Annotated in this window: 69 protein-coding genes and 1 tRNA gene; 36 read left to right on the top strand and 34 right to left on the bottom strand. The window is 33.3% G+C overall.

The genetic code is table 11. The features are described from left to right. Positions 1–196 precede the first annotated feature (196 nt). The 8 genes from Q0845_RS06525 to Q0845_RS06490 all read right to left on the bottom strand — a co-directional run bounded on the left by Q0845_RS06525 (position 197) and on the right by Q0845_RS06490 (position 8,840). Entirely contained in the window at positions 197–403 is a 207-nt protein-coding gene (locus Q0845_RS06525; protein WP_298510935.1) for a hypothetical protein, read from the bottom strand. A gap of 81 nt (positions 404–484) precedes the next feature. After that, on the bottom strand, positions 485–1,303 hold the full coding sequence (locus tag Q0845_RS06520; protein WP_298510933.1) for a hypothetical protein: 819 nt from the start codon (positions 1,301–1,303) through the stop codon (positions 485–487). Between the two features lie 11 nt (positions 1,304–1,314). Further along, positions 1,315–2,580 (bottom strand): hypothetical protein, encoded by a 1,266-nt coding sequence (locus tag Q0845_RS06515; protein ID WP_298510931.1) that lies wholly within the window; start codon positions 2,578–2,580, stop codon positions 1,315–1,317. 7 nt (positions 2,581–2,587) lie between these two features. Beyond that, positions 2,588–4,630 carry a hypothetical protein gene (locus Q0845_RS06510; protein WP_298510929.1) on the bottom strand — a complete coding sequence of 681 codons (2,043 nt, stop codon included), beginning with the start codon at positions 4,628–4,630 and terminating at the stop codon, positions 2,588–2,590. Between the two features lie 34 nt (positions 4,631–4,664). Then, entirely contained in the window at positions 4,665–5,768 is a 1,104-nt protein-coding gene (locus tag Q0845_RS06505) for a serine protease (protein WP_298510926.1), read from the bottom strand. A 72-nt stretch (positions 5,769–5,840) separates the two neighbouring features. Then, entirely contained in the window at positions 5,841–6,464 is a 624-nt protein-coding gene (locus Q0845_RS06500; protein ID WP_298510923.1) for a response regulator transcription factor, read from the bottom strand. After that, complete coding sequence (locus Q0845_RS06495; protein WP_298510919.1) at positions 6,461–8,299, bottom strand: ATP-binding protein; 1,839 nt, start codon at positions 8,297–8,299, stop codon at positions 6,461–6,463. Before Q0845_RS06495 ends, Q0845_RS06500 begins: the two co-directional genes overlap by 4 nt. A gap of 22 nt (positions 8,300–8,321) precedes the next feature. After that, positions 8,322–8,840 (bottom strand): hypothetical protein, encoded by a 519-nt coding sequence (locus Q0845_RS06490; protein ID WP_298510916.1) that lies wholly within the window; start codon positions 8,838–8,840, stop codon positions 8,322–8,324. Between the two features lie 162 nt (positions 8,841–9,002). On the opposite strand from Q0845_RS06490, the gene Q0845_RS06485 reads away from it, so the two are divergent. After that, a complete protein-coding gene (locus tag Q0845_RS06485; RefSeq protein WP_298510913.1) occupies positions 9,003–10,865 on the top strand; it encodes a hydrolase/aminopeptidase in 1,863 nt (620 codons plus the stop codon). A gap of 241 nt (positions 10,866–11,106) precedes the next feature. On the opposite strand, the gene Q0845_RS06480 is transcribed toward Q0845_RS06485, so the two are convergent. From Q0845_RS06480 to Q0845_RS06455, 6 genes are all read right to left on the bottom strand, one after another. Then, on the bottom strand, positions 11,107–12,048 hold the full coding sequence (locus Q0845_RS06480) for a septum formation inhibitor Maf (protein ID WP_298510910.1): 942 nt from the start codon (positions 12,046–12,048) through the stop codon (positions 11,107–11,109). A gap of 56 nt (positions 12,049–12,104) precedes the next feature. Continuing rightward, positions 12,105–12,407 (bottom strand): hypothetical protein, encoded by a 303-nt coding sequence (locus Q0845_RS06475; RefSeq protein ID WP_298510907.1) that lies wholly within the window; start codon positions 12,405–12,407, stop codon positions 12,105–12,107. 228 nt (positions 12,408–12,635) lie between these two features. Continuing rightward, positions 12,636–13,232 carry a Maf family nucleotide pyrophosphatase gene (locus Q0845_RS06470; protein WP_298510904.1) on the bottom strand — a complete coding sequence of 199 codons (597 nt, stop codon included), beginning with the start codon at positions 13,230–13,232 and terminating at the stop codon, positions 12,636–12,638. 11 nt (positions 13,233–13,243) lie between these two features. Next, a complete protein-coding gene (locus tag Q0845_RS06465; protein WP_298510901.1) occupies positions 13,244–14,191 on the bottom strand; it encodes a geranylgeranylglycerol-phosphate geranylgeranyltransferase in 948 nt (315 codons plus the stop codon). Between the two features lie 11 nt (positions 14,192–14,202). Continuing rightward, positions 14,203–14,733: an HAD family hydrolase gene (locus tag Q0845_RS06460; protein ID WP_298510899.1), complete on the bottom strand. Its 531-nt coding sequence runs from the start codon at positions 14,731–14,733 to the stop codon at positions 14,203–14,205. After that, a complete protein-coding gene (locus Q0845_RS06455) occupies positions 14,714–15,478 on the bottom strand; it encodes a Rossmann-like and DUF2520 domain-containing protein (RefSeq protein WP_298510897.1) in 765 nt (254 codons plus the stop codon). Before Q0845_RS06455 ends, Q0845_RS06460 begins: the two co-directional genes overlap by 20 nt. 184 nt (positions 15,479–15,662) lie before the next feature. Between Q0845_RS06455 and Q0845_RS06450 the strand changes: the two genes are divergently transcribed. From Q0845_RS06450 to ccsA, 4 genes are all read left to right on the top strand, one after another. Continuing rightward, on the top strand, positions 15,663–15,947 hold the full coding sequence (locus tag Q0845_RS06450) for a hypothetical protein (protein WP_298510895.1): 285 nt from the start codon (positions 15,663–15,665) through the stop codon (positions 15,945–15,947). A gap of 52 nt (positions 15,948–15,999) precedes the next feature. Further along, positions 16,000–16,440, top strand: a complete 441-nt coding sequence (locus tag Q0845_RS06445) for a hypothetical protein (RefSeq protein WP_298510892.1) — start codon at positions 16,000–16,002, stop codon at positions 16,438–16,440. Further along, complete coding sequence (locus Q0845_RS06440; protein ID WP_298510889.1) at positions 16,437–16,826, top strand: group III truncated hemoglobin; 390 nt, start codon at positions 16,437–16,439, stop codon at positions 16,824–16,826. The genes Q0845_RS06445 and Q0845_RS06440 overlap by 4 nt, the downstream gene beginning before the upstream one ends. Positions 16,827–16,970: 144 nt before the next feature. Beyond that, positions 16,971–20,273 carry a cytochrome c biogenesis protein gene (gene ccsA, locus Q0845_RS06435; RefSeq protein WP_298510886.1) on the top strand — a complete coding sequence of 1,101 codons (3,303 nt, stop codon included), beginning with the start codon at positions 16,971–16,973 and terminating at the stop codon, positions 20,271–20,273. Positions 20,274–20,697: 424 nt separating this feature from the next. On the opposite strand, the gene Q0845_RS06430 is transcribed toward ccsA, so the two are convergent. The 3 genes from Q0845_RS06430 to Q0845_RS06420 form a co-directional block, all read right to left on the bottom strand. After that, a complete protein-coding gene (locus Q0845_RS06430; RefSeq protein ID WP_298510883.1) occupies positions 20,698–21,462 on the bottom strand; it encodes a LytTR family DNA-binding domain-containing protein in 765 nt (254 codons plus the stop codon). Between the two features lie 11 nt (positions 21,463–21,473). Next, a complete protein-coding gene (locus Q0845_RS06425; protein ID WP_298510880.1) occupies positions 21,474–22,487 on the bottom strand; it encodes a sensor histidine kinase in 1,014 nt (337 codons plus the stop codon). A gap of 103 nt (positions 22,488–22,590) precedes the next feature. Continuing rightward, positions 22,591–24,960, bottom strand: a complete 2,370-nt coding sequence (locus Q0845_RS06420) for an outer membrane beta-barrel protein (protein WP_298510877.1) — start codon at positions 24,958–24,960, stop codon at positions 22,591–22,593. A 417-nt stretch (positions 24,961–25,377) separates the two neighbouring features. Here Q0845_RS06420 and Q0845_RS06415 point away from each other — a divergent pair, with 417 nt between their 5' ends. The 3 genes from Q0845_RS06415 to Q0845_RS06405 all read left to right on the top strand — a co-directional run bounded on the left by Q0845_RS06415 (position 25,378) and on the right by Q0845_RS06405 (position 26,200). Further along, positions 25,378–25,581: a hypothetical protein gene (locus tag Q0845_RS06415; RefSeq protein WP_298510874.1), complete on the top strand. Its 204-nt coding sequence runs from the start codon at positions 25,378–25,380 to the stop codon at positions 25,579–25,581. A gap of 96 nt (positions 25,582–25,677) precedes the next feature. Next, positions 25,678–25,875 (top strand): hypothetical protein, encoded by a 198-nt coding sequence (locus Q0845_RS06410; RefSeq protein ID WP_298510871.1) that lies wholly within the window; start codon positions 25,678–25,680, stop codon positions 25,873–25,875. A 184-nt stretch (positions 25,876–26,059) separates the two neighbouring features. Next, positions 26,060–26,200: a hypothetical protein gene (locus Q0845_RS06405; protein ID WP_298510869.1), complete on the top strand. Its 141-nt coding sequence runs from the start codon at positions 26,060–26,062 to the stop codon at positions 26,198–26,200. Here Q0845_RS06405 and Q0845_RS06400 read toward each other — a convergent pair whose 3' ends face one another. Both Q0845_RS06400 and Q0845_RS06395 read right to left on the bottom strand, forming a co-directional pair. After that, positions 26,201–26,791, bottom strand: a complete 591-nt coding sequence (locus Q0845_RS06400) for a CHAP domain-containing protein (protein WP_298510866.1) — start codon at positions 26,789–26,791, stop codon at positions 26,201–26,203. Between the two features lie 47 nt (positions 26,792–26,838). Further along, complete coding sequence (locus Q0845_RS06395; protein WP_298510863.1) at positions 26,839–26,994, bottom strand: hypothetical protein; 156 nt, start codon at positions 26,992–26,994, stop codon at positions 26,839–26,841. Between the two features lie 207 nt (positions 26,995–27,201). Between Q0845_RS06395 and Q0845_RS06390 the strand changes: the two genes are divergently transcribed. The 8 genes from Q0845_RS06390 (at position 27,202) to Q0845_RS06355 (ending at position 33,064) form a co-directional block, all read left to right on the top strand. Continuing rightward, positions 27,202–27,687: a glutathione peroxidase gene (locus tag Q0845_RS06390; protein WP_298511381.1), complete on the top strand. Its 486-nt coding sequence runs from the start codon at positions 27,202–27,204 to the stop codon at positions 27,685–27,687. A 229-nt stretch (positions 27,688–27,916) separates the two neighbouring features. Beyond that, on the top strand, positions 27,917–29,326 hold the full coding sequence (locus Q0845_RS06385; protein WP_298510860.1) for an MATE family efflux transporter: 1,410 nt from the start codon (positions 27,917–27,919) through the stop codon (positions 29,324–29,326). A gap of 49 nt (positions 29,327–29,375) precedes the next feature. Next, on the top strand, positions 29,376–30,533 hold the full coding sequence (locus tag Q0845_RS06380) for a PLP-dependent aspartate aminotransferase family protein (protein WP_298510857.1): 1,158 nt from the start codon (positions 29,376–29,378) through the stop codon (positions 30,531–30,533). A gap of 154 nt (positions 30,534–30,687) precedes the next feature. Continuing rightward, entirely contained in the window at positions 30,688–31,167 is a 480-nt protein-coding gene (locus tag Q0845_RS06375) for a hypothetical protein (RefSeq protein WP_298510855.1), read from the top strand. 26 nt (positions 31,168–31,193) lie between these two features. Beyond that, positions 31,194–31,589, top strand: coding sequence for a hypothetical protein (locus tag Q0845_RS06370; RefSeq protein WP_298510852.1), 396 nt, complete (start codon positions 31,194–31,196; stop codon positions 31,587–31,589). Between the two features lie 49 nt (positions 31,590–31,638). Continuing rightward, a complete protein-coding gene (gene bshB1 / locus Q0845_RS06365) occupies positions 31,639–32,355 on the top strand; it encodes a bacillithiol biosynthesis deacetylase BshB1 (protein WP_298510849.1) in 717 nt (238 codons plus the stop codon). Positions 32,356–32,360: 5 nt separating this feature from the next. Then, positions 32,361–32,621 (top strand): hypothetical protein, encoded by a 261-nt coding sequence (locus Q0845_RS06360; protein ID WP_298510846.1) that lies wholly within the window; start codon positions 32,361–32,363, stop codon positions 32,619–32,621. Between the two features lie 367 nt (positions 32,622–32,988). Next, positions 32,989–33,064, top strand: a tRNA-His gene (locus tag Q0845_RS06355). A 211-nt stretch (positions 33,065–33,275) separates the two neighbouring features. Here the strand turns inward: Q0845_RS06355 and Q0845_RS06350 are convergent. The 10 genes from Q0845_RS06350 to Q0845_RS06305 form a co-directional block, all read right to left on the bottom strand. Then, positions 33,276–34,622 carry a DUF3526 domain-containing protein gene (locus Q0845_RS06350; RefSeq protein ID WP_298510844.1) on the bottom strand — a complete coding sequence of 449 codons (1,347 nt, stop codon included), beginning with the start codon at positions 34,620–34,622 and terminating at the stop codon, positions 33,276–33,278. A gap of 2 nt (positions 34,623–34,624) precedes the next feature. Further along, on the bottom strand, positions 34,625–36,070 hold the full coding sequence (locus Q0845_RS06345; protein ID WP_298510841.1) for a DUF3526 domain-containing protein: 1,446 nt from the start codon (positions 36,068–36,070) through the stop codon (positions 34,625–34,627). 4 nt (positions 36,071–36,074) lie between these two features. After that, entirely contained in the window at positions 36,075–37,421 is a 1,347-nt protein-coding gene (locus tag Q0845_RS06340; protein WP_298510839.1) for a TonB-dependent siderophore receptor, read from the bottom strand. 3 nt (positions 37,422–37,424) lie between these two features. Next, on the bottom strand, positions 37,425–38,249 hold the full coding sequence (locus Q0845_RS06335; RefSeq protein ID WP_298510836.1) for a TonB-dependent siderophore receptor: 825 nt from the start codon (positions 38,247–38,249) through the stop codon (positions 37,425–37,427). A 95-nt stretch (positions 38,250–38,344) separates the two neighbouring features. Then, on the bottom strand, positions 38,345–39,166 hold the full coding sequence (locus Q0845_RS06330; protein WP_298510834.1) for a T9SS type A sorting domain-containing protein: 822 nt from the start codon (positions 39,164–39,166) through the stop codon (positions 38,345–38,347). A gap of 32 nt (positions 39,167–39,198) precedes the next feature. Continuing rightward, positions 39,199–46,119: a hypothetical protein gene (locus Q0845_RS06325; RefSeq protein WP_298510831.1), complete on the bottom strand. Its 6,921-nt coding sequence runs from the start codon at positions 46,117–46,119 to the stop codon at positions 39,199–39,201. A gap of 311 nt (positions 46,120–46,430) precedes the next feature. After that, positions 46,431–48,287: a tetratricopeptide repeat protein gene (locus Q0845_RS06320; protein ID WP_298510826.1), complete on the bottom strand. Its 1,857-nt coding sequence runs from the start codon at positions 48,285–48,287 to the stop codon at positions 46,431–46,433. Positions 48,288–48,588: 301 nt separating this feature from the next. Further along, on the bottom strand, positions 48,589–49,281 hold the full coding sequence (locus Q0845_RS06315; protein WP_298510824.1) for a hypothetical protein: 693 nt from the start codon (positions 49,279–49,281) through the stop codon (positions 48,589–48,591). Between the two features lie 278 nt (positions 49,282–49,559). Then, positions 49,560–50,816 (bottom strand): tetratricopeptide repeat-containing protein, encoded by a 1,257-nt coding sequence (locus tag Q0845_RS06310; RefSeq protein ID WP_298510820.1) that lies wholly within the window; start codon positions 50,814–50,816, stop codon positions 49,560–49,562. A 5-nt stretch (positions 50,817–50,821) separates the two neighbouring features. Beyond that, positions 50,822–52,057: a hypothetical protein gene (locus tag Q0845_RS06305; RefSeq protein WP_298510817.1), complete on the bottom strand. Its 1,236-nt coding sequence runs from the start codon at positions 52,055–52,057 to the stop codon at positions 50,822–50,824. A gap of 515 nt (positions 52,058–52,572) precedes the next feature. Here Q0845_RS06305 and Q0845_RS06300 point away from each other — a divergent pair. The 9 genes from Q0845_RS06300 (at position 52,573) to Q0845_RS06260 (ending at position 61,744) form a co-directional block, all read left to right on the top strand. Beyond that, positions 52,573–52,776, top strand: coding sequence for a hypothetical protein (locus Q0845_RS06300; protein ID WP_298510814.1), 204 nt, complete (start codon positions 52,573–52,575; stop codon positions 52,774–52,776). 228 nt (positions 52,777–53,004) lie between these two features. Continuing rightward, on the top strand, positions 53,005–54,963 hold the full coding sequence (locus tag Q0845_RS06295; protein ID WP_298510811.1) for a sensor histidine kinase: 1,959 nt from the start codon (positions 53,005–53,007) through the stop codon (positions 54,961–54,963). 29 nt (positions 54,964–54,992) lie between these two features. Further along, a complete protein-coding gene (locus Q0845_RS06290) occupies positions 54,993–55,631 on the top strand; it encodes a response regulator transcription factor (RefSeq protein ID WP_298510809.1) in 639 nt (212 codons plus the stop codon). Positions 55,632–55,819: 188 nt separating this feature from the next. After that, complete coding sequence (locus Q0845_RS06285; RefSeq protein WP_298510806.1) at positions 55,820–56,608, top strand: hypothetical protein; 789 nt, start codon at positions 55,820–55,822, stop codon at positions 56,606–56,608. Next, complete coding sequence (locus Q0845_RS06280; protein ID WP_298510803.1) at positions 56,605–57,600, top strand: caspase family protein; 996 nt, start codon at positions 56,605–56,607, stop codon at positions 57,598–57,600. The genes Q0845_RS06285 and Q0845_RS06280 overlap by 4 nt, the downstream gene beginning before the upstream one ends. A gap of 3 nt (positions 57,601–57,603) precedes the next feature. Then, on the top strand, positions 57,604–58,137 hold the full coding sequence (locus Q0845_RS06275) for a TIR domain-containing protein (protein ID WP_298510800.1): 534 nt from the start codon (positions 57,604–57,606) through the stop codon (positions 58,135–58,137). Between the two features lies 1 nt (position 58,138). Next, the gene (locus Q0845_RS06270; protein ID WP_298510798.1) at positions 58,139–58,690 is read left to right on the top strand and encodes a TIR domain-containing protein; all 552 of its coding nucleotides are present in this window, start codon (positions 58,139–58,141) and stop codon (positions 58,688–58,690) included. 86 nt (positions 58,691–58,776) lie between these two features. Next, entirely contained in the window at positions 58,777–60,792 is a 2,016-nt protein-coding gene (locus Q0845_RS06265) for a hypothetical protein (protein WP_298510794.1), read from the top strand. Position 60,793: 1 nt separating this feature from the next. After that, entirely contained in the window at positions 60,794–61,744 is a 951-nt protein-coding gene (locus Q0845_RS06260) for a hypothetical protein (protein ID WP_298510791.1), read from the top strand. Between the two features lie 196 nt (positions 61,745–61,940). Here the strand turns inward: Q0845_RS06260 and Q0845_RS06255 are convergent, their stop codons facing one another. The 5 genes from Q0845_RS06255 to Q0845_RS06235 all read right to left on the bottom strand — a co-directional run bounded on the left by Q0845_RS06255 (position 61,941) and on the right by Q0845_RS06235 (position 72,233). Then, positions 61,941–66,548 (bottom strand): LamG domain-containing protein, encoded by a 4,608-nt coding sequence (locus tag Q0845_RS06255; RefSeq protein WP_298510788.1) that lies wholly within the window; start codon positions 66,546–66,548, stop codon positions 61,941–61,943. 33 nt (positions 66,549–66,581) lie between these two features. Then, positions 66,582–67,985: a hypothetical protein gene (locus tag Q0845_RS06250; protein WP_298510786.1), complete on the bottom strand. Its 1,404-nt coding sequence runs from the start codon at positions 67,983–67,985 to the stop codon at positions 66,582–66,584. Positions 67,986–68,120: 135 nt separating this feature from the next. Continuing rightward, positions 68,121–69,677: a triple tyrosine motif-containing protein gene (locus tag Q0845_RS06245; RefSeq protein ID WP_298510783.1), complete on the bottom strand. Its 1,557-nt coding sequence runs from the start codon at positions 69,675–69,677 to the stop codon at positions 68,121–68,123. Positions 69,678–69,805: 128 nt separating this feature from the next. Beyond that, complete coding sequence (locus tag Q0845_RS06240) at positions 69,806–71,041, bottom strand: two-component regulator propeller domain-containing protein (RefSeq protein ID WP_298510781.1); 1,236 nt, start codon at positions 71,039–71,041, stop codon at positions 69,806–69,808. A 172-nt stretch (positions 71,042–71,213) separates the two neighbouring features. Next, a complete protein-coding gene (locus Q0845_RS06235; protein WP_298510777.1) occupies positions 71,214–72,233 on the bottom strand; it encodes a LacI family DNA-binding transcriptional regulator in 1,020 nt (339 codons plus the stop codon). A 170-nt stretch (positions 72,234–72,403) separates the two neighbouring features. Between Q0845_RS06235 and Q0845_RS06230 the strand changes: the two genes are divergently transcribed. The 11 genes from Q0845_RS06230 to Q0845_RS06180 all read left to right on the top strand — a co-directional run. After that, the gene (locus Q0845_RS06230; RefSeq protein WP_298510774.1) at positions 72,404–74,998 is read left to right on the top strand and encodes a TonB-dependent receptor; all 2,595 of its coding nucleotides are present in this window, start codon (positions 72,404–72,406) and stop codon (positions 74,996–74,998) included. A gap of 145 nt (positions 74,999–75,143) precedes the next feature. Continuing rightward, positions 75,144–76,442: a trehalase family glycosidase gene (locus Q0845_RS06225; protein WP_298510771.1), complete on the top strand. Its 1,299-nt coding sequence runs from the start codon at positions 75,144–75,146 to the stop codon at positions 76,440–76,442. 12 nt (positions 76,443–76,454) lie between these two features. After that, complete coding sequence (locus tag Q0845_RS06220) at positions 76,455–78,107, top strand: sodium/solute symporter (RefSeq protein WP_298510768.1); 1,653 nt, start codon at positions 76,455–76,457, stop codon at positions 78,105–78,107. Positions 78,108–78,326: 219 nt separating this feature from the next. Next, positions 78,327–79,454: a glycerate kinase gene (locus Q0845_RS06215; protein WP_298510765.1), complete on the top strand. Its 1,128-nt coding sequence runs from the start codon at positions 78,327–78,329 to the stop codon at positions 79,452–79,454. A 712-nt stretch (positions 79,455–80,166) separates the two neighbouring features. After that, a complete protein-coding gene (locus Q0845_RS06210) occupies positions 80,167–88,845 on the top strand; it encodes a non-ribosomal peptide synthetase (protein ID WP_298510762.1) in 8,679 nt (2,892 codons plus the stop codon). 67 nt (positions 88,846–88,912) lie between these two features. Further along, positions 88,913–91,333: an outer membrane beta-barrel family protein gene (locus Q0845_RS06205; RefSeq protein WP_298510759.1), complete on the top strand. Its 2,421-nt coding sequence runs from the start codon at positions 88,913–88,915 to the stop codon at positions 91,331–91,333. Positions 91,334–91,365: 32 nt separating this feature from the next. Continuing rightward, positions 91,366–97,770, top strand: coding sequence for a non-ribosomal peptide synthetase (locus Q0845_RS06200; protein WP_298510756.1), 6,405 nt, complete (start codon positions 91,366–91,368; stop codon positions 97,768–97,770). Between the two features lie 12 nt (positions 97,771–97,782). Further along, on the top strand, positions 97,783–101,097 hold the full coding sequence (locus Q0845_RS06195) for an amino acid adenylation domain-containing protein (RefSeq protein WP_298510753.1): 3,315 nt from the start codon (positions 97,783–97,785) through the stop codon (positions 101,095–101,097). Between the two features lie 19 nt (positions 101,098–101,116). Further along, entirely contained in the window at positions 101,117–105,541 is a 4,425-nt protein-coding gene (locus tag Q0845_RS06190) for a MupA/Atu3671 family FMN-dependent luciferase-like monooxygenase (protein ID WP_298510750.1), read from the top strand. 33 nt (positions 105,542–105,574) lie between these two features. Further along, positions 105,575–112,045 (top strand): non-ribosomal peptide synthetase, encoded by a 6,471-nt coding sequence (locus tag Q0845_RS06185; RefSeq protein WP_298510748.1) that lies wholly within the window; start codon positions 105,575–105,577, stop codon positions 112,043–112,045. A 2-nt stretch (positions 112,046–112,047) separates the two neighbouring features. Continuing rightward, the coding region (locus tag Q0845_RS06180; protein ID WP_298510745.1) for an amino acid adenylation domain-containing protein at positions 112,048–115,343 on the top strand (3,296 nt) is incomplete at its 3' end.

Below are 115,343 nucleotides of genomic sequence, written 5' to 3'. Positions count from 1 at the left end.
TTTATAAGTCATTTGTTTTTTTAGCAATCATTTGCAAAAGGAGTTGCTTCCGCAGATGGATAATCTTACCAAAAGCAAGAACCATTATTGGATTGATATCCGCCTTTCGAAGCATTCATTTCCAAATGTGAAATAGAATTCTTATTAAGTTGTAGGTTTCTGATATTTCTTTTTTTTATAGGATTCTCTTTAAAAATTACGCTTCAGAAACACAAATAGTGTCTGCTTGATTCGAAAATGGACATACCAACCAATAGCAAGAATTTAGATCAGTATCACACACATCTATATCTTGCGTTTGACAATCAACAGAATTACTTCTTCCACCTTTTAGATGTATATCCTTTAAGTTGGAAATTGAATACTTATTCAATTGTAAATTTTTTAAACTTTTTTTCTTCATGATAGTTTCATTTTTTGTTTATCAGAAATTTATAAAAAAGGAATGAGAGCTTGGTACGGAAATACCTTACTTAACATTTGGTTACTTCCCTAATGTACTCCAATCATCTCTTGAATTTTGATTGAAGTGGAAAGATGTAAAATCTTTATCTGAGTATCCTACTTTTTTAAATACTTCTTTCCAAATTTCTTTTCTTTCAAATTCTTGAAGACACCTATCTTGTTGTTTTAAGTTGGTAGATATAATCACTGTAATTCTATTGTCAACAAGTTCTTTTAGATTGAAATTTGGTGTATATTTTTCCTGAACTTGTTGAATTAGATCGTCTTTTTTAGGATTTCGTTCACTACTGCACATGTACATTTTTCCAACCTGTGAAATTTCACATTGTTCAATCATATCAGAGAAAAAGACCACATGTACATTTTCTTTGTTTTTTTTAGTTTTGACAATATCAAAAACAGTTTCTAAACTTGAAATGATACAGCTTTTATATTCAGATTTAGCATTTTTATTAACTTCTTTATATTTTGTAAGGATTATGTTTTTTACAGAATCAATATATTTTTTTCTGCGATTTTGAGCCGTTAGAACTCCCTTATTTGATGATTCATCAATATTTTTATTAGGAATGAAAAAAATCTTGTCTGTAAAGGTATTATCATTAATAGGGTAGATATTTATTTGTGTATTTACAGGAACATTTTTGATCATCTTTTGTACATCTTTAGCTAATTTTTCAATACTGGCAGAGTCCAAGCTAGTTGTCATATCACAGAAAGCGATAATTTCTTCATATTTAGGTTTTTTTTCTGTTTCTGTAATAAAAAAATCACATCCATAAAAGAATGATATGAAAAGCATGGACAGGCTAATTCGTTTTATATTTTTAATATTCATAATTTAGTTTTTTAATTGTTTATGATTGGCGTTTTAAGTAATGCTTTTCTAGCGGCATGATGTTTTCTCATTTCTTTAGCTCTTAGGAATAAATCCATGTTAATGGTTTGTTTTTTAAAACCTAATTCATATCCGTGCAGATAGCAAGCGTAAAAAAAGTCAGTGTTATTTTGAATGAATGATCCGTTGATTTCACACCATTTTACATAGCTTTCGCAATTTTGTAGGCGTTTTTGAAGTTCACTCAGTTCTTTTTGGGCAAGCCTTAATTTTTTTTGACTTTTTTTGTATTGTTTTCTAGCTCTTTCAAACACTAAAAAGTTTTGGATTTTATTTAATCCGACTGCTGAACTGATACCTCCAATTACAGGAAATAAAAGAGAAATGAAGATTAATAAGATTTTGATGACTACAGAGTATGAATAATTCATATCTTCATATTTTATTTTCGCAGCATCTTCCATTGTTTCTAATCTTAAATATGCAAGAAGAATTAATGTAGTAATGACAATTAATAGTACTATTGAATGAAAGCTGAGACGAAAATAATATGTTCTTTTTACAGTACTAATTTCTTCTTTACTGCCATCAACTCCTGGTAGATTTTCTTTTTTGAAGCGAGTAACTGATTTTTCCAAAGAAGGGAAAAGATACATATCAAAGAAAATTTTGATATAAATTGTACTTAATCCGATTCCTAAAGCAATTAAAAGAGCTTCTAATGTACCTTCATCAAACCCTTGTTTTATAAATCCTTTTAGCATGAATACATCAGCAGCTATTAGGACAAAACCAATTATAAAATAAAATAATCCCATCTTGAAAGAAAATGATTTAGGTTTCCAACGATAGGCTTTGGTCATTTTCTCTAAATAATTTGCATTGGAAGTATATTCTTTCTTAGCATCTTCCACAAAGCTTTTTTTATCTTCTTTTTGAGAGCTAATACTATCTCGAAGTCCTATAAAAATAGTTTCAATATAACTTCGTAAACTTGCGGCCATATTGCGCATGATTTCTTTCATAGAATTCTCTACAATACCATATGTTCCGTCATCTTCTCCTATAGATCGAAATTGTTGTCCGTTTTCATTGATGGTATCTAAAAATTCTTTAAGTGTTTTTGACACTTCAGCATCTTGATCAATTTTTTTTATATTTAATGCATCTCCAAAGTATTTTTTCATACTTGGTAAATTAGGATATAATTTACTATTCGCCACTGTATTCTTTGGCTTAGAAAGCCATCCAAATGTTTTCTTTAAAAAGTCTTTCATCGTTTTTTTAGTTTAAACTGTTTTGAATGAACCATTTTGCTAAGTCATATCCAGCATGTAAAGCAGTTTCTTGATATTGCGTTTCTTCTTGATAGTCTCTAATTTGCAATCGGTATAAATCTGTTCGTTGCGAAATATCCATTCGCCTCTCATCAATATCTTCCATAAGATTTTTCATGATTTTTTTCTTATCTTTTTGATATTCAGATCTTTCTTCTCGTATAGAGGTGATTATTTTTTCTAATTCTGTATGATCCTCATCTTTTGATCTTAATTGTCCTTGAAGGTTTTCAATAAGTGATTTTTCTTCTGGAAAAATAATATCTTCATAAATGCTCAAATACGGTTTGTTTCTATTGTCCTGTTTTTTTATGATGTTTGCTAACTTATTGTAGAGTTTGTAGGCTTTACCTCTGGCTATTATTGAAGGCGCTTGCCACACATTTCGTATCGATTTTGTTTTTAAAATCAATAACTTCATGAGCTCTCTTTGTAGTGTAAGGTATTTTTGTTTGAAGAGTCTGTTCTCTGAACTTGTTAGAAATAAGGGAATTGGTCTATTTCGGTATTTTATTTGATTTTGAAACCACATTAAGTCATATTCAATATTATTTCTTGTTGTTAGTAAACCTTTATAGCGTAATCCAATTCCAAGTAAAAATCCTGTAATGATACTTGTAATGACAAACCCCAAGAGTGCAATAGTGCCTGGCTCATTGTTTATAAACATGATTATGAATGTGATGATTAGTGCCACAAATAGTAGTACAACTTCTATATTTTTAAGTAGCATTGACATAGGAGTTTGCAATGCTTTTTCTTTTTGATATGATTCTTTGGATTTTGTTCTAAATCTCGGAACTATGATGTTGATGATGTAAGCATAAATGAGTCCTCCAATCATCAACGATAAGATGCTACCTGTTAATTGTCCGGATAATGATTTATCTAATTGCTTCAGACTTTTGATATCACTTCCGGATTGAATGACTATATATATGATTCCGAATATTAAAAAATAGGGAAGGAGTTGTAACCACATATCATAAAAAGAGTTTCCTTTTATCTTTTTGTCAAATTGTATAGCATCTTCCCAGTTGGCTTGCACTTTTAGGTTATGATAACCTTCATCTTTTTTAAGAGACGTTGTCATGAGTTTTTGACAAATCCATGCTACTAAACCAATGACAGCTAGTAATGTAATGAGACTTATTATAAGAATAAGTAACCATTGCCACCTTTTAAAGGGTTCATCGTCTTTGATACCATTTCCAAATTCCATCAATGAGTTTAAGATAAAGAAGAGCCAACCATCACTATTTAGTTCTTTTTTAGAAGAGAAAATTGAAAAAAACCAACCTGAAATTGCCGTTGCAGATACACCTGTTGCTAAAAAAAACTTAGCAATTCCAAGTGTAACTCCTTTATTGTAAAGTCTGGTAATGTTCTCTTGAACTCTGTCATATGCTTCTTCATAATAGTTTGCCATTTTCTTAAATAGCTTTGCTTCTTCTAACAGTGCATCTTTGTTTTCATCAAAGGTTCGTTTGTTGATATCATATTTTTGTTGCGTAATATCTTTGAATGTTTTGGTAAGTTCTTCCAGTTCTTCTTTTACTTCTTTGATTCTAATTTTTATAAGATCTGCTTTCTTTTTTCCTAGTTTTTCGACGTACTCATTCAAGCGAGTTTCCAAACTTTGTATTTCTGCTTCAATATTTTTTTGTTCTTCTACATATGTTTCTATATTGTCTTCATATGTTTGAAGTCTTACTTTTTGTTTTTGGATATCTTCTTCAATAGTTTTAATGTAATTGTTACACCTTTCCAGATCTGTAATATATACATTGTCAATTTTATCAAGTATCTCTACTCTCTGGGTTTTATAATCGGTTAATACTTCATCAAACGTTTTTTCAGGATCATCTTTACTATTAATTACTTGATAAAATCCCCAACGTTCATAATTATCTTTTTCTGCGGTAATATCTTTTGCGTCTTTTAGAATTCTACTTTTGTATGAAGAATTATTGAATGTAATTTTTTTCATAGGCTAATTAGTTTTTAGTTGAAAAGATTGAGGATTAGAAAAATATTTTTAGTTCTTGAAGAAGTTCAATTAGATATGTAGACCTAACGGCCCAATTACTTTTGATTCTATTTAGTTCTTGATTTGCACCAGCATAATGTATACCAACAACTTTTCCTGTATGTAAATCTATTATGGGAGATCCAGAGTTTCCATACCAAGTGCTGCATTCATGTTCGTATATGTATTCTGCCGCACTAGAAGGGTATATTTCTCCAGGAGATAATCGTTTAACATTATATATGTCCTTAAAGATAAAATCATATATTTTTACTTGATTTTCATCGGTGTATGCAGGATAACCTATTACAAATACTGTATCTTTTGCATTTGAATGATAATTAGCTATTTCTAATCCAATTGGTAGTTTTTTTCCATAGGGATTATTATTAGACACTTCTAATAAGGCTAAATCAGGTTCATCATTTTCATTGATGTGAATTATCCTAGTAATCTTAAAAGTAAATATTTCACTATTAATACTATCAAATTGTTTTAGATCTTTAGGTAAATGTTCTTCTTTGAAATCTATAAAAACCTCTAATTCTTCACCTCGATAGTTTCTATTAATCCCAAAGGAGAGATTACTCTGTAATGATGCAAATTTTTGTGCAACATGTCTGTTTGTTACTATTATATTGCTCCCTTTGATAAGCCAGCCAGTTCCAATCCAATTACTATTAGGGTGTTTTTTAATTTCTATTCTGCCTACGTTAGGTATAGCATTACAAACATTATGCTCAAATTTTTTGAAGCGTTGTTGCCAAACATTATCGAAGTTTAAAGGGAAGTTAATTTTGTTATCTCTAACTATAAAAGCTGGTCTGCCCCAGGTCATTATAATTGATTCTTCTGCTTTTTTATTATTCCTTTTTATTTGATCTGCCATTGCTTGACCATTACCCAAACTCAGACTTTCTCCATATCTTATTAAGAACTTTTTTAGACTCTCAAAAAATAAATCTTGACTACCAAATTCGAAATGATTACAGATTTCATCTAAAATCTCGTTATCGTCAAATTTATCCTTTAGGCTCAAAAGAATACTGAATGGCGTATTTTTTAGTTTTTCTTTTTTAATGATCTCATCTATATTCATAACTTTCAGTTAATTAGTTTCTGTAAAGAAAGCCATCAAAAAAAGAAGAGACAATACCGTTGCGAGGGTATTTTATTTGTAATCGTGACGCATATTTAAGGCATATGTAAGTAGCGCATTAGCACCGCTAAGGTTTAGTTTTTTGATCATGTTTTTACGATGTGTAGCTACAGTATCTTTGTGTATGTGAAGAATTTCTGCAATTTCATTATTCGTTTTACGTTGCCTAATGAGTTCGAGAATCTGTTTTTGTCGTTTTGTAAGGATTCCTTTTTCTTTTTTATGCGTATCTGAAATATTTTCAAAGGACAAATTTGGATCGTAGAATGTATCTCCTCCATAGACAGTCAGGATTGCTTTTTTTAAAAATTCAAGACTTGAATTTTTAAGCAAATAGCCCATGGCGCCAACTTGAAACATTTTAAACACTGCTTTAGGTTCATCAAAAGTTGTGAACGCAATCACTTTAATTTTAGGAAATTTTTGTCTAATAATTTCAGTAGCTTCTATTCCATCTACAAGAGGCATTCTGATGTCAGTAACAATGACATCAACTTGTTTCTTACTTAATATATTGAGTAAATCTTGCCCATTTTCTGCAGAGTCAACAATTTTTATTTCATCATTAAATTCAAAGTATAGCATTATACCTTCAATGAATGATAAATGATCTTCTGCTATAACTACTTTAATCATGGCTTCATAGGTATTTCAATAATGACAGTAGTACCACTTTTTGCACTAGAATCAATCGTTATTTTACCCTTCATTACTTCTACTTTTTTCTGAATTCCATATAATCCTAACTTTTTAGTAGTATCTATTTTAGAAGGGTCAAAACCAATTCCGTTGTCTTCAACAACGATACTTAATATTTCTTCGTCACAGTTAATATCAATTTCTATTTCGGTAGCTTTTGCGTGATTCATGGCATTTGTAATTAATTCTGTTGTAATTCTTCTTAAATCCTTTTCGGTTTCGGGTTCTAAAGGTTGATTCATTCCATGATGTAATACTTCAACAATTAAGTTTTCACTTTCACTTACTTTTTTAGCAAAGTTTGTAATGGCTACTACCAATCCATCTGATATATTAGATGAAGCATCTTTTACATGTGCAATATTTCGAACTTTTTGATAGGCTTCGTCTAATAACTCATTAGCTTTTTTCATTAATTTATCTTCTTCAACTTGTAATTGCGTTTTCCGCACCTTCATATTTTGAAAATAAAGTTTGATCGTTGAGAGTAAACTACACAAATCATCGTGTAAATCTTCTGCAATTCGTTTCCTTTCTTTTTCTCTACCTTCATGACGAGCATCAATATTTTGAATTTCTTGCTCCTTTAAAATAGTTTCAATACGAGCCGCTTTTAGAGCTTCTTCTTTTTCTACTAATAACTTTTTTCGTTTTAAATTTCGATTGATGAAATATGTTATTACTGATATTAATATGATGATTATGAAAGATACAATAAGTAAGATTTTTTGAATTAATTTTTCTTCTCTAAGTAATATGTTTTGTTCTTCAATATAAATCGTTGCTTGTGATATTAATTTAAAATTTTGATCAACTGTATTGAATCGATTATCGTATTGGACCTTTAATTTAAGATATTTATATGCATTATCAATATCTCCTACACTTTCATAATCTTTTGATAAATACTCATATAATATTCTCTTTCTATTGTAAAAATGCGATTTGATTGGCAAGGAATCTGCTTTTAATAAAAATGAAATCGATATATCATAATTTTTCATACTTCTGTAAGTCACAGCGTAGTTTTTATAAGTAGACTCCATTTTTTCAGGAGATTTTAACTTCTGAGCATACAACAGTGCGCTGTCACAGTATTTTAGTCTATGATCATTGCTGCGTGCAAAGAGACTCAAATAGTTGTAGTATCTGTAGTACGAAGAAGGAGATTCTATTTTGGAGACATATTCACGTGCTTTTTTAAAATAAGAATCTTTTTCAGATTCTTTTGAATTAAATGCGCCGATTGTTAAATTAACTTTTAGCAGTTGCTGATTGTTACCTAATAGTTTAGCATTTTTAAAATATTTATCTAAATATAAATTACCATTGTATTCTAAAAAATTTTGAGAAGATAGTAAATAATGAATATCATAATTTATTTCGTTGGATTCGGAAGCTTTGCCTTGTTTTTTAAATAATTCTTGTGCTTTGATCTTTAATTTGAATGCTTTTTCTTCAAGATTCAAAAAGCGATAAGTATCACCCAATTCATTAAAAAAATATGGTTTTATTTCATCTGTTATTTTTGTAGAATCAACTTTTTCTAGAAAATGAAGCGCTTTTATATAATTTTTTTTAACTCTAGCAAGTTTGCCAGAATAATATAGAAACTGTGAATTATCTGAGTCGTTTCTATTCATTTTTTGAATTTCTAAGGCTGCTTCTTGAAAATTATCTTTTTTTAAAAGAGAATCAATAGTAATATTTTGAGAAAATGCTACGTGCCGCACCAAAAAGAAAATAAGCAATACTAAATTTGATTTCGTCATAATAATTCACAGTATTTATTTTTTAGAAAATGGGGTCAATGGTACCGCCAGAAACAGTCCTTGGTTCTTCATTAGCAGGTAATGAAATATTTTTGTTTAGGTAGTACTCTAAGTCATTAATAAGAAAATTATATTTCTTATTTTGAAAGTCATAAGTTACATTTTTTTTAATAAAAATCTTATAAGTCTCAGTGTGCGATATATGAAAATCTTCATCATGTACAGTAATTACAAGTATTTTTTCAATAGGAAAATCTAAATCTTCAAATACAGATGAAAGCTTTTCTGTGTCGGAAACCCAAGTTAAGTTTTCTTGGTTTAACTTTAACCTGTGCGATGGGTGTCCATGTTTAAATACATTTAGTAAACAAGGTATTTGATTCGAAGAAATATCAAAATAAGAATCTTGACCCAGTGAATATGCTTTTCCTTTATCACAGAAAAGTTGAACATTTGGAATTTCAGTAAATAAGTCGAAAGAATCATTTTCTAATGAATATCTGCCTTCACTATAAAATGCTTTTACATGTTTTGAACTCATAGGGATTGTTTTAAGGTTAATTAGTACTATTTTTTATATCTCAAATGTATTTTTTTAAATAGCACCAAAGAATACCCCTGCAAGGGTAAATTGCATTAATTGAATGTTTTTATGTAGTTTTGAGAAAATCGATAAAATCTTCATACCAAATACAAAACATTCATGACAATTTTTAAGAAAGCTGCTTTTGTACTCCTTACTGTATGTGTAGTAAGTTGTTCACCAACCGAAAAAGAAATGAAACCAACAAACTCTTATGCCAACGATACACATTCGTATGCAAAACCAAATGAAGCTGTAGCGAAACATTTATTGTTAGATGTTGAGGTAGATTTTGAAAAAGAAATTATCAAAGGAACAGCCACATATACTATTGAAAGTACCAATGCTAGTGAAATCGTATTTGATGCGAAAAACTTAAAGATTCATCAAACACTAGTAGATGGAAAAGAAGTGTCATTTACACTTGGTGCCGATAATCCGATATTAGGACAATCATTGACGATTCCGATTACGAAAGCAGCCAAAACAGTAGCTATTCGTTATGAAACTACCGATAAAACAGAAGCATTACAATTTTTGAATCCGCAACAAACAGCCGATAAAGAACATCCGTTTTTACTCACGCAGGGACAAGCTATTTTAACACGTACATGGATTCCTATTCAAGACAGTCCACAATTACGCTTAACATATGTAGCCAACGTAAAAGTACCAAAGGAGTTAATGGCGATTATGAGTGCGGAGAATCCGAAAGAAAAAAGTGATAACGGAAAGTATGTTTTCAATATGAAACAACCAATTTCACCGTATTTAATTGCGTTAGCCGTTGGTGATTTGGTATATAAAGAAATTAGTCCGCGAACTGGTGTATATGCAGAGAAATCGATGATTGATAAAGTACACTATGAATTCGCAGATATGGAAAAGATGGTGAATGCCGCAGAGAATTTATATGGAAAATATGCCTGGGATCAGTTTGATGTTGTCGTATTACCACCAAGTTTTCCGTTTGGCGGAATGGAGAATCCACGATTGACCTTTGCAACGCCAACCGTGATTGCGGGCGACCGAAGTTTGACAAGCTTAATTGCACACGAATTGGCGCATTCTTGGTCAGGGAATTTAGTAACCAATGCTACATGGAACGATTTCTGGTTGAACGAAGGTTTTACAGTGTATTTTGAAATGCGTATCATGGAAGCTTTGTATGGAAAAGAATATGCAAATATGTTGGCTTCTATCGGAAGACAAGATTTGGCAGAAGAAATTGAAAACTTTCACGATCAGCCAGAAGCAACACATTTAAAATTAAATTTAGAAGGAGAAAATCCTGATGACGGAATGAATAGTATTGCTTATGATAAAGGCTATTTGTTTTTGCGTACGCTAGAAGAAACGGTGGGACGCGATAAAATGGATAGTTTCTTAAAAGAGTATTTTAATAAACATGCGTTTTCAACCATGACTACGGAGAAGTTTATAACGTATTTAAATGCAGAATTGTTAGAAAAAAACAAGGTTCAGTTTAATGTGAACGATTGGGTATACAAAGCAGGAATTCCTTCAAACGCCGCAAAAATTGTATCCGATAAGTTTCAAAAAGTAGAAGAAGCCATTACAAACTGGAAAGAAGGAAGCTTGAATGCTACAGATTTATGCAAGAAAGATTGGAACATTCAGCAAAAGATTCATTTCATCAGAAACATTCCTAAAGAGATTTCTATAGAGAAGTTCACTGCTTTAGACAATGCATGTCAATTCTCGTCTGCGACCAACTCATATATTGCGATGGTTTGGTTTGAACAAGCAATCAACCATGATTATCATGCCAATAATGTAGATATGCAGATTGAAAACTTTTTGATGACTGTTGGGCGTCGTTGGTATGTTTCTACTTTATACAAAGCCTTCAAACGTAATGATCAATTGGAAGAAGCAATACGTATTTATACAAAAGCACGACCAAACTATCATTCTGTTACCGTAAATACAATTGATGACATGCTTGGATACTCAAACTAGAATTCCATTAAAATAGTTGTAAAAATAAAGAAAGGATACAATGAGGGCACATCGTATCCTTTTCCTAATGAGATGATATCTAAGCCAGCAGGTTAAGCGTGGAATTATGACTTAAATACACTTAGTAAATAATTTATCAGATTATTATTCTAAATTTCGTGAAATTTCGAAACTTTCGCTTACGGTTTTACCGTACAACCACTAGTGGTTTGCAGTGATATGTTCTCTTGTTTTGTAGGAATTATAACCCTAATTTTTTCCTGAGAACACTATCTTTTACACTGTTTTTAGACCAATACGGACTTTTTAACTGTTTGATCTTGGTTGCTTTAGTTGTCAATACTTTTGCTGAATTTCCATAACCACTCGTAGAAGTCTCTGTCCAACCCAAAATATCGTAAGGAAAGCTAGCATTGAATAAAATTTCTAATTTTCTGTTCAATTTTGGATAGTTTAATGTGTATGTAGAAACACCTTCTGAACTTTCTAATGTAGCATTGGCTTCGTAGGTTTTTAGCGGAATGTGTTTCATGCGCAATACTTCAAAAGCAGGTACAATTTGCTGTGTTCCTAAAGGTAATTTAGAAGGATCTATTCTGAGTTTTGTCCATAATTCATCTTCTAAAAGGACTTTGTCTAAAGAAAATTTTTGATCTGATTCACTTTCAAAATACGAATACGATTCCACATCAAATTTGTCTCTGTTATTTAATTGCGTGAATACATGACCACACCATTCCTGCATAGAAGAAGTCACTTTAATAGCATGTTGATTGTTGGCAACAGGATAAAATGTACTTGTCATTACGCTGTAAGGATACACACCTGTATAGAACTTTTTTGTTGCATTCAATTTTAAAATTGGGACATTATTTGCTCTTTGTTGATCGGCTTTGACTTGCTTTTCAGGATTAAAATCCTCAGTTACATATACCAATACAGCTTTTCCTTTGTGAATTTCGCCATAGCGTGCTTGTTCCAATTCAAAAGAAGTAAGTTCGGCTTGACCGGCATACCAATATTTATTAAAAGCTTCGGAAGTTGGTTGTGCAGGCAATTTTGTAGTGGTTTCAACTGAAGTAGTATTCGAAGCTACGGTATCACTTTTTACATTAGAACAGGCAATAATGGTTCCAACGAGTGTGATGCTAGCTAAAATGAGTTGTCGGGAAATGGCTTTCATCGTTTTTCTATAAAGATATTTAAAAACGACGATACAAGCAATGCTTTAACAGTCTATTAAAACAATTTCAACGTGTTCCTACGAATTCGAAAACTAATAATAACGGCAATAAAAACGCATAAAATAGCTGCAATTACGCCGCAAAAATTCGTTGAAGATTCAATGGGTAATTTAATAGCACTGGCGTTAGCGCTCAATGCACCACCATTATTCATCATCGTCTCTACCTCTGGGAATGGCATAGCACTATAAGAAACTTCGGCGATATCCATTGAAGTTTCAAGAGGTTCTTGCGCGTACAATAACGACAGCGAAGAGAAGATAGTTACTATAACAAAAAAACGTATAATTCTTTTCACTAAGTTGATTATTTTAGGGAATCTCTCATCAAGATACATAAAGTTATGTTAAAATGCCGCATTTTTTCTGTGAGATTACATTATTGATGTATGAATAGTATCATTTTATATATGAATGGTTCTGAATAAGATACAGTCTTCACATTTCTTATGTAGAACAACTAATTGCGCAAAATCCGACATGAATATCACTTTTTTTGTGAAGTAATATAGTTTGAAGAAAATTCCTTATTGAAATAGACTTTCAATCTCAGAAAATACTTTATATACCAAATGCGTAGGCAAACCCACAACATTAGCATACGAACCTTCGATGCGTGAAACTTTTGTATAACCAATCCATTCTTGAATACCGTATGCGCCAGCTTTGTCGAAAGGTTTGAAATTGTTGACATAATACCAAATCTCTGCTTCGGTCATTTCTTCAAAAGTAACTTTCGTGACTTCATGAACCACTTTTTGAGAAGTTGCAGTGGTAAAACAAACCGAAGTGATGACATCGTGACTTTTTCCACTCATAGCAGCAATCATATCAAATGCATCTTGCGCATCTTGCGGTTTTGCTAAGGAAACACCTTCATGCCAAACTACCGTATCAGAAGTCACTAAAACCTCGTTTGCTTTTAATTCGTCTTTGAAAATAGACGCTTTTAATTGTGCTAGATAATCGGATATTTCATGATGTTGCAAATGTTCTGGATAGACTTCTTCGACAGATTTTAATCGAATTTCAAAGTCCAATCCTAAATCTTTAAAAAACTGTTGTCTTCTTGGCGAACCTGAAGCTAAAATGATATGATATGTTGAAGAAAGTGTGTTTTGCATAATTTTTTACATTAAAACAGAATATATTGAAAAACATCATAAGGCTCAAAATAGTAATACACCAGCGTTGATAGAATTCCGAACAACATGATTAATTTTAATAATAGCGACAGCATTTTATATTCATGCTTGGTATCTGCTTGCCAAATTTTAATGATAAAATAGAGTAGTGGCAATAATATGGTAAACAAGGCATAAATCGTAGTTACCGTTTTTCCTTTAAGATATTCACTAATAATATATAAGATAAAAAGAATGACAATTCCAGCTAATATCGCTACAATTTTATTGACTCTGTTCCTTCCTAAAATGATTGGTAATGTAAAAATATTGGCATTATAATCACCATTAATATCTTCATTGTCTTTTACCATTTCTCGGATCAAATTGATTAAAAAAGCAAAACTTGCATATACATTTATGGCAATGAGTGAAACTGTATTGAAAAAGTGAATATGTTTGCCACGAGTTGCTGGACATTCAAGCTTAAAAGCAATTAAAATCAATAAACTACTTGCAACAAGCAGTGAAACCACAATATTTCCTAAAACAGGAACACCTTTTAAATACGCACTGTATAAAAATAAGAGCAGCGCAATTCCAATAAAAATAAAGGAAATCCAATACCGATTGATGGCAAAACCAACATAACTTCCCAAGGCAATTCCAGCTAGACTGATAGCTATATAAAGAGGAAAAGCTTTCTTTTTGGGAATAAATGTACCAATAAAGACCTTGTGTGGTTTATTAATACGATCAGTTTTTACATCCAAAATATCATTGATAATATTTCCGCCTGCAGCAATTAAAATTGTAGCTAAAACAACACAGCTAAATAGATCTATTGAGATATATAGATGATCGTCAAAAGGAACTATCCAATAAAAATAAAAAAGGAATTGTGTCAAGGCAATCATGACTAAGTTTGGGAAACGAATAAGTTGTAAAAACTTTGCCATGAGTTGTTGGTTTAATCGTATTTAGCGTCAAAATTCTTATCCCAAGTTCCTTGTACGCGCATTACTTGCGAAATTACATCTCTTGCGGCACCTTTTCCACCATCGACATGTGAAATGTATTTGCAAATTTCCAATACTTCATACGCAGCATCTTGTGGACAACATGATAAACCAACACGCTTTAATACAGGAACATCAGGAATGTCATCGCCCATGTAGAGCACATTTTCGAGCTTTACATTTTTCTTAGCAATATATTCGTCTAATTGAACCACTTTTTGATGCGCGCCTAAGTAAATATCTGTAATTCCCAAACCTTGCAAACGCTTGCGAACACCTTCGTTGGTTCCTCCAGAAATAATACAAACATTATATCCTCTGGTGACAGCAGCTTTTAAAGCATAACCATCTTTAATGTTCATACGACGTAGCATTTCTCCCGATGAGGTTACAGTTACAGTTCCATCAGTTAAGACACCATCTACATCAAAAATAAAAGTAGTAATATCGTTTAAGTATTCTTTATAGCTTTTCTCTTCCATACGTTTTTGCAATTGATTGCGTAAGCAATGTATATATTTCTTTGTGAATATCTTTCTCTAATTTTGCTAAATGATCGTTAATTGTTTCTTCATCGCCGCGTTTTGCAGGCCCAGTTTGCGCCATATACGGTGTTATTGTATTGATTTTACGCGCAGTTTCCTGAATCAGTGGATTTAAAATTTTAAAAGGCACATTGTTGGCTTCGCAAATTTCATGAGCAATTCGGTATAAATGATTGCTAAAATTATTCACAAATACTGCCGAAACATGCAAGGCACGACGCTGTTCAGAACTAATCTTATATGAAGTACTTCCAATAGCTTCCGTGATGTTTTGCAATACTTTAAAATCAGCTTTCTCAGCAGTTTCTAGACACAATGGAATCGTAGAAAAATCTACCTGAGCACCTTTTGTAAATGTCTGTAATGGGTAAAATACACCGCGACGGTTCTTTTTGTGTAATACATGCATGCTTGCACTTCCAGAAGTGTGCGTCACAAAACGATCGGTAAAAGGGAGCTTATTGGCAATGCTTGCAATGGCATCATCCGCCACAGCGATAATATACACATCGGCTTCCACCAAGTTTTTTAAACTAGTAGTTGTTGCTACATCATTAAAATAGTTGAGCGCTTTTTTAGATCGATTGTACACCTGAACAACCTGAACACTTTCTGTAGTTTGAAATACAGTATATAAATGTTGCGCAATATTTCCTGCACCAAGAATCACCACTGTTACCATTCGGCAAAAATAGGAACACTTTGCGATTTTTAAAACATTCCGTAAATACTTTTCTATTTGTTGTTTCTAAAACCAACGGAAATTCACCACATTTTTTCAAACAAAAAAGCTAAATATGACCAATATCATATTTTAAAATTTGCAGAGTGTGGACATTTGTACAGAACAAAAAAACATACACGCCATGACATTATATGCAAAATATTACAATGAGTTTCACGACAAGTATACCATGTATATTCCGTTAACAATTATCTTACAAAGTTGTATTGGAGGAATTGCAGCGATGTATATTTTAATGAATGGATTAGACACTATTTCTGGCTTAGCTCAGTTATTTTTATGTGTCATTGTTACTTCATTTTATAATGCAGCAATATTAGCTCAGTTAAGAGATAAATGGGTTTTTAATATGTTGATAATAAGCTTAGTGTTGAATACACTTTTCATTTTAGTGAATACCATTTAAGCGTTCCTAATTAAAAAAGAATACTTTAGCATAGGATAAAACCAATATACCAATGTGGGATTTCTTGAAAGTGCACAAATATATAATTACACTAATTTGGGTTGGAATGGTGTTGGCGATCAGTTTTATGGAAGCGCCACTCAAATTCCAATCCGAATTGGTAGATACACGTGTTGGTGTGAGTATTGGAAGAATTGTGTTTACTTTTTTGAATAGAGTAGAAGTGATTTTTTTAGGAATCTTTACGATTTTAACATTGGCTTCAGGAAGTTTTAAAAGAAGCTATTTGTTGCACGTACTGATCGGAATTATAGTAATCCAGACCTTTATATTGCTTCCTTTTTTAGATGAAAGAGCGCTAAACATAGTACAAGAGCAACCTGTAGAAGATTCAATTTTACACATCAATTATGTATTACTCGAAATTATAAAAGTAGTAGTATTGTTGTGGATAAGTATGTATGAAATCAAAAAACAAGCAAGTCATTCATGAAAAATGATATACAAAATAGAGCAGACGTACATACGTTGGTTACTACCTTTTATGCGAAAATTAGAAAAGATGAAGTGCTTGGACCAATTTTTAACAATCGTATTCATGATTGGGATTCACATTTAGAGCATTTGACCGATTTTTGGGAAAGCAGTTTATTCTTTGTCAATAAATACAAAGGAAATCCCTTAGAAAAACATGTTGAAGTAGACAAAGCGATTGATCATGTTATTAATGAACATCACTTTGGAATTTGGCTAAATCACTGGATTCAGACTTTAGATGCACTTTTTGAAGGCGATAAAGCGAGCATTGCCAAAAACAGAGCCAGAAAAATGGGAACGTTCATTTATATCAAATTATTTGAAGCCAGAAAAACCACCTAAAAAATACTTCCGCTTAGAATATTCCTGAATAATTTCAAGTTATAAACGATATCAGCACAAATTCAATGTTAAATAGACATTAAATTATGTAAAATACCGTATTTTTGCATACTGAAATTTTGATCTAAACGATAACGCTACACAATGGGTAATATCATTAAGAATATTCTCTTCTCTACACGATTAATGGCACTTCTTTTCTTTGCATTCGCTTTGGCCATGGGAATAGGAACTTTTGTTGAAAGTGAATACAGTACAATAACCTCTAAAATATACGTCTATAATGCGTGGTGGTTTGAGTTAATCATACTTTTATTTATGATTAATTTCTTCGGAAACATCTTCCGCTATCGCTTATTACGAAAAGAAAAATGGGCAACATTGCTCATTCACTTGTCATTTATCTTCATCATTTTGGGTGCGTTTATTACACGTTATATCAGTTATGAAGGTGTGATGCCAATTCGTGAAGGCGCTACTGAAAATACATTTCTTTCAGAAAAAACATACATTAAAGCTTGGGTAGATGGCGAAATTAATGGCGAACCTAAAAGACGTATACTGAAAGGTGATTATCTAATCTCTCCAGAAGCCATTGCACCAACTACTTGGGTACAAGAAGGTTTTCCTTGGGAAAGAGATTTTAATGGACAAGATTTTACGATTGATTATAAAGGATTTATTCAAGGTGCTGAAGAAGGAATTGTTCCAGATGAAAATGGTGTTGAATTATTGAAAATTGTAGAATCTGGTGGAGGAAATCGACACAATCACTTCTTACAATCAGGCGCAAAAGCGCAAAGTTTGCACAATATTTTGATCACATTCAACAATCCAGTAGATGGAGCCATCAATATTGTGGCAGACGAATATGGAAATTATACGGTGAAAAGTCCGTTTGAAGGAACCAATATGATCATGCAAACTCGTATGCAAAACAAAGTGCATAAAGACAGTTTGCAACCATTTCAATTAGGATCATTATACAACTTAGCAGGATTGCAATTTGTAATTCCTGAGCCAGCAGTAAAAGGAAAAATTGGTATTGTAGAAACTCCTGAAAAACTCAAAGATCAAGCAGATGCTGTTATTCTAGAAATTTCTAGCCAAGGAGAAACGCAAGAAGTGCGCGTTATGGGCGGAAAAGGATATGATATGAAGCCTGCACAGGTGAAAGTGGGCGGACTTGATTTTTGGCTATTTTATGGTGCGGAAAGATTGAAACTTCCTTTTAATATAAAATTGAATGACTTTATTGCAGAACGTCATCCAGGAGCTATCAGTCAAGCGAATTATAAATCGTTTATGAGTAAAGTAACTGTAAGTAATAAAGAAGAAGAGCCTTTTGATTACGATATTTATATGAATCATGTACTGGACAATGGAGGATATCGTTTCTTTCAAGCACAATTTGACAAAGATGAAAAAGGAACCATTTTATCTGTAAGTCACGATTATTGGGGAACAAATATTACGTATGTAGGTTACTTTTTACTGTATTTAGCCTTAATGGTAATTTTATTTGACAGACACACACGTTTTGGCGATTTAAAAAAGCAATTGGAAAAAATTAAAAAGAAAAAAACCAAGCTATTAAGTGTTATTGTATTACTCTTTAGTTTGGGAATGGTTGCACAAGAAAATTCAGCGCAAGCGAAAGATACTGTACAAACAGAAACGACTCAAGAAGTAAAAGACGAACATGCAGGACATGATCATGCGCCAGGACAAGGACATGAACATGATATCAAACCATTTACAAATGATCAAATAGATTCTATTATCGTGGCGAATGCGGTTTCGCAAGAACATGCAGACAAATTTGCACGTTTGGTCATTCAAGATGAAAATGGACGTATGAAACCAGCGCATACGTATGCACGAGAATTACTTCGTAAACTAAGTAAATCCAATACTTACAAAGGTTTATCGGCAGAACAAGTGTTGATTTCGATCATACAATATCCACAAATGTGGTACAATGCCAATATTATCAGTGTAAAGCGTCAAAAACATGACAGTATTCGTAACATCATAGGTCTTGAAAAAAGTGATAATTTTGCGACAATGCTGGATTTCTTTACACCAGAAAACGAATACAAACTGAATTCGTACACGCAAGAAGCTTATTCTACCAACAAACCAAATCAGTATGAAAAAGCAATCAAAGAATACGATTTAAAGCTAGGATTATTAAGTAGAGCGATACAAGGTGATATTATCAAAATTTTTCCATTGCCGAATCATGAAAATAACAAATGGATTTCTAGCAAAAATTATATAGACAATCCAAAAGAAGCTGCACAAATAAAAGATTCCATGTACAAGATGTATGTGAAAAATTCTTTGAAAGTATATGCCGTTTTTCTAAATGAAGCAAAACGAACAGGCGATTATGAAAAAGCCGATCAAATGGTGGAAAGCTTGCGAATCAATCAGAAAAAACTGGGAAGTGCAGTATTACCATCAGATACGAAAATAGAAACCGAAATTATCTACAATAAAGTCAATATTTTTGAACGTTTAATGACGTATTATTTGTTGGTAGGTTTCTTAATGTTTGTCTTTATCATCATTCAAATATTTAAAGATCGAAAAGGAATATCAACTGCGATCAAGATTTCCAAATGGGTAATTGTAGCATTGTTTGTTTGTCATACAGCCGGACTTGTGGTACGTTGGTATCTTTCGGGACATGCACCTTGGAGTGATGCTTACGAATCTATGATTTATGTAGGTTGGGCAACCATGTTATTTGGATTGTTATTTGGACGAAAATCCGATTTAACCATTTCTGCGACTACGTTTGTGGTTGCCATGATTTTATGGGGAGCACATATGAACTGGCTCGATCCAGATATTGCCAACTTACAACCTGTATTAGACAGTTATTGGTTACTCATTCACGTAGCCGTTATTGTAGCAAGTTACGGACCATTTGCCTTGGCAATGATTCTTGGAGTTGTTTCTTTATTATTGATCATTCTGACGAATAAAGAAAACAAAGAACGCATGGAACTCAACTTAAAGGAAATTACGGCGATTAACGAAATGGCGATTACTGTTGGTTTGGTCATGTTAACTATTGGAAACTTCCTTGGTGGAATGTGGGCAAATGAAAGTTGGGGACGTTATTGGGGATGGGATCCAAAAGAAACTTGGGCGTTAATTAGTATCATGGTATATGCGTTTATATTACACATGCGATTGGTACCAGGATTGCGTGGACGATGGTTCTTTAATTGGATGTCTATCGTAGCGTTTGCGTCTATTTTATTTACCTATTTCGGAGTAAACTTTGTTTTAAGCGGATTGCACTCGTATGCAACAGGAGATGCTGTTTTAGGATTACCATTTGTATATACAGCTGCAACAATTTGGCTAGCATATGGAGCATTGAGTTATTGGCGTTACCAAATACATTACAAGAAGAAAAAGAAAGGTTAGATGTTTTTTTGTTAGTATTGAGGTTTTAGTATTGAGTATTGAGATGTGATAGAGTTTCATATGAAATGCATATTTCTTACGCTTTTTACTACCTAAAAATAAAAAACAGTTTTTGTTGTAACAAGATTGTGTGTCATTCGTTTTACTAATAACAATCACCAATCATCAAAAAAACTGTATCATGGGCTTTATTTTCTACCTGCTAGTCAAGTATTTACTTTGAGTTGAAGTAATTCAACATTTAGAATTTATCATTTTAAATTTCCAAGTACTTCTCGATACAAAATTCTTTCATTTCGACTGCGCTCAATGTGACAGAATTTCACTCAAAGTGACGAATTGTTATTCGAAGAAAAGGAGTTTCTAAGATCGAAGCAATTCAACATTTAAAATTTATCATTTAAAATTTCACATTCTATAGTTCCTACTGTTCCAACCATTTCCTAAAATCCGAAGTCGTAGAAGAACTGGTCATGACTTTTTCTTTGATGCCAGAAAGCTGAATAAGCAAACGGTTTTTGAAATGACTTTCAATGTTTTCAATATACTCTATATGTGCAATTTGACTCCGATTGATACGGAAAAACTTCAAAGGATTTAGCATCTGTTGAATGCTGCCTAAATTCTGAGAAATGGGATGTTTTTTGCCCGAAGCATCTATCGCCATACAGAAATCGCCCGAAGCTTCTATCAAACTAATATCACTCACATTTAACAACTGAATACCTTTTGACTTTTTAATGACAAAACGTTTTTTATAGTTGGTTTCTTCCTGCTTTAAAGCTGATTTTAACAAACTAATCGTTTCATCGTGAATTGGTTGGTAGCTCTCTGCTTTAAAAAACGATTGAAACTTATTCAATGCCTGACGGATATCTTCTTTCGTATACGGTTTTAAAATATATGCGATTCCATTCGTACGAAATGCTTCAAACAAATACTCATCATGTGCCGAACAAAAAATAATGGGACAATCGATTTTAATCGTATTAAAAACATCAAAAGAAATGCCGTCTAATAACTGAATGTCAGACAAAATAAAATCATAGGTTTGTTGTGCTAAAAATTCGCGCGCTTTTTCAGTAGAACGTCCCCAATCGTGTACAAACGGTTCTGTAAAATAGCTTTCCAAATTGGACAAAAGCTTTTCGTAAGCAGGAATTTCATCTTCTAAAATTAATATGCGCATCAAACTGTAATTTAGGATTCTTTACTGAGTTTTATAATTGGAATTTTGACAGTGAAATCGTAGTCAGTATCTATAATTTCAGGTTTTTGATCTGAAAGTAATTTGTATCGATATTCTAGATTTTTTAAGCCAGTTCCTAGGGAATCTTTATTGGTTTTTAGAGTACTTTTTGTGTTGAAAACCGTAAGCCAATCTTCGTCAATTATCAATGCTGCTTTGATGGCTTTTCCATATTGTGCACGATTGTGCTTTGCAATATTTTCCAGAATGGTCTGAATGGCGCCTGTAGGAACAAATTTATCTTCTGGAGATACATTTTTTGTGATCGTAAAATCGTAATCGTTTCCAAAACGTGTCTTAATCAGGAAGATATAATTCTCCGCCAAATTCAGTTCTTCGGTGAGTTCCATAACTTCGGCATCTTTCGTTTGAATTAAATAGCGATATAGCGAAGACAAACGATTGATGTATTCTTTCGCTTTTTCCGTATCACTATCAATTAAAGCATCTAACGTGTTTAAATTATTAAATAAAAAGTGCGGACTGATCTGTGAACGCAATAATTTCAACTCGTTTTCCTTTTGCTTTTCTTTAATCGTGCTAAAAACCACTTGATTTTCATAATACTTTTTCGCAAGTAATAATCCAAAAGGCAATCCCATACTTTCCGCAGTATTTGAAATATAATTGATAACCTTCTGAATGTTAAAAGTAAACTTGCTCCAGTCGTTTCCTCCACTGTAAAATCCTATGACATTTTCTAAAAAACCAGCAATAATCATAAACAATACGGCCCAAAAAGTAAAGTGTACATATTTCTTTTTATTGATGATATAATCGGGCAAAAGCCAGTACATAAAGATTAATATCATTCCAACATCTAGTATAATAAATGTTGGAATGTCAAGAAAATATTCTATTAAAGCATTATCATTTTGGATGTATTCATATACCGCCATGAGTACAGACACGCCATAAAAAATAACGAAAAGCATGAAATCCGATCTGTTGAGCTTTGTATCCATAATGTGTGCTTAAAAATAGGTTAAATAACTTTTATTTGTAAATAGATTTCTTTTAATTTTTATCCCAAGACCCAAGACCCAAGACCCAAGACCCAAGACCTGGTTACTGTTGCGTCTTAATACGATCAACTTCGTCACCAGCACTGTTTTTTCTATTTTTCTTCTTGTTGTATTTCTTTCCAAAACTGTAGCTCAATTGTAAAAACACATTTCTACGAGGAAAATCACTAATGATATTGGCATTGATATTATCATAGTTAATAGCGCCGTTAAACTTACGATCTAAAATTTCTTCAAGTTCTACGCTTACTTTTAATTGATCGTTCATGAATTTTTTGCTAAACGCGATATCCAATCCTGCAACCCAATCAAACTCAATTTGTCCTTCAAATCCGCCAGAAGTATAATACCCAGAAACTTCAGATTGAATTCCCCATGGTAATTTATATTCAGCACTCGTAAACCAAGTCATGTTCCATTTTTTATTATCTAATACAGGATTTAGATTTTCAGACATAAAACGATTATAATTCACAATAACTCCTGTATAACCTTCCAATCCTTTTATAAAACTCAATGGAGCAAAAAGGTTGAAACTCCAATTTTCGTTTTTTGCCAAGTTAATCACAGAACGTGAGGTTTCTGAAGTTGCATCATTCTGAGAAACCAATTCAAAAAGAGTATCATCGGTTCTACTATAACTTACTCCAAAAAATGGTTGATTTTCATAGGTTAAGTTAAAACGGAAACTATTTGTCAACGCAGGACGCAATGTCGGATTTCCTTGTTCAAATGTAAAAGGATCGTAATAGTATACAAACGGATTCAATGTTTCATACGACGGACGTTGAATGCGGTAACTATACGCAACATTCGCAGCAATTTCGTCGGTAATATTTCGAGAAACACTCAAACTTGGGAAAAATTTAGCAATCGTTCTATCCAAAGAAGTATTTAAGTTTTGAGAAGTTCCAGTTGTTTCACTTTGTTCCCAACGCAATCCACCAGAAAAAGACCATTTATCTAGCTTAACATTCACTTTTGCGTATGCTGCCATGATATCTTCATCAATCAAAAAGCGATTGGTTTGATTCGGATTGTTTACAAATGCTCCTGTACTGTTTTGTACCAAAGATTGCAAATCACTGTCAGAATCTACATTTGATAGTTTTACACCAGCGCGAACCGAAATCTTATCGTTTATAGTTCGTTTGTAATCTGCTTGATAGGTGTAAATATTATAATTGGCATCTTGAAAATAACGTTGATTATCATAATTTACCATACTTTGTCCCACTTGTAAAAGATTGTTTTCATTGGTAGAATTGTAATCGACATACGTAAAATCGAGCGTTACTTTATTTTTCTCATCATCATATTCATAATACGGATCAATTACATACAACGTCCAATCACGCTCAAATCGATTGTCCGTTTCCAATACATCCAAGGTTCCATTGCTCGTAATATTTGTGATATTGTCCGTAACACGATTTGAAGAGCTTCCAACACGTTGCACACTTATTCCTGCAGAATGTTTTTTATTGATGTAATAATCCAATCCGGCATTCAATCGCAAGGTATTAGGATCAAAAGGAGAACGTGAAAATTGATCGTACACATCGTCTCCAACACGACGAATAATTTGTAAATCTTCTCGCCAAGAACCGCGCGAATAACTCGCACCAGCTTGCCAGTTGATTTTGTCTTTAAAACTTGCAATCGATGCGCTTTTTCTAAACGTAAAATCATCTACATAACCGACCATACTTTTTAAGGTTCCATACGTTCCTAATTTTACATTTTTCTTTAAAATAATATTAATCAATGCGCCCGATCCGTCCGCATCATATTCTGCACCAGGTTGTTGTATCAATTCAATTTTGGCAATATTATCGGCAGGCATTTCGCGCAACAGCGTTTGCATGTCCATATAATTGGTTTGCTTCCCATTAATTAAGATGCGCAGATTGTTTTGTCCGGCATAACTCAAATTATTTCCAGTTACTAGGACGCCAGGAATCTTTTTCATGACATCACGCACATTCGAATTCACCATTTCGGAGTTTTCCAGATTCACCACTAACTTTTCTGCATTTTGTGTAATTACAGGTTTTTTGGCTACGATGACAACTTCGTCTAAATTTTCAGGAATATCTTCTTTCATTACAAAATCGAAAGTCACTTCTTTTTTCGTATCAATATTCAATACAATAGAACGTTCGGTTTTATAACCAAAAAGAGAAGCTTCTACAATATAACTTCCATTTTTTACATTGATAAATCGGTACATTCCGTCGTCTTCTACAATAACGGCTTTGAGTGCCTTGTCACTATTGCTGTCATACAAAACTACATTTGAGAAAGATAGTATTTGCTTTGATTCGTCCATTACTTTTCCAGTAATGGTACTTTGGGCAAGCATTGAGAAACTTGCGAAGAATAAAATTGTGTTGAGTAAAGTTTTTAACATAACTGTCGTTTTTTGCTGTTCGTTTTAATTGATGCACAAATATGTTTCAGAATCCATATATAGAAAAGGAGATTCTGCTGAATTGGGATTAAAAAAAGGTGAAACGGGGATTTTTTACCGTTGAATTTGCAGTCATAAAAAAACACCTACAACTACTATTTATAGCAGCTTTTTGCTGGTTTTAGCAGGAATATTGTTGAGAATAGGAAGTTGAAATGACAAATATGAAAACATAACTTTTGCAGGCTGAAACATCGTTCAACAGTATATCAATAGCCATAAGTTGTATGCTAACTTGAAAAATTTTGTAAGGTTAATTTTATAATAATATCATAAAAGTCAAATTTTAATTGTAAAATTATTCTTCAAGGTGTAATTTGTAGAACCAAAAATTAAGAACCTTTAAATCATTTAATCATGAAAAAACAAATTTTAAGTATTGGAAAAGCGTTAAGTAAAGCGGAACAGAAAACTATTAATGGAGGAATCGTAGTACCAACTCCAATTGGCGATCTTCCGTGTGAAGAACCAGTATTAGCTCCACCGCCTGTAGGATGTAACTATATAAGTATAGGACCATGCAGGTATAAATTAGTATGCTTTGATATTACTCCATTTTAAACGATACAGAAACGCAATCACTTTCTTTAAAAACAGACGCAAACAATGGGCGTCTTTAATTGTTCGTTGTGGAAATAATTTTAAATGTATTGAAACATGAAAAAACAAATTTTAAATATTGGAAAAGCTTTAAGTAAAGCAGAACAGAAAGCAATTAATGGTGGCGCACTCATTCCGCAACCTATTGGATGTCCAATTGTATTATTGGCTGCTCCACCAGAAGGTTGTCGTTGGGTGCAAAACCCGTTGACTTGCAGATACAAGTTAGTTTGTGATGCTATTACAGCATACTAATTTAGTGTTGAAATAAAACCATAAAACCTTCTCTAAACATGGAGAAGGTTTTTTTATATGTGCTGATTTACACGGTGGTAATGAAAAGATGAATTTGTATACAATTATAGGTGTATAGTTCACTTTACAAGCTAAAAATAACCTTAGATTGTTACTTATTGTATGTATACTATACTAATAAGGTATGAACCTTTTAATCATATTAATTTTAATTGCCATAAGTATATTCCTTGCATACATTTCTCCAGAAAATTCTAAAATCTTTGGTGTGAATGCGAAAGATATTTTCCCTGAAGACGATTTGAATGATCACGATACGAATTAATTATTCTTTCCGTAACCAACCTAGAATCTTGCTATCAGAAATTTTCCAACGATGATCTTCATGAAGCAACTCGTATGTAGCACGTGTACTACTAAATGGACCTGCATTTTGTTGAATAATGGTGACTGAGTTTTCTGTGACTTCCATGACAATAGCCACATGACCAAACGAATTGTACCAAGAAGCTTGAAACACCAAAATATCATTGACTTTAGGTTTAGCGCGACTTCCGTTGGTGTATTGTGTTAGGTTTCGTTGTGTATTGCGTTCTCCATCCTTAATTTTTGGATTAAAAAAATCTTTGGCGTGTCCGTAGCTATCAGGCATTTTATGGTGTAAATATTCGTAATAATAGCGCTTTACAAACTCTACACATTGGTATTGCAATCCTAAATTATAACCATCTGTAGTGAGATTTCTTTTTTCAACATGATTTACGGATCCATTATAATACACATTCACATTGTTGAAAGAATCTAAGGATTCGCCAACGCTTCTAAAAGGATTTATATTTACATGTTGTGATAATTTAAAAATACAAATAATAAATAGTAGTAGTATAGCAAAAAGAAGAATGAGTTTACGTTTCATGATAAACAGTTAGCATTTTGTTACACAACAGAGAATCTTATAATAAATTAATCAAAAAAATCATAATCACCTGCATCTATGTCATTATCATTGTTAAAATTTCCACGACGGAATGTGTTTGGGAAAAAATCAGGAAGCTTATAGATTAAAAATCCAATCACGATGATCACAACAATTACGGTAACTGATAAAGTTTCTTTCATAAATCTAATATACAAAGTATTGAACTAGAAACTAAATACTTTCGTATTTTTGCACAAAACAAAAAAAGCCTCATGAGAATATTCATGCTAGTATTGGTGGTTTGTGTGATTAGTTGCACATCAAAACCCAAAGAGAAAGCAAAAGAAACTGCAGCAGTAGAAAAAACTACGAAAGAAACATCAACTCAAAAAACACCCGAAAAAACCATGGAAAAAGGATCTATTCATCAATTTACGGTAAAAGATATTGCTGGAAACGATTTTAAATTAGCCGATTTAAAAGGAAAGAAAGTGATGATTGTAAATACAGCTTCCGAATGTGGATTAACTCCGCAATACGAGCAATTACAAGATATATACGAAACATTCAAAGATAAAGACTTCACGATTATAGGTTTTCCTGCAAACAATTTTGGCGCGCAAGAACCTGGAAGCAATCAGCAAATAGCAACATTCTGTAAAGCAAACTACGGTGTTACATTTCCAATGATGGAAAAGATTTCTGTAAAAGGAGATGATATGCACGAGTTGTATCAATTCCTAACACAACAATCACAAAACGGATTGCAAGATTCAGAAGTAGGATGGAATTTTCAAAAGTATTTACTGAACGCCAATGGTGAATTGGAAAAAGTAATTGCACCACAAACGCTACCAAACGACGAAGCTGTATTGGCTTGGATTGAAAATTAATTTAGTTTTCTTTAAATGCAAACAATACTCAAACTGATATTTTGTAATAAAAACTAAATAACTTAAATATCGCTTTTTTTGAAGAATTTGGAGATTCGGAAAAAAAAGCGATATTTGTATCATTATGGAACTGTAAGTAGTATATATTCGGAACCTGTCGATGGAATTCGACCTTTTTTGTAGCCTAATCTTCAATGGGTTACTATATTCTAATATATAAAATTACAAAATGTCAAAAGACCATAAATTATCAATCAAACAATTATATTCTCATTTTAAAAACGCTTTAAAAGGCACTCAAAACGATTTTACGACGGGAAGCATTCGCAAAGCAATTTTTATGCTTTCTATTCCCATGATTCTTGAAATGTTGATGGAATCGATATTTGCCATTGTAGATATTGCATTTGTCTCACAAGTCAGTACCAATGCGGTTGCTACGATCGGACTTACAGAATCTGTCGTAACTTTAGTATATGCCGTTGCTATTGGTGTGAGTATGGCAGCCACAGCTTTAGTAGCTCGAAGAATTGGCGAAAAAGACCCAGATGGAGCTTCTAAAGTTGCAGTACAAGCCATCTTTTTAGGTGTCTTCATCGCAAGTATTGTAAGCATCATCGGAATCATATATCCCAAAGAAATTTTAGGACTCATGGGCGGCGAAGCAGATCTTATAGAAGAAGGTTTTGGATATACACAAATTCTATTGGGCGGAAACATGACCATCATGTTGCTCTTTTTAATCAATGCGATTTTTAGAGGCGCTGGCGATGCATCTGTAGCCATGAAAGCCTTGATTTTATCCAACGTACTTAATATTATACTTGATCCATTATTTATTTTCGGATTCGGACCTATTCCAGCTTTTGGCGTAGAAGGAGCAGCAATAGCAACAACCATCGGACGTGGAAGCGCAGTGCTATTTCAATTAGCAGTATTATTTTATGGTTGGAGTGTGATTAAAGTGAAGTTTAAAGATTTGGTATTGCGTACAGCCATTATGATCAATCTTTTAAAAATTTCGCTGGGCGGAATCGGACAATTTATCATTGGAACTTCTAGTTGGATAGTTTTAATGCGTATCATGTCTGAATTTGGAAGCGATGTTTTAGCAGGATATACCATTGCCATTCGTGTTGTAATGTTTACACTATTGCCTTGTTGGGGAATGAGCAATGCAGCAGCTACTTTGGTCGGACAAAACTTAGGTGCAAAAAAGCCAGATAGAGCAGAAGTTTCCGTTTGGAAAACAGGAAAATACAATGCATGGTTTATGGGCATTGTTTCTATTGTGTATTTGGTATTTGCCAAAGAAATTATAGGATTCTTTACTGATGAATCCATCGTGATTGCCAATGGAGCTTTATGTTTGCAAATTATTGCGGCGGGTTATGTATTTTACGGATACGGAATGGTGGTCATACAATCCTTCAATGGAGCAGGAGACACCAAAACACCAACATATATCAACTTCTTCTGTTTCTGGTTATTCCAATTGCCAATTGCGTATCTCATGGCTATTTATTTCGATTTAGGACCTAAAGGTGTATTTTGGGCGATAACCTGCGCACAAGTTTTAATTGCTATTGTGGGAATGTATGTCTTTAAAAAAGGAAATTGGAAAGGTGTGAAAGTCTAGGTTTATAAACAGCAGTTTTGTAATTTAGATGCAACGAAAAATTACAGGCATGAAAAATAAAAACTTGGGACTGAATACTGTTTGTACACATACAGGAGAAGTAAAAGATACACAATTTAAAGGCGCTATTTCGCCTATATATTTAAGTAGTTCATATGCTTTTGATGATATTGACGAAAAACGCTATCCAAGATATTTTAATACGCCAAATCAACAAGCCTTAACTAAAAAAGTAGCAGCCTTAGAACATACGGAAGCCGCTATGATTTTTGGAAGTGGAATGGCAGCAATTAGCACTAGTTTATTGGCTTTCTTGCAAAAAGGAGATCATATTGTGTTGCAAAATGCTTTGTATGGTGGCACAATGAATTTGGTATTGGAAGAATTTGACAAATACGGAATCGAATATTCGTTCACAAAAAGTTTAGCGATCAAGGATTTTAAAAAGGAAATTCGAAAAAATACAAAAGTCATTTATATAGAAACACCTTCCAATCCTTTATTGAAGATTACAGATATTCGAAAAATAGTCAAGCTCGCTAAAAAACACAATTTAGTCAGCATGATTGACAATACGTTTGCGAGTCCTGTAAACCAGTTGCCAGCAACCATGGGAATTGATATCATTATTCACAGTGCGACGAAATATTTTGGAGGACATAGTGATATTTTGGCAGGTGCAGTTGCCGCTTCCGCAGAACATATAAATCAAATTTTTCAACTAGGTAAAAACCTTGGTGGAAGCTTAAGTGACTTTACCGTTTGGATGTTGGAACGAAGCATGAAAACTTTGGGAATTCGTGTAGAAGCGCAAAATAAGAATGCTTTAAAACTTGCTAATTATTTAGAAAAACATGAAGCAGTAGCAAAAGTGTATTATCCAGGATTAAAATCGCATGAAGATTATGAATTGGCTAAATCGCAAATGTCTGGATTTGGCGGAATGATGTCTTTTGAATTGAAATCAGGATACGATGTGTCGAAGTTTTTTAAATCGCTCCAACTCATCAAACCTTCTATGAGTTTGGCTGGTGTAGAAAGCACAGTGTTGAGTCCAACAAAAACGTCTCATGCATTACTAACGGCGGAAGAACGTAAAAAACAAGGAATTGCTGATGGTTTGATTCGTTTTTCAGTAGGAATTGAAGACCGAAAAGATATCATCTCAGATTTGAATCAAGCAATAAAAAAATCGAAGAAGAAGTAAATTCATTCTATCATATATAAAAGCCTCAATTGATTATGATTGAGGTTTTTTTATAAGTATTTATGCTTATGATATCATTTTGATTCATAGTGAGTTTGTAACAAATTGTATGGAGATTTGACTCATTATTTTACTACTTTTAATCAAATTTTAAATGACAGTAATAGAAGAGTTCATAGAAAAGTATAACTATCAAAAACAAAATAAAATAGTATTGATAGATGGAAGCAGAATTAGTATTCATATTACTGAAGTTTCTGATGCTACTAGAACTGCGGAACCAACTCGTATAAAATTATATTTAGATAAAGTCTATCAAACTACATTTGCCATGTATCCAAAAAATATGTGGAATCATTTAATTAGTTTTCTTTCTCCCAAAAAGAACAGTTTTATACCTCAAGCAGTAAAAAGACAATTTGATATAAAAGGAGATGAAAAAATATGTGAGATGTTAGTTGTTAGTAAAATATTTGTAGAAAGTATTCTTGATGAGCAAATTTACATTCTAACAAAACACAAAAAAGTTTCAGAAATTATTTTGACACCAGCACATGGAATCAATAATGTAGAACACTTAGAGAAACTCATTACAATATTGAAACAAATTGAATATTCATTTAAGCATTATTAACATTTTAAAATACCAAAACCGAAATCATGAAAAAATACATATACATAGTTGCTGTGAGTTTTTTTATATTAGTCAGTTGTCATTCCACAGATAAAAATGCTAAGAAGAATGCTGACAAGAACACTGAAAAAAATGCGGTATTAACTTCTTATACTGAATTAGCATCACATGTAGGACAAAAAGTGACAATTTTAGGTGAAATTTCAAATACAAAAATTCCACAAATAATTGGTGTAGATATAGATTATGATGGTGATACAGCAATGCCTAAAACGGGAAAAGCTACAGGAATATTAATTGAAACGGTGGTTCCGAAAGATACTTCTAACATACAAAAAGCGTGGAGAGGTCCAGGAACTTTTTATCATTTACAAAGTTTGGAAGGAAATACGATGGCTAAAGTAGAAATCGTCCATCCGTAATACAAATCAATAAAATACGTAACTTTACATTTAGAAAATAAAACAACGCATGAAGTTAGATATATTAGCTATTGGAGCGCATCCTGATGATGTAGAATTAGGTTGTGGCGCTACCATTGCTAAAGAAATTTCCAAAGGAAAAACAGTCGGTATTCTCGATTTAACACGTGGTGAATTAGGAACAAGAGGTTCTGCAGATTTACGCGATATAGAAGCAGCAAATGCAGCAAAAGTATTAGGAGTAACAGTTCGTGAAAACCTAGCTTTTGCAGATGGTTTTTTTAAGAATGATAAAGCGCATCAATTAGAAATTATCAAGATGATTCGTAAATATCAACCAGAAATTGTGTTATGCAATGCTATTGATGATCGTCATATAGATCATGGAAAAGGAAGTCAGTTGGTAAGCGATGCGTGTTTTTTAAGCGGATTGATAAAGATTGAAACGGAATTGGATGGAACGTCGCAGGAAAAGTGGCGACCAAAGCAAGTATATCATTATATTCAGTGGAAAAATATAGAACCAGACTTTGTCGTAGATGTTTCGGGATTTATAGAAAAAAAACAGGATGCAGTGATGGCGTATAGTTCTCAGTTCTATGATCCAAATAGTAAGGAAGCAGAAACGCCAATTACAAGCAAAAACTTTACGGACAGTATTATATACAGAGCGCGTGATTTAGGGCGTTTAATAGGCGTAGATCATGCAGAAGGATTCACCGTTGAACGTTATGTAGCGGTAGATTCATTAGATAATTTAATATAAACATTATGAAAGCGCAAGAGGAATATTCATACGATCCGTTTCAATTACAGAATTCGCCAATAAAGCAGAAATTCTCGTTACCAGAAAAAGTAATGGCAATCGTATTGGTTGTTATTTTTATGATGATTCCTTTGTATACTATCAGTTCGGACGCTTTTAAAGCGAATTATGTGTATAAACAAGAACCTAGTGCTGTGTGTGGACTCTATTTTTTAAAGATGTATCCTTACGAGCCAACTGAATTTAAACAAGGACCAAAAAATTAAAATAATAAAGATGATGGAGCAAGAACATTTACACGATCCGTTACGATTTCAATATGAGTCGAGCATACGTACATTTTCATTACGTACAAAAATAATAGCAGTACTCTTAGTTTTAATCTTTATCGCGATTCCTTTATACGAGATAAGTCCGGAAACATTTGTATTAAATCACACTTTCGAAAGCACAGGATGTCCTCCCTTTGTCCATTGTGGGTGCTTTGGATAAATCATGTAAAGTGATATTTCTAAAATTTTAATGTAGGCTAATCTTTTCATAATCAAATATGTAAAAAAGGAGTTAGAATAATTTAAAAAAATCCTTTGAAGTTGAAAGGGAATGATGTATATTTGCATCCGCAAAACAAATGGTAATTGTAGCTCAGCTGGTTAGAGCGCTGGATTGTGGTTCCAGAGGTCGCCGGTTCGAACCCGGTCTTTTACCCTTTTATAGAGCCTTCTTCACGGAAGGCTTTTTTTTTGGATTATAGTGAAATTTATAGAAAGATGTAGGGAGAGAAGTTTATGCTGAGCGCAGACGAAGAAAACCCGGTCTTTCACTCTTTTATAAACTCCCCACTATGAGGAGTTTATTTTGTTTTAGAGAGCGAATTTTTACGATCAAATTTTCTAAAGCATTATTTTTTTCATGTATTGTTAACGAAAGTATTTTAGATTTCTAAAAACTCCCAAGCCAATAAGTATCAAGGTCAATAGCAGTAAAGAAAACACACTTTTTAGAATATTAAAACTGTGCTGAGGTTTAAAAAATATAGGTTTATATTCTTGCCAATTGACACTAGAAGCTGGCTGATTTTCAAATATTTTAGGATATAACTGTAAGCGAATGTCTTCATGGAAATTTGTCGTTTCATGCAAAAACGCTATATGGTTTGATAAGCCAGTGTTAGCAATACTATTCATAGATAATTGAACTTGTAGTGGTGGAAAAAATTGGGCTATGCTAGCGCTCAATTCCTCTCTTTTTTTGATTTTATCGAACATTGCATCTCTTTCTACTTTTGATTCGTCATCTCCCATTTGCTGCATAGCATAATACCAAAGCCAAGAAAAACCAGTTTCTGTTAATTGGTATTTTCTAAATTGAGGATAATGATTATAAAATTTTTCCATGGTAGCTTTTTTATCAGTATCCCATTTTGTGTGATAGGCATCTCGCTGTTTGATGGTCATTGCAAAAGCTTCTTCAACAGGATATGTATTGGCTACGTAATTATTCACCAAAACAGGCAAAAAGACTACCAATATTAACCAACAGGACAATAAAATAATAGCGTTTGAGTTAGAAGATCTTCTTAAAAGAATGATAAAGAAGCATAAGGAAAACCAGAACAGAACATATAAATAGCTTACAATAACGATGTATAAAAAGTTAATAGTGAAAGGAATACCCAAAATGATTTTCGATAAGAGTAATAATATACTTAGTACGATATAAATAAACACAACTCTTATCGATAGCTTTTTCAATAAAAATTTGAATGACGATATTCCTTGTGTTGTGATCATTTTCCAAGTTCCTTTTTCTTTTTCTTCCGAAAGGATATTAAAACTTAAAGCAATAATGATTAATGGGAAGAGAAATATGATGAGAAAACTAATATCTAAGTTTCCGACTTGCAATCGCATTGGATTCACCAAATCAGTATCATATTTTTGTCCTTCTAAATTTAGGATGCTCACATTTTGAATATGTGAATTTACATCACTTTGTCCCATAGAAATTCCAGCCAACGGTTGTACTGGGTTTACAAAGGAAAATTTTAAATAGTATAACAGCAATCCTATGTCATCTTCATATAATTTTGTCTGCGTTTCTATATGTTTTTGTTGTTGTTCAGCAGTTTTTGCGATGGTTGCCTGCTTTTGATTTAAAAATTGTTTTCCTGTACTGATGCTTAAAACTCCTAGAAACATGAGAATACCAAAAGCCAACCATACTGTTTTTGATCTAAAGAAATGTTTGATTAATAATGGATACATGACTAAATAATTTTAAAACGGTTAGAAAACTTTGTGATAAATACAATGGTGAGTAACAACCAGATGATAAGTGCAATGATGGCTGTAATTTGATTGTATATAGTATCAGATATTGATACATATTGATATGAAAACTTTGGCGCTGATTTCCAGTACGATTTGTCTACTACATTGATTTTTCCTTCGCTACTTTTTGCTTTATTACTAATGAATTTCATTTGTAAATCATTCAAATATTGCGATTGTTGGTATCTGTACTTTTCCGTTTGAGACAAAAAGTTCGTATAGGTGTAAAAATCAGTTCCCGATAAACTCATCGAAAGATTTTTAATTGCTAAATACGGATTTATAAGCACTAAATTATCTGTAATACTGTTTTGATGCTCATAGGTTTTAATCAGTTTTTTATGCTGATCATTATAAATAATAGCAGTTTGCTTTTCTCCTTTGCTCATTAAAAAACCACTGTAATTAAAAGGTAAATCTTTTACATCGGTTACATTATTAGCTTTCAAAACAGAATCTCTGACAGCATTAAAATATGGATCATCAGGATTGTGACTGTCACCTTGTTTTGTAACTTCTTCTTCAATAACAGCTTTAAACTCAATTTTTGATAGGTTAGGGTATAAGGAGTTTCCAATGACTTGAGCAGTTTTCGGAATGATAATAAAAAATAGTAGCCAACCTGCTAACAAACTCAGTAAAGCACTATTGGAATTTATACTTTTAGCAGAAACGATAACTGTGATACAACATAAAGTCATAAAGAAAAGTATATACGCAGCACTAATTAATAATGATCGAATAATGATTGCGCTATTCATGGTATGGTCTTCTATGAGTGAAATACTCCACAAAGCAATTAGCGATGGTAAGAAAAAAAGTGATGAGACAAGAAACAAGCCTAATGCTTTGCCCAACAGGACTTTGTTTAATGGTGTTCCTTGGATGTACATTATTTTAAGCGTACCATTTTCTCTTTCAGCCGTGACGGAAGCATAGCCAATAAAAAATATGATTAATGGTAAGATTAATTGCAATAACATGGCAATATTTAAATCACCAAAACGTACCAATCCTGTGGACAAACTAGCTTCCGAAAAGTTTGCTGTATTTTGTCGATGCGCTTCTAAAAAAATAGAATTTCCAGTATAACTTTCTATTCCGGAATCAAAAGTGCTTAAAGGATGTTGAGCACGAAAAGCAAATGTGCCAAAATGTGCCATTCTGTGCGGATGTTTATCCGGATTTTCATCCCAACTCTTTCTCGATGATTCTTGATGATGTTCTATAACATGATGATTTGCTTCATACGCATTCCAACCTGAAATAGTAACATATACTAAAACAGCAAGAAAAATTGATAACAGTACAAAAAGACCTTTGGTATAAAAGGTCTTTTTGAAAAACTGTGTTCCAATTAAAATAATAGCATTATTTTTCATTCAATTAAAATTTGTAGGTTGCATTAAGCAATACATTTCTTGGTGCACCAGGACCTAATCTTGATGGATTCAAACCTCCTAACCAATACGTTTTATTAAATAGGTTGTTTAACTTAAGTGTCAATTGGATGCCTGTATTATTTGGCTTGTAATATACCGCAGCATCAAATACGGTATATGATGGTAGAAGCACTCTATCAATAGAATACGTAGGATTGTACCAAGTAAATCTTTCGTCCACATATTGCGCACCAAAACCAATTCCGATGCCTTTTAAGGTTGTATTCATAAAATCATAGCGTCCCCAAAAATTTGCATTATGCTGTGGAGCGCCTCCAATGCGTTCTCCAATAAATTCTTCTACAGCATCTTCTGCAATTTCAGTATCTGTAAAACCGTACGAAGCCGTTAATTGAAAATTTGGTGATACGTAACCAGAAATGTCCATTTCAAAACCACGACTTCTTTGTTCACCTCTTGTGGAGAGATTATCTAAATCATAAGTGTCTCCCAGTAGAATATTTTTTTGAGTGATGTCAAAAATGGCAAGGTTTGCAAATACTTTTCCGTTAAAGAATTCTCCTTTTGCTCCAATTTCTACTAAACTACTTTCTAAAGGATCAAATCTACTTGGTGATGCAGACCAAAAGAAACCTTCCGCAGTTGGTGATAATGAAACTGTATTTGTATGTGGTTGAAATCCTTCCAGATACGTAGCATACACACTGATAGCATTCGTAACTTCATAGGTTAAACCAATTCTTGGTACAAAAGCACTGGTTTTAAACTCTTGTTCGTCTCCTTCATAATTAAAGATATCTGAGAACCATTCATATCGTAAGTTTACTAAAGCAGAAAATTTCCCAATCTTGAATTGATTTTGGATATAGATCCCACTTGAAGTCGTCAAATTTGCAGGAATTGACAATTCTGCAAGGTTGTAACCTGTTGTATTTCTGGCTCCATTAAAAGGATTTTCTAAATTAAAATGTGGAACCGCTGGCACTGGCATTGTGACACCATCTACAGTCATTTGTTGAAAATTCCCTGGGTTACTGGCGTCAAAGTTTGCTTGTCCACCATCTACAGTCAAATAGCGTCTCGCACGGAGGAATCCAGCTCCAATTTTTCGTTCCCAACGCGTTGCATCATACCCAACTAATATTTTGTTAGTAATGTTTTCTTTTTCAATATCATACGTAAAATAGGTGCTGAAATTATCTGTTTCCCAGAATTGTTGTCTTTCATCATATCGCATTCTTGCAAGTGTTGGAATTACATTTCCGTCAATATCCACCGCTGTTCCATCAACTCTATGTTCGGCTAAATCTTCATCCCAAGTTTGTTTCATGTATTACGCATTGAAACCAAAATTTTCAGCAAACTTTTTACTGAAATTTGCCATAAAAATGAACTCTTTGTTTTTGTAATGGTCACTTGAAGCACCCACATTTCTGGTAATTGGCGTACTATTCAAATCAAATTCACCATTAATAGCACCAAAAATTGGCTGTCCTCTATCTAAATTCCCTTCAGAATCGCTGTAAATCATTTCCACATTAAGTGAAGTATTTTCGTTTGGGATATAACTCAACGATGGCGAAATTAAAAGTGCATTGTTATTTACAACATCTCTAAAGGAGTCTGCCTCTTGAAAAGCAGCGTTAAAACGGTATAATAAAGTTTTTGATTCGTTTAATGGACCTGTGAAATCGGCTGTAGCTCTGATGGTACCGAAACTTCCTGTAGATAAAGACACTTCACTACGTTTTTCTAGTAATGGTTTTTTAGTTACCATATTTACAGTTCCTCCTGGATCAGCACTAGAAAAAGTAACGGAAGATGGCCCTTTAATCACTTCTACACGTTCTAAGTGCGATGTTATTGGTTGTAAAAAATAATATTGACGTGTACGCATTCCGTTTAATACTTGTCCATCATCAGCTTGCGTAATACCACGAATGTTATAATGATTGTATAATCCAGTTACGGAAACATTACTAACCGTTTTTACGGCATCTGGTAATTGAAACGCTAGTCGGTCTGCGATGAGTTCTTTGGTAACAGTAGCAACGGCTTGTGGTAACTCTTTATTTTGAATGGCTACTTTAGTCGCCGAGAACGAATATTCGCTATTATAATCATTTCGTTTTCTACCAATCACTTCTACTGATTGCATGGCTTCCAGAGATTCTTATAAAACATTTATCAAACTAAAAAAAGGCTACCCAATATTTGGATAGCCTCTTAGAAAAGTATTTAACAACTAACGCTCTAGTTCTTGATGAACTTTTTGATTGTACTAGCATTTTGAGCGTAAATCTTCAAAAAGTACATTCCGTTTTGTAAACTACTTACGTCTACTTTATCAAAATTGTTATTTTCTTTAGAAAGTATCAATTGCCCATTCAAATTGTGAATTTCTGCTTTTACCAAATCAGTATTTGCATTTGTGATGTGAATGATATCTTTTACAGGATTTGGATAGATAGAAAGTGCAGCTAATTCGTTTGTTTCTTCTACGGAAAGTGTTGAAAAATCAAAGGAAGACATTCCCGAAACTGCTGTAGCATTCGGATCTACTACATTTACGAATTCTGCCATTCCGTTATCTACCATATCTGCTTGCATAAAGCTTTTTAATGGCGTTATTGTAGTCGCTAAAGCAGAATTATTCTCTAAAATATACATGCTTCCAGATGTTGGTGCTCCATTAATTTGAATGGTCACAATATTGGAAGTTGTGCCAGTAGATGGAGCAGTCAAAGAAGCTGGACTTCCTAAGGTTTCTGTTATTAAATACCCATCAATAGTTGGTTGTGCAACATTTGTTCCGTCAAAAAAGGTTGCAGAAGCAGCGCCACCTAAAGAAGCCGTAACACTCCCAGTAACACCATCTGGTAGGATGATGGTGAAACCATAACTTTGGACAGAAGTCGCAAAATTATTTGAACTCGTATTTGGAACTGCTGCAATGGTAAAACTATATGAACCGTTGTCAATTAATGTGTATGTATATCCGTCTTGTGCGTTTGCTTTATATGTACATAATGCAATGATGGCTAGAATTAAGATTGTTATTTTTTGTGTTTTCATAATAGTATAACTTGTCTTTTTTGTTTGTAGGTTTATTGTTGTATTAGATTTTCTGGTAATTGTTCTATGATTTCATAGGTACTAAAGTTTAGGAAATTTCCAGGATGCGCTAATACGTTTTGTAGAATAAATGGTGTGTCAGGATTAGTTCCTGAATACTGAATGATTCCATCCATATTGGCATCATTTGCATTATAGCCTGTAACGCTATAAGTTGGGAAATTCAAGAAGTTTCCTGAGTCATTGAGTACTTCCGATAATATGGCAGGTGTATCTGGACTCGTACCTGAGTACTGAACAACGGAATCGCTGTTGGCATTTCCACACCACATTCCATATATTTCTACAGGCATTCCGAAATCGGTTTGAGGATTGCTTCCAAATAGTACAGAATTATTAAAGTTTTTAAGATTTACTGTGTTTGTACTACCCGTAATAAATGTCATTGCTGTTCCTGTCATGATTCCCAAATGACTTCGATGATGTACGACTACATAGTAAGTATCTTCTAACGTGAAGAAATCTAATGGAGAAACGCCATCTACAGCTACAACATCGCCATCACGTTGTAGTAGGGCAGAGCGCGCATGCGAAACTGTTGTATTGTTGGTTGCGTCTCGTAATTCTATCCAAACCCAATCGACAATAGCATCATTTCCGGTAACATTAAATACTGTTGCTTCACAGGTAATTGCGTCTGCATACGGACTCGTAGTTGGTAAGTATCCTGCCACACGTAAATCGTCACGCATGAGGTTTTCTTCACCTGTATTTGGATTTAAAGCAGCGCCTTGTAAATACACATCAATTGCTATACTAAAGTCTACTGGACAATTGGTATCGCTAAAACTGGTTTGTACGTCAATACTTGTCCAATTTGTTGTGCTGTAGGTTGCATCATCAACCAAAATACACGTCAAATTTGTATTATCTTCAGCGTTAAAATTAGTTACATTCGTATTTCCACCGCTTTGTACATTAAGGTATGTCAGGTTATTATTTTGTACATTGATTTCATTAAGTAAAGGGTTATTTGATAAATCTAAAGAAGTAATATTATTGATATCTACTCGGCATCTAGAAAGCATAGTATTGGCAGTAAGATCTAACGTAGTAAGATTGTTTCTGTCAATCTGAAGAATGCGTAAGTTGGTTTGATTGCTAAGATCAATACTGGTAATAAGATTTATTTCTACTCTTAAGTCTTCAATTAGAGGATTGTTTGTAATATCTAGCGCAGTCATATTATTGCGTATTGCTTTTAGACTTGTGAGTTGGGTATTATTTGAAAGATCAACTTGATTGATATTATTACCATTTATGTTTAAATTCTCAAGTGCAATAAAGTCTTCTATACCTACAAGACTACTAATGTTGGATTCTCTCACATCTAAACTCGTAACACCCTGAATTAAATCTGTTGGTACTTGTCCATCACCTGAAATATCATCATAACCCAAGGCTTCTAAAGCTGCTTCAAAGTTAGTATCTGGAATGCTAGTATACTCACAGTACTGCGTTTCTATAAAGTTCGTTTGAGTGTCAATACTTGTCCAGTTTGTTGTGCTGTAGGCTGCATCATCAACTAGAATACATGTCAAATTTGCATTACCTGCAGCGTTAAAATTAGTTACATTCGTATTTCCACCGCTCTGCATATTAAGATAGTTTAGATCGTTACCTTGTACAGTTATTTCAATAAGTGAAGGGTTATTGGATAGATCGAGACTCGTAAGATTGTTAGAGTACAATCGGCATCTTGAAAGTAGTGTGTTTGCACTAAGATCTATTGCATTCAGGTTATTTCTGTCTATCTGAAGAATTAGTAAGTTGGGTTGATTGCTTAAGTCGATATTGGTTATGGAATTCACTTCTACTCTGATGTCTTCTATGAGCGGATTATTTGTAATGTCTATAGCTGTTAGGTTATTACTTACCGCATTGAAACTTTTTAATGCGGTATTTTGAGAGATGTCAATAGTAGCAACATTATTGTCGCGAATGTTTAAGTTTTCAAGCATGGTAAAATCTTCAATACCTGTTAAGTCTGTGATACCACTGTTTGAAATATCTAATGTTGTAACATTTTCAATAACTTCAGTCGGTACTTGGCTATCTCCAAAAATGTCATCATAACCTAAAAAGCCCAGTACTGCTTCAAAATTACTATCTGGAATAACCGTATAATCGCAATAATCTGTGGATGTAAAACTTGCAGTAGCATCAATATTAGTCCAGTTAGCAATACTGTAAGCCGCATCATCAACCAGAATACAGGTTAAATTAGAATTGTTAGTTGCATCAAAGCTGGTAAAATTTGTGTTATTACCATTTCTAACATTGAGAGCTGTTAATAAGCTGGCACTACAATCTAAATCGGTCAATGCTATAAGTTGACTCATATCAAGTGTCATTACTTCAGTATTATTACAGTGCAATTTTGTCAAACTTATATTTGTAGAAACGTCTAGTATTTCATAACTATTAAAACCACCATCAAACTCTTGTAATGCTGTCAAACCATTAAGATTTATAGTTGTAATTCCATTTGCTTGGCAATTAACTTTGATTAAGTTGGTATTTGCGCTAAGGTCTAATGTAGAAATGAAATTTCCTGCAACGTTTAAATCTTCCAAGGCTGCAAAATCTTGAATTCCAGTAAGATCTGCTATCCCCATATTAATCATTGATAAGTTGACTATGCCTTCAATAAGTTCTGTAGGTACTTGTCCATCGCCCGAAATATCATCATAGCCTAAATATTCTAAAGTACCTTCAAAAAAAGCATCTGGAATCGTAGTGTAGCGGCAATATTCTGTTTCTGTAAAATTGGTTTGTGCGTCAATATCTGTCCAGTTTGTGGTACTGTAAGCTGCATCATCCACTTGAATGCATGTTAAATTTGGATTTGAAGTTGCTGTAAAACTTGTTATATTGGTATTGTTACCATTTCTTAGATTGAAGTTAACCAAACTATTCTCTCTTACATCAACTATTCTAAGTGCTGCATTATTCGATAGGTCTAATGCTGTTATACTATTATTTCTAATATTTATTTCTTCTACTAAGGTATTGTTCGAAATATCTAAGCTTGTTAATAGATTACCAAAAATGTCAAGATTAGTCAATGCCGTCATATCACTTACATCTATACTAGACAATTGATTAGACCATAATAACAAATTATTCATCTGATTTAAGCCTGCACCGTTGAAATTACTGATTAAATTTTCACTGGCATTCACAAAGGTTAATGCTGTATTGTTAGAAAGATCTAACGCTGTAAGTTGGTTCTGGTTGCACCAAAGAAATGTCAGGTTTGTTAAGTTAGAAAGATTAATAGTTGTAATAAGATTATTTGTAAAACGTAAAGATCCTAATGCTGTAAAATCCTCTATTCCTGTTATATCTGAAATGGATTGATTTTGAATGTTCAACGAAGTAATATTATCAATTAAAGCTGTAGGAACTTGTCCATCTCCGGAAATATCGTCATAGCCTAAACTTTCTAAAGCTGTTTCAAAATTAAGATCAGGTATGGTTGTATATCTACAGTAATCTGTGGATGTAAAACTTGCAGTAGCATCAATATTAGTCCAGTTTGTCGTACTGTATGTGGCATCATCTACCAGAATGCAGGTTAAATTAGGATTGTTAGTTGCGTTAAAATCGTTGAAATTCGTGTTGTTTCCATTTCGAACATTCAGCGAGGTTAGTTGTGCATTGATAGCAAAGAAATTCGTTAACGACGTGAGATTACTTACATCAATACTTCCTAATGGATTGTTGGAAACATAGACTTTCTCCAATACAGTATTATTCGTAAAGTCAATGCTACTAATGTTGTTGTTTGCCATATCAATATATGTCAAGTTTGTTAAATCTGAAATGTCTAAACTAGTGAATGCGCATTCAGAAATATCTAAACGATCAATGAGTGGGTTTTGTGAAATATTAATACTGCTGAGGTTGGCATTGGTATCCACATTTAAATTGTCTAATAGTGCGTTATTACTAAAATCTAAAGATGTATATAGATTCAATCGTCCTTGAAATCTTGTCAACTGTGTCAACGTACTGAGATCAATTGATGTAAGATTGTTTGTGGATACTAATAATGTCTCCAACGTTATCACTGCGGTGACATCTAAACTTGTGAGTAGATTGTTATTCGCATTTAAGAATGTTAATGCAGCAAAATCTTCTATTCCTGTTAAATCTGCTATGGATAACGAATTGACATCTAAACTTGTAACACCTTCAATTAGTTGCGTTGGTACTTGACCGTCATTAGGAATATCGTCGTAGTCCAATGCTGTAAGTGCTGCTTCAAAATTGGCGTCGGGAATGGCAGTGTAACAACTAGTTTGTCGAAATGTAGTTTGTCCATCGATGTTTGCAAAATTTGCTGTAGCAAAAGTAGGATCGTCAACGGCTATACATTTTAAGTTTGCATTATCTCTTGCATCAAAACTAGTAAAATTGGTATTGTTTCCGTTGGCAATATTTAAACTGATTAATTGATTGCCTCTCACATCCAGACTTGTTAGCGCTGTAAGTGCTGATACATCTAAACTAGTTAAATTACTTCCACTAAAATCAATGCTTGATAGATTTGTTAGGTTCCCAAATGTGATAGAAGATAGATTAGTTTGGTTAGCGATTAAGTCTTCTAATATAATATTTGTGCTCAGATTCAAAGTAGTTAATGAAGCACAATCTTCTACTATAAGTTGTTCCAATTGGGTATTTCCTGATACGTCCAAACTCGTCAAAGAGGCGTTGGCTTCCGCATCTAAAATTCCAAGATTGGTGAGTGTAGTTAGTGATACAGTTGTCAAATTATTGTTGGAAACATTTAGTTCTGTCAATGCTACAAAATCCTCAATTCCTGTGAGATCAGAAATATTTTTGCTGCTAACATTTAAGGTTGTTAGGGTTTCGATTAAGTCAGTAGGCACTTGTCCATCACCAGAAATATCATCATATCCTAGCGTTTCTAAGGTTGCTTCAAAATTGCTATCAGGAATCGCAGTATAATCGCAATAGTTTGTAGTAGTGAAGTTTGTTTGACTATCATTATACACAGTTGCAGTAGTCAATACATTTAAATCATCCACTAAAACACATTCTAAATTTGAGTTGAATCGTATATCAAGCAAGGTAATAACAGAATTATTTCCGTTTTGTAAGTTTAAATAGGTAAGATCATTGCTGCTTATATTCATAGAACTTATAGCAGTATTTGTAGATAAGTCTAAACTAGTCAATGAATTAAACTGTAATGTTAATTGCGTAAGATTTGTTAACCCATCAAGATTTAAGTTTTGAATGTTACAGTCTATTGCCAATAAGGTTTGTAGCTGTGCATTATTGCTGAGGTCTAACGTGTTGATGTTATTATTTGTAATCTGAAGTGTTGTGAGTGATTCAAAGTCTTCTATTCCACTTAAATCTGTGATGGAAGCATTCATGACATCCAAACTGGTGACTCCTGAAATTAATACTGTAGGTACTTGGCTATCGCCTGGCGTATCATCATACCCTAATACATTTAAAGCTGACTCAAAGTTGGCGTCAGGAATAGCTGTATAATTACAATAGGTTTCTGTGGTAAAATTTGTTTGACTGTCAAAAATGACATTAGAATTATTCAGTAGGTTTAAATCGTCAATTTGAACACATTGCAAATTTGGGTTGGAGCGTAGATCTAACTCAGAGATCGCACTATTATTTCCATTTTTGAGATTTAAATTATCAAGATTATTACTACTAAGGTCAATAACATTTAGTGCTGAAACTGTAGACAAATCTAAACTTGTAAGTGTATTATTTGCTAATAGTAACTGTGATAAATTTGATAATCCAGTAATGTCAATAGTTTGAATACTGCAGTTTTGCGCTTCTAAATTTTGCAAAAAAGTATTATTGGTAAGATCTAATTGTGTTATTGAATTGCCATCAACAGTAAGATTCATAAGTGCCACAAAATCTTCAATTCCTGTCAAGTCTTGAATAGAAGCATTCATAATGTTTAAATCACTTATTTGAAAAATCAATCCTGTAGGCACTTGTCCATCATTTGGAATATCGTCATAGCCTAAATTTTCTAATGCAGTTTCAAAATTAACATCGGGAATAGCTGTGTAACAACTAGTTTCAGTGAAGTAGAGGTTAGGATTGCCGTTTGAAAAATTTGACTCAGCAAAGATTACATCATCTACAAGTATGCAGAAAAGATCAGGATTGTTATCAATATTGAGACTTGCAATATTCGTGTTGTTTCCATTTTTAAGATTGAGAATACTTAACATATTGTTTTCTGCTTCCAGCGTAGTAAGATTGGATAGATTACTCACATCTAATTCGGTGAGCATATTATTATTTAGAAACACTTGTGACAACATCGTATTATTCGTTACATCAATGCTCAGGAGATTGTTATTCGTGAGGTTTAAAGTTTGCAACTGACTATTATTACTCAGATGTATACTTGTAAAAGTATTATCCTGTAACGAGAGCTCCATCAAACTGCCATTATTACTCAGGTCTAACATATTAAGGTTATTATCATCTAGCTGTAACTGATTCAGATTACTATGAGTAGAAACATCGAGTATACTCAATCCGTTATTTTTCGCTTGAAATGCAAATAGATTGGAAATGCCTGTTAAGTCAAGATCAGTTATGGAATTGTCATTTATGTTTAAATTCTGTAAATCTCGAAACGCTTCTATACCAGTTAAATCAGAAATATTTTGGTTGCTTATATCTAAATCGATGATAGTTTCAATAGTAGCAGTTAGCACTTGACCATCATTTGGAATATTATCATAGCCCAAGTCTTCTAAAGCCGATTCAAAATTTGAATCCGGAATTGAAGTGTACGTTTGCGAATAATTTGAAATAGTAAAAAATGTAAATAAAAGTAGGTGTAGTAATTTAGTTTTCATATTCCATCAATTTTTATGTGCTGACTTGTGATAGTCATTTTTTTAGTTTGTTAAGTTTTTCTTTGAGTTGATTTAATTCTGTTAAATGATTTTTCAAAAACATATACTGATGTTTGAGAATATTCAAACACGTTGTTTTTTTGTTTATACTTTTATGTTTTGTCTTTTTGCTCATTAACTGAATTCATTTGTATAGTATGTACATTAGCATATAGCGCGAATGACCTATAACTCAAAAGTAGAATAGGAAAGAGGAATTGTCCCTATTTTCATAGGTAACAAATGAGGTAACAAAAAATTAATGTATTGACTTACAGTGAATTAATGTAGTCGTCGAGACCTTGCTCTGTAGTTAAGTTGAGCTTCTTTTTGATGCGAATGCGTGACATTTTCACGGCATCTATAGAGGTATTTCTTAAATTCGCTATTTCTTTTCGGCTTAATCCTATGCGTGCCAACGAACAAATTTCTATGTCTGTCTTACTGAGTTCAGGATGTAATTCTTTGAGTTTTTTGATAAACTCAAAATTAACTTGCTCGATGTTTTGTTTAATGAGTAAGAGTTTTGCATTATCTGCCTTATTGGCTTTTAAATCGGCAATAATACTTTTTAGTGTAATGCCTTCTTTTTCATTAGATAGTTTTTGAAGATTCTCAGCAATACGCTCCTTAGATTTTATGTGTTGAATAGTTTCCGTCAATAATTCATTAATCTCCTCCGTTTTTGTGGCAACCTTATTATTGAGCAGAATATTTTGATAGGCTTGTTCTTTTATTTTTTGTCGGTTTCGCAAGTAGAAATAGGCAATGGCAATCATAAAAATTGAAACAATCGCTACAATAAGTGTATTACGTTTTGTTGTTTCTATCTGTAGTTGCTGAATTTTTGCATCCTTTTCCAAAAGCTCACGTTGCTTACGTTCGGCTTCAAATTGCGATTGATAAAACAGAAATCTATTGTTCTTTTGGGCACTGTTCATGGAGTCTGACAGTTTTTTATTGTAATCTTTTAACTCAATCGATTTCAAATATTGCCCATTTTTTTTGTAGATATCAGCCAATTTAGATCTTGCCTTTATTTGTGAGTTTAATCGATTTGTATTGGTAGATGCCACTAATGATTGTAAAACTGGTATGAGTTTTTCTTCATTCTCGATGAGTTGATAATAGGCGGCTTTCGCTTCTAAAATATCATTTTGAATATATTTTGAAACATTGTCGCTGTCTGAAATTAGTAATAAAGCATCCATCAATTCTTTTGCGGTTGTTTTATCTTTCTTTCCACATGCATAAAATAGTTTATAGATGGTGGCAAATGATTTCGAATATTCTTTTAGTGATTGACTATCTGAACTATCCTTTATCAAAATGAAAGCATCTATGTTTACCTTCATTTTTTCATAATCACCAAGTTTATAATAACTATTAATATTTTGTCCAATAAGCTGAGCTAATGAAATATAATCCTTATCATTTCGAGCCTTTTTTATCAATCGTTCACGTATGGTAATGCTTTTTTCGATAAACCCATTTTTATTGTATAACGAAGTCAATTCAGCTCCAGCTAAAATGGCATATTGCTGATCGCCTAACAATTCATAAAGGCTTGAAGCTTCTTTATAACTATCTAGTGCTTCTAAAAACTGATTATTGTCAGACGCTGCTTGTCCTTTAAAAAACAAAGCATCAGCCGCAAAAATGGAGTCTTTTGATGCCATAAATAAAACTGTGGCTTTGTCATAATCTTTGATGGCTTCTTCATAGTTTTCCTGATCGTAAAAAATAGCAGCGCGCTTTAAGAGTACATGTGCTTCGGAGCTTTCTTTTTTAAAAAACGGCTTAAAATGCAGTATAGAATCACACCATTTTTTGGCTTTAGTAGCTTGGTCTTTATAAATGTAAAATTGAATTAAGAATCTTGATTTTGAAGCCATTAAATCAAATTCTTTAAGGTTTTTTGCTAAGGTTAGATACGCTTTAAGATATGATTCTTGTTCTGCATTATTATTGCGAACTAATTCTTGAGTTAAGTCATCAAGTACGGTTATTTTTTTTAGATCATCAGTAGTTTTTTCTAAAACTGTTTTAAGCGAATCTATCTTGGATTGTGAAAATCCAATACTAATGGTACAAACGAGAACGAGAACACAAACTACTTTTTTTAGCATACCTCAATTTTTTACAAAATAAAGAAAAAACTAAGAACCAAAAAAGGTAACAAATAGGTAACATCTTCATAAAATTGCTATGAGTTGATTATTTTTCAGGTTTTTTTAAGAGTCTGGCGTAAATTGAGAAAAGCAATGTAACTACAGTTATTGCTTTCTGAAATAACAATATTTGATAAAAATAATTTGATTTAAATTTTAGATGACAGAGAACATTTATTACAAAAAATGGTATCAAACCTGAAAAAATAAAAAGCACCTTTTTCAATCACCGTTTCGCATCGAAAAGCATCGTTATCTATTACCTATTATTCGTATTTAAAGTACACAGAATTTTGTTTAAAGATCTTGTTTGGTGGTGTTGTAAGTCCTTCGTAAAATAACTGTATTTTGATCTTGAACGATAATTGTTCATCTCAATATCACATATAAATAACAAGCTATATTTCAACTCATTATAATAGAATTTATTTAGTTTTTTACTTCTAAAATTGCTAAATTGATGAGAAATTACAAGTTTATGAATTAGGTTCTTTTTTAAAATAGTTTTTAATTCCCATTGCAATCCATCTGTGTTAGATGGTTTTATAAAAATAAGTGTAGCTGTAGTAATTAACCATTCGACCTTTTCTCTCCAGTCAATTTCTTCAATATATAATCTTGTGGCTCCTAAATAAGGGAATTCTTCATTGGGTCTACCTACAGTAATTAAAAGTTTATCTGGTAATGCATCTGCAATTTCAGATTCTAATGTTTTTCCTGTTATTTCATACACATCATATATGTTTGCGCCGCTTGGTAGATATTTTTCACCATCTTCTTCAAATGCTCTTAGATAAAGATAAAAAGGCTTGTTCTCTTCTTTAATTTTTGTAAATGAAGTAGTTTTTAATGCCTTTCGTTGATTTAGAACATTATACTTATCATTCAATCCCAGCAATATGAAAATTATAAGAATAGAAGGAAACATGATAGCAGATATAACAGTAATCATAATCTTATTGTTGAAATTCTTACTGAAGTAAAAATGAAAATAGACAGCAATGTTATGAAAATAGCAATATATAAGCTGTTTCTATACCATCTTAATTTATTGGCCACATCATTAAGAAGTGTCTTTTCCATAATATTTTTAGAAAGATTCTTCTTTGAAATTGCTTTTTTATACTTTCGATTAAGTTTAGCTGCTGCAATTATTATTATAATTATGAATGTGATTAATTTTAAAGAGACGAGTAGTAGCATCATAGTTTTTACATTAGATTTCTCTATTTATTGCAACTTTTTTAGTTTTTCAAGCATGTGTGTCAGTTTTTCTTTTTGTTCTTTATAACTGTTTAAGGCAAAATCAACATTCGATATCTTAGAAGCTAGCGCGATGTATTCTTGTTCTTTTTGTTCATTAGAAACTCCAAGATAAGCTTCGGCTAATGTTAGATATATCCAGACTTTATCGCCTCTTTTTTCAAAATATTCAGTGTTTATTTTTTTCTCCCATTTCTGAATGATTTCTTTCCAAATCTTAATTGCTTGTCCGTAGTTTGCATAACGACTTAGCTTTTTGTTTTTACTGATAGACGCCTTCCATATGTATAAGAATGCAACATTTATTCCCACATAATAATCTTGTACTTGATTTATATAATAACCACGTTCATAATAATGCAACGATTTCGTAAGATATTTTTCTTCTTTTAATTCTTGATATAGTCTTTTATATATAGCGCCTAGAAGTCCTAAAGTTTCAGGATCGGTAGTCTCTTCAGGCGAAAGAGCTTTAAGTATTTTTTGAGCTTTCCACAAACTATCAACAACATTGGGAACTTTAGATTTATATGTGTTTAAAGCTAATTGCTGAATAATAAAACTATCATGTTTGTTAGGAACTTGTTTCAGTGCTTGGTTCAGATATTTTATAGCTGAAGTATGTTTTCCTTTATTTTTTTTACTTTCTGCAAGATCAATTAGTTCAGATATCGAATCTGGTTTGTTCAAGCTCTCTTTTATCTCTCTCATTTCTTGTTTTGTAAAACTTGGCGGATTTAGTGCAGGTAGAAAAGTATATACAGGACTATCAGTTTCAAGAGGTTTATTCTCTAAATTGAGAATTAAATTTTTCAAATATTTTTTAAAATTTTTAACAGACTTAGCAGCTAAAAATTTACCAAAATGTTTGTATTTATGGATTTTTACATGACTTAAGTTGAAAGGGATTGTAAGTTTGTCCTCGGCAATGATAATTGTTGTGTTTGGTCGTAGAGCATGTCTTACACCAAGTTCATATACAGCATTGGCGTTCAAGGTTGAAATATCAGCTAAAACATAGTCAGATTTTAAAATATATTCATACATTTTATAATCAATAGTTCCAGTTTCTTTTAAGTCAGAAGATCGGAAGCACTCAATTTTGAGTTTGTTAAATGTAGGTTTTATTATTTCGGTAAAAGTTTCGTCTAAGTTTATAATTCTTTTTGTTTCTGGATCTGGTTTTTTTCCATATCCCATAATCACAAAGCATGTTTTTTTCATAATATTTAACGTTTAAAAAGTTTTATATTTCTAGAGATACCTTCATCTATTTGTATTCCTTTTTCAATAATATATTTTACTTTATCGATGTGAAGGTCAATAACTTTTAAATACTCGGTTCTATCCTGTTGGTTGTGAGTTAGCATTTGTTCTGTAATAACGAACCTGTGAATGATTAAAAAAAGAATATCTATTGCAGCAATGGGCAAACTAGGAATATTATCTTTTCTGCTTTGATAAATCTTTATAGGAAAAGCATTAGAATATTTCATGTAGTTTGATACATAAAGAAAGCCTTTATCGCCACCAAAAGGTCTAAGAATAACAATTTCAATTTCATTAACATTTGAAGTTTTCTTTTTTTCAAATAATTCAGTAGCATATACTATTTCACTCTCATACCCAGTTATAGATACTCTTGGACAATAAATGATTTCTTCATGATTGATTGGAATGATTGAGATTGGAGTTGTTCCTTCAATAAATGCAGAATACTTTTTTACATCAAGTTTTCTAATATACTTTTGAACTTCTATTGCATGCTTATAATAACCCGCATTAAAATCTTCCATGAACTTAAATGCTTTTTTGTAATCATTCACTTTAAATTCAATTTTTAAAAATCCAGAAGCAGATTTTAAGCCTTTAGTTTCTTTTTTAGAAGGTTCGGTTGTTCGATCACTTATGGTAGAACATTTAACTTCAGAGAGAAAAACCTTAAGATTTTTTATCATATCCAAATCGGCATTATCTTTTTCAAAATAAATTGATAAATAACCTGGACTTGCTTGTGATTTATCAATCCATTCAAACACAATGTTCTTAATATTTTCATTATGAACATCTTGTGAGTCAAATGTTGTATATATAAAGGCTTTGATATTGGTTGGAATTTTTTGTTCCAAGCTATTTTGTAATAATATCAAAATCGGCTTTCCTAATGCTAATAAGTAACCTATTTCTAAGAAGGTATTAGGATTAAAATTATTATCTGTTTTGGGTGTTAAATTGTCAATAATTACGACTCCAAAACTACAATGCTCCATATATGTTTTTATGTTTTCCCATAGTTGTATATGGAAAGTGTACTCCAATGCATCGACAATTTTTAGGCCTTTTTCTAAAAAACAGTCTTTTACTAACTCGACTAACTGATTCCGGTCTGGACGATTTTCGAATTTACGTATTAAGAACCCTATTTTTCCGCTACCAAATTGTGATTCAAAGATTGATTTTTTCATAGAAATCTATTATTACAATATTTATATTCTATTTGTAATGCTCAACTTTAACCTCTCTTTTAGCTGGCTTTGAACCCATTTTATAAAGCAATTCTTTATTTTTAGACTGGGTCATATCTCTTGAAGAATGAACCTGACTTTCCATCAAGTCCTTAAAACCTAAATAAATGAACTCATTATCATCTAATAAGACATTGTATTTGATATAGTGCAGTCAAGGTGTAGTCGTCAAATTATCATATTTAAAATCTCCTATTTCTCTAGTCAATGTACTAGTGATACTACCAGATTTATTCTTTGATTAAATATCTTCAGTCTTAAATGATATAAAGCATTCTCACTTCATATAGTCTTAATAATTTATACAAAGATGTAGTAAATGATAACTCTGGTCAATCATTGGAAATGCTGTATTTATATCCTCAGAAATGAGGAGAGAAATACCTATGTTTTGACGATTGTATGATAGCTAAAAAGAGAAGAGATTTGTAAAGAATTTCTAAACGTAATGCAATATGAAACAAAATTACAAGAGTAAAAACAAAACTAAAAAGCAACAAAAGGAACCACAAGAAATGACTTTTGTTGATGAAAATGAAACGGGACAAATAGATCTTATCGACAATACGGGTAATGATGGAGGTGGTAAAACAAGACCAGACCCACCAACTAAAAACTCACAAGATCCTCCTAAAAGAGTAGTTGTCGACGGAGATTAATGTTACAAAAGAACATTAGATGATGTAAACGTAGATTTTTCTTACCTTAGTAGAAAGATGTACGTTTATTTTTTTGAAAAAAAATGCTTAAACACCATTACTTTAATACCTAGATATCAAAATATGTATTTTAAAATAAATCAAAGCCTGCACACTATTTTTTTGATTACTGCTATGTTTTTTGTTGTACAAATAAGCTTTGGTCAACATACTGATATATTTGAAGAATTGAAAAATAAGAAAGATGATACCACTAAGGTTAATTATCTAAATGGGCTTGCATCTAAATATAAATATACAGACTCTATCGCACGTTTTTATGCTAGTGAAGCAAAACGAATTAGTGAAAAAATTTCATACAGTAAAGGTTTGTCAAAAAGTCTCTACAGGTTAGGTTCTTTAGAAAAAAGGAAAGAGAACTATCAAGAGGCCGAAACCTATTATCTCGCTTCTCTAAACATTAGAGAGAAGAATAAAAATTTAAGAGGAATCGTTTTTACAAACATTCAATTAAGTCAAGTTTATCAAGAAATGAGAGTGTATGAGAAGGCTATACAACATGGAAAAGGAGCTTTAGAAACTTGTTTGCTAATTAATGATGAAGAAGTTCTCGCATTAACGTATCATGTCTTGGCTACTATTTATGAAGATGTAAATGACTATTCAGCATCTTTAAGAGCATATCATAATAGTATAAAAATCCATGAAAAAATGGGAGATGAAGCTAGCTTAGCAGATTTATATTTAAGCATAGGAAAATTATATACTACCTTAAAAAAGAAACATCAAGCTAGAGAATACTTAAATAAAAGCGAGTTTTTAAATAAGAAATTAAAAGACTATTCATCGTTGGCTAGTATTTATTTGAGTATGGGTGTAAATTTTGCGGAGGAGAAAAAACTTGACAGTGCTCTTATTTTTTATCACAAAAGTTTATCTATCAAAGATTCCTTGAATTTAAATAGTAAAGAAGCTATTTATAACAACATAGGTGTAGTGCATCAGGAAAAAGAAGAATTTGAGTTAGCAGAAGAGTTTTTTCTAAAAAGCATTGAAACTGCTAAAGAAAATGATAATGAAATTCAACTTTTAGATACATATCTAAACTTAGGAATTATTAATAGAAAACAAAATAAAAATCAAGAAGCTCTAAAATTTTACAATCAAAGTTATGCATTGGCAAAAAAGTATAATAAAGATTTAGATCGATTGAATATTCTAATGGGAATTGCAGAAACCTATGAGCATTTAGGCGATTATAAAAATGCCTCTTTGTTTAATGAGCGACATATTGAATTGAGAGATAGTATTGATATAAAATTTAGGAATGCAGAGCTGTATGAAAAAGAAAAAGAGAAAAATGATTTTTTACTTAAGGAGAAAGAAGTAGAAGAACAAAAAAGTAGGCGAAAAGACACACAGATGTTTGCGCTAATAGGAGGAATCGTTTTATTGGCTTTATTATTTTTTGCTGTTTTTTATGCGTATCGATCTAAAAAAGAAAAAGAATCTGAAATTCAGAAAAATATTGAATTGCTAAAAAAGCAGGAACTGAAATCTATCAAAGCAATGATTAGCGGACAAGAAAGTGAACGCAAACGAATTGCTCAAGATTTACACGATCGTTTGGGAAGTATGCTTTCTATGGTGAAACTCAATTATAAATCGATAGAAGATAATTTAGATAAGCTAAAAGAAGAAAATAGAAAACAATATACACAAGCAAATGCGTTATTGGACGAAGCTTGTAATGCAGTAAGGGAAATTGCACATAATATGGTTTCTGGCGTATTGACAAAGTTTGGTTTGGTTGCAGCCTTAGAAGATCTTAAAAATACAATACAAGGAACCAATACATTTCAAATTGAAGTCATTACACACGGACTTGACGATAGACTTGAAAATAATCTTGAAATGGAACTTTATGGAATTACGCAAGAACTCATTCATAATGTTATAAAACATGCAAAAGCTAAAGAAGTAATTGTGCAACTGGTAAAGAGAACAAGCGAAATTAATTTGACCGTAACTGATGACGGAATTGGCTTTGAAAATTCTAAAAATAATGCATCAACAGGTATGGGACTAAAAGGGATTGAATCTCGGGTAGATGCTTTGAAAGGCATCTTTCATATTGATTCAAATAAAGGAAACGGGACTACTATTAATATAGATATTCCCATCTAAATAAATTTTATCATCAATTAAAAAAACACATGAAAAAAGTTAAAGTAGTCATTGCTGACGACCATCAAATAGTTATTGATGGATTAAAATCATTATTAAATCAAGAAGAAAGTATTGAAATCGTAGGCGAAGCGTTGAACGGTAATGAAGTCTTAGAAATTCTTGAAAAAACGGAAGTCGATTTAGTTGTACTCGATATCGAAATGCCTTTGTTATCGGGGATTGAAACAACAAAAAAGATTAAAGAAAAACATCCAAATGTTAAAGTACTTATTTTATCAATGTACAATACAGAGAAATTTGTTCGGAGTGTTATTGAGATTGGAGCTGATGGTTATATCCTCAAAAACAAAGGAAAAGAAGAACTTGTGTTGGCAATAAAATATATCATTGATGGCGAAGAGTTTTTTGGTAGGGAAGTAGAAAAAACATTCAGATCAAGTCAACGCAAAAAAGATAACGAATTAAAAAATGTAAAACTTACTAAAAGAGAAATTGAAGTTTTAAAACTCATCGCATTGGGGAAAACTACACCAATAATTTCGGAAGAACTTTGTATTGCACACAGTACAGTAGAAACCCATAGAAGAAACTTGATTGAAAAGACAGGTGTCGATGGAGGTTCTAAAGGATTGGTTCGTTATGCTTTTGAAAAAGGATATATGTGATATAAATTTGGGTATGTGAAGGAATATAAAATCCATCGAAACTTCGATGGATTTTTATAGTTTATGCATATATTATATCCTCAGAATTGAGGATAAAAAGTATCTGAGAAAATCAACATTAATGATGTTTTCTTCTAGTTACTATTGTAGGAGATTTGTAGTGTACAATTTAAAAAACAACTACGCTTATGTCACTACAAATACAATATTCAAAAACAATCGCAAAAGAGCTTGGTAAAGTAGCTGTTTATCTTCCCGGAGAAAAAATTCAAGTTGGCGATATTGTCCAATTCCCACACGGAAAAGGAATCTTCAAAATAGCTCCTTTTGGGAGCTTCAAAAAAATTACCGACTTGAAAAGTTTAGATATAACTTGTGATATAACTTCTGATTCAGAAAGCGCAGATTCATATCAGTTTACAAGTAAAAATGTTGTTGAGATAGACACAAATTTAGGAGGAACTATAGATACAACACTGAAAAAAACACCTAAGGGAAGTGGAAAACTACAATTATCATTTTCAAAAAAAGGATCTATATTTTTTCATGCACTTGAATGTACAAAGCAATCCTTAAATAATATTCATAATCTAGAGAGTGAAATCAATGATAACGGTAAACAGTTAGTTTGGGATGATACGTATCTGGTTACAGCTGTAACCGTAGCAAAAAAAGCTATGGTCGTACAATCTACTTCAAAAGACTTTCAATTAGAACTTGGCGGAGATATCAAAAACATTAAGTCTGGAGCGTTGGGATTAGACGTAGCTGCAAATATTAACATCACCAAGAAAAAAGGAAGTGCTTTTATCAAAGAATGGTCTGATGATGTTACAGTTTTTGTAGATGTGATGCGTTTCAAAAAGAAATTTTTCCAAAAAGATGGCCTTTTTGATAACGATTCTTTACTACTAGACAATGATGATTCCTATAAATTGAAATTAGAGTCTGTAGATTTAAAACAATACCTAAAATGAGTAAATCAATTATAAAAAACGGCGCCATGAGAAGAGCATTAATAGTGGGAATTAATCATTACGAAAGAGGTCCGTTAGACGGATGCATTAATGATGCGAAAAATATGTTTAAGGTCTTAAATCGTCATGAAGATAATAATGTAAATTTTGATTGCAGATTAATGATTTCAAAAGATACACACAATCCTAAAACACAGATTACAACCAGAAGATTAAAGAAACAGATATACAATTTACTATATCAAGAAGCAGAGATTGCGGTGTTGTACTTTTCAGGTCATGGTAATACTAATGACATTGGGAGCTATTTGGTAACTCAAGATGCTGAAAAGTATCAAGAAGGTGTTTCACTTGACGAAATCATTACGATGGCGAACTCATCAAAAGTCCGTGAAGTTATTTTAATTTTAGATTGTTGTCATAGTGGACATTTGGGGAACTCAAAAGAGCTTGGCGGGCGCAAAGTAATATTGCGTGAAGGCGTCTCTATATTAACATCTAGTAGGGACACGCAGTATTCTATTGAAAAACTAAATAACCAAGGACTATTTACGTCTATTTTGTGCAATGCTTTAAAAGGAGGTGCTGCAGATATTTTAGGAAACATCAATGTTTCGGGAGTTTATAATTACGTTGATCAATTGTTAAATACCTGGGAACAACGACCAATATTTAAATCGCATGTTTCAAAAATGGTTTCACTTCGAAAAGCGTATCCGAAAATTAGACTAAAGACACTACGTAAGATTACAGAATATTTTCCAAATGCCAAGTATAATTTTCCATTAGACCGATCTTATGAGGAAGATTTGGGATCTACAGATAGAAAAAATATCAAAAAAATGAAACATCTACGTGAATATTACGCACTTGGACTTTTAGTTCCTGTTGGAGAAAAGTACTTGTACAATGCAGCTAAAAATAACACTTCGTGTAAGCTTAGTAGACTAGGCCGTTATTATTGGAAAATGGTTGATAAGAATAAAATCTAAAAGATGAAAAAGCGTAAAACATTTATCAGTTATTACCATAAAGACGAAGATTATAAAAACAAATTTGAAGAATTATTTGAAGATATCATTGTCAATAAATCTGTACGTGCTGAAGATATCGATGTTAATAATCATGATCAATATACAAAAGAATTAATTCAAAAAGACTACTTGAAAGATGTCACAGTTTTAGTTGTATTAATAAGTCAAAAAACGAGATGTCGAAAGCATGTCGATTGGGAAATAGCTGCGGCGTTAAATCATAAAGTAGGAGGTATTTATGCGGGATTGGTAGGTATCCGATTGCCATCACATTCCGATTATGGATTGGAAGAAAACTATAATCCTAATAATATACCTGATCGTTTAGCTGATAATCTCAAAAAAAATGGAGAAGGATATGCTTCAATTCATGATTGGACGGAAGATATCGAGGAAATGAAGGACATTATCAATAATGCCTTTTACAGACGTACATCTCATGAAGATGAGCGAGTGAATAGTAAAAAACAGATGGATAAAAATTTATGTAATTGAAATGAATAAAAGACTCAATTGTTTTATAAGTTATTATCATAAAGATGATTTCAAATATGTAAAAAAAATAAGAGAAATATATCAACTTATAAAAGTCTCTGATTATGGACTTGATAGAGATATTAGTTATAGAGATGAAGAACAAATTTACGATAGAATTAAATATAGAATGAATCATTGTTCTGTAACGATTGTTTTGATAGGAAAGAATACAGGAAGGAGAAAATGGGTAGATTGGGAAATATGGGCTTCTTTAGAAGGATATCGTAATAAGAATGTTCGGTTTAGAGAAGGATTCAGACCTAGTGGAATTTTAGCCATCTTTCTTCCAGGAATAAAAAAACATAGTATACCAAAGCGCCTTCAGGATAATATTGACTCAGGATATGTCGTAAAAATGGATTGGAACAGTGTTCTCGATACTAAAAATCTAATTAGGAAACTAGTAATAGCGAACCGTATGAGAAAAAATACTTCTCTCATAAATAACACTAGAAATAAAATGAAGAATAATTCACATTGGTTATTGGAGTTGTTTGATTTTGAGTATTGATAATCAAATGTTTACTCTTAAAATTTAGAATATAAAAAGCGAATATTTATTACAAAAAGCAATAATAATTTAATATCAATTCTTTTATGGAAGAACAATTACATAACAAACATATTGCATTAAGATCAATAAAAGAAAAAATGCTTACGGCAAGAGAACAAATATTAATAGGTTCATGTTGGTGTATGGATGATGAAATTTTAGAATTATTAATAAGGCAATCAAAAAAAGGGATACTAATTAAATTATCTATTGATGAAAATAGCTGGGAGCAAAAAGTGAAACTGTTAGATTTTGATGACAATTTTAAAGTGTCAATTTTTAAAAATATAAATGATCAAGGTTGGAATCGAGATTTTTGCTTAATAGACAGAGAGATTGCTATCTATGCCTCTACAAACTGGTCTTTTCATAATAAAAATAATTATTCAGGAGGTGTAACCATTTCTCATAGAAAAGATATTATTGAGAAATTCATAAATGAATTTAATGTGTTTTTTGTGAGAAATATATCAAAAAATATTTCATCTACACCTAAAAGAGGATTATTTGGTTGGCTAAAAGGTGTATATAGGAGAATTGATGAAGAAGAGCTAGAACAAGAACAGGATAAAGAATCACTGTTAGAAAGTTCTAAACGTAAAGCGGATAAAATTTCTGAAGGTATAACTGCAATAGATGAAGTCTTAGACTCAATTGTAATTACAGATATAGAAAGCTTTAACAAAAATGAACTATTATTGGCTGGAGCTGAAAGTGCACAGAGAGTCAGAGGTAATCCAGATACTCTATCAAAAATAATGGATTCACTTTATAATATTTTTTTGTGTAGTATAAATAACAATATCAAGCAAAAAGAAGATTTAAAAACAAAAATTAATTTAAAAGTAGCAGAATTAACCAATAGTTTTTCTAAATATTCAAATGGAGAAATAGCAACAAAAGAAAGTGAAATAACTGCAAAAAAGAAACAGTTTCAAATAGAATTAAATCATTTGGACACTGAAATCGAGAAAATAAATTTATCAGTAAAAGATCTGGAGAGTAATAAAATTCCTCAAAAAGAGATTGAGATTAAAAAAATTGAAGAAGAAAAACTAAAGTTGGATATTGAAAAAATTCCTCGTCCACCTAAAAAACGATATGCAATAATAAAGTATTTAATATATCCAATAGGGTTATTTGTAATCTCCTTTTTATTTTATGCTTCTAGTGCGTATATATTATTGTATGCCAAACAAGATTATGAAAATTATAGGTTTACGCCTAATTTTTTTAATTCAGATTTCTTTCAACTAGCAATAAATAGACAAGGTTTGGCCATTTTTTATATTCTTGTTTTTAGTGTAATTCCGTTTTCATTAGCTCACTATGCAGATCGTACAAAAAACAAGTTATCTAAAGTGATTTCTTATTTAACAATAATATCCTTAGATAGTCTAATATCTTATAAAGTTAAAAATTCAATTGATACTATCAGAGAACTTAATGATGGTATTGAAAGGGCTATTAATTTAGAATGGTGTTTAGAATTTTTCTTTATTTTCTTTTTTGGATTTGTACCACTAATAATGTTTGTGAATGCAGTATCTAGGCTGAAAAAATACATAAAGGATAGATTGCCTAGAGAAGAAGAAGAGCAAGCTAAATTAAAGAAAAAACAATTGACAGATGAAATTCTACTACTTTCAAGCGAATTATTTGAATATACAGAAGAAGTTGAAGAATTGAAGAAAAATAAAATTCAAATGATAGAATTACAAAATGAAATAAAAATCAATATTTCATATTTAGATGTAGAACGTCAAGAAGGAATAAATGAACTAGAAATTGAAAAAGAAGAATATATAACGTACATAAAAAAACGAGCAGATATTTATAAGAATGGAATCGATAATAATACGATCTATTTACCTCTAGCAGCTTTTAAGGATAGAATAAGTGTATTTCTTCAAGGATGGGCTGCCTGGTTATATAAAGAGTTTGCGGAAGAAAAGTCTAAAGAGTTATATAATAAAGCCTATAGCATAGTTGATTCTTGGTCAAATGACAATATAAACTTACCTGAAAAAAATATTATTAAAGTAATAAACCCTAAGTAAAATGATAAAAACGAATAATTTAGCAGCCTTGATCTTGGTATTAATTTTTTCGATATCATGCAATGAGAATATCAATAAATTAGAAACGATTCCTTCAAAGAAGCATTTACGATTCTTAATCTGTTCAGATTTGTCAAATCGGCTTACAAAATATCCAAAAACACTTGAAGATAGTACATTAATTGCTCATTTTTTAGAATTTTATTATCCAAACATATACAAATCTGCCAATAGAGATAATGGGCAAAAAGATAAAATAGAAGTATTGTTTTTAAATGGGATGGATGTTAAAAATTATAAGGTAGATACTGAAAAACTAAATTTGGATCTATCTAAATTTAATAACATGCAGCGTATAAAATATCTAACAAATAATATTAAAGGATTTAAAGAAGATAAAAAGGCATTTAAGGGTGAAATAAAAAAGCTATATGATTCAGCAAGTATGAATATAAAAGGAGCTGACATTTATAGTTTACTAAAATCAAAAATTAGAGGAATAACAAATGATGAAAATAAATATAGAAATATATTATTATTGTTTACTGATGGCTATATCGAATATGGTTCAAATCAAAAAAACGGAAAAAAAACTTATTTTTTGAATAGAAAAGTAATTTCAGATTTTCGGAAGGCTTTTAAAAAATCGAAAACTAATTCTTTAAAAAACTTCTTTGACGAAAATGAATATGGGATTGTTCCTGTTAATAACCCTAACTTGAAAAATTTAGAGATAATTGCTTTAGAATTTTATGATAGATCTTTAACAAAAACAGGTAATCCAACAGTTAGACCTACTGATCAAGAAATTATAGAATTATTCTGGGAAGATTGGATGAAAAAATCAAAAGTAAAAAGATTTATGCACTATAATTATTTTAGTAGTAAAAAAAAGTTTGAAAGTAGTATAATGGATTTTATAGAAAATGAATCAAAATATATTATGAATTGATTATTTACAGTCTTACATATATTAACTCTTAAAATAGTTAGTAACAAAACCAAAAAGGTCATTTCCCTAAGGAAACAACCTCTTGTAAAAGCAAAGAATGAGAATCGCGACTAACAACAATCTATTCATAAAGGTTTTACCCCATTAAGAAGTGACTCTACATTCTATTGCTTTTTTATATATGCTTTAATACATGTTAGTTTTCTGGTAACTGTTCTAAAATTTGATAGGTGCTAAAGTTTAAAAAGTTGCCTGGATGCGCCAATATATTTTGTAAGATGAAAGGCGTATCTGGAGTTGTCCCCGAATATTGTGTACTTCCATCCATATTGATGTCATTTGTTAAATAGCCACTTACCACGAATGTTGGGAAATTGAGAAAGTTTCCGGCATCATTTAGTACGAGCGATAAAATATTTGGTGTATCTGGATCTGTTCCGGAATACTGAATAAGTGTGTCTCCATTTACATTTCCTGCCCACATAGCAACTATATTAGTGGGCATTTCAGAGGTTGTTTGCGCATTGCTTCCAAAAGTGATTTGATTGGTAGTATCCGAAAAATCTACAACAGTCGTATTTGAAGAACTGAGCGTTATAGCATTCAAACTCAAGATTCCCATATGATTTCGATGTTTAATTGTAATAAAAAAATCATCAGCAAATGTGAAGAAAGCTAGTGGAGAAGTACCATCTACAGAAACAATATCACCATCTCTTTGCAATAGGGCAGAAGTACTATGTAAAACCATTGTATTGTCGCTTTTGTCTCGTAATTCTACCCAAATCCAATCTACAATTGCATCTGATCCTGTTATGTTGAATACACTTGCATCGCAAGTAATTCCATCTGTATACGGAGAAGTGGTAGGTAATAAACTTGCTACACGTAAATCGTCACGCATTAAAGTTTCTTCTCCTGTATTCGGATTGAAAGCAGCTCCTTGTAGATATGCTTTTGCAGACAATAATAATCTACTGTATGTTGCTGTAGGTGTGTTGGTCAATTGTAAATTACAACTTCCTGCTTCTGCAAATACATTATAAGTTTTATCTGCTGTTATTGTTTCCGTAGAAAAATCAATAGCGTTTCCTGTTCCGGCAATTGGTCCTTCAATTACAGCATCATCCGAATTATCTCTTACATAATAATCAACACCTATTTGAGAATTTGCTATAGAAACCGTTGCTGATTGTGTATCCGCTTGTGCTAAAGTAACTATTTGATCTTCGACGGGCGTAATTGTCACGGTTGGTGTCATAGACATTTCTAAAGCACCGTTTGGAACAATCCAGTTAGTTGAATCTCCTGCTAAAGCAATTAATGAACCGTCAAATCCATTGCCCGTTTGATCGGTAATTGTTGTTCCAGCTTCAGCTGAATAGGTATAACTTGCAACCAATCCCGTTTCATTAGTAATGATAGTGTTCATGTTAGTAGTAATCTCTGAAGAAGAGCGAGCTGTATTCCAAATGCGGGTTTCTGCCAAAGCACCACCAAAAAGACGAGTAGAATTCTGCGGGCCATCCCAACGTCTTCCCATTCTCCAACCAAAACTGTTTACAGGAATTGCCGCTGTTGCTGCCAGACTGGCAACTTCAGTTCCGTTGATATATAGTTTGATATTGTTTTGATCGTAGGTAGAAGCTACATGAATCCATTGATCTTTTGGATAGGAAACTCCTGTGATTTCTGTCCAACCAGCATTGTAGAAACCAGTTCCCATAGCGCCACTATTAATGTAAATGGTATAAGGAACGGTTGCTCCATCAAATTCACCTGTAACCAATGTAGTAAATTGATCTGTATCATCTGAAGAAGGAATATACGCCCATGTTTCAATAGTGATTCTATTATTTGTAAACTCATCGTTGATTGTACTCGGAATGCTTACATAACCATCAACATCATCAAACTGAAAGGTATTGATGCGTTCATCTGCATGTACAGCGTAGACATTGTATGTTTTATCGTTTGTAAGTGTTTCGTTTGCAAATGAAATTGCTGCGTTTGTTCCACTTACAGGACCTTCAACAATAGCGTTTGTTGTATCATCTCTTAAATAATAATCGATTCCTAATTGAGAAGACGCCAAAGATACCGTAGCGTCTACACTGCAAATACCTGAAGTTGGAGTTGCAGTTACTGTTTGATCAGTCGTAATTGGAGGATTTACAGTTAGCACTTGTGTTACATTGATAGCAGCTTCAAAATTAGCATCTCCTGCCTGACTTGCTGTGATTGTTGTGGTTCCAGCGCCAACAAGAGTTACGGTATTTCCTGAAATGGTTGCTACCGAAGTATCAGAACTACTATAACTAACGGCTAAACCTGAACTAGCCGTTGCAGTAAGATCGAAATCTGAATCACCCAAATTTACTGCTACTAATGGATTGAATGTAATGATTTGATTGTTGAGACCTGTATTTTCATACGCTCCTAAATCTATGGTAGAAAGAACGATACGATCATTTTTATTCAGATCAAAACTAGCTGTATTGATGCTATTGTTTCCTATGTTTACCGCAGGTGAACTCGGTTGCAAGTTGTAATCATTAGTCGCAGCATCTACAAATAAAGGATTTGCGTTGAAAATATTTCCAGTACCATCAATCACATCAGAAGGAAGTGCAGTGTCAAATAATGTATGATTGCTAGTCGCAGAATTATTGATACCAGCATTAACACTAATATGCGCTGCCGATCCGTTCGCAAAAATAGTATTGTGCGTCACCAACTGACCAGAAGTTATTTTGATACCATTTCCAGACGTTGTATTGTTAAATGTGGAATTGATTACGGTTAATGGTGTTGCACTAGAAGTTACAGTTCCCACACTAGCATCTGTTGCATTATCATAAAATAAGCAATTAGAAATCGTTACAGAGCTTCCGCTAGACGAAATAGCAAATGACGAATTTCCTGTAATGTTTCTAAAAATACAATTTTGTACGGTGGCTTCTGTAGTTAGGTCTAATGCTATTCCGAGTGAGTGTTCAAAGATAAATCCGTCAACGAATGCATTAGAACCTTCTATAACGACTAAATCTTGAAGGTCTATTCCAAAATCACCTATTCCGTTACTATTTACATCACCAGAGATGATGGTAGGATTTTGATTCCAGTTTCTTTCAGTTTTTGTAGTTTCTGTTCCGTTGAATCCGCCTAGTAACAACATATTATTGGTGTTTGTTGTCTGTGAAGTTTTATAACTTCCTTGCGCTACCCATATTTCTTGTCCTTGCGAAAAATTGGCGAATGCTGTTTCCAAACTTGTATAAGCATCTGTCCAAGTAGATCCATTATTTGTACCTGTTGCAGCTTCATTTACATGGATAATTAATGAACTTACTACATTTACGTTACTAGAGGTAAAACCTGTATTGTAGTTTGCAGTATCTGTAGGTGTAAAAGAAGCATATAAAATGGTTGGTCCTGCAGTGACAAGTTGATGAAAGTCTTGCAGAATGAGTGTACTAAACATTCCTGTAGTGTCATCGTAATTTTCATAGTAAGCAAAAGTTCCTGAAACATCAGCAGTAGCATTCAGTTGCTGAGCGGTTAATGTCGAAAACAGTAAAATAGATTGATCATTCCATGAAAGTACAGGATCTGCCTTATCGATTGTAATTTCAAAAATCTGTTCGCCAGCTGCATGCGTTGTCGTTTCGGTAGTAGAAACTTTTAAATAGGTAGTTCCTGCATTTCCAACAGTTAGTGTTATAGTATCTCCATTAGCGCTGCTTACACTTCTACCATTGGTAGTATCAGGCATTGTTCCTGCCATATCAGTAAATAATTCATACGTACGTGTTCCTGTTGAATTTGAAGTAATAGTTAATTCCGAAGGTACATCTCCAAAAGTAAGCGTTGGTTGCGTAAAATTAAAAGTCGGAGTTACTTTTGAAGCACCTTCATAAGCACCAATATTGATTACGGTATTTCCTTCAGAAGTTCTTGCATTGTGTGCAAGATCAAGAGTAGCGCTATTGTAGGCTAAGTTTCCTGCTTGGTATGCTGTAGAACTTGTATCTATGGTGAAATCATTATTGCTTGCATCCGAAAAGTTGATTCCTGTACCAGAAGAAATTGAGTTGTTATAATTTGCACCTCCAAAACCACTCGTTTGTATGCCCGTTAATATGATTGAATTGTTAAAATTAACAGTTCCACCAACAGATATAATCCCAATAGTATACGGAATGGTCACATTGACAAGAGTGGTACTTTGTGTAGTGATACCAGTTGAATAGGTGCTAAGTTCGTAGAAAAGAGAGTTGCTAATCACGGAACCTACGGAGTCTGAAAAATAAACACCTGGACCAATTGAATGTCTGAAAATACAGTTTTGAATCGTGGCAAAACTAGAAATGGTGACAGCTCTGTTATTTGTATACTCAACTATAAAACCATCCAAACGCGCATTGGCACTACTGAGTGTAATCATATTAGAAGTATCACCAGCAGTTACAGAACCTGAGCTATCCATATCTCCTGATAAAATAGTTGGGTTTGCATTCCAGTTTCTTTCAGATTCCATGGTTTCTGTTCCAGCAAAACCTCCGTATAAAGAAACACCAGCCGTAGTGATACTGTAGGTTTCTTTGTAGGTTCCTTGCGCAACCCATATTTGATCGTTAGCAGCGGCAGCACTTATGGCAGCTCCAATTGTTGTATACGCATCTGTCCAACTACTTCCATTATTACTTCCTGTAGCTGCGTGGTTTACGTAAATGGTTTGTGAAAAGAGATGTGTTGTTAGTAAACAAAAAAATAGTACGTAGGTTATCGTATTTTTTTTCATAGGTAGATAAATATTAATTTTTTGGGATTTTTTTTAAAGCTTATTGATGAGGTATCCATTAAAACCAGATTCTGACTGTATCGTCCAATTTGTATCTGCACTTGTAAGTACATATAAAGAAACGGTATCACCTTCTGTCAATTTCATGACTCCACCAACATGTAAGGTCTGGTAAAGCGTATCTGCTGTTACTACTTTAATCGTATGAAAACCTCCATCCAGATTTGGAACTCCGTTAACAGCTAATGTTAATCTGACAAAACCTGAAGTTACTGCGTCAATCCTCACCTGAGAATTAAACTGATACAATCCATTTACAGGAGCAACAAATTTCCCAGTAGATTCATTAAAATGATTTCCATCATCGTGTAGCTGAGTAGCTGTTGCACTTGTGGTGGTCCAATTGGATATTTCTGCCCAGATATTAGCATTAGTAATTACAATAGAATTTGTCAAATCGGCAGCAAATGAAGGCAGATTATTTACTTTTAAACCATTGGTAGTCAATTCTCCGTTGAGTGTAGTATTACCATTTTTAAGCATTACCAAAGCATCACTTCTATTGTGAACAGCGGTTCCATTACCAATTACAAATAGACGATCTCCTGCAATAGGCGCATTTGGAGTCCCTGATACTCCAGTATTAAAAGCTCCTATTGAAATTTGGGCATAACTTTCTGAAAGGAGACTTTGTCCTATAGCTGAGGCACTGATACCGTCTACCAAATTATTGTGTCCTATGGCAGCTCCATAAAATCTATTTACCTGATTGAATCCTCCAGAAGCAAAAGATTGCGATCCTGAAGCTATATTTTCAAAACCAAAAGCTGCCGAATAGAATCCTATATTGGTATCGTCCCACCTTGAACTGTCATTGGTTGCTCCTGCTCTAAAAGCACCTTTACTCTTATCAAAAAATAATCGTCTGTTGTCTTCTTCTACATTGATATCATCTGCTAATTGCGAACTGCCAAATACAAAATCATCTGTAGTAGTATCACCAGAAGCATTGCTTGTTACATTGGCAGTCGTTGAAAAAGGTCCTGTATTTCCACTTTTTATTGCATATAAGGCATACGGTACTTGCTGTAACTTGGTCGTTCCTAAATTCGTATATGTAGTTCCTCCAGTGATATCGACACTTATTTCCAACCATTGGTTTTGTGTGCTCCAATCAACATCGTTCAAAGTGCCACTTGAAGTTCCTGTTCCAACAGCTAAAGAAATTACTCCTTGTGCATTAGAAGTGACTGTGTGAGTTTCAAAATAAAGCGTTTCTCCAACTGGTCCACCTTCTCGGATACCGATTTGGACTCCTATAGATTGATTTGTTACAGAGTTGTTACTAGCATCTCTAACGACTGCTTGATAATTGAAAGATTGAGAGAATCCCATTGCCGAAAAAAGACAAAAGAGTAGCATGTAAATAAATCGCATTGTAATAGATTGTTGTTTTGTTGAGACAAATCTATGGGAACTAACGATTCATACTGAAAAACACATATAGACAAAAAGCAGACAAGTGTATAAGTTGCTGTTATTTAAGCTGATGAAGAATGTTTGCTATGTGAATTATAACTCTAAAAACTCAATGATATTCACTGTTTTATCGATACCCAATTTCGTTTTTAACCTATGTTTTGCACGAGAAACGCTTGGTCCGGCAATACCTAAAATGGCTGCGATTTCTTTCGGTTTTAAGTTTAGTTTTTCTAAAACCAATAATCTTTCTTCTGCTTCAGAAAATGTATATTTTGTATTTCTTAGTTCATAGAAAAAGTTAGGATACACATTGGTAAATTTTTCTTTAAATAATAACCATTGGTCATTGGTTAAAATACGAGTGTTGAGTAGGTTTTCTAAATTTTTAAACGAAGCCTGATAGGTTTCATTTTTAATTTTTTCTAGTTCTTCATTAAGAACTTTGGTTTCCTCACTGTTTTTAACCAATAAATCTGTGAAGCGTTTTAATTCTAGCTTGTTGCCTTCTAGTTTTTGATTTAAGAGCTTATTTTCTAGTTTCGATTTTTCTATTTGTTGCTTACTCTTGATTTTATCCTCGCGTACTTTGATGATGATGATTAAAATCGAAATTCCTAGTAAAGCGTATATGGTGTATGCAATATTGGTTCGATACCAAGGCGCTAGTATGGTAATGCTAAGTTGTTTTGGAGTTTCATTCCAAATATTATCTCCGTTCGCTGTTTTAAGATTAAAAACATAATTTCCAGGAGCAAGATTTAAATAACTTGCTTTGTTATCGGTAGTTGTATGTGTCCACGGTGTTTCGGCACCTTCTAAATAGTAACTAAATTTATTTTTGTCAGGTGCGGTATATTCTAGCGCAGCAAAGTTTAAGGTAATATTATTTTGGGTATATGGAAGTGTGATTTTTTTAGTGTATTCTACTGAATTAGAGAGTATTTTTGAATCATCTCCAAATGTTATAGCTTTATTATTCACTTTCAACCCTGTGACCCAAGTACTAGAAAGATTTTTGTTTTTATCAAAATCTGATGGATCAAAACTATTCAATCCGTTAATTCCTCCAAAATACATAGTCCCGTTTAAAGCTTTTGCATACGCATAGGTATTGAATTCGTTGCTTTGCAGTCCGTCAGATTTATTGAAATTTCGTATTTCTTTCGTGTCTTTGTTGTAGCTAATCAACCCTAAATTAGAACTCATCCAAAGATTGTTATTTGCATCTTCTAAAACACCATAAATAACATCGTTTGGCAATCCATTTTTGGAGTTGATATACGAAAATGACATGTCGTTCATATCCAAACGATGCAATCCGCCACCTTTTGTGCCTATCCAAAGTATATTTTCGTTGTGAATATCAGGATGCAAAGAAGCGACTTCATTACTCAGTAGCTTGTTTTCTTTGTTGAATAAAATAAAATCGATCTTATCATTAGTTGAAACGGCTTGTAATAGTCCTAGATTTGTTCCCAGCCAATAGTGTCCGTTTGGAGTAATGGTCAGATCGTACCTGTTGATCAACCCATTTACTAAATGTCCAAAATTATATTCGCGAACTTGATTTTCTTTGAGATGATACGTGACAAGTGAGGTTCCAAATACAGTTATTAAAGAATTTGTATGTGCATCGTACTGCATCATTGGTGTAAAAGCCAAACTAGATGTTGCAATGACTTTAGTATCTACTCGTTCACTATCAATGATTTTTGATACTTCAAAATTTCTATTCTCCCAAAATAATCCCCAAATAGTATTTTCATTATCTCTAGTTACGCATAAAGGATATATCTTTTTTTATCCAAAAAGGTTTCCAGTGTAACTTTTTCACTTTCAGAATTCAAAATCCCCAATCTTTCGGGAGAAGCTGTACTCGCTATATATACGCTACCTTCATCCATAATAAATGGTTTGGCATAAATAGATTTTCCAGTGAAATATGTTTTAATTTTTGATTGTCGATATCCTAATTTAGCAACACCATAACCACTGGTGGCAATCCAATTATTTCCAGAAGTATCTTGTATCCAATCTGTATGATGTGTTTTCAGATTGAAAGAATTGATAGCCAAATTTTTGCTAATCAAATCTTTTTCAGATAGAACAGTTGCATTAAAAACAAAACAGCCTGTATCACTTTCGAGAAGTACTTTTTTTTCTTTTTTTAGATGTGATATTTTTCGAATTGAAATAGCTGTTGGAATTTTTAGCCAAGTATCTTTTTCGAGTATATGAATATGTTTTTCTCCCCAAAAAGCAATAACTAACTGATTGTTAGATGTGAAAAAATTGAAACGTTCTCTTTTACTAGCAAACGGCAATGAATCCATGTTTAGTGCTTCCTCTGAATTTAGCGGTATCTGTTTGAAGCTTTTTTCCCATTCTCCAAGTTCATTTTGTTGTTGATCCACTACTACTAAAGCATTATTAAAAAGCGCTAGTTTATGCGGATAAATTTTATGAAGATTGCTACACTTTTTTATCTCTACTGCATTTGCTGTTTGTTCACCTTTTCGTATTTTCTGAATAAAATCATCATCAAACTTCAATTTGAACAAAAACTGTGTATTCCAATCCACTACCCAATATTGATTGAATTCATCTTTTAAAATATAACTTACAATGGAAGTTTGTCCGCTATTTTCTCCAGAATATAATGGAATTGTATAAAAATATTTCGTCGTTTTATCATATACATTCAGTCCTTGCTCAGTGCCAATTAAGATAAATTCATCATCGTCTAAGAGTGTATAAATATTATTTCCAGTAATAGAATAAGGATTTTCTATATCTTCTGTAAAAACTTCAAAATGTTCTCCATCAAAACGATTCAATCCATTTTTTGTTCCCATCCAAATAAAACCTTCTTTGTCTTGTAATAAAGAAGACACATATCCTTGTGAAAGTCCTTTTTCTATATCAATCCATTTGGGAATAATGGAGCTTTGTGCATGTAACAATATACTTGCACAAAAAAAGATGAATATGGAAAAGGTTTTTTGAAACATTAAGGATTAAAAAGTTAGTCAAAAGTAAGCATTAGTGTATTAAAAAATATAAAACGTGAATGCTTTATGTTGGTTTGTTGAATTCTTTCTTTTACGAGAAGATGCTACTTTTTAGCGATCCCGTTTTTTATTTAATTAAATGATATCGTATCTAATTTCTAAAAACGATCAATTAAGCTTTAAACGAAGATTCTCTAACAATCAAACTCGTGCGTATTTCAATAGTTTTATACGAAAGACTATCGTTTTCAATTTCTTCAATAAGATATTTTACCGCAGTTTTCCCCATTTTATTGCCTGGCTGGTCAATGGTAGTTAAATTGGGTTCAATGATGGTTGAGTTGAACGAATTACTAAAACCAACAACGGCAATATCTTCAGGAATTCTTAAGTTATATTGTTTTAATTTTTTAATGATTCCAATAGCACAACTGTCAGTAATGGCAAAAATTGCATCTGGCTTTTCTTTAAGTGATAGTACAATATTGGTCAAACGTTTTCCCTGTTTCACGGAGATATCTTCAGTACTCAAAATTAGTTTTTCATCAATTGGAATATTATAATCTGTTAGTGCTTTTAAATAGCCTTCATAACGTTTCTCTGAATTGAATGAATTTTCAGTTTCTTTAAAAATAGCAATGCGTTTTCTTCCAAGGTTAATCAAATGTTCTACGGCATTATAGGCGGCTTGTTTATCATTAATGATGACTTGTGTACAAGGAATTTTGTTTGAAACCTTATCAAACAAAACCAACGGAATTCTATCCAATACACTTAAAATATCTTTTACATTTTTGGTTCTTCGCGTCAAGCATAATAAAATACCTTCTACACCAAACTGAATCATGGTATTCAACATCTCAATCTGCTTTTCAAAGCTATTTTTTGATTCAGAAATAATGACACGATAGCCATTCGATTCCGCAGTTTCTAAAATACCTTCTAAAATGGTTGAGGTATAATAATGTGAAATTTTAGGTACCACAACTCCAATAATTCGCGTACGATGACTACGAAAACCTTTAGCAAAGATATTTGGCTGATAATTCAATTCTTTAGCTTTCTTTTCTACTAATTTCTTGGTTTCAGGATTGATATCAGAGTGATTGTTTAATGCACGAGAAACTGTAGAAGTAGAAAGTCCTAATTGTTTTGCAATGTCTTTGAGTGTAGCACTACTTTTTTTCTTCATTGAAAATGATAAAAATGAATTTAGTTATCAAATGTAAATTTTTAAATTATAAATTGCAAACGTTCCCGGGAACGTTTGCATAACTTTTCGTTAACATTTTCGTAAAAATGTAACATTAACTATGCTAATATTGCAATGTAATCAACTATTAATTATTAAATCAACAAAATATGGGAAAAACTATTTTCACTCTTATTTGCGCATTTACCTTCTTTACAGGAATGGCACAAACGGAGATTTCCGGAACTGTGAAGGACGAAACAGGAACTCCAATCCCAGGAGCTAATGTTTCATTAAAAGGAGATACTTCGGGTGCAGCAACAGACTTTGATGGTAATTTTTCATTCTCTTCTAACCTTACTGGAACACAAACAGTTTCAGTTTCATATGTAGGTTATGAAACATTTGAAAAAACAATTGAATTAAACGGAGCTGCAATAAAATTAAATATCGTACTAAAACAAGGAGGAAACGCTTTATCTGCCGTGTTATTAACTGCAACATCTACAACGCGTTCGCAAAAAGAAACTCCTTTGTCCATTACTTCTTTTGGAGTAAAAGAACTTTCAAAACTCAATACCAGTAGTCAGGCAGATGTGTTAAGAAGTGTTCCAGGTATTACTGCTGAAGGTGGTGGTGGAGAAGTAGCGTCTAACATTTTTGTAAGAGGTTTGCCTTCTGGAGGACAGTATCAGTTTAACCCATTGCAAATAGACGGAATGCCTGTGTTGAGTACATTCGGACTCAATTCTTCAGCACATGATGTATATTTTAGAAACGACATCGGTATGAAAAACTTAGAATTTGTACGTGGAGGTTCTTCCATTTTATATGGAGTTGGTTCGGTTGCAGGTATTATCAACTACACAAGTATTACAGGCGGAAGCCAACAAAAAACAACACTTCGTACAGAAGTAGCTTCCAACTCGCGTTATAAGGCAGATTTTGTAACTAGCGGACCACTTGGAGGAGAAGATTCAAAAACATTCTATGCGTTATCAGGATTTTATCGTTATGATGAAGGACCTTTAAAAACAGGATTAAATACAGAAGGTTTTCAGTTACGAGGAAATATCAAGCACTTAACAGACAATGGTTCTATTACATTTTCTGGTCAATGGATTGATGATAGCGTACAATTCTTTTTACCTTATCCATTAGAAGGCGGATCGCGTAATCGTCCAACAGGAAATGATGGTGAAGAAATTAAAACACTACAAACCGCAGAAGCAGCAGATATCTCTTATGCAACTCCAGATGGAATTTACCGTTCTCCAATTGAAGATGGAGTCGCTACCAAAGGTGGATATTTCTTAACCAATTTTAAACACCGTTTTTCAGATGATTTAAAATTAGAGGCAAAATTAAGATACTCTCGCTACAAGCATCAGTTTAACTTATTCCTTGATGGAAGCGGCGTAAGTGGAGCAAAAGTAGTAGAAACTCAACAAGAATACTTAGATGCACGTGGACTAACAGCTGGAGATTTTACCTATTTAAACGGACAACCATTAGCAGCAAATGCACTGTTATTTGAAAATAGAATTTTGGACAGAAGTAGACCGTTAGAAGAATTAATGGCTGACATTAAATTCACAAAAAAAGCAGGCGATCATAGCATTACGTTAGGAACATTTATGTCCAGATCGCAAGCAGGAGATTTCAATGTTATTACCAATTACTTGGGAGAATTCAATAACAGACCTCGTTTGGTAAACGTTTCTGGATATACAATAAATGGTGTTTCTAACAGAGGAACCGCGTATACCAACAGAAATATTTCAAGTAATAAAATCGCAGTATTCCTAACAGATGAAATCAAATTAGATCGTTGGAACTTAGATATTGGTGTACGTTACGAAAGAGCATCAGGAGATATTGAAGTAGAAGGAACAGATTCATTCCAAGTTGACAACACAGGAATTGCCAATCTTGACAATGTAGTTTGGGGAAATGGTAGTTTTACCAGAGGAAATGTATCTGCCGATGATTTTGCCGTAGCATTAGCAGCTTTGTATAAAGTAACGGACGATTTAAGCGCCTACGGAAACTTTTCTAGAGGATATTTCTTCCCAGAATTGAGAGGAACACGATTTGACGGATTTGGAAATCCATCTTCTTATGAAACAGAGAAAATCACGCAAGGAGAATTAGGTGTCAAATATTCTAAAAACAAATTTTCAGGGACTGCAGCATTGTATTCTGTAAGCTTAAAAGACAGACGTGCTGTAAGTTTTGTAAATGCCGCAGGTGGAGGATTTATAGAAGAAGTAGATACACAAGATACAAGTACTTTTGGATTTGAAGGAACGTGGAATTGGGCATTTGCCGATAATTTTGACTTTGCAGGATCATTAACTTATCAAAGTCATGAAATCACAAAATCAGAGAGTAATCCAGAATTTGAAGGAAACGAATTAAGAAGACAACCAAACATTTTAAGTACACTTTCTGTAAACTATGACGATGCAAAGTTTGACGCAGGAATTATATACAACTACACAGGAAAAAAATTCTCTAACGATGCAAACTCAATTGAATTAGATGCTATTGGACTAGCGAGTTTAAACTTAGGATACACATTTGAATTAGGTGAAGAAGGAGAAACAATGCGTATAGGATCGCAGGTATTCAACCTATTCAATTCTGATGGAATAACTGAAGGTTCTCCTAGATTGAACAACAATCAAACAGAAGAAGAATTCTTTGTAGGGAGACCCGTATTACCAACAAGAGTTTTCTTTAATGCAACATTCAACTTCTAAAAGAAAACGTTGATTAGCTTTATTTAATACCGAACTCACCACATTTTTTCATATTCGTTTTGTGGTGAGTTTTTCAGGTATTGAATGATAAAAGTTGAACAAAATAGAGTCGCAATCATTATAATCACACTAAACATCATTACGTTTGAAAGAATTACAAAAACAAGCTATGAAAGTGCTGGAAAATAACTGGAAAGACGGTTTCAGTATTCCATGCGAAGCATTATATCCGTTTCAATGGAATTGGGATTCGGGCTTTATTGCTATCGGACTGGCACATTTTGACATGGAAAAAGCAGTAAAGGAAATGGAAACCTTACTCGATGCGCAATGGGAAAATGGCTTTATACCACATATCATCTTTCATACAGAAAGCGATACGTATTTTCCAGGCGCCGATTTTCATTGTTCGCACTTACATCCATCAGCTTCCAAAAAATACAAATCTACAGGAATGACGCAGCCACCAGTAGCAGGTTTTGCGCTTCATGAACTCTATAAAAAAAGCAAAAACAAACAAAGTATTCTGGCGAAAATTGCACCTATGCTCAATAAAGTCTACAAAAATCACGAATACTTCTATAGCAATCGTGACCTTCATAATGAAGGGTTGGTTTATATCTACCATAATTGGGAATCGGGTACAGATAATTCTCCTTTGTGGGATGATATATTTAATAAGATGCGGTCGCCAGAATTTACTTTTGAACGAAGAGATACTACTCATGTAGACGCCTCACAACGTCCATCAAAAAAGGAATATGATCATTATTTGAACATTATTGAAATTGCAAAAACACACAATTACAACGATCAAAAAATTGCAGAATTATCGCCTTTTTTAGTGCAAGATCCATTATTCAATACGATGTTAATTAAATCGAATGAAAGTTTAATTGCTTTATTCCAACTCATTGGAAATAACGAAGAAAAAATACAACAATTAGAAGCTTGGCAACAAAAAAGTATCCAATCGTTCAACGAGAAACTATTCAACAAAGAATTAGGCGCATATATTCATTACGATTTGCGAAATGACACGCCATTAAATTATGTATCGTCATCTTCGTTTTCACCATTATACGCGGGCATTCCTACCAAAGAAAATGCTGAAATTTTGGTAAAAACGATGTTAGACAAATTCGGAAACGATCATCAATATTTATGCGCCTCTTTCGATCCTACAAGTGAACGCTACAACCCACGAAAATACTGGCGTGGTCCCGTTTGGATCAATGTGAATTGGATTCTTTACAACGGTCTAAAAAAATATAGATTCACAGAAATCGCAGAAAGAATCAAAAATGATTCCATAACATTAGTTGAAAAATATGGATTCTATGAGTATTTTGATGCGCGTAAAGATAAAGGTGAAACTGGCTACGGAGGAAATAATTTTTCGTGGACAGCTGCTTTAATAATAGATATGCTTAACGACAACTAACACCCAAAACGCATGAACTGGCTCGACTATACAATCATCATCGGATACATTATTTTCTTTTTGGGAATGGGGTATTTCTTCAAAGAAAATAAAGATTCTAAAGATTACTTCCTTGGCGGAAAAAGTCTAGGCTGGTTTCCATTGAGTCTATCCACAATGGCAACACAATTATCTGCCATTAGCTTTATTTCGGCACCAGCTTTTGTGGGCTTAAAGCTCAATGGCGGCATGAAGTGGCTTACGTTTGAATTTGCAGTGCCATTGGCAATGATTTTTATTATGATTGTGATTGTGCCACCATTATTTCGATCGGGAGTTGTCAGTATTTATGAATTTGTCGAAAAACGTTTCAGTACATCAACACGACTCACACTAAGTATTGTATTTCAAATAAGTCGTGCTTTAGGAACAGGCGTTATGGTCTATACCATTGCTATCATTCTTCAAGCAGTATTAAATATAGATTTTACTTATACAATATTGATTATCAGTTTTATAACTATTATTTATTCATGGCAAGGCGGAATGAAAGCGGTTGTTTGGGGCGATGCCATACAAATGATAATTCTGTTTGGCGGATTGATAATTTGTCTAATTTACGGATGGAACTTATTGAATGAAAGTGGCGGATTGGCTAACGGATTTGATCCAGCACGGACACAAGTTATTGATTTCAATTTAGGAATTGGAGAAGATAATGAATACGGTATTTTACCAATGATTTTAGGCGGATTCTTCCTATATGTATCGTATTACGGATGCGATCAAACACAAGCACAACGGTTACTGTCTGGAAAAAATGAAAAAACGGTCAGAAGCTTGCTATTAGTCAATGGATTATTTCGTTTTCCAGTCGTATTAGTCTATTGTTTGATGGGACTCATCATTGGCGGACTTATTACAATTGCACCCGATTTTTTGCAAGATATCTCATCAACTACGCAACAACATTTTCCAGAAGAATTTGCGAAAAACGGAATCAAAACAGATTTAATGTTACCAGTTTTTATCATGAAATATTTGCCACACGGTTTGATAGGAATTTTGATGGTAGGAATTTTATCTGCGGCAATGTCAACGTTGAGTTCCACCATCAATTCGCTTTCTGCAGTAACAGTAGAAGATTTTTTTAACAGAGGCGAAAAGAAATTAAGCAATAAAAAATACATGTCAATTTCTAAACTCTCAGTAGTCTTTTGGGGAATTGTGTGTATTGCAGCTGCATTTCTATTTGGAGGAAGCAAAAGTGCTGTTATAGAAATTATCAATGCAATCGGTTCTGTATTTTATGGTCCAGTATTGGTAACATTTTTGCTAGCATTTTTCTCTAAAAAAGTCAATCATATTGGGATGAATGCAGGAATCATTTCGGCAGTATTAATCAATCTCATATTTTCAAAAACCATGCAAGAAATCTTCGGAATCGATTTAGGTTTTGAAATTTTCTGGATTTGGTTGAATGTTACCGGAGTAATTATCGCTTTAGTAGTTGCATACGGAGTAAGTTATTTTACAAAAAACACAAAAATCAAAACAGTGGAAAACTTTGATATTTCTGTGAAAAAAGCAGACTTTTTAACCAAAGAAGTCTACATACTAGTAGCATTCTTTTTCTTGATTTTAATCATCAGTTATTTTATGCCTACTATTTTAAATAGTTTTTAATTCAGCAAGTGCATGACAAACACCAAAAGTTATTTAATGTATTGATTTTGTAAATATTGTGAGAAGGTATTTTATAAAATATACAGAGTAAACTTTTATTCTTAAGTGTTAATTCTAAAAAAGGATGGTGATTATTTGTCATGCACTTATTATGAATCTTATTAAAAAAACAGGTAAGAACGAATTCTAAATCGTAACTTTAACTACAAATCAAACCTTGTGAAAATAGTATTAGCTCCAGACAAATTTAAAGGCGCTTTAACAGGAAATGAATTTTGTAATGCCGCTACCGAAGGCATCAAAAATGCAATGCCTTTGGCAGAAATCATTCGTTTGCCTTTGGCAGATGGAGGTGATGGAACTATTGAAATTTTGGCAAATCACTTAGAAGGTGAACTTATTCAAGTCACAGTAAATGGTCCTTTATTTAGGCCAATACAAGCATCGTATTTATGGTTGGAAGCAAAAAAAACGGCTTTCATTGAAATGGCAGAAGCATCAGGAATGAAATTATTGAATGCTGAAGAACAAAACTGTCGCAAAACGACCACCTACGGAACTGGCGAATTCATTACAAGAGCTATTGAAAAAGGAGCAGAAACCATTATTTTAGGCATTGGAGGTAGTGCTACCAACGATTGCGGTATTGGAATGGCAACTGCTTTAGGATATCGTTTTTTAGATAAAAAAGGACAAGAAATTCAGCCTATTGGAGAAAATCTAACACAAATTCATCAAATAGATACCTCAAATGTGCATCCAAAATTAGCGTCTATTAATATTCAAATTGCTTGTGATGTTACCAATCCATTGTATGGTTTGCACGGAGCAGCGTATGTATATGGACCACAAAAAGGAGCTTCAAAAAGTGATGTGGAACTTTTAGATAAAGGTCTGAGAAACATTGCTAACATCATTCAAAAACAATTCAATATAGATGTTCAAGATATCGAAGGAAGTGGTGCAGCGGGCGGAATGGGAGCAGGAACAACAGTATTTCTAAACGGAAAACTTACTTCAGGAATTGAGCTGGTCAAAGAATTAATAGATTTTGATGCACATATAAAAAATGCCGATTGGATTATTACTGGAGAAGGAAAATTAGATGATCAGACATTTTCAGGAAAAACCATTGTAGGAGTCATAGATTCCGCTCAAAAACAAAAAATTCCAGTGGCCGTATTTTGTGGCGCTACAGATTTGAGTATTGCAGCACAAGAAAAATTAGGCGTTCAATATGTAAATGCCATTACAAAATCTCCTTGCAATCTTCAACAAGCAATGGCACACAGTTATGAAAATTTAGAATATGCTGTCTATAATTTTGTGAGGTCACTAATGTGTTGAAAAGTAAATAATCATACGCATGTGTCTCCCTAAATATATCTTTCTATAATTAAAAATATAAAAACATATTTACTCACTTTGGAAGCTCTATAAATTTTAGCGCAGATCAAATTGAAGAATAGCAACTACAACATAGCATCTTTATCTATGATCAATACTAGTGTAGTGTAGATAATCTTAAGGAATTTTACAGCTTCAAATATCAAAAAAAGATCATTTCAGTATCAGAAGGACTCTTTTTTATGAATAAAAACAATAAATTTTTACTTCCCTATTTTAGTGTTTTTTAAACATTTGATTGCTAGTTGCTTGAGTGGTTTTCTAGTGCGTTAATGACCAAAAAATACGATAGTAACTTCATACAAAGTTATCTGTAAACAATTGAATTTTAGGTTTTTTTATGTTTTGGGTACTTGGCTTGATTTTTTTTTACAATTGTTTTTAGAATTTAAAAATAGTAAAACAAAAGAAAAAGCGTTATAATTGTATTGTAAAACAAAAAGATTATTTCAAAAATATTTCTCCCCCTTAGAAATAATTAATATTTGAGAGTATCTATCTCAAATATGTATGTAAATAGAAAGTCTTGCTTTATTAAATATCAAGAGATCTCGAAAGAAGATTATGAATTGTCATAGTCGCTATTGTTGTATACAATAAATTTCTATCGTTCTTCTTAATATTAGGTAAAGCATCAAAAATGTTTTTTACATTGAATAATATTAAACAGAAAATAGCGTCAGATTATTGGTTTAAGAAAATCAAGAATACCGCAACAGTATATGCGAACTCTCTTGAAAGAAGTCAGATTGCAAACGTATATATTGAAGGAAGGGAATTATCATATTTTGAACAGCTTACAAAGGCGAATCCAATAGCAGAATATACAATTTTGCTAAGCATTTATAGTGCGCTTTTAAATCGTTATTTTGAAGCGGATACGTTAATATATACTCCAAAAATAACAGACGGAAACGGAACTTTGTTACTGTACAATTACGCTACAGAAGAGAATACGTTCAAAGAATATCTTCAAATCCTTAAAAAGGAAGTTCAAGAAGTATATAAATTCGCCGATCATGATAATCAACTCGGATTAGCACATCCTCTTGAAGCATATGCTACGTATGGCTTTTTATATAATGCTTCTGAAACAGAAATAGCGACACCTTTTTGTTTGTGTGTTGATAAAAATGATCAAGGAATAAAACTGAGCATTTCTTTTGATGCAAATTTTGTGAATGAAACGATTGCAGGACATTTTTTAGAAACCTTTAAAAGATGGTTGATCACACTAGATGCAATACTCAATACAAAAATTACAACACTATCGATAGTAACCGAAGCAGAAGAAAAACAATTACTTCATGACTTCAATGCAACAGCATTGGCTTTTCCACAGCATGAAACATTGATTGATTTGTTTGAACAACAAGTCGAGAAAACACCTGAGTCTATTGCTGTTGTCCATAATGACGTATCCTTGACATACGCTGAGTTGAATGAAAAAGCGAGTCAATTTGCCAATTATCTTATTACAGTAAAAAAGGTTGCTAGTGGCGATTATGTTGGGATAAAACTGGAGAGAAATCAGCACTTACTCATCGCCATTTTAGGAACATTAAAAGTAGGAGCAACGTATGTTCCTATAGATGTCAATTATCCTGAAGATCGTATCAATTATATAGAAAAAGACAGTGGATGTATCTGTATTGTTGATGCTGTTATGTATGGTGAATTCGCTAAGGAAAGCACAACATTAGAGATACAAAATAAGTATCAAAAGTTTTCGTCAAACAATACCGCATATATCATTTATACTTCCGGAACTACTGGAAATCCTAAAGGTGTGATGATTTCGCATAAAAATGCAGTTGCACTGATCTATTGGGCAAAAAAAGAATTCGATCAAGCGAAGTTTGATGTTGTATATGCAGTAACATCGCATTGTTTTGATTTGTCCATTTATGAACTATTTTTTCCATTGGCCACAGGGAAAAAAATCCGCATTTTAAAGAACGCTTTACACATAGAGAAAACGATTGCAAACGATACAAATGTGTTGATCAATACGGTACCATCAAGCATACGTAGTTTGTTGGACAATAGCACGTTCTTAAAAAATACAAGTATGATCAATCTTGCAGGAGAACCCTTTCCTGTAGACATTGCAAATACACTCAAAACGACTTCTATTGAAGTTAGAAATCTATATGGACCGTCGGAAGATACTACGTATAGTACTTTCTATAAAATTCAATCTCAAAAAACATATCAAAACTCCATTCCTGTTGGAAAACCAATTGCCAATACACAAGCGTATATTTTAGATGATGCCTTGCAGTTAGTTCCTGTGGGAGTTTCAGGGAAATTATACCTTTCGGGAGAAGGATTGGCAAAAGGTTATCTAAACAAACCAGCGTTAACTGATCAAAAATTCATCGAAAACCCATTTGTGACGAATGCAAAAATGTATGATACAGGCGATATTGCTAAATGGACTTCGGAAGGTATTATTGAATTTTTAGGACGAAAAGATTATCAAGTAAAGTTACGTGGTTATCGTATAGAATTAGGCGAGATAGAAAATACGATTCGTACTTTTTCTGACAACATAGTAGAAGCAGTTACGATAGTTAAAAATCAAAGCCTGATTGCTTTTTATGAAGAAAAAGCGATGGTAGAACGTGCTGAGTTGATAGCTTTTTTGAAAAAGAAACTGCCAGTGTATATGCAGCCGAATCTATGGATGCGTCTTTCAAAAATTCCTTTAACACCCAATGGGAAAACAGATCGAAAGCAACTTTTAGAACTTGTAGATACTTATAAATCTCAAAACGAATATATAGCTCCCGAAAATAGTATAGAAGAGGAGTTGGTGCGAATATGGCAAGAAGTTCTCAACATTCAAAAAATTGGAGTACAGGACAACTTTTTCGAATTAGGCGGACAAAGTTTATTGATCATCCAAATTATCAATACCATTTACAAAGAGCTTGATAAAACAATTAGTTTTGAGAAATTCTCAGAAAATCCAACAATTCGTGCCATTAGCAATTTGCTGATAGAAAAGAAATTCGAATCCATTGCTAAAATCACGCCGCAACCAAACTATGAATTAACAGCTTCTCAGCATCGTATATGGATCTTAAGTCAGTTAGAAGGTGGAAACATAGCGTACAATATGCATGGAGCTGTTGTGTTAAAAGGGAAATTGGACATTGAAAAACTTGAAAAAGCATTTCAACAATTAGTATACAGACACGAAATACTTCGAACGTATTTTACAACACATGAAAACGGAACTATCTATCAAGCAATAGTTCCTAAAGAAGAAATACAATTTGAGATTGCAATTTTAGATTTTGAAGATAAAAAACAAGAACTAGCAGCGTATTTAGAAACAGCTCAAGAATCGCCATTCGATCTTACCAAAGCACCATTGCTCAAAGCAAGTTTACTAAAGCAAGCGTCTGATGTTTATGTGTTTTCATTTGTAAAACATCATATTATTGGCGATGGTTGGTCTATGGAATTATTAATTTCTGAAGTCATCAGCAATTACAATCAATTGCTACTAAATGATCAATTCACACCAGAAGAATTGCCATTGCAATTTAAAGATTATGTCGCATGGTTTGATGCACAAAAATCTCAAGAAGAATATCAAACAGCTCAACGCTATTGGCTTGAACAATTTCAAGGAGAAATTCCAGTATTAGAATTGCCTAGTTTCAAAAAGCGTCCAGCAATACAAACATATCACGGTAAAACGGTCAATCATGCATTCTCTAAAGAGTTTTTAGGAAGAATAAAGCAATTTTCAAAAGAAAATGAAGCCACTTTATTCATGACTTTAATGGTCGGAATCAACACATTGCTTTATCGCTACACCAATCAAGAAGATATTATCATTGGAACGCCAATTGCAGGGAGAGAACATCCTGATTTAGAAGATCAAATAGGATTATATCTCAATACTTTAGCTGTTCGCACACAACTTGAAGATACTTTTAATTTTGAAGAGCTTTTACAGCAACAAAAGCAAGTTTTATTACAAGCATACAAACACCAACGTTATCCGTTTGATGAATTGGTTTCTAAGTTAGATTTAAAACGTGATACTTCTCGTTCAGCACTATTTGATGTCATCGTAGTATTGCAGAATCAACATCAAATTGCTTCCATATCATCGGAAAATAAAGCGCTTGAAGGTGTTGAAGTCCTGCCGTATGAACTAGAAAGAAACACTGCTCAAGTAGATGTGAGTTTTACTTTTGTTGAAAAGAATGACGCACTTTACTTAGAAATAGAATACAATACAGATATCTACGATGCGTTTTTGATAACGCGAATGTTCAGTCATTTTGAAAACATACTGAATCACGCGATAGACGCACCAAAAGAAAAACTTTTGACCTTGGAGTATCTAACAGAACAAGAATCCAAACAAATAGTGGAGGAGTTTAACGATACTTCGGTTGCGTATCCAAAAGAAAAAACAATCTTGCATGTATTTGAAGAACAAGTAGAGAAAACACCTGAAAACACTGCGATCGTATTTGAAGATAGCGAATTAACCTATGCCCAATTAAACAAGAAAGCGAACCAATTAGCAGATTATTTACAAAAAAATCAAAATATCCAGCTAGACGATTTAGTTGCGATAAAATTAGACAGAAGTGAAAACTTGTTAGTAGCGATCTTGGGAATTTTGAAATCAGGAGCTGCATATGTACCAATTGATACAAACTATCCGCAACAGCGAATTGAATACATAGAAAATGATAGCAACGCCAAAGTAGTTATTGATTCATTGTTCTTTGAAACATTTGAAAACGAAAAAGAAGCGTATAGTATCAAAAATACGGCTGTCAAAGCTGCTCCCAATAATTTGGCGTACATCATTTATACTTCTGGAACCACAGGAAATCCGAAAGGAGCCATGATTTCGAATGCCAGTCTTTTAGATTATACCTTAACATTCAAAAATTATTTTGGAGTCACTGAAAAAGATAGATCCTTGCAACAAGCTAGTCTTTCTTTTGATACGTCCATAGAAGAAATATTTCCAATACTCATCAGTGGAGGAACATTGATCATGCTAAAAGAACACAGTGAATTTGATCTTTTGGCAAACATATGCGAACAACATCGTGTGACTATTTTAAGCACAAATCCGTATGCACTGCAATTCTTAAATCAAAGCTATAAAAACTACAACTTTAGCTTTCGCATACTCATCAGTGGAGGAGATATATTAAAACCTGAATATATAGACAAGTTATACCTGGATTATCAGGTGTTCAACACATACGGACCTACGGAAAGTACGGTATGTTCAACGTATTACGAAGTCAAAACGCTAAGTGAAACCATTCCTATTGGGAAACCTATTGCCAACAGAACGGTTTTAATTGTAGATGCCAATAACAAAAATCAAATACAACCTATTGGAGTCAAAGGTGAGCTTTGCATTCTTGGAAAAGGATTGTCGTTAGGATATCTTAACAAAAGCGATTTGACTGATGAAAAATTTGTCAACAGTATTTTATCCGAAGATTCCAAAATGTATACTTCTGGAGATGTTGCCAGATGGCTTCCTGATGGAAATATAGAATTTCTTGGAAGAAATGACGATCAGGTAAAAATCAGAGGATATCGTATAGAACTTGGAGAAATAGAAAGTACATTACATGAATTCTCTAAAGATTTTACACACATTACGGTGCTTGTAAAACAAGTGAACGACGAAAAAATGTTGGTGGCGTATTATGCGTCTGCTTCTGAAATAGAAAAAACGAAACTCAAAAACTTTTTATCCGAAAAGCTGCCAGATTATATGGTTCCGAGCTTTTTTGTGCAATTAAAAAACATTCCTTTAACACTCAACGGGAAAATTGACAAAAGGAAGCTGCCTGATATTGCTGAAGAAGACATTATCAAAAATCCATACATCGCTCCTAAAAACCAAACCGAAGAAGAATTGGTATCCATTTGGAAACAACTTCTCGAAATAGAAACCATAGGAACTCAGGATGATTTCTTTGAACTTGGAGGACACAGTTTAAAAATTACAAAACTCAAAAACAGTATTGAACAAGCATTCAATATTTCTATGAGTTTTAGCGATCTATTTCTCAAAACAACGATTTCAGCACAAGCAAATCATATCCTAACGGAAGAAAAAGAAAGCTATCAAGAAATACCAAAAGTTGCACCGCAAGCATATTATGAATTGTCTTCGGCACAACAACGAATCTGGATTTTAAGTCAGTTTGAAGGAAGTAATGAAGCTTACAATATGCCAGGCGTTTTTCAACTGACAGGAGCTATTGATGCTGCTAAATTGGAAAATGCTTTTGAGCAATTGTTGAAAAGACACGAATCATTACGAACACAATTTGTATTAGATGCTTCCGGCGCTATTCAACAACACATTCTGTCTGAAACGGACTGTCATTTTAAATTGATACAGGAAACCATTGAAGATGAATCGCAACAACGGCAAGCGATTAACGAATTGGTTTCGCATGCTTTTCATCTTGAAAAAGCGCCATTAATTCGTACAAAACTTATAAAAACAGCGGAAGGAAATTATCTCTTTGTTTTTGTAATTCATCACATCGTGAGTGACGGTTGGTCTATTGACATCCTAAAAAATGAATTATTCTATCTATACAATCAAAAGGAATCTGCGCAAGAAGGATTGCCAGCATTGCGCATTCAATACAAAGACTATGCAGTTTGGGAACGCAATCAACTGACTTCTCCAAAACTAGAAGCATCAAAAGCATATTGGATATCACAATTTTCAGGTGAACTTCCTGTAATTGATTTGCCTTATAAAACACGACGTCCACAACAAAAAACGTATGCTGGCGCTAAAAAAGAAATTACGATATCAAAAGAGAAGCTTGTAGCATTACAATCAAAATGTACAGGGAATCAAGCCACGCTATTTATGGGCTTAATGGGAATTGTAAATGTATTACTGCATCGATATACGCGCCAAAAAGATATCATTATCGGAACGCCGATTGCGGGAAGAACACATGCCGATGTACAACATCAAATAGGTGTATACATTAATACGTTGCCAATACGCACACAAATTCAAGAAACGGATTCTTTTCAAGATATTTTAGCAAGGATAAAAACTACCACGTTAAAGGCTTACAAACACCAAGCGTATCCATTTGATATTCTTATAGACGACTTATCAATTGCGCGTGATTTAAGTAGAAATCCACTGTTTGATATCATGGTAACCTTGCAAAACACGGATGAAGAAAAGCTTCAAGAAAATAAAATCGCGAATGTACAGGTAGAACGCTATTCGTACACAGATGCAATTGCGGCAAAGTTTGATTTGGACTTTATGTTTGAAGAAACAAAAAATGGTTTAGAATTCGCTTTAGTCTACAATACAGATCTCTTTTCAGAAACTTTTATTACGGCATTAACAAATCAATTTGTAACACTTACAGATGGTATTATTGAAGATGTAACTAAAAATATTGCTTCTTTACCAATCTTAACGCCACAACAAGAACAGCAGTTATTATTGACATTCAATGATACTCAAACAGATTTGGATGAAGAAAAAACGGTCTTAGATTATATTCAGCATCAAGTTGAAAAACATCCAGAAAATAGTGCATTAAAAGATGCGCATCATACACTATCATATGAAACCTTGGATCAACTTTCTAACGGTATAGCCAACTATTTAATACAGACGTTAGGAACCAATACACATCCTGTAGGAGTTGTATTAGATCGTTCTGTAAACACGATTGTATTATTGCTTGGAATCTTAAAATCAGGAAAATCATACATTCCACTTGATCCAACATTTCCGTTAGAACGATTAAAATATATTGTACAGCATAGTGGTATTGAAACGGTTGTTGGAAATCAAGCCTTTACAGCAATTCAAGACGATAATATTCAATGGCTGACCATAGAAAATATACTTGTTGAAAGTAAAAAAGTTGCCGAAACTCAATTACCAGTCGTAACAGCAGCTCATGGAGCCTATATTATTTATACGTCAGGTTCAACAGGAAATCCGAAAGGAGTTGCGGTAGGACATGCTTCATTAAGCAACTTTTTGTTGAGCATGCAACAAGCACCAGGATTTTCCTCGGAAGATACGCTATACGCTGTAACAACCTATGCGTTTGACATTTCAATTTTAGAATTCTTTTTACCACTAATTTCTGGTGGAACGACCTATATCGCAAGCAATGATACTTTGATGGATGTTGAAGAAATCATGGAAGAATTGACAACTGTACAACCTACAGTAATACAAGCAACGCCTAGTTTTTATCAATTACTTTTCAATGCAGGTTGGGAAGGAAATTCAGCGCTAAAAGTATTGTGTGGTGGAGATGCTTTAAACGAATCTTTAGCGCAACAATTGGTAAACACTTGTCAGGAAGTCTGGAATATGTACGGTCCTACAGAAACCACAATTTGGTCTACCACTAAAAAAGTCACACAAGGAAATATATCCAGTTCTATTGGAAAACCGATTGCAAACACACAATGTTATGTATTAGATAAAAACTTGCAGTTGCTTCCAGAAGGCGCGCAGGGAGACTTATACATTGGAGGAAAAGGATTGGCGTTAGGATATTACAAAAACGAAACACTTACGTCAGAACGATTTATTAAAAATCCTTTTGGAGATGGTCTCATATACAATACAGGCGATTGTGTTGCTTGGAATCCTAATGGAGAACTTTCTTTTTATGGAAGAAATGACTATCAGGTAAAAGTGAGAGGCTACCGTATAGAATTGGGCGATATAGAAACACATATCAATGCAATAGAAGCAATACAGCAAGCAGTTGTATTGGTGAAAAAAGACAAGGCAGATCAGTCAATACTAGTTGCTTATTATGTAGCTAGCACTACTGTAGAAATTACTAAGATCAAAAACTTGCTCAAAGAAGCATTGCCAGCGTACATGATTCCTGCTGTTTTTGTTGAAATTAATGACTTTCCATTGACGCCAAACAAAAAAGTAGATCGCAAAGCTTTATTGAGTCGCAACGATGCATTACAGGTACAAGAAGCAGTATATGTAGCACCACAAACGGAGACAGAATCAAAACTGGCGGAACTATGGAGCACATTACTATCGCAAGAAAAAATAGGAAGAACAGCTAACTTTTTTGACTTGGGAGGACACAGTTTGAGTTCAGCCAAACTAGTCAGTTTAATTCAAAATGAATTTTCGGTAAAACTTACCATCAATAAAATATTTGAATATCCAGATTTGGAGAGTATGGCAAATCATATCGATAACATAGTATTAATTCAGTTGAATCAAAATCAAGAGGATATTGAAACCGAATTTGAAAATTTTTCAATCTAAAATAACCAATAATAAGAACCTAGAACCTAATTAAATGACAATAGATTATAAAACAAAAATGCAAATCATGAAAAATAAAATAACCATGCAAAAAAAGATGCGTTTTACCGTCTTTTTATGCCTTTTTCTAGTTGGATTTACCGCTTACGGACAAATAGAAGTTACAGGAAAAGTAATAGATCAGGAAACACAAAAACCCATAGATTTTGCGGAGGTTATTTTGACAAATACGAAAACGCAGAAAATAATAGGAGCCATTACCAATCTTGAAGGTGCCTTTTTGTTAAAAGCAGAAAATGGAGATTATAAGTTTCAAGTTGTTTTCTTGGGAAATTCATTGTACACAAAAGAACTCTCATTAACTAAGAGCATTGATTTAGGAACCATTTCGGTGACCAATAATGAAGAATTAGATGCCGTAACGGTAGAAGCAAAAAAGAAAGTAATTGAACGAAAAATTGATCGTGTTGTATTCAATGTAGCAAACTCCACGCAAGCTTCACAAGGAGATGCTTTGGAATTATTAAAAGTTGCTCCCGGACTTCGAGTACAAAACAACAATATCTCAATGATCGGAAAGGCACAAGTTGCAGTAATGATTAATGATAAAATAATTCAACTAGCAAACGATGAATTGAGTAACTTTTTAAAATCTATTGCTTCTGAAGATGTAGAATCTATTGAAGTAATTACGACACCGCCAGCAAAGTACGAAGCTGCTGGAAATAGTGGTTTGGTAAACATCAAGCTAAAGAAAGCAAAGAAAGATTCATGGAATGCTCAAATACGCTCGTACTATCGTCAACAACGATATGCCAACAGTTCATTTGGAGGAAACTTTAATTACAATAAAAATAAATTTAGTATAGCTGCTTCTGGGAATTACAGAAAAGGAGATTTCTATCAAGAACAAGATGATTATGCTTTTTTCCCAGATGGAATATGGTATACATCTTCACCATTTCGATCTAAAACAGACGGAGTTAACGCAAGAATAGATTTAAACTATCAAGTTACTCCAAAATGGTCTATGGGAGCGCAATATTTATACAACAGAATAGACTATAATGTTACAGATGCGCCTTTTACACCAGTGTTTGATAATACTACGAATGAAGTGATTAGATCGTTACAATCTGAAGGAAGAATGGATTTAACACCTATACTTCATTCTATGAATTATAATAATGAAATTGAACTTGATACCTTAGGAAGAAATGTTAGTATCAATTTAGATTATTTTGCCTACGATAATCCTGATACGAAAAGATACAATGGAGTTTCTACCGTTCAAAATCCTTTTTCAGAACAATTTTACAGAGGAATCAATACCAACAATCAAGATGTAAAAAGTTTTTCAGCAAAAGTAGATGTAGAAATGCCTACAAAATGGGCAAGCATTGATTTTGGAGGGAAATTCACAAAATCAACATCTCAAAATGATATCTTTTTCTTCAACAGTGGTTTGGTAAATACACCAGTAACCAATTTACCAATCTCACAAAATGATTTTGAATATGATGAAGATATACAAGCATTATACGTATCAGCAAGTAAAGATTTAGGAGAAAAATGGAGTACAAAAATTGGACTTCGTTTAGAGGCAACACAAACCAATTCGACCTCAAACAATTTAGGATTGAATGTAGATAACGATTACACAAAACTATTTCCAACATTCTATTTATCCTATAAAGCAACAGAAAACTCTAGCTTTTCAATGGATTACAGCAAACGAATTCAACGTCCAAATTTCTTTCAGCTAAATCCAAATATTTATTTCTTAAATCCATTTCAAACCATTGAAGGAAATGCCTTTTTACAACCTTCATTTGTAGATAATATTCGATTGGTACACAGTTATAAAAACTTAACATCGACGTTCTTCTTTTTAAGTATTGATGAGTCATTTGCACAAGTTCCGTTGCCAGATGCAAACACAAATATCATTCGTTTTACAAATGAAAACTATATAGATACACAGCGATTCGGAATCTATGAAAATTACTATTTCAACAAATATTCTTGGTGGTCTAGTAATAACAACTTTGTAGTGAACTATACCATTTCAAAGTTTGATTTAGTACAAGAAGAAGAAGATCAAAAAGGATTCAACGCTACGGTTTCTACGTATAATGACTTTACCTTGAATTCAGAAAAAACACTCTTTGCTAGTGCAAACTATTGGTATGCATTTCCAGGTGTGAATGGAATTTTTGAAACAAAATCAGCCAGTGCATTATCATTATCAATACAGTATTTACTGTTAAATAAAGACATGAACATTACGTTACGTGCCAATGATATTTTTAAAACATCAGCAGATAGAACAGAAGCAGTCATCAACAATGTATTACAAACAGCACGCTATTACTATGACAATAGATCTATTCAGTTATCTGTAAGTTACAAATTTGGTAACAAAGATATCAGTGCAAAACGTCATGCAACAGGTAACGAAGACGAAAGAGGAAGAACAGGAAATTAAAAAGAGATTATTTATTAATACGCTTTTAATTCATGAAGGAATTACTGCAAAAATTAAATGCACTTCAAATAGTGGTCACACTCAATGGAGACACACTTGATATCAAGGCGCCGAAAGGAGCCATGACCAAGGCTTTATTGATGGAACTTAAAGAGCATAAAGAAGCGCTTATTGCGTTTCTAAAAACGTATCAGGTTACACATTCAATTCCGAAAGCAGCAAAAAAGGAAGCATATGTGTTATCATCTTCGCAATACCGAATTTGGTTATTGCAAGAATTGGAAAAAAACAACACGGCGTACAATATGCCGAGTGCTTTTTCTATAGAAGGAAATCTTGATGCAACGCTTTTAGGAAAGGCATTTGGATTGTTAGTCGAGCGATACGAAATTTTGAGAACCAATTTTACATGGAGTTCAGAACTAAACGCGCCTTTACAAATTGTAAACGATGCCACAGCGCAACGATTTTCATACACGTACGCAGATATTGCCCATGAAGTTTCCAACGAATCCATTATAACACAAAAAATACAAGCTGAAGTCGCATACAATTTTGATCTTGAAAATGATCCTTTATTGCGTGTTACATTACTCAAAACTGCTGCAAATACATATGTTTTAGTATTTGTAGTACATCATATCATCAGTGATGGAGGTTCATCTGCAATTATAATGAATGATGTATTTGAATTCTATCGTGCATTGGTTGCGAAAAAAGAAATAGTGCAGCCAGCGCTAGAAATTCAATACAAAGATTATGCAGAATGGCAACAACAACAGTTGCAAACTCCAGCAATGGAAGCACACAAAATGTATTGGACGTCCATATTTAAAAACAATACAACGGCTGTTGAATTGCCAACGAGTTTTCCAAGACCTTCTATAAAAACGTACAACGGAAATTGTCTCTCTAAAAATATAGACATCCAAAGCTTTGAAAACATATGCAAAGCACAAGGAGCTACACTTTTTATGGGAATTACAGCCTTGCTAAATACGTTATTTTATAAATACACAGGAAGTACGCAGGCAACGATAGGAAGTCCTATAAGCAGTAGGACAGAAGCTGAATTGGAAACTCAAGTAGGTTTCTTTGTAAATACTTTTGGCGTACACACAAATTTTGCGGAAGAAGATACTTTTGTAGAATTGTTAGAACATGTAAAACTGAAAACGCTAGAAGCTTTTGAACATCAAGAGTATCCGTTTGATGCTTTGATCAATGATTTGGCAATTTCTGACAGATCGCGCAATCCGCTATTTGATGTCATCATTTCTATAGTAACACCAGAAACACAAACATTACAAAAAAATCAAGAACTAAACATTGCTGAAATCTCGCTTGGAGATGTAACGAGTAAGTTTGATTTGGAGTTTGTGTGGATTGTCAACGAAGCAACCACCGAAATTCGACTCACGTACAATACAGATTTATATACAGCAGATTTTATACATCAAATGCTTGGGCATTTAGAAACATTAGTACAACAAGTAGTACTGAATTCCAATGCGAGTTTGCAAGCATTACAATATCTATCGCCAAAAGAAATCGATAAAATTCGTTTTGAATTCAATTCTTCAATTCAGGAAACTGTTACGAACGATACGTATATCACTGCTTTTCACAAACAATTGCAAAATTTTGCGCAAGAAACTGCCATTATTGATAATAACATTACATGTACATATGCAGAACTCAATGAAGAAGCTACGAAACTAGCGCATTATTTGCATGCAAACTATAACGTAGCAGCAAAAGACTTTGTTGGTGTTCAGCTTCCAAAAAGCAAAGCATTATTATCAGCATTTTTGGCAATTCAAAAATTAGGTGCTGTATACGTGCCAATAGACCCAAATTATCCAAAAGAACGTACCGATTTTATTATTTCGGACAGTCAGGCTAAATGTATTATAGATAACAATTTAGTGGATGAATTCTTGGCAACAGGAAGTGATAATTTGGAAGAAATTGTGCCAGAAGTAAATACCCAAGATTTGGCGTATATGATATACACTTCGGGTTCTACGGGAACTCCAAAAGCGGTCATGGTTTCTCATGAAAACATACTCAATTTCTCGTCTTGGTATATGGATTATTATGAAGTATCGCCAAAAAGTAATGTGAGTATTTATGCCGGAATTACCTTTGATGCTTCTGTGATGGAAATCAGCTCTAACTTATTAGCAGGCGCGACATTTTTTCCTATTGAAGATGAAAATCTTCGTTTAGATATCAATAAGATTCATCATTTTTTACAAGATCATAAAATTACGCACAGTTTTTTCCCTACGGCAATTTGTAAAGAATTGGCTGTGCAAGAAAAAGAATTGCCAAACACAAAAGTACTTTCGGGTGGCGATAGTTTGAAACTCACCAAAGATCCAAACTTTTTACTGTATGACAATTATGGTCCTTCTGAATGTACTATTGTTTCTACCATAGCAGATGTAAGCAATGGCGATAGAAACACGATCGGGAAACCAATTCGCAATGCACAAATTTATATTCTGAATGCACAAAAAAACTTAGTGCCTATCGGCATTCCAGGAGAAATATACATTGCAGGAAAAGGTGTTTCCAAAGGATATTGGAATCGTCCAGAATTGACCAAAGAACGATTTATTGAAAATCCGTTTCAAAATGGAGAAAAAATATATGCTACGGGCGATTTAGGAAAATGGTTGCCCGATGGTAAAATTCTATTTTTAGGAAGAAAAGACAATCAAATACAATTGCGAGGCTATCGTGTAGAACTTGGAGAAGTGGAAACCGCAATAGCAACTTCGTTCAAACAAATTCAGCAAGTCACCGTATTAGAAAAACAAGGACAATTAGCAGCATATTTTACAAGTGAAGATGAACTTGATACTGAAATTATCAAAAAGACCTTGCAAAAAGCGTTGCCAGCGTATATGGTGCCAAGTTATTTTATGTGTTTAGAAACGCTGCCTTTAACTCCAAATGGAAAGGTTGATAGAACGTATTTGCAACAACTTTCAATAGCGAGCACACAAAATAAACCCTTAGTGGAAGCAAAAACAGCTACCGAAAAAGAACTTGTAAGCATTTGGAAAGAGTTACTCAATGTAGCAGAAGTAAGTGCTGAAGACGATTTCTTTGAACTTGGCGGACATAGCTTACAACTCATGAAACTGCTTGCGAAATACCAAGAAGTATTTCAAGTTTCACTAAATCTTTCAAGTCTGTATGAACATACACAACTTGTAAAACATGCAGCGTTGTTGAGTCTGCAAAAGCAACAAAACATCACAATTCCGCAATTAGAAGAACAAACTTATTACGATGTGTCTGCTACGCAATTACGTTATTGGTTGATAGACAAAGTCAAAGGAAAGTCAAAGGAATTTAATATTACAAATACCTTTACACTGCCCGAGAATATAGATGGAATTCTGTTAGAAAAAGCATTGTCAAAACTTGTGGAAAGACATGAAACACTTCGTACCACTTTTATAGACGTTTCTGGAATTCCCAAACAGCAAATTCATGAACCAAATCATGTAAAATTGCATCGTTCTGCTTCGGAAGCTGAGGCTATAGATTATGCTTTTGATCATATTTTTGATCTTACGCAGTATCCTTTGTTTAAAGTTTCTAGTACAGACACAAAACTATATTTCAATATTCATCATAGCATTTGCGATGGTTGGTCAGTTCACATCTTGTATCGAGATTTAATGAAACTATACGAGCAAGAAGCTACGCAAACCGTCTCAAACCTTCCATCATTGTCTATTCAATATAAAGAATATGCAGCATGGCAAAATGAACGCGAAAATACGGAAGAGTTTATCTATCAAAAGCAATATTGGGAAGAGCAATTAAAAGAACCGCGCGCATACCTACAATTGCCAACAGATTTTCCAGAAACGATACAATCCAAAGCATCCGTATGTAAAATTGTTATTGAAAAAGAAATACAACAAAAGATTATAGAAAATGCTGCTCAGCAAAATATCAGTACATTTACCATGTTTCTGGCAGCGTTTAAAATTTTAGTTTATAAGCTTACGTATGAAAATGATAGCATTGTAGGAATTCCTGTGGCGAATCGCAATCATTATCAAATCAATGATGTCGCAGGTTGTTTTTTAAATACGTTGATGTTGAGAGATACTATTGACGAACAATTGTCTCTCAAAGAATGGATGCAACAAGTACATGCAACACTTACGGAAGGATTGACACATCAAAGTTATCCGTTTGAAAATATCTTGGAAAACTTAGGAATCACGCAAAAAGATAAATTTCCTATAAGTCCCGTATTTCTGAATATGGTAGACTTTGGAGCAGCGAATGAAACCTTGGACATTACAGAAATGGAGTTTGAAACTACTGAGCTTCCGCCAAAGTTTGACTTAGAATGTTATGTAAAAAGCTTTACCAATGGTTATACAGTTGATTGTGTATATAACGATCAGCTTTTTTCAAAAGAAACCATTGCATTGTGGATGCATACTTATGTTGATATTCTAACGCAAATGGTGAGCGAAACTTCAAAAACGATCGCAGCAGTAACCGCTTTTGAAAATGTCCCACAATTCACACAAGAATTGCCACAACGTGCTTTTACACGTTTTGAAGCTGAAGAAATTGAGCAAACAGTTGCACAACGCTTTGAAAAACAAGCAGCATTATACGCAGATGCTATTGCTGTAACTGCGAACGATCAAAAATTTACCTATCAAACAATTAACAACTATGCGAATCAACTAGCTGAAAAAATTACAGCGCATGCGCAGCATACAGAAAGAATTGCCTTGCTAGTTTCTCATAACGAGAATACAGTAATAGGAATGTTAGGTGTTTTAAAATCAGGACACGCGTATGTGCCCATTGATTTAGAAAATCCAATACAACGGATTCAGTTCATCCTTGAAGATGCACAGTGTAATGTCATTGTTTATGATGCTGCTATAGAAGCTAAAGTTTTACAGCTAAAAGCGATACTTCCAGCATTAATCTTGATCAAATTGTCAGATACCATACAAAATGATCGCACTGTTGCAAACCCAATAAATACAAGTAACCCAACGGATGAAGCGTATGTATTATACACTTCTGGATCCACTGGAAATCCAAAAGGAGTTGTGCAAACGCAACGAAATATGCTGCATTACATTCGTATTTACACGAACAATGTAGCGATCTCCAATACAGACAACCTAAGTGTATTTTCTACCTATAGTTTTGATGCTTCTGTAAAAGATATTTATGGAGCAATTTTAAATGGAGCTACCGTAAGTTTTTATGCGATTCCAGAAAAAGGATTGGCAACTTTGGGAGATTGGCTTACTCAGGAAAAAGTATCTATCATTCACATGGTGCCAACAATCTACCGTTATTTTATAGCTACATTGCCAGAAAATAAAGTGTTAGAAACGGTACGTTTGATCGATTTAGGAGGAGAAGCGTCGTATGCATCAGATTTTGAAACCTTCAAAAAACACTTTCCAAAAGATGCTTTCTTAGTCAACGATTATGGACCTACGGAAGCCACAATTGTATCGCAGCACTTTTTGCAACATAGCTCCCAAATGCATAAAAGCAGTTTGCATTTAGGAAGTACTGTTGCAGAAACAGAAGTATTTATTGTAGATGCCACAGGAAAAGAAGCGGCGATGTATGAAGAAGGAGAAATTGTTTTTAAGAGCAAATATATCTCCAAAGGATATTTAAATCTAGCAGAAAAAACCAAAGCAGTATTTACACAAGATGCTGAAAATCCAGAGTTGTTTAGTTACCGTTCTGGAGATATCGGAAAACGTTTTCCTGATGGTACTATTGTTTATTTAGGAAGAAAAGATACGCAGGTAAAAATAAATGGATATCGTATTGAACTTTCTGAAATTGCTCTTCAAGTCTCGGAATTGGAAGACATTACCAAAGCAGAAGTGCTAGTGCAAACATGGGAAAATAAAGAATATATTACCTGTTATTACACAGGTCAACAAAAAGAAACACCTGTTTTCAAAATAGCTTTAAAAGATCGTTTGCCAGCGTATATGATACCATCAGTATATGTACAACTTACTTCTTTTCCCTTAACCAGAACTGGAAAAATTGATCGTAAAGCATTGCCTGCACTTACCGAAGATGTTGTAAAAACAGAAGCGTACAAAGCTCCTGAAAATGAAATACAACAAAGTCTGGTGAATATTTGGTCAACACAATTAAACGTTGCTTCTAAAAAACTAGGAATTTTAGACAATTTCTTTGAAATCGGAGGAAACAGTTTACAAGCTGTAACCATTATGAATACTATTAATAGAACATTTGATATTGCATTATCAATCGAAAACTTATACGAATCCCTTACCATACAAGATTTATCAAAAGTAATTCACTTTTCAACATTACAGCAACAACAAAGTGAAGATATCTCTGAAGATATGGATGAAATTATTTTATAAAAGACAACAATTTTGAAAAACGATTTATTAGAAAAACTTTTAGCGTTAAATATTCACCTTCGCAATGAAAATGGAGGTCTAAAAGTCAATGCTCCCAAAGGAACGTTGACCAAAGAATTGATTGCAGAAATTAATGAGCACAAAGCGTATCTTTTAAAGTTGTTATCAAGCAATATAAAAATACCCAAAGCGCCTTTTGCAGAAGATTACAGCGTAAGTCCAACACAATATTCCTTATGGTTTATTCACGAGCATTTGGGCGGCGATACAGCATATAATTTAACGGCTACACTTAAGATAGAAGGAGATTTAGACACCACTATTTTACAAAGTGCTTTTAAAAATGTGATTCAAAAACATGAATCGCTCCGTACACAATTTGTCATCAAAGAAGACGGGAATGTACGACAGCGAATTCTAGAAAATGAAGCTATTAATTTTGAATTAGAAAGTGAAGATTGTAGCCAGTTATCGAAAGACGCATTGCATCAAAAATTAGATGAAAAATACCAAACTCCTTTTCATCTAGAAAAAGATCTTTTAGTGAGAGCAAATGTATTTAAACTAGAAACGAAAGTTCATATACTATTGTTTGTCATGCATCATATTATCAGTGATGGTTGGTCGTTGCAGATTTTTACGAAAGAAGTTATTGAAGAATATCAGCAGCTATTATCTGGAAAAGAGTCTGTTAAGAAAAACTTGCCACTGCAATACAAAGATTACAGCGAATGGTTGAACAAGGAATTGAATGGTGAAGCGTACGATAAAAAGTTAGCTTTTTGGAAAGAACAATTTGAGACGCTTTCGCCCGTATTGAACTTAAGTGACAATCCGCGACCAAAAGTTCGTACCTATGCAGGAACATTATTGCATCATGATTTTTCTCCAGAATTTACACAACAACTAAATTCATTTACCAAAAAACACCAACTTACATTATTTATGGTGATTTTGGGCGGATTGAATGGTACGTTTTCCAAATATACCAATCAGTACGACATCACGCTAGGAACTACCGTTGCAGGAAGAGAACATCCCGATTTAGAAGATCAAATAGGTTTGTATTCCAATGCATTAGCCATTAGAACACAGTTTGAAAAAACACAATCTTTCATAGATTTTCTGAAAAATCAAAAGGAAACATTACTCAAAACATACGAGCATAAAGAATATCCGTTCAATAAACTATTGAATCAGCTCGTATTACCAAATGACGCTAGTAGATCTCCATTGTTTGACATCATGGTATTGTTGCAAAATCATCAAACCATGCATTTAGATACTCAGGATGAATTGCACAACCTGAAAATATCTGAATATGATGAGGTCGAAAAAGGAGTAAGTCAATTGGACATGAGTTTTGTGTTTATTGAACGAAATGATCAATTAACACTCAGTGTAGAATACAACACAGATATTTACAAAGCCGAATTCATACAGCAATTATTGCATTCTTTTGAAAAATTTGTAGCTGCAGGAATTGCCAATCCAAATACGCCGCTTCATTCCATTTCATTGGTTGATGCGACAGAAAAAGAAATGATTTGTGAGCAATTCAATCATAAAAATGAACCTTTACAACACGAAAAAACAGTTGTAGATTTTATTACAGAGAATGCAGTGAAATTTCCAGAAAAACTAGCATTAGTAAATACTGGAACACAAAAAAGTTATGCAGAGGTTGATATCATAAGCAATCAAATAGCACAGTATTTAGAAGAAGTACTGCATCTTAAAAAAGGTGATTTTGTCGGAATTGCAATGGATGGAAACAGTTGGTCAATTCTTACCATTTTGGGAGTGATGAAATTGGGCGCAACCTATATTCCGATAGATCCAAATTATCCGGAAGCAAGAAAAAAACACATAGAAAACGCAAGCAATTGTACCGTTGTCATTGATGAAACCATGCTACAAATGGTTCAAGAAAACATCGTAAACTACAGTGGTGAATATGTTTCAAAAGCAACACAAAATGGTGCTGCTTATATAATATTTACTTCAGGTTCTACAGGGAAACCAAAAGGAATTCCAATTACACATGCATCGCTTATCGATTATGTAAGCACCTTTGCTACGTACTTTGAAGTCAACGAATCGGACAGCGTTTTACAACAAGCAAGCATTGCCTTTGATACGTCTATTGAAGAAATATATCCAATTTTAATAAGTGGCGGAACATTGGTTTTTCATGAAGAAAAAGCAGACTTTCAAGCCATGTTTAACGCTTGTGAAAAGCATGGAATTACATTATTAAGTACAAATCCTTATGCGTTGCAATACCTGAATCAACATCATCAAGACTTTAATCTAAAGCTCAGAGTATTGATCAGTGGAGGCGATGCTTTACAAGTTGATTATATAGATGAATTGTACAGCAAAATTCCTGTGTACAATACTTACGGACCCACAGAAAGCACAGTATGTGCCACCTATTATAAAGTAGTAGGAAATGAACCTGTAATTCCTATTGGAAAGCCAATTAAAAACAGACAAGTATATGTACTCGATACGGAAACAACGGAGCTGCTTCCAGTTGGTTTTATTGGTGAATTATGTATTTCTGGAGCAGGATTGACGCAAGGATATTTGGGCAATGAAACACTGACGAAAGAAAAATTCATTCCGCATCCTTTTAAAGAAGGAGAAATGTTATACCGAACGGGTGACTTGGCAAAATGGCTTCCTGACGGGAATTTGGTTTTTGAAGGTAGAAAAGATACGCAAGTAAAACTCAGAGGATACAGAATAGAACTTGGGGAAATTGAAAATACGGCGCAAGAACTCGAAGGAATTACCCAAGCAGTAGCTTCTATACAAGAAGTAAATAATGAAGCTGCCATTGTTTTATATTGGTTACACACTGAAAATAGTCCTTCCAAAACGCAAATCCGAACAATTTTAGCAGAAAAATTGCCTTCATACATGTTGCCTTCGTACTATGTGGAATTGGAAAAACTGCCTATAAATGTTCACGGAAAAATAGATAGAAAATTACTGCCAGATTTCAAGGTAGCAGAAGGTTTGATAGCTACTGAATATATAGCACCTAGAAATGATGTTGAAGAAAAATTAGTCAACATATGGAAGCAAATACTAGGAGTAGAAAAAATAGGAGTAACGAATAGTTTCTTTGAATTAGGAGGTCATAGTTTATTGGCAATAACGCTCATAAATGAAATTAACAAAGAGTTTGAAGCAATTTCATTACAAATGAAAAATCTATTTGCCAGTAATACCATCGAAAGTATGGCACAACTCATTACAGTTACTGGAGGAGATGATGTAGCAATAGAAGGTGATTTTGAAGAATTTGTGATATAATGAAGAAATAATTGAAAAAATGAAATTATTTATAAAGCTTAATGATTTAGGAGTTCAACTTAATGTTGAAAATGGAGAGCTAAAAATCAAAGCTCCAAAAGGAGTGTTAACAGCTCCTATTATTACTGAAATTAAAGCGCATAAAAGTGATTTAATAACGTTGCTCTCAAGTTCAGATATGATGATTCCAAAAGCAGAAGAACAAAAGTCATATCCTTTGACATCTGCACAAAATCGCATGTGGATTTTACATCAACTACAAGGAAGTAGCGCCGCATATACGATTCCTAGATCATTTGAAATTTTGGGACCTTTAGAGCTAAGCTTATTAGAAGAAGCGTTTCAACAAATGATGGTGCGTCATGAAAGTTTGCGCACCTATTTTGAAGCTGAAACTGATCGTGAAATTCGACAATATATTGTACCTGTAGATTTCATTAACTTTTCTCTAGAAGTCATACAAACGGACGAAGTAGGAGCCAAGCAGATAATTTCAGATGTATATAATCATTCTTTCTCGCTACCGGAAACTCCTTTGTGGAAAGTGAACGTTTTTCAATTGACAGAAGAATGCCATGTGGTTTCGCTTATAATGCATCATATAATAAGTGATGGTTGGTCCATAGAAATCTTTATCAAAGAAGTCTTTCAAATATATACAAGTCTAAAAAATGGACAAGCTATCAATTTGCCAGAATTGATGATTCAATACAAAGATTATGCTGTTTGGAATGAAAAACAACGTTTAGATGCTTCATATAAAGAAGCTGCGGAATATTGGATGACTACATTTTCTGGAGAATTGCCAAAACTTGAAATGCCTAGTTTTGTGACTAGACCAAGTATTAAAACCTATAATGGAGGAACGATAAAGCATGATTTTTCTCCTGAATTGACCGTAGCCCTAGAAGAATTTGCCAAAAAAGAAGAGATTTCCTTCTTTATGTTATTATTAGCGAGCGTCAACATATTATGTTATAAGTACACAAATGCAACTGATATCATATTGGGAACACCTATGGTAAATAGGGACAATTCTTTGTTAGAAGCGCAAATAGGACTTTATTTAAACACTTTAGCGTTACGAACTAAATTTGAAGAAGACCAAACGGTTCAGGAATTATTGGCAATTCAAAAAAACAAATTACTCGAAGCACATACGCACAAAGCATATCCTTTTGATGAGTTAGTAGATGAACTAATGCTTGCACGCGATATATCTCGTTCTCCACTGTTTGATGTGATGGTAACTTTACACAATCAAGAAGAATTACGAGCTCAATCATCACAACAAATAGAGGACATTACGGTAAACTCATTTCAAATTTCAGATAAAAAAACAAGTCAACTAGATTATACTTTTGACTTTTTTAATGTTGGAAACTTACAATTACAACTAACCTATAATTCAGACATTTATGAAGCGTCTCAAGGACAACGCATAATGTTGCATTTAGAAAATATTTTAGGTGAAATGTTGGCTGATCCTTCACAAAAAATAAAAGATATTAGCTATTTGTCTGAAAGTGAAACTTCTAAGCTGTTATACGAGTTTAACGATACAGCATTTTCATACGATACAAACCAAACAATTATAAATCTATTTGAAGATGCCGTCACAAAAACTCCCGAAAAAATAGCATTGGTAAGTGGAGATACTGAATTGACGTATGCCGAATTACATAAAAAATCAAATCAACTAGCCAATCATATAAACACGCTTTCCAAAAACAAAGCACAAGTCATTGCCTTATGCGTTGATCGTTCTGTAGAAATGATCATTGGGATTTTGGGAATTTTAAAAAGCGGAAACCAATATTTACCTATTGATAGTTCGCATCCAGAAGAGCGTATTCAATACATCTTAAAAGATAGTCATACACAGTTGATATTGACCAAAAAGGATATTACTACATTCATAGATTTCAACAAAGAATGCACATTGGTATTTTTAGATGCTTCTGAAACTTGGAATTCAAACTCTGATGAAAATCCAACAACAATCACGACTAAAAATGCGTACGTAATTTATACGTCTGGTACAACAGGAAAACCTAAAGGTGTTGCCATATCGCATCAAAATTTAGTCAACTTTTTTATCGCATTAAATAATGAATTTGGCGAAGCGCTTCCAGAAGATACATGGCTCGCAGTGACCAATATTAGTTTTGATATTTCTATTCTTGAATTGTTGTGGACACTAACACGAAGCAATACGGTTGTCATTCAACCAGATCGTCCGATGGTCACAGAAACGATTGAAGAGATGGACTTTAGTTTATTCTACTTTGCAGCACAAGAAGCGGAATCTAATCAAAATAAATACAATTTATTATTACAAGGAGCCGAAATTGCAGATGCGTACAACTTTGCAGGAATTTGGGTGCCAGAACGACATTTCCATACGTTTGGTGATCCATATCCAAATCCGTCAATTGCAGCGGCGGCTGTAGCTGTAAAAACAGAAAAAGTAACCATACGCTCAGGAAGTGTGGTTTTGCCATTACACGACCCAATTAGAGTGGCAGAAGAATGGTCTATGGTAGATAATTTGTCCAATGGACGCGTTGAATTATCAATTGCTTCAGGATGGAATCCGAATGATTTTGTATTGGCTCCAAACAACTACGAAGATCGTCATAAAATCATGAGAGATCACATTCAAACCTTAACCAAACTGTGGAAAGGAGAATCGATCAAAAGAACGAATGGTCTTGGCAAAGAGATAGACATTCAATTGCATCCAAAACCAGTACAAGATGCACTTGAAATATGGATTACGGCAGCAGGAAGCATTGAAACATTTGAATATGCTGGAGAAATTGGTGCCAACATTTTAACGCACTTATTAGGACAAAACATAGAAGAATTAGAAGAAAAAATAACAGCATATCGCAAGGCTTTGGAAACTCATGGTTATGATCCTACAACGAAAAAAATAGCGTTAATGCTACATACGTTTGTGAGTCATGATGATGAATACGTTCGAAATACGGTAGAAGAACCATTTAAAAACTACCTAAGACATTCTGTAAACTTAATAAAACCGTTGGCAGAAGCTGCGAATTTGGATATCGAAAATGATATGGATACAATCATCAATATGGCTTTTGATCGTTACTATCATTCAAGCGGATTGTTTGGAACACCTACTTCTTGTATTCATAAAATAAAAAAAATAAAAGCAATTGGAGTTGACGAAATAGCGTGTTTAATAGACTATGGAATCGAAGAATCGATTGTATTAGAGAATCTAAAATATGTTTCAGAGTTAAACGAATCAATACAAAAGCAACAACGCAAATCCAATTACTTTGCAAAACGCTTAGAAACCAAATGGAGTATTCCTGAAATTATACAAAAGCATGGTGTAAATCAGTTACAAACCACACCTTCGCTGATGCAAGAAATCTTATTATCAGAAGGAGGAAAAGCGGCGTTGCAACAACTGAAAACACTATTGGTTGGAGGAGAAGCATTGCCAAAAGAATTGGTCAATACCTTGCTAGAATTACGACAAAAACCACTGTACAATATGTACGGTCCTACAGAAACTACAATTTGGTCTTCTTATAAAAAAATAGACACTGTAGATGCGGTAACTATCGGAAAACCTTTGGCAAATACATGTATTTATATACTCAATGAAACGCAGCAACTTTGCTCAATTGGTGTTGTTGGCGAACTCTGTATTGGTGGCGATGGCGTAGCGTTAGGCTATTTAGGTCGCGAAGATTTAAATGCAAAGAAATTTATAAACAATCCGTTTCCAACCAACGAACAATATCCTACACTCTACAAAACAGGAGACTTGGCGAGATGGTTGCCTAATGGCGAATTGGAATGTTTAGGTAGAATTGACGATCAGGTAAAAATCAATGGACATCGCATTGAAACTGCAGAAATTGAAAATATCCTGAATCAATTTTCAGGCATTACGCAAGCAGTAGTCGTATACAATAAAAAGATTCAAGATTTAGTAGTGTATTTGCTAGCGAATTCTATATATGATGAAAGTACGCTTCGCAATTATATGAGCGCAAAATTGCCTAATTATATGCTGCCAAATCATTACTATGAAGTAACAGAATTTCCATTGAATCAAAATGGAAAAATACGTAGAAACGTCTTGGCAGAACGTGAAATCACAACTTATATCACTACAAAATATGAAGCTCCAAGAAACGATTTGGATGCGCAAATTGTAGCCATATGGGAAGAAATATTAAGCCTATCTCAAATAGGAATCACACAAGAATTTTTTGAATTGGGCGGCAACTCTCTCAAAGGAATGTTTCTCATAAACAAAATTAACGAGCAATTTGGAATTGAATTAAATCTCTTAGATATGTTTTCGCATACGCAAATCAAAAGTCTATCCGATTTAGTGCAGCAACAACTAGACTCGATACAAAAAACCTACACCAATGAAATCATAATATAATTCCCCCAATTATTTACGATAACAATTGAAAACATGAAAGAGTTCTTACAAGAATTAAAAGAAAATGAAATTGATGTATCATTAGAAAATGAAAATCTAAAAGTACGTTTCAATACGCCTAGTTTACCTCCGGAGCTTGTAGCACGTCTTAAAGCACATAAAAGTGAACTAATTGCATATTTAAAAAATAATCAGGGAAATCAAGAAATCTCAATAATACCAGTATCCTCCGACGGATACGCACTATCATCATCTCAATACAGACTTTGGGTAGTGAGTCATTTTGAAGAAGCATCCATAGCATATAACATGCCTGCATATATTGCTTTAGAGCAACAATATGAAGTTGATGTGTTGATACAAGCAATCTATCAAGTGGTAGATAGACATGAAATTTTGCGAACCATTATCAAAGAAAATGAAGCAGGAGAAGCACGACAATGGATTTTAGATAGAGAAGCTTTGCAATTTTCGATCGTATGTGAAGATATGCGCGAAAAAGAAGATGCTTCAACGATCATTGATACATTCATCAATAAAGATATAATTACGCCTTTTAATTTATCAGAAGGGCCATTATTACGAATAAAATTATTCCGCTTGCAAGACGATGCGTATGCGTTATATGTCAACATGCATCATATCATTAGTGATGACATTTCGAAAGAAATATTAGTGAGCGAAATCATGGAATATTATGCTGCATTGCAAGAAAATAGAACGCCCAATGTTTCAGCACTTGGAATTCAATACAAAGATTTTGCAGCTTGGCAGCAACAGCAGAAATTAACGGAAACCTATAAAGCAGATCAGGCTTATTGGAAAGAAATTCTATCAGGAACTTTGCCTGTATTGAACTTTATCAATGGGAAAACACGTCCAAAATTAAAAACCTATCATGGAAGATCCATTGGCAAAATGCTCTCGGAAGAAAGCACAACGCAATTAAAACGGTTTGTTGAAGGGAATGGAAGTACTTTATTTGTGGGATTGCTATCTGTTTGGAAACTATTGTTTTACCGATATACGAAACAGGAAGATATCTTAGTAGGAATTCCAACATCTGGAAGAATACACAAATCACTGGAAAATCAAATAGGTTTTTATTTAAATGCCCTGGCTTTACGCACACAAGTTGCTCCAGAAGCTACGTTTCAAGAATTTGCTGCTACCGTAAAAAACAATGCTTTTACGGCTTACAAACATCAATCGTATCCATTTGATGATATTGTAAATGATATTGAGTATAACAGAGATATCAGTCGAAGTCCAATCTTTGATATTTTAATTGATTTTCACAGTACAGAATTATACCAAACGGATGTATTGAACGAACAAGGAATCTCAGGACAGCAGTATATAAAATACGATTTGGAATTTCATTTTGTAGAAACGCCGAAAAACATCATCATTCATACGAGTTACAATACAGATATCTATGAAGAAAATAGCATCCAACAATTCTTAGATCATTTTGAACACTTTGTAAAGCATCTTTCAACACATATACAGACCAAAATTGGAACGATCGATATTGTGACTACGAAAGAAAAACAGTTGCTTTTAGAAGAATTTGCTGGAGAAAAAACGACTGTAGAGATTCCAACGGATGTGATGAGTGCCTTTCAAACACAAGTCAATCAAACCCCGACAAACACTGCGGTAAAATTTGAAGATGCAACACTTAGCTACACAGAATTAGATGAACTTTCCAATGCATTGGCAAATCATTTAATAGCAGAATGTAACATTCAACAAAACGATGTCATTGCGATTCATTTAGATCACAATCATTGGGTTTCTGTAGCATTGCTAGGAATTTTAAAAGCTGGCGCTACGTTCATATGTATAGATCCGGAATTGCCAGAATCACGAAAAGAATTCATTATCAATAGTGCAGCGCCTGTATTGCTAATTTCAGAAATGAACTATATGTTTGATTGTGATTTCTTCTCTGAAACCATTTTGGCGATAGATGTAGAAATAGATGCTTTTGAAAACAAAACAAAGCTCACAACAGCAAGTGCAGATACTGCTTATTTAATTTACACATCAGGTTCTACAGGAACGCCGAAAGGAGTAGAAATTGGTCAAACAGCATTTATCAACTATTTGCAATGGGCAAAAAGATATTATGGAGATGATGAAGCCAAAAACTTTGGAGTATTTACAACTTTAGCTTTTGATCTTACCATTACGAGTTTGTTTTTACCAATACTTACTGGCGGAACCGTGACATTTTTTGATACGAAAAATCCAGTTGCAACAACGCTGAAACGTTATTTTGAAAGTGATATTTCATACATCAAATTAACACCAGCACACATATTATTATTGCAAGATATGAATGTGCAATCTGATTCATTACAACATGTTATTGTTGGTGGAGATGCTTTAGAAACCTATCATATTCAAATTTTACAAAAAATTAATTCGCAGTTGACTGTCTACAATGAATATGGTCCTACAGAAGCTACTGTTGGATGTATTGTGGACAAAGTAGCGCTCAATACGAATCATATTTCAATTGGAAAACCTATTGACAATACAAAAGTATACATACTCAACGATCACAAACAACTACAGCCTGTCAATGTTGCTGGAGAATTGTATATCGCTGGTTCTGGATTGGCTTTAGGATATAAAAATGACTCAGAACAGCAAAAAGAAAAATTCATTAAGAATCCTTTCAATGCAGATGAACGTGTATACAAAACGGGAGATATTGCAAAATGGACAACCGAGGGTACAATCACATATCTTGGAAGAGAAGACGATCAAGTTAAAATAAGAGGTTACCGTGTAGAACTTGGAGAAATTGAAAAGCAATTGCTCGAAAAACCTTCTGTTTCAGCAGTAAAACTAATAGTTGTAAAGAAAAACGATCAAAAAGTAATCTTTGGTTTTGTAGTATCTGACATCAAAGAAAATCTAGAAGACTTACGTTCGTATTTACTTCAAAAGCTTCCTGAATATATGGTGCCAAGTCGTTTCTTTCAATTAGAAACACTGCCATTAACTAGAAATGGAAAAATTGACAAAACCGCTTTATTAGATGCGTCAGATACACAAAGCATCAAAACCACGACCTATTTGGCTCCAGAAACGGAAGCTGAAAAAATAGTTGCCGCAATATGGCAGGAAGAATTACAATATGAAAATGTTGGTGTTCAGGATGACTTTTTTAGTCTTGGAGGCGATTCTATCTTAGCCATAAGAGTATTAAGTAAAATCAACGCACAACTAAAATCGAATTTTGGAGTAGCGGATTTGTTCGTACATGCAACCATCCAAAAGCTATTGGCGAACATTTCTACGGCAGCAACAAAAACTCCGAGAATCTCTCAAGCAGTCCTTGAAAACTTTGAAAAGTTAGTACAAGAACATCCAACAGCAGCACACTTAGAGGATATGTATCCGATGAGTGATATTGAAATAGGAATGAGCTATGCATACGAAATGCACAAAGGAGAAGGCGTATACCACGATCAATTTGTATACCCAATATTTATTTCAAACTTTGATCAAGCTATTTTCAAAAATGCGTTGGATTTAATGATTCAAAAGCACGATGTGTTGCGAACTTCATATGACATTCAATCCTTTGCTAAGCCAATGCGATTAATTCATAAAGAAATCACTCCAACACTTCAGTTTACGGATATCAGTGAAATATCCAGAAACGAACAAGAAGCGCATATTGAATCCTTTATGGAAACAGATCGCGAAAACTCTTTCTTTGATATCACCATTCCTGGAATTTGGAAAATGGATATCTTCAAAATTGACAAAGACGAACACTTCCTAGTATTTCAATTTCATCATGCCATTTTAGATGGTTGGAGTAGAGCATCTTTAATTACAGAGCTAAATAACACTTACTTTGAACTGCTTGAAAATACAGCATATGCACCAGAATTACTTTCAGACACGTACAAAGAATATGTTTTAGAACAAGAAACATTAAAATTAAACAATTCCGTACATGAATTCTGGAAAGAACAATTGGCAGATTACAAACGTTTGGAATGTTTTACACAAGAAAATGAGGTTGAAAACACGTCATTTTTTGTGGAAGGAGATTTGTATGCGCAATTGGTACAGTTTTCAGAAAAACACAATATTACCTTACGTAGCATAAGTTTTGCATTGTATGGATATACATTACAAAAACTAACATATCATACAGATATTTTAGCAGGAATAGTCACAAGTGCCAGACCACTTACCAAAGATGGTGATAAAATAATAGGATGCTTCCTGAATTCAGTTCCTGTGCGATTGCAGTCAAAAAACAATTCGCTAGTAGCATTTGTAAAAGAGATTGATAACTACTTGAAAGAAATCAAGCAATACGATAAAATAAGTCTTTCCGAACTATCAAATCGCTATGCAGAAGAATCTGAAGGAAATCCATTTTTTGATACGATATTTAACTATGTAGATTTTCATGTGTATGAAAAAGCACAATTTTCAAGTCAAGAACAACAGCAACAAGGATTAGGGATAGAAAGATTTGAACAGAATAATACCTATTTAGATCTGATTGTAAGTCCAATAGAAAACGGATTGTTCTTAGAGTGGAATCGATTTAGAACGATAACATCTGGATTGACAAACGCAGATCTTGTCGATATATATGTACAAGCAGTCAAAGATTTAGTAGCAGTAGATGCGGAAGAAAAAGCAAGATTCTCTACACTACATGATCCAAAAATTGCACATAAAATTCTAAATGAATTCAACAATACAGAAAGTGCGTATCCAGAAACGGAAACGGTAATTTCTTTGTTTGAAAAGCAAGTGCAAAAATCGCCTTCGGAAATAGCGTTGGTATACAAAAATACGGAGCTTACTTATGAGGAACTCAACAAAAAAGCGAATCAATTTGCACATTTTTTACGTTCCAAAGATGTAGCCTATAAAGACTGTATTGGTGTACAATTAGACAGAAATGACGAGACGATTATTTCGTTGTTAGGCATCTTAAAACTAGGCGCTACGTATGTACCTTTAGATATCAACTATCCAGCAGAACGTGTTGCATTTATCACAAGCGATTGTAATTGTAAGTTAACCGTTAATGAATCGTTATTAAACGAATTCTCAAAAGAAGAATATACAGATGAAGCGATTTCTCTGGCAGTAAAACCGAACGATTTAATCTATATAATTTTTACCTCAGGATCTACAGGGAAACCAAAAGGTGTCATGGTTACGCACCAAAATGTAATTGCTTCCATTCATGATATGGACAAACAATTGGGCTATGAAAACGCTACGGCTGTAGCTATTTCCTCTAACATTGTGTTTGATGTATCGGTCTTAGAAATTTTTGCTACGATTTGTTATGGTAAAAAAGCAGTTGTATTTGACTATGAAACGGTTTCGCATCCTACAAAATTCATCGAAAATTTAAAAAAGTATGAAGTTGAGGTTTTGCAACTAACACCTTCACGTTTAAAATTATTAGAAAAACCATTATTACAGCAAGAATTCAGTGCATTACAATTGCTAATTATAGGAGGAGAAGCATTCCCTGAACATATATTCAAACAAAAAGAAACCATCGGAATTCCTATGGTCAATGTGTATGGACCTACCGAAACTACGGTTTGGAGTACGTATAGTAAACTACACGAAAGCGAGCATGTTCATATTGGAAAACCGTTGTACAATTACGAAGTATATATTGTAAATGAGTTCAATCAATTACAAACAATTGGTGTTGCAGGTGAAATATGTATCTCAGGCGCAGGAACCACAAAAGGATATCTGAATCAAGAAGAACGCACGAAAAAAAGTTTTATCAAGCATCCATTCAAACCTGATACCATTCTATACAAAACAGGCGATTTAGGACGAAGATTGCCAGACGGAAACCTAGAGTTTATCGGACGTATTGACAATCAGGTGAAACTGAGAGGTCATCGAATTGAATTAGGCGAAATTGAGCAAGTATTACGCAATCATACCACAATTGAGGAAGTAGCTGTAGCTATCAAAACGGTCAATGAGGAAGCTGTTATGGTGGCGTATCTTGTCAGTGAACATGATATAAATACTACTGAAATTAGATCGTATATAGCTGGAAAGTTACCAGAATATATGATTCCATCACGATTTGTGACGTTGGACGAATTACCACTCAATACAAACGGTAAGTTAGATAGAAAGCAATTGCCAAATATAACAGCGGAAGATGTACAATCTACAAACTACAAAGAACCTACCACTGAAACAGAGAAGCAACTAGTGCAAATGTGGCAAGAACTCCTTGGAGTAAATACTGTTGGAATTGAAGACAGCTTTTTTGAACTAGGCGGAAATAGCTTGCAAGCGATGCAATTACTCGGATTAATTCACCAAGAATTTGATGTCCAAGTAGATTTAGGAAAGGTATTCGAAAAACCTACAATTGCAGTCATTGCGCTAGAAATAGATAATGTGATCTGGCAGAAAAATTACGATCACAACAAGAACACTAAAAAAATTACGATATAATCATGACGCAGATACATCTTTTAATAAAGCAGCTTCGCGAACAAGAAATCGGATTGCAGCTAAAAGAGAATGATTTGGAGCTTTCATTACCAGATCATGTAGATTTAGATGCGGACACTATCAATACACTCAAAAAGTATAAAGGAGAAATCATCAACTATCTAAAAAGTATTACAAATACTGGTTTTGATAGTATTGAAAAAACTCCCGAAAAAGACAAGTATCCCGTTACCTCTTCTCAACATAGATTTTGGGTGGTGAGTCAATTTGAAGGCGCTAATGATGCATATACAATCTCTAATGCTTTACGCTTAGAAGGAACGTTGAATACAGAACATTTAGAAACTGCTTTCAATACATTGTTGAAACGATATGAAAGTTTACGTTCTTACTTTAAAAGTGACCTTGATGGAAATGTATATCAATACATTGTACCTTTTGAAAAGATAGACTTTCAATTCGAAAAAGTAAAAACAAATACGGAAGCGGAAGAAGATAAAGCAGTTGCAAGTTTCTTTCAAACATCATTCAATCTAGCGCAAGCACCTTTACTGAATGCAAAACTGATTCAAACCGCAGAAAAGCAATACATCTTGCTATTTAAAATTCACCACATTATTGGTGATGGCTGGTCCATGCAAGTAATGACCAATGAAATTATGCAGTTGTACAATCAACTAAATACTCATGAATCTGCAACGCTTCCAGAATTAAAAATTCAATACAAAGACTATGTTGCTTGGACCTTAAGTGAGAAAAAACAAAAACAACTAGCAGATCAGGAATCCTATTGGTTGCGTCAATTTGCAGAAGAACCTTCGGTATTGCAATTGCCATCTTCTAAAGTAAGACCGTTGGTAAAAACCTTTGAAGGTGCTACGCATGAATATATATTTTCGGAAGAACTCCATAAAAGCTTGCAAAGCTTCACAAAAACATCAGGATATACCTTATTTATGGTGTTAATGTCTGGCTTAAAAGGACTATTTCACAGATATACAGGAAATACAGACATTACGCTGGGAATTCCGATTGCAGGAAGAGAACATCCCGAAGTGCAAAATCAAATCGGACTGTTCATAAATACCTTAGCAATACGTACACAATTGCAAGGAGAAATGTCTTTTGAAGAAATTTTAGCACTAGAAAAAGACCAACTTGTTGGTGCGTATGCCAATCAAGAATATCCATTTGATAGCATTTTAGAAAAAGTTCAATTTACTAGAGATGCATCACGTTCGCCACTATTTGACATCATGGTTGTGTTGCAAAATCAAGAACAACAAGCAGATTCAGCAGCAACAACAACAACGGAATTAGAGATGCTTCCGTATGAGAAAAATGTTAGAGATGTAAGTCAGTTTGATATGACATTTTCATTCCAAGAAATAGAAAATGCCATACTCTTAACGGTAGAGTATAACAAAGATATCTATGAACAAAAATTTGTAGATACTCTTGTTGCTAACTTCCAACGTTTTATCAAAGCTGGATTGGCAAATCCTACTCAAAAATTAGGCAACATACCATTTCTCGCTAAAGAAGAAGAAGATTGTATCCTAAATGAATATTCAAAAGGAAAATCAATAACGTTTGGTACAGGAAATATACGAACGCTATTTCAGCAGCAAGTAGCAAAAAATCCAAACGCGAACGCTTTGGTGTATGGTGATAGACAGATTAGTTATGAAGAATTGGATGCATTGTCCAATCAATTAGCACATTATCTATCAGAAACACAACAAGTTCAAAAAGGTGATTTTATAGCTATTTTACTTCCGCAAAGCGAATGGATTATCATTTCCATGATAGCGATACTAAAAGCAGGAGCAGCTTATGTTCCTATTGATATAACGTATCCAACATCTCGAAAAGAATACATTATTTCCGATAGTCAATGTAAAATAACTATCGATGAAGAATTGTTGCTTGATTTTCAGCAAAAAGAATATTCGGCTACAAGTCTAGAAATAGAAATTACTTCCGAAGACATCTCGTATATTATCTATACATCGGGATCCACAGGAAAGCCAAAAGGAGTATTGATAACGCATGGCGGATTATACCATTCGACCACAGCACGTAATGAAGTATACGGTCCGTGTAAAGCATTTTTGCTCTTATCATCGGTTGGTTTTGATAGCTCTGTAGCAGGACTTTACGGAACAATTTGTTTTGGAGGAACGTTACATATACTAGACAAGGAAGCGATAAAAAATATCAACTATGTAGCGACATATATTGAAGAAAATAAGATAGATCGCTTTTTAGGAATTCCTTCTTATGTGCGATTAATTACAGAACTTTTTCCATCATTTCCAGTTGCTGTACGAGATATTATTGTGGCAGGAGAAAAATCTGAAACGAGTTTTATTGAAAGCTTATTGGCGAAAGATACGCATGACAAACTCAGGGTATTCAACGAATATGGACCAACGGAAGGAACGGTTTGGAGTACGTATCAACAATACTCAAAAGGCGATATTGTGGCAGATACGATTGGCCGCCCAATCCCGAATGTAAGTTGTTATATCCTAAGCGATCATTTATCAGTACAACCTATCGGCGTTATTGGAGAATTGTGTATTTCAGGTTCTGGTTTGGCACGCGGTTATTTAGGTCGTCCAGAATTGACAGCTTCAAAATTCATTGACAATCCTTATGAAAAAGGAGAACGCTTATATGTCACGGGCGATTTAGCTCGTTGGCGCAGTGATGGCAGTATTGAGTTTATCGGAAGAAAAGATTCACAAATCAAGCTCAACGGATATCGTATTGAATTAGGCGAGATTCAACACCAAGTTCTATCCTATGAAGGTGTCGAAAAAGCTCTAGTTGTCTTAGATACATCACATTCAAGTTTGGTATGTTATGTCGTTTTATCTGAAGGAAATGAAGTAGCAGCTTTGCGAACGTATTTAGCAAGCGTGTTACCAAGTTATATGTTGCCAGGTCATTTCATTACGATGGAATCTTTTCCACTAACATCTAATGGAAAGATTGACAAAACGAATCTACCAAGTATAGACCAAGAAGTTGCCACAAAACAAAGTTATGTTGCACCAGAAACGAATCAGGAAAAAATACTATCTGAAATTTGGACTGCTGTGTTAGGCATTTCTCAAATAGGAAAACACAGTGATTTTTATCATTTAGGAGGTGATTCTATCAAGTCGATTCAAGTGGTTTCACGCTTAAAACAACAAGGTTATGGACTTCGCGTAGGTGATATTCTTCGCTATCCAATTCTGGAAGATTTAGCGCCGTTACTTACTTCGAGCACTTTAACGCACGATCA

This window comes from uncultured Kordia sp., assembly GCF_947489565.1.
In the GTDB taxonomy this organism is placed as follows: Bacteria; Bacteroidota; Bacteroidia; order Flavobacteriales; family Flavobacteriaceae; genus Kordia.
Note: the sequence above shows the minus strand (reverse complement) of the source record. Positions and strands in the feature narration are given on the sequence as shown.

Coding starts and splice junctions, on each gene's coding strand:
- Q0845_RS06525 (WP_298510935.1), bottom strand. CDS start 403: ATGAAGAAAAAAAGTTTAAAAAATTTACAATTGAATAAGTATTCAATT.
- Q0845_RS06520 (WP_298510933.1), bottom strand. CDS start 1,303: ATGAATATTAAAAATATAAAACGAATTAGCCTGTCCATGCTTTTCATA.
- Q0845_RS06515 (WP_298510931.1), bottom strand. CDS start 2,580: ATGAAAGACTTTTTAAAGAAAACATTTGGATGGCTTTCTAAGCCAAAG.
- Q0845_RS06510 (WP_298510929.1), bottom strand. CDS start 4,630: ATGAAAAAAATTACATTCAATAATTCTTCATACAAAAGTAGAATTCTA.
- Q0845_RS06505 (WP_298510926.1), bottom strand. CDS start 5,768: ATGAATATAGATGAGATCATTAAAAAAGAAAAACTAAAAAATACGCCA.
- Q0845_RS06500 (WP_298510923.1), bottom strand. CDS start 6,464: ATGATTAAAGTAGTTATAGCAGAAGATCATTTATCATTCATTGAAGGT.
- Q0845_RS06495 (WP_298510919.1), bottom strand. CDS start 8,299: ATGACGAAATCAAATTTAGTATTGCTTATTTTCTTTTTGGTGCGGCAC.
- Q0845_RS06490 (WP_298510916.1), bottom strand. CDS start 8,840: ATGAGTTCAAAACATGTAAAAGCATTTTATAGTGAAGGCAGATATTCA.
- Q0845_RS06485 (WP_298510913.1), top strand. CDS start 9,003: ATGACAATTTTTAAGAAAGCTGCTTTTGTACTCCTTACTGTATGTGTA.
- Q0845_RS06480 (WP_298510910.1), bottom strand. CDS start 12,048: ATGAAAGCCATTTCCCGACAACTCATTTTAGCTAGCATCACACTCGTT.
- Q0845_RS06470 (WP_298510904.1), bottom strand. CDS start 13,232: ATGCAAAACACACTTTCTTCAACATATCATATCATTTTAGCTTCAGGT.
- Q0845_RS06465 (WP_298510901.1), bottom strand. CDS start 14,191: ATGGCAAAGTTTTTACAACTTATTCGTTTCCCAAACTTAGTCATGATT.
- Q0845_RS06460 (WP_298510899.1), bottom strand. CDS start 14,733: ATGGAAGAGAAAAGCTATAAAGAATACTTAAACGATATTACTACTTTT.
- Q0845_RS06455 (WP_298510897.1), bottom strand. CDS start 15,478: ATGGTAACAGTGGTGATTCTTGGTGCAGGAAATATTGCGCAACATTTA.
- Q0845_RS06450 (WP_298510895.1), top strand. CDS start 15,663: ATGACATTATATGCAAAATATTACAATGAGTTTCACGACAAGTATACC.
- Q0845_RS06445 (WP_298510892.1), top strand. CDS start 16,000: ATGTGGGATTTCTTGAAAGTGCACAAATATATAATTACACTAATTTGG.
- Q0845_RS06440 (WP_298510889.1), top strand. CDS start 16,437: ATGAAAAATGATATACAAAATAGAGCAGACGTACATACGTTGGTTACT.
- ccsA (WP_298510886.1), top strand. CDS start 16,971: ATGGGTAATATCATTAAGAATATTCTCTTCTCTACACGATTAATGGCA.
- Q0845_RS06430 (WP_298510883.1), bottom strand. CDS start 21,462: ATGCGCATATTAATTTTAGAAGATGAAATTCCTGCTTACGAAAAGCTT.
- Q0845_RS06425 (WP_298510880.1), bottom strand. CDS start 22,487: ATGGATACAAAGCTCAACAGATCGGATTTCATGCTTTTCGTTATTTTT.
- Q0845_RS06420 (WP_298510877.1), bottom strand. CDS start 24,960: ATGTTAAAAACTTTACTCAACACAATTTTATTCTTCGCAAGTTTCTCA.
- Q0845_RS06415 (WP_298510874.1), top strand. CDS start 25,378: ATGAAAAAACAAATTTTAAGTATTGGAAAAGCGTTAAGTAAAGCGGAA.
- Q0845_RS06410 (WP_298510871.1), top strand. CDS start 25,678: ATGAAAAAACAAATTTTAAATATTGGAAAAGCTTTAAGTAAAGCAGAA.
- Q0845_RS06405 (WP_298510869.1), top strand. CDS start 26,060: ATGAACCTTTTAATCATATTAATTTTAATTGCCATAAGTATATTCCTT.
- Q0845_RS06400 (WP_298510866.1), bottom strand. CDS start 26,791: ATGAAACGTAAACTCATTCTTCTTTTTGCTATACTACTACTATTTATT.
- Q0845_RS06395 (WP_298510863.1), bottom strand. CDS start 26,994: ATGAAAGAAACTTTATCAGTTACCGTAATTGTTGTGATCATCGTGATT.
- Q0845_RS06390 (WP_298511381.1), top strand. CDS start 27,202: ATGGAAAAAGGATCTATTCATCAATTTACGGTAAAAGATATTGCTGGA.
- Q0845_RS06385 (WP_298510860.1), top strand. CDS start 27,917: ATGTCAAAAGACCATAAATTATCAATCAAACAATTATATTCTCATTTT.
- Q0845_RS06380 (WP_298510857.1), top strand. CDS start 29,376: ATGAAAAATAAAAACTTGGGACTGAATACTGTTTGTACACATACAGGA.
- Q0845_RS06375 (WP_298510855.1), top strand. CDS start 30,688: ATGACAGTAATAGAAGAGTTCATAGAAAAGTATAACTATCAAAAACAA.
- Q0845_RS06370 (WP_298510852.1), top strand. CDS start 31,194: ATGAAAAAATACATATACATAGTTGCTGTGAGTTTTTTTATATTAGTC.
- bshB1 (WP_298510849.1), top strand. CDS start 31,639: ATGAAGTTAGATATATTAGCTATTGGAGCGCATCCTGATGATGTAGAA.
- Q0845_RS06360 (WP_298510846.1), top strand. CDS start 32,361: ATGAAAGCGCAAGAGGAATATTCATACGATCCGTTTCAATTACAGAAT.
- Q0845_RS06350 (WP_298510844.1), bottom strand. CDS start 34,622: ATGTATCCATTATTAATCAAACATTTCTTTAGATCAAAAACAGTATGG.
- Q0845_RS06345 (WP_298510841.1), bottom strand. CDS start 36,070: ATGAAAAATAATGCTATTATTTTAATTGGAACACAGTTTTTCAAAAAG.
- Q0845_RS06340 (WP_298510839.1), bottom strand. CDS start 37,421: ATGAAACAAACTTGGGATGAAGATTTAGCCGAACATAGAGTTGATGGA.
- Q0845_RS06335 (WP_298510836.1), bottom strand. CDS start 38,249: ATGCAATCAGTAGAAGTGATTGGTAGAAAACGAAATGATTATAATAGC.
- Q0845_RS06330 (WP_298510834.1), bottom strand. CDS start 39,166: ATGAAAACACAAAAAATAACAATCTTAATTCTAGCCATCATTGCATTA.
- Q0845_RS06325 (WP_298510831.1), bottom strand. CDS start 46,119: ATGAAAACTAAATTACTACACCTACTTTTATTTACATTTTTTACTATT.
- Q0845_RS06320 (WP_298510826.1), bottom strand. CDS start 48,287: ATGCTAAAAAAAGTAGTTTGTGTTCTCGTTCTCGTTTGTACCATTAGT.
- Q0845_RS06315 (WP_298510824.1), bottom strand. CDS start 49,281: ATGATTACTGTTATATCTGCTATCATGTTTCCTTCTATTCTTATAATT.
- Q0845_RS06310 (WP_298510820.1), bottom strand. CDS start 50,816: ATGAAAAAAACATGCTTTGTGATTATGGGATATGGAAAAAAACCAGAT.
- Q0845_RS06305 (WP_298510817.1), bottom strand. CDS start 52,057: ATGAAAAAATCAATCTTTGAATCACAATTTGGTAGCGGAAAAATAGGG.
- Q0845_RS06300 (WP_298510814.1), top strand. CDS start 52,573: ATGAAACAAAATTACAAGAGTAAAAACAAAACTAAAAAGCAACAAAAG.
- Q0845_RS06290 (WP_298510809.1), top strand. CDS start 54,993: ATGAAAAAAGTTAAAGTAGTCATTGCTGACGACCATCAAATAGTTATT.
- Q0845_RS06285 (WP_298510806.1), top strand. CDS start 55,820: ATGTCACTACAAATACAATATTCAAAAACAATCGCAAAAGAGCTTGGT.
- Q0845_RS06280 (WP_298510803.1), top strand. CDS start 56,605: ATGAGTAAATCAATTATAAAAAACGGCGCCATGAGAAGAGCATTAATA.
- Q0845_RS06275 (WP_298510800.1), top strand. CDS start 57,604: ATGAAAAAGCGTAAAACATTTATCAGTTATTACCATAAAGACGAAGAT.
- Q0845_RS06270 (WP_298510798.1), top strand. CDS start 58,139: ATGAATAAAAGACTCAATTGTTTTATAAGTTATTATCATAAAGATGAT.
- Q0845_RS06265 (WP_298510794.1), top strand. CDS start 58,777: ATGGAAGAACAATTACATAACAAACATATTGCATTAAGATCAATAAAA.
- Q0845_RS06260 (WP_298510791.1), top strand. CDS start 60,794: ATGATAAAAACGAATAATTTAGCAGCCTTGATCTTGGTATTAATTTTT.
- Q0845_RS06255 (WP_298510788.1), bottom strand. CDS start 66,548: ATGAAAAAAAATACGATAACCTACGTACTATTTTTTTGTTTACTAACA.
- Q0845_RS06250 (WP_298510786.1), bottom strand. CDS start 67,985: ATGCGATTTATTTACATGCTACTCTTTTGTCTTTTTTCGGCAATGGGA.
- Q0845_RS06245 (WP_298510783.1), bottom strand. CDS start 69,677: ATGATGCAGTACGATGCACATACAAATTCTTTAATAACTGTATTTGGA.
- Q0845_RS06240 (WP_298510781.1), bottom strand. CDS start 71,041: ATGTTTCAAAAAACCTTTTCCATATTCATCTTTTTTTGTGCAAGTATA.
- Q0845_RS06235 (WP_298510777.1), bottom strand. CDS start 72,233: ATGAAGAAAAAAAGTAGTGCTACACTCAAAGACATTGCAAAACAATTA.
- Q0845_RS06230 (WP_298510774.1), top strand. CDS start 72,404: ATGGGAAAAACTATTTTCACTCTTATTTGCGCATTTACCTTCTTTACA.
- Q0845_RS06220 (WP_298510768.1), top strand. CDS start 76,455: ATGAACTGGCTCGACTATACAATCATCATCGGATACATTATTTTCTTT.
- Q0845_RS06205 (WP_298510759.1), top strand. CDS start 88,913: ATGAAAAATAAAATAACCATGCAAAAAAAGATGCGTTTTACCGTCTTT.
- Q0845_RS06200 (WP_298510756.1), top strand. CDS start 91,366: ATGAAGGAATTACTGCAAAAATTAAATGCACTTCAAATAGTGGTCACA.
- Q0845_RS06190 (WP_298510750.1), top strand. CDS start 101,117: ATGAAATTATTTATAAAGCTTAATGATTTAGGAGTTCAACTTAATGTT.
- Q0845_RS06185 (WP_298510748.1), top strand. CDS start 105,575: ATGAAAGAGTTCTTACAAGAATTAAAAGAAAATGAAATTGATGTATCA.